The sequence below is a fragment of the Capnocytophaga sp. oral taxon 878 genome, from assembly GCF_002999135.1.
GTDB lineage: Bacteria > Bacteroidota > Bacteroidia > Flavobacteriales > Flavobacteriaceae > Capnocytophaga.
This window is the reverse complement of sequence record NZ_CP027229.1, coordinates 2207501-2322843: the sequence shown is the minus strand read 5'-3', so window position 1 is coordinate 2322843 and position 115343 is coordinate 2207501. Positions and strand designations below refer to the sequence as shown.

The 115343-nt window shown below is 37.9% G+C and carries 106 protein-coding genes, 1 tRNA gene, 1 rRNA gene and 3 pseudogenes (1 of these 111 cut by a window edge); 86 read left to right on the top strand and 25 right to left on the bottom strand.

Annotated features, from left to right (window positions below; all coding sequences use genetic code 11):
- Positions 1-159, bottom strand: the beginning of a protein-coding gene (locus C4H12_RS10530; protein WP_106098881.1) for a GH3 auxin-responsive promoter family protein. Its footprint begins 1362 nt before the window's first position; 159 of the gene's 1521 nt are visible here — the first part of the coding sequence; the start codon lies at positions 157-159; its stop codon lies off the left edge, out of view.
- A gap of 778 nt (positions 160-937) precedes the next feature.
- On the opposite strand from C4H12_RS10530, the gene C4H12_RS13720 reads away from it, so the two are divergent.
- The 7 genes from C4H12_RS13720 (at position 938) to C4H12_RS10500 (ending at position 7021) form a co-directional block, all read left to right on the top strand.
- A complete protein-coding gene (locus C4H12_RS13720) occupies positions 938-1114 on the top strand; it encodes a hypothetical protein (protein ID WP_164997600.1) in 177 nt (58 codons plus the stop codon).
- Positions 1104-2201: an LPO_1073/Vpar_1526 family protein gene (locus tag C4H12_RS10525; RefSeq protein ID WP_106098880.1), complete on the top strand. Its 1098-nt coding sequence runs from the start codon at positions 1104-1106 to the stop codon at positions 2199-2201. The genes C4H12_RS13720 and C4H12_RS10525 overlap by 11 nt, the downstream gene beginning before the upstream one ends.
- Positions 2202-2555: 354 nt before the next feature.
- Positions 2556-4091 (top strand): glycine betaine ABC transporter substrate-binding protein, encoded by a 1536-nt coding sequence (locus C4H12_RS10520; protein ID WP_106098879.1) that lies wholly within the window; start codon positions 2556-2558, stop codon positions 4089-4091.
- Between the two features lie 2 nt (positions 4092-4093).
- A complete protein-coding gene (locus tag C4H12_RS10515) occupies positions 4094-4804 on the top strand; it encodes an ABC transporter ATP-binding protein (RefSeq protein ID WP_106098878.1) in 711 nt (236 codons plus the stop codon).
- A gap of 12 nt (positions 4805-4816) precedes the next feature.
- Positions 4817-5176, top strand: a complete 360-nt coding sequence (locus C4H12_RS10510; protein ID WP_254424764.1) for an alcohol dehydrogenase catalytic domain-containing protein — start codon at positions 4817-4819, stop codon at positions 5174-5176.
- A gap of 106 nt (positions 5177-5282) precedes the next feature.
- Entirely contained in the window at positions 5283-5732 is a 450-nt protein-coding gene (locus C4H12_RS10505) for a Fur family transcriptional regulator (protein ID WP_106098877.1), read from the top strand.
- A 17-nt stretch (positions 5733-5749) separates the two neighbouring features.
- A complete protein-coding gene (locus tag C4H12_RS10500; RefSeq protein ID WP_106098876.1) occupies positions 5750-7021 on the top strand; it encodes an adenylosuccinate synthase in 1272 nt (423 codons plus the stop codon).
- 56 nt (positions 7022-7077) lie between these two features.
- On the opposite strand, the gene C4H12_RS10495 is transcribed toward C4H12_RS10500, so the two are convergent.
- Complete coding sequence (locus C4H12_RS10495; RefSeq protein WP_106098875.1) at positions 7078-7392, bottom strand: hypothetical protein; 315 nt, start codon at positions 7390-7392, stop codon at positions 7078-7080.
- 146 nt (positions 7393-7538) lie between these two features.
- Between C4H12_RS10495 and C4H12_RS10490 the strand changes: the two genes are divergently transcribed.
- Positions 7539-8900: a suppressor of fused domain protein gene (locus C4H12_RS10490; protein WP_106098874.1), complete on the top strand. Its 1362-nt coding sequence runs from the start codon at positions 7539-7541 to the stop codon at positions 8898-8900.
- 141 nt (positions 8901-9041) lie between these two features.
- On the opposite strand, the gene C4H12_RS10485 is transcribed toward C4H12_RS10490, so the two are convergent.
- The gene (locus C4H12_RS10485; RefSeq protein WP_106098873.1) at positions 9042-9869 is read right to left on the bottom strand and encodes a hypothetical protein; all 828 of its coding nucleotides are present in this window, start codon (positions 9867-9869) and stop codon (positions 9042-9044) included.
- A gap of 308 nt (positions 9870-10177) precedes the next feature.
- Between C4H12_RS10485 and C4H12_RS10480 the strand changes: the two genes are divergently transcribed.
- A complete protein-coding gene (locus C4H12_RS10480; protein ID WP_106098872.1) occupies positions 10178-10462 on the top strand; it encodes a helix-turn-helix domain-containing protein in 285 nt (94 codons plus the stop codon).
- Between the two features lie 51 nt (positions 10463-10513).
- Here the strand turns inward: C4H12_RS10480 and C4H12_RS10475 are convergent, their stop codons facing one another.
- The gene (locus C4H12_RS10475) at positions 10514-12805 is read right to left on the bottom strand and encodes a TonB-dependent receptor (protein WP_106098871.1); all 2292 of its coding nucleotides are present in this window, start codon (positions 12803-12805) and stop codon (positions 10514-10516) included.
- A 238-nt stretch (positions 12806-13043) separates the two neighbouring features.
- Here C4H12_RS10475 and C4H12_RS10470 point away from each other — a divergent pair.
- The 5 genes from C4H12_RS10470 (at position 13044) to C4H12_RS10445 (ending at position 18324) form a co-directional block, all read left to right on the top strand.
- Positions 13044-13117 (top strand) — tRNA-Ile (locus C4H12_RS10470).
- Positions 13118-13929: 812 nt separating this feature from the next.
- Positions 13930-15054: a DegT/DnrJ/EryC1/StrS aminotransferase family protein gene (locus C4H12_RS10460; RefSeq protein WP_106098869.1), complete on the top strand. Its 1125-nt coding sequence runs from the start codon at positions 13930-13932 to the stop codon at positions 15052-15054.
- Positions 15055-15097: 43 nt separating this feature from the next.
- Complete coding sequence (locus C4H12_RS10455) at positions 15098-16066, top strand: glycoside hydrolase family 130 protein (protein WP_106098868.1); 969 nt, start codon at positions 15098-15100, stop codon at positions 16064-16066.
- Positions 16067-16246: 180 nt separating this feature from the next.
- Positions 16247-17479 (top strand): 3-deoxy-D-manno-octulosonic acid transferase, encoded by a 1233-nt coding sequence (locus C4H12_RS10450; RefSeq protein ID WP_106098867.1) that lies wholly within the window; start codon positions 16247-16249, stop codon positions 17477-17479.
- Complete coding sequence (locus C4H12_RS10445; RefSeq protein WP_106098866.1) at positions 17476-18324, top strand: hypothetical protein; 849 nt, start codon at positions 17476-17478, stop codon at positions 18322-18324. Before C4H12_RS10450 ends, C4H12_RS10445 begins: the two co-directional genes overlap by 4 nt.
- Positions 18325-18389: 65 nt before the next feature.
- Here C4H12_RS10445 and C4H12_RS10440 read toward each other — a convergent pair whose 3' ends face one another.
- Positions 18390-18881 carry a peroxiredoxin gene (locus C4H12_RS10440; protein WP_106098865.1) on the bottom strand — a complete coding sequence of 164 codons (492 nt, stop codon included), beginning with the start codon at positions 18879-18881 and terminating at the stop codon, positions 18390-18392.
- Positions 18882-19330: 449 nt separating this feature from the next.
- On the opposite strand from C4H12_RS10440, the gene C4H12_RS10435 reads away from it, so the two are divergent.
- The 4 genes from C4H12_RS10435 (at position 19331) to C4H12_RS10420 (ending at position 24488) form a co-directional block, all read left to right on the top strand.
- Entirely contained in the window at positions 19331-20365 is a 1035-nt protein-coding gene (locus C4H12_RS10435) for an inorganic phosphate transporter (RefSeq protein WP_106098864.1), read from the top strand.
- Between the two features lie 201 nt (positions 20366-20566).
- A complete protein-coding gene (gldJ, locus tag C4H12_RS10430) occupies positions 20567-22240 on the top strand; it encodes a gliding motility lipoprotein GldJ (protein WP_106098863.1) in 1674 nt (557 codons plus the stop codon).
- 98 nt (positions 22241-22338) lie between these two features.
- Positions 22339-23691, top strand: a complete 1353-nt coding sequence (murF, locus tag C4H12_RS10425) for a UDP-N-acetylmuramoyl-tripeptide--D-alanyl-D-alanine ligase (RefSeq protein WP_174688431.1) — start codon at positions 22339-22341, stop codon at positions 23689-23691.
- Positions 23692-23852: 161 nt separating this feature from the next.
- On the top strand, positions 23853-24488 hold the full coding sequence (locus tag C4H12_RS10420; RefSeq protein ID WP_106098861.1) for a peroxiredoxin: 636 nt from the start codon (positions 23853-23855) through the stop codon (positions 24486-24488).
- 161 nt (positions 24489-24649) lie between these two features.
- On the opposite strand, the gene C4H12_RS10415 is transcribed toward C4H12_RS10420, so the two are convergent.
- Entirely contained in the window at positions 24650-25468 is an 819-nt protein-coding gene (locus C4H12_RS10415) for a helix-turn-helix transcriptional regulator (RefSeq protein WP_106098860.1), read from the bottom strand.
- Positions 25469-25660: 192 nt separating this feature from the next.
- Between C4H12_RS10415 and C4H12_RS10410 the strand changes: the two genes are divergently transcribed.
- Positions 25661-25891 (top strand): hypothetical protein, encoded by a 231-nt coding sequence (locus C4H12_RS10410; protein ID WP_254424763.1) that lies wholly within the window; start codon positions 25661-25663, stop codon positions 25889-25891.
- A 50-nt stretch (positions 25892-25941) separates the two neighbouring features.
- Here the strand turns inward: C4H12_RS10410 and C4H12_RS10405 are convergent, their stop codons facing one another.
- Entirely contained in the window at positions 25942-26508 is a 567-nt protein-coding gene (locus C4H12_RS10405; RefSeq protein WP_106098859.1) for a 1-acyl-sn-glycerol-3-phosphate acyltransferase, read from the bottom strand.
- Positions 26509-27076: 568 nt separating this feature from the next.
- Here C4H12_RS10405 and pgmB point away from each other — a divergent pair.
- From pgmB to C4H12_RS10375, 5 genes are all read left to right on the top strand, one after another.
- Complete coding sequence (pgmB, locus tag C4H12_RS10400) at positions 27077-27685, top strand: beta-phosphoglucomutase (protein ID WP_106098858.1); 609 nt, start codon at positions 27077-27079, stop codon at positions 27683-27685.
- Positions 27686-27724: 39 nt separating this feature from the next.
- Positions 27725-28693, top strand: a complete 969-nt coding sequence (locus C4H12_RS13715) for a hypothetical protein (RefSeq protein ID WP_106098857.1) — start codon at positions 27725-27727, stop codon at positions 28691-28693.
- Positions 28694-29138: 445 nt separating this feature from the next.
- Positions 29139-30116, top strand: coding sequence for a pyruvate dehydrogenase complex E1 component subunit beta (locus C4H12_RS10390; RefSeq protein WP_106098856.1), 978 nt, complete (start codon positions 29139-29141; stop codon positions 30114-30116).
- Between the two features lie 313 nt (positions 30117-30429).
- A complete protein-coding gene (locus C4H12_RS10385; protein WP_106098855.1) occupies positions 30430-31047 on the top strand; it encodes a 4'-phosphopantetheinyl transferase superfamily protein in 618 nt (205 codons plus the stop codon).
- A 696-nt stretch (positions 31048-31743) separates the two neighbouring features.
- Positions 31744-33918 (top strand): DPP IV N-terminal domain-containing protein, encoded by a 2175-nt coding sequence (locus C4H12_RS10375; protein ID WP_106098854.1) that lies wholly within the window; start codon positions 31744-31746, stop codon positions 33916-33918.
- A 66-nt stretch (positions 33919-33984) separates the two neighbouring features.
- Here the strand turns inward: C4H12_RS10375 and aspS are convergent, their stop codons facing one another.
- From aspS to C4H12_RS10350, 5 genes are all read right to left on the bottom strand, one after another.
- A complete protein-coding gene (gene aspS / locus C4H12_RS10370; protein WP_106098853.1) occupies positions 33985-35736 on the bottom strand; it encodes an aspartate--tRNA ligase in 1752 nt (583 codons plus the stop codon).
- A 90-nt stretch (positions 35737-35826) separates the two neighbouring features.
- Entirely contained in the window at positions 35827-36633 is an 807-nt protein-coding gene (gene map / locus C4H12_RS10365; RefSeq protein ID WP_106098852.1) for a type I methionyl aminopeptidase, read from the bottom strand.
- Between the two features lie 71 nt (positions 36634-36704).
- Positions 36705-38324, bottom strand: coding sequence for a glucose-6-phosphate isomerase (gene pgi / locus C4H12_RS10360; RefSeq protein WP_106098851.1), 1620 nt, complete (start codon positions 38322-38324; stop codon positions 36705-36707).
- 105 nt (positions 38325-38429) lie between these two features.
- Positions 38430-39164, bottom strand: a complete 735-nt coding sequence (locus tag C4H12_RS10355; protein ID WP_106098850.1) for a DNA cytosine methyltransferase — start codon at positions 39162-39164, stop codon at positions 38430-38432.
- 14 nt (positions 39165-39178) lie between these two features.
- The gene (locus C4H12_RS10350; RefSeq protein ID WP_106098849.1) at positions 39179-40408 is read right to left on the bottom strand and encodes a peptidoglycan DD-metalloendopeptidase family protein; all 1230 of its coding nucleotides are present in this window, start codon (positions 40406-40408) and stop codon (positions 39179-39181) included.
- Between the two features lie 685 nt (positions 40409-41093).
- Between C4H12_RS10350 and C4H12_RS10345 the strand changes: the two genes are divergently transcribed.
- From C4H12_RS10345 to C4H12_RS10185, 33 genes are all read left to right on the top strand, one after another.
- Positions 41094-41333, top strand: coding sequence for a FeoA family protein (locus tag C4H12_RS10345; protein ID WP_106098848.1), 240 nt, complete (start codon positions 41094-41096; stop codon positions 41331-41333).
- A gap of 3 nt (positions 41334-41336) precedes the next feature.
- Positions 41337-43508 (top strand): ferrous iron transport protein B, encoded by a 2172-nt coding sequence (gene feoB, locus C4H12_RS10340; protein ID WP_106098847.1) that lies wholly within the window; start codon positions 41337-41339, stop codon positions 43506-43508.
- A gap of 87 nt (positions 43509-43595) precedes the next feature.
- Positions 43596-45860, top strand: a complete 2265-nt coding sequence (locus C4H12_RS10335) for an NADP-dependent malic enzyme (RefSeq protein WP_106099479.1) — start codon at positions 43596-43598, stop codon at positions 45858-45860.
- Between the two features lie 130 nt (positions 45861-45990).
- Entirely contained in the window at positions 45991-47328 is a 1338-nt protein-coding gene (locus C4H12_RS10330) for a dihydroorotase (protein WP_106098846.1), read from the top strand.
- Positions 47329-47332: 4 nt separating this feature from the next.
- A complete protein-coding gene (locus tag C4H12_RS10325; protein ID WP_106098845.1) occupies positions 47333-47719 on the top strand; it encodes a DUF4296 domain-containing protein in 387 nt (128 codons plus the stop codon).
- A gap of 11 nt (positions 47720-47730) precedes the next feature.
- A complete protein-coding gene (locus tag C4H12_RS10320; RefSeq protein ID WP_106098844.1) occupies positions 47731-48399 on the top strand; it encodes a DUF4271 domain-containing protein in 669 nt (222 codons plus the stop codon).
- Between the two features lie 79 nt (positions 48400-48478).
- Positions 48479-49249 carry a uroporphyrinogen-III synthase gene (locus C4H12_RS10315; protein ID WP_106098843.1) on the top strand — a complete coding sequence of 257 codons (771 nt, stop codon included), beginning with the start codon at positions 48479-48481 and terminating at the stop codon, positions 49247-49249.
- A 44-nt stretch (positions 49250-49293) separates the two neighbouring features.
- Positions 49294-50613, top strand: a complete 1320-nt coding sequence (locus C4H12_RS10310; protein ID WP_106098842.1) for a UDP-glucose/GDP-mannose dehydrogenase family protein — start codon at positions 49294-49296, stop codon at positions 50611-50613.
- Positions 50614-50650: 37 nt separating this feature from the next.
- Positions 50651-51640 carry an FAD-binding oxidoreductase gene (locus C4H12_RS10305; protein WP_106098841.1) on the top strand — a complete coding sequence of 330 codons (990 nt, stop codon included), beginning with the start codon at positions 50651-50653 and terminating at the stop codon, positions 51638-51640.
- A gap of 36 nt (positions 51641-51676) precedes the next feature.
- Positions 51677-52450: a glucose-1-phosphate cytidylyltransferase gene (gene rfbF / locus C4H12_RS10300; protein ID WP_106099478.1), complete on the top strand. Its 774-nt coding sequence runs from the start codon at positions 51677-51679 to the stop codon at positions 52448-52450.
- Positions 52441-53508 (top strand): CDP-glucose 4,6-dehydratase, encoded by a 1068-nt coding sequence (gene rfbG / locus C4H12_RS10295; protein WP_106099477.1) that lies wholly within the window; start codon positions 52441-52443, stop codon positions 53506-53508. Before rfbF ends, rfbG begins: the two co-directional genes overlap by 10 nt.
- Positions 53509-53537: 29 nt before the next feature.
- The gene (rfbH, locus tag C4H12_RS10290) at positions 53538-54851 is read left to right on the top strand and encodes a lipopolysaccharide biosynthesis protein RfbH (protein WP_106098840.1); all 1314 of its coding nucleotides are present in this window, start codon (positions 53538-53540) and stop codon (positions 54849-54851) included.
- A 190-nt stretch (positions 54852-55041) separates the two neighbouring features.
- Positions 55042-55947 (top strand): NAD(P)-dependent oxidoreductase, encoded by a 906-nt coding sequence (locus tag C4H12_RS10285; protein ID WP_106098839.1) that lies wholly within the window; start codon positions 55042-55044, stop codon positions 55945-55947.
- Complete coding sequence (locus C4H12_RS10280) at positions 55944-57641, top strand: thiamine pyrophosphate-binding protein (protein ID WP_106098838.1); 1698 nt, start codon at positions 55944-55946, stop codon at positions 57639-57641. The genes C4H12_RS10285 and C4H12_RS10280 overlap by 4 nt, the downstream gene beginning before the upstream one ends.
- 1 nt (position 57642) lies before the next feature.
- Positions 57643-58899 (top strand): oligosaccharide flippase family protein, encoded by a 1257-nt coding sequence (locus tag C4H12_RS10275; protein WP_106098837.1) that lies wholly within the window; start codon positions 57643-57645, stop codon positions 58897-58899.
- A gap of 8 nt (positions 58900-58907) precedes the next feature.
- On the top strand, positions 58908-59909 hold the full coding sequence (locus C4H12_RS10270) for a glycosyltransferase family 2 protein (RefSeq protein WP_106098836.1): 1002 nt from the start codon (positions 58908-58910) through the stop codon (positions 59907-59909).
- Positions 59910-60094: 185 nt separating this feature from the next.
- On the top strand, positions 60095-60904 hold the full coding sequence (locus C4H12_RS10265) for a glycosyltransferase family 10 domain-containing protein (RefSeq protein ID WP_164997599.1): 810 nt from the start codon (positions 60095-60097) through the stop codon (positions 60902-60904).
- Position 60905: 1 nt separating this feature from the next.
- The gene (locus C4H12_RS10260) at positions 60906-61880 is read left to right on the top strand and encodes a glycosyltransferase family 2 protein (protein ID WP_106098834.1); all 975 of its coding nucleotides are present in this window, start codon (positions 60906-60908) and stop codon (positions 61878-61880) included.
- Positions 61877-62992 carry a non-hydrolyzing UDP-N-acetylglucosamine 2-epimerase gene (wecB, locus tag C4H12_RS10255; RefSeq protein ID WP_106098833.1) on the top strand — a complete coding sequence of 372 codons (1116 nt, stop codon included), beginning with the start codon at positions 61877-61879 and terminating at the stop codon, positions 62990-62992. Before C4H12_RS10260 ends, wecB begins: the two co-directional genes overlap by 4 nt.
- A 6-nt stretch (positions 62993-62998) precedes the next feature.
- Complete coding sequence (locus C4H12_RS10250; protein ID WP_106098832.1) at positions 62999-64096, top strand: glycosyltransferase; 1098 nt, start codon at positions 62999-63001, stop codon at positions 64094-64096.
- Positions 64096-65280 carry an EpsG family protein gene (locus tag C4H12_RS10245; RefSeq protein ID WP_106098831.1) on the top strand — a complete coding sequence of 395 codons (1185 nt, stop codon included), beginning with the start codon at positions 64096-64098 and terminating at the stop codon, positions 65278-65280. Before C4H12_RS10250 ends, C4H12_RS10245 begins: the two co-directional genes overlap by 1 nt.
- A gap of 101 nt (positions 65281-65381) precedes the next feature.
- Entirely contained in the window at positions 65382-66407 is a 1026-nt protein-coding gene (locus C4H12_RS10240; RefSeq protein ID WP_371514462.1) for a glycosyltransferase family 4 protein, read from the top strand.
- 2 nt (positions 66408-66409) lie between these two features.
- Entirely contained in the window at positions 66410-68290 is a 1881-nt protein-coding gene (locus C4H12_RS10235) for an acyltransferase family protein (protein WP_164997598.1), read from the top strand.
- A 222-nt stretch (positions 68291-68512) separates the two neighbouring features.
- Positions 68513-69670 (top strand): GDP-mannose 4,6-dehydratase, encoded by a 1158-nt coding sequence (gene gmd, locus C4H12_RS10230; protein ID WP_106098828.1) that lies wholly within the window; start codon positions 68513-68515, stop codon positions 69668-69670.
- Positions 69671-69672: 2 nt separating this feature from the next.
- On the top strand, positions 69673-70743 hold the full coding sequence (locus C4H12_RS10225; RefSeq protein ID WP_106098827.1) for a GDP-L-fucose synthase: 1071 nt from the start codon (positions 69673-69675) through the stop codon (positions 70741-70743).
- 568 nt (positions 70744-71311) lie between these two features.
- A complete protein-coding gene (locus C4H12_RS10220) occupies positions 71312-71755 on the top strand; it encodes an energy transducer TonB (RefSeq protein WP_106098826.1) in 444 nt (147 codons plus the stop codon).
- 43 nt (positions 71756-71798) lie between these two features.
- The gene (gene cysD / locus C4H12_RS10215) at positions 71799-72698 is read left to right on the top strand and encodes a sulfate adenylyltransferase subunit CysD (RefSeq protein ID WP_106098825.1); all 900 of its coding nucleotides are present in this window, start codon (positions 71799-71801) and stop codon (positions 72696-72698) included.
- 46 nt (positions 72699-72744) lie between these two features.
- Positions 72745-73395 (top strand): META domain-containing protein, encoded by a 651-nt coding sequence (locus C4H12_RS10210; protein ID WP_106098824.1) that lies wholly within the window; start codon positions 72745-72747, stop codon positions 73393-73395.
- 249 nt (positions 73396-73644) lie between these two features.
- On the top strand, positions 73645-74022 hold the full coding sequence (rnpA, locus tag C4H12_RS10205) for a ribonuclease P protein component (protein ID WP_106098823.1): 378 nt from the start codon (positions 73645-73647) through the stop codon (positions 74020-74022).
- A 12-nt stretch (positions 74023-74034) separates the two neighbouring features.
- Complete coding sequence (purN, locus tag C4H12_RS10200; RefSeq protein WP_106098822.1) at positions 74035-74607, top strand: phosphoribosylglycinamide formyltransferase; 573 nt, start codon at positions 74035-74037, stop codon at positions 74605-74607.
- Positions 74608-74647: 40 nt separating this feature from the next.
- Positions 74648-75310: a porin family protein gene (locus C4H12_RS10195; RefSeq protein WP_106098821.1), complete on the top strand. Its 663-nt coding sequence runs from the start codon at positions 74648-74650 to the stop codon at positions 75308-75310.
- A gap of 309 nt (positions 75311-75619) precedes the next feature.
- Positions 75620-76213, top strand: a complete 594-nt coding sequence (locus C4H12_RS10190; RefSeq protein ID WP_106098820.1) for an HmuY family protein — start codon at positions 75620-75622, stop codon at positions 76211-76213.
- Positions 76197-76922: a hypothetical protein gene (locus tag C4H12_RS10185; RefSeq protein WP_254424762.1), complete on the top strand. Its 726-nt coding sequence runs from the start codon at positions 76197-76199 to the stop codon at positions 76920-76922. Before C4H12_RS10190 ends, C4H12_RS10185 begins: the two co-directional genes overlap by 17 nt.
- 183 nt (positions 76923-77105) lie before the next feature.
- On the opposite strand, the gene C4H12_RS10180 is transcribed toward C4H12_RS10185, so the two are convergent.
- Genes C4H12_RS10180 through C4H12_RS10155 form a run of 6 tightly spaced genes read right to left on the bottom strand, consistent with a single transcriptional unit; the run spans position 77106 to position 79551 of the window.
- The gene (locus tag C4H12_RS10180; protein ID WP_106098818.1) at positions 77106-77738 is read right to left on the bottom strand and encodes a hypothetical protein; all 633 of its coding nucleotides are present in this window, start codon (positions 77736-77738) and stop codon (positions 77106-77108) included.
- A gap of 6 nt (positions 77739-77744) precedes the next feature.
- Positions 77745-77993 (bottom strand): hypothetical protein, encoded by a 249-nt coding sequence (locus C4H12_RS10175; RefSeq protein WP_106098817.1) that lies wholly within the window; start codon positions 77991-77993, stop codon positions 77745-77747.
- Positions 77994-78004: 11 nt separating this feature from the next.
- Positions 78005-78547: a hypothetical protein gene (locus tag C4H12_RS10170; RefSeq protein ID WP_106098816.1), complete on the bottom strand. Its 543-nt coding sequence runs from the start codon at positions 78545-78547 to the stop codon at positions 78005-78007.
- A gap of 19 nt (positions 78548-78566) precedes the next feature.
- The gene (locus C4H12_RS10165) at positions 78567-78869 is read right to left on the bottom strand and encodes a hypothetical protein (RefSeq protein ID WP_106098815.1); all 303 of its coding nucleotides are present in this window, start codon (positions 78867-78869) and stop codon (positions 78567-78569) included.
- A gap of 21 nt (positions 78870-78890) precedes the next feature.
- Positions 78891-79262: a hypothetical protein gene (locus tag C4H12_RS10160; protein ID WP_106098814.1), complete on the bottom strand. Its 372-nt coding sequence runs from the start codon at positions 79260-79262 to the stop codon at positions 78891-78893.
- A 1-nt stretch (position 79263) separates the two neighbouring features.
- The gene (locus C4H12_RS10155) at positions 79264-79551 is read right to left on the bottom strand and encodes a hypothetical protein (protein ID WP_106098813.1); all 288 of its coding nucleotides are present in this window, start codon (positions 79549-79551) and stop codon (positions 79264-79266) included.
- A gap of 730 nt (positions 79552-80281) precedes the next feature.
- Between C4H12_RS10155 and rplM the strand changes: the two genes are divergently transcribed.
- The 7 genes from rplM to gdhA all read left to right on the top strand — a co-directional run bounded on the left by rplM (position 80282) and on the right by gdhA (position 89602).
- The gene (rplM, locus tag C4H12_RS10150; RefSeq protein WP_106098812.1) at positions 80282-80737 is read left to right on the top strand and encodes a 50S ribosomal protein L13; all 456 of its coding nucleotides are present in this window, start codon (positions 80282-80284) and stop codon (positions 80735-80737) included.
- Positions 80737-81123 (top strand): 30S ribosomal protein S9, encoded by a 387-nt coding sequence (rpsI, locus tag C4H12_RS10145; RefSeq protein WP_106098811.1) that lies wholly within the window; start codon positions 80737-80739, stop codon positions 81121-81123. The genes rplM and rpsI overlap by 1 nt, the downstream gene beginning before the upstream one ends.
- A gap of 109 nt (positions 81124-81232) precedes the next feature.
- Entirely contained in the window at positions 81233-81952 is a 720-nt protein-coding gene (gene rpsB / locus C4H12_RS10140) for a 30S ribosomal protein S2 (RefSeq protein ID WP_106098810.1), read from the top strand.
- A gap of 86 nt (positions 81953-82038) precedes the next feature.
- Complete coding sequence (gene tsf, locus C4H12_RS10135; protein ID WP_106098809.1) at positions 82039-83001, top strand: translation elongation factor Ts; 963 nt, start codon at positions 82039-82041, stop codon at positions 82999-83001.
- Positions 83002-83095: 94 nt separating this feature from the next.
- Positions 83096-85069 (top strand): DUF2075 domain-containing protein, encoded by a 1974-nt coding sequence (locus tag C4H12_RS10130; protein ID WP_106098808.1) that lies wholly within the window; start codon positions 83096-83098, stop codon positions 85067-85069.
- A gap of 420 nt (positions 85070-85489) precedes the next feature.
- Positions 85490-88114 (top strand): reprolysin-like metallopeptidase, encoded by a 2625-nt coding sequence (locus tag C4H12_RS10125; RefSeq protein WP_106098807.1) that lies wholly within the window; start codon positions 85490-85492, stop codon positions 88112-88114.
- Positions 88115-88261: 147 nt separating this feature from the next.
- A complete protein-coding gene (gdhA, locus tag C4H12_RS10120; protein WP_106098806.1) occupies positions 88262-89602 on the top strand; it encodes an NADP-specific glutamate dehydrogenase in 1341 nt (446 codons plus the stop codon).
- A gap of 79 nt (positions 89603-89681) precedes the next feature.
- Here the strand turns inward: gdhA and C4H12_RS10115 are convergent, their stop codons facing one another.
- The 6 genes from C4H12_RS10115 to C4H12_RS10090 form a co-directional block, all read right to left on the bottom strand.
- Positions 89682-90557, bottom strand: a complete 876-nt coding sequence (locus C4H12_RS10115; protein WP_106098805.1) for an energy transducer TonB — start codon at positions 90555-90557, stop codon at positions 89682-89684.
- A gap of 500 nt (positions 90558-91057) precedes the next feature.
- Positions 91058-92848, bottom strand: coding sequence for a DUF5689 domain-containing protein (locus C4H12_RS10110; protein WP_106098804.1), 1791 nt, complete (start codon positions 92846-92848; stop codon positions 91058-91060).
- 88 nt (positions 92849-92936) lie between these two features.
- Complete coding sequence (locus tag C4H12_RS10105) at positions 92937-95651, bottom strand: TonB-dependent receptor (protein ID WP_106098803.1); 2715 nt, start codon at positions 95649-95651, stop codon at positions 92937-92939.
- A 362-nt stretch (positions 95652-96013) separates the two neighbouring features.
- Entirely contained in the window at positions 96014-98326 is a 2313-nt protein-coding gene (locus C4H12_RS10100; RefSeq protein WP_106098802.1) for an outer membrane beta-barrel protein, read from the bottom strand.
- Positions 98327-98485: 159 nt separating this feature from the next.
- Positions 98486-99436: a PhoH family protein gene (locus tag C4H12_RS10095; protein ID WP_106098801.1), complete on the bottom strand. Its 951-nt coding sequence runs from the start codon at positions 99434-99436 to the stop codon at positions 98486-98488.
- An 80-nt stretch (positions 99437-99516) separates the two neighbouring features.
- Entirely contained in the window at positions 99517-99933 is a 417-nt protein-coding gene (locus C4H12_RS10090) for a CBS domain-containing protein (protein ID WP_106098800.1), read from the bottom strand.
- Positions 99934-101067: 1134 nt separating this feature from the next.
- Between C4H12_RS10090 and C4H12_RS10080 the strand changes: the two genes are divergently transcribed.
- The 5 genes and pseudogenes from C4H12_RS10080 to C4H12_RS10060 form a co-directional block, all read left to right on the top strand.
- The gene (locus C4H12_RS10080; protein ID WP_254424761.1) at positions 101068-101658 is read left to right on the top strand and encodes an SH3 domain-containing protein; all 591 of its coding nucleotides are present in this window, start codon (positions 101068-101070) and stop codon (positions 101656-101658) included.
- Positions 101655-101864: a hypothetical protein gene (locus C4H12_RS10075; protein ID WP_254424760.1), complete on the top strand. Its 210-nt coding sequence runs from the start codon at positions 101655-101657 to the stop codon at positions 101862-101864. Before C4H12_RS10080 ends, C4H12_RS10075 begins: the two co-directional genes overlap by 4 nt.
- Positions 101804-102272, top strand: a pseudogene (locus C4H12_RS10070) (IS1595 family transposase); the annotation flags it as partial. The gene C4H12_RS10075 and the pseudogene C4H12_RS10070, both read left to right, overlap by 61 nt.
- A gap of 378 nt (positions 102273-102650) precedes the next feature.
- Positions 102651-103262 (top strand): hypothetical protein, encoded by a 612-nt coding sequence (locus C4H12_RS10065; RefSeq protein WP_106098797.1) that lies wholly within the window; start codon positions 102651-102653, stop codon positions 103260-103262.
- Positions 103263-103282: 20 nt separating this feature from the next.
- A pseudogene (locus C4H12_RS10060) lies at positions 103283-103480 on the top strand (ThiF family adenylyltransferase); the annotation flags it as partial.
- Between the two features lie 54 nt (positions 103481-103534).
- Here C4H12_RS10060 and C4H12_RS10055 read toward each other — a convergent pair.
- Positions 103535-103849, bottom strand: coding sequence for a hypothetical protein (locus C4H12_RS10055; protein WP_106098794.1), 315 nt, complete (start codon positions 103847-103849; stop codon positions 103535-103537).
- Between the two features lie 82 nt (positions 103850-103931).
- On the opposite strand from C4H12_RS10055, the gene C4H12_RS10050 reads away from it, so the two are divergent.
- The 17 genes and pseudogenes from C4H12_RS10050 to C4H12_RS09965 all read left to right on the top strand — a co-directional run bounded on the left by C4H12_RS10050 (position 103932) and on the right by C4H12_RS09965 (position 115308).
- A complete protein-coding gene (locus tag C4H12_RS10050) occupies positions 103932-104504 on the top strand; it encodes a hypothetical protein (RefSeq protein WP_129588232.1) in 573 nt (190 codons plus the stop codon).
- Positions 104505-104544: 40 nt separating this feature from the next.
- Positions 104545-104889 (top strand): hypothetical protein, encoded by a 345-nt coding sequence (locus tag C4H12_RS10045; RefSeq protein WP_254424759.1) that lies wholly within the window; start codon positions 104545-104547, stop codon positions 104887-104889.
- Positions 104890-104902: 13 nt separating this feature from the next.
- Positions 104903-105436 carry a hypothetical protein gene (locus C4H12_RS10040; RefSeq protein WP_106098793.1) on the top strand — a complete coding sequence of 178 codons (534 nt, stop codon included), beginning with the start codon at positions 104903-104905 and terminating at the stop codon, positions 105434-105436.
- 22 nt (positions 105437-105458) lie between these two features.
- Complete coding sequence (locus C4H12_RS10035; RefSeq protein WP_106098792.1) at positions 105459-105638, top strand: hypothetical protein; 180 nt, start codon at positions 105459-105461, stop codon at positions 105636-105638.
- Positions 105639-105882: 244 nt separating this feature from the next.
- Positions 105883-106410 carry a hypothetical protein gene (locus C4H12_RS10025; RefSeq protein ID WP_106098791.1) on the top strand — a complete coding sequence of 176 codons (528 nt, stop codon included), beginning with the start codon at positions 105883-105885 and terminating at the stop codon, positions 106408-106410.
- 20 nt (positions 106411-106430) lie between these two features.
- Positions 106431-106643, top strand: a complete 213-nt coding sequence (locus tag C4H12_RS10020; RefSeq protein WP_106098790.1) for a hypothetical protein — start codon at positions 106431-106433, stop codon at positions 106641-106643.
- Positions 106644-106647: 4 nt separating this feature from the next.
- Positions 106648-107181, top strand: coding sequence for a hypothetical protein (locus tag C4H12_RS10015; RefSeq protein WP_106098789.1), 534 nt, complete (start codon positions 106648-106650; stop codon positions 107179-107181).
- A 10-nt stretch (positions 107182-107191) separates the two neighbouring features.
- The gene (locus C4H12_RS10010) at positions 107192-107551 is read left to right on the top strand and encodes a hypothetical protein (RefSeq protein ID WP_106098788.1); all 360 of its coding nucleotides are present in this window, start codon (positions 107192-107194) and stop codon (positions 107549-107551) included.
- 4 nt (positions 107552-107555) lie between these two features.
- Positions 107556-108050, top strand: coding sequence for a hypothetical protein (locus C4H12_RS10005; RefSeq protein WP_106098787.1), 495 nt, complete (start codon positions 107556-107558; stop codon positions 108048-108050).
- A 56-nt stretch (positions 108051-108106) separates the two neighbouring features.
- A pseudogene (locus C4H12_RS10000) lies at positions 108107-108286 on the top strand (IS1595 family transposase); the annotation flags it as partial.
- Positions 108287-108521: 235 nt separating this feature from the next.
- The gene (locus C4H12_RS09995; protein WP_106098786.1) at positions 108522-108983 is read left to right on the top strand and encodes a hypothetical protein; all 462 of its coding nucleotides are present in this window, start codon (positions 108522-108524) and stop codon (positions 108981-108983) included.
- Between the two features lie 192 nt (positions 108984-109175).
- Entirely contained in the window at positions 109176-110063 is an 888-nt protein-coding gene (locus C4H12_RS09990; RefSeq protein ID WP_254424758.1) for a hypothetical protein, read from the top strand.
- A gap of 47 nt (positions 110064-110110) precedes the next feature.
- Positions 110111-110980, top strand: coding sequence for a hypothetical protein (locus C4H12_RS09985; protein WP_106098785.1), 870 nt, complete (start codon positions 110111-110113; stop codon positions 110978-110980).
- Between the two features lie 43 nt (positions 110981-111023).
- Positions 111024-111542 (top strand): hypothetical protein, encoded by a 519-nt coding sequence (locus C4H12_RS09980; RefSeq protein WP_106098784.1) that lies wholly within the window; start codon positions 111024-111026, stop codon positions 111540-111542.
- A gap of 453 nt (positions 111543-111995) precedes the next feature.
- Positions 111996-112268, top strand: coding sequence for a hypothetical protein (locus tag C4H12_RS09975; RefSeq protein WP_106098783.1), 273 nt, complete (start codon positions 111996-111998; stop codon positions 112266-112268).
- A 48-nt stretch (positions 112269-112316) separates the two neighbouring features.
- Positions 112317-113231: a restriction endonuclease gene (locus C4H12_RS09970; RefSeq protein ID WP_254424757.1), complete on the top strand. Its 915-nt coding sequence runs from the start codon at positions 112317-112319 to the stop codon at positions 113229-113231.
- Between the two features lie 565 nt (positions 113232-113796).
- Positions 113797-115308: ribosomal RNA gene (locus tag C4H12_RS09965) — 16S ribosomal RNA — on the top strand.
- The last annotated feature ends 35 nt before the right edge of the window (positions 115309-115343 follow it).

The window sequence follows — 115343 nt, the reverse complement described above, 5'->3', positions numbered from 1 at the left end:
CACCTCTGCAAAATTATAGAGCCTTCCTATTTCAGTATCTTTAGCCGCTTGGGTAAGTTCTTTCAGCACCCGCTCCTGCACTTGGTGAGGGTCATTCACAAAAGCCTCAATCTGATTGATACGACGTTTCAAAAACCACGATGTGATAGTGTTAAGCATTTTAATGGTAAGTTACAAATTTTTCCAACCGCAAAAGTACAAATAATTTGCCAATTAACAAAATTTACCTCCCCCCACCCTCTTACCTTCCTCCTCCCTCCTCTCCCCTAAATTACGAATAATGCAAAAACCACCTCCTCCCACCCTATCCCCTATCTCCTAACTCCTTTCCCCTAATAATCAGCCCTTTCCGCCCTCCCCCTCTTACCTCTTATCTCTTAGCTTTTACCTACTTTAAACGAACCTATAACGAAGGATAAACGAACTCTAAACGAAGTATAAACCTCACCTCCCTCATTATCAGCCCCTTCATACCCACCCCCTCCCATTGCTAAATCCGCAACCCAATCCCCAAAATCTTACATTTTTCTCATCCTTTTCTCGTTTTTCCCTTATTTTTGCTAATTGTCTCTCACCTACTCTAATCCCTCTCTTACCTCTTGAAGCCTATCCCTTAGGATAAGTGAACTTATAAACAAGAATAGTTAGCGAGCAGTCGTCCATTTTCTCCTTACTTAATACTAAGTAACTAATTTTTAGCTTTCACTCCTAAAATGCGTTTATTCATTGTATCTTGCACAATCTATATTTTTAGATAAGTAATATTAAACAGATAATAAATTAATCAGACAATTTTTAAGGAAGGCTTCTTCTGTTACTCTTTGTTAATTTTTTATTTACTCGTGCGTAATTGGAAAAATTGAACTATTTTTGCACTTCGATAAATATCATTTAAATAATTTTAATCATTTTTACAATATCTAAAATTTATAAACTTATGGAATGGATTTTTGACGGAATAGGAACTGCAATTATAACACTGATTCTTGGTTTATTAGTAGGAGGAACAGTGGGATATAAAATAGGCATTAATAAGAATATTGTTAGACAGAAACAGAAAGCTGGCAATAATTCTTCACAGATACAAGTAGGGAGGGACTATAATGGAAAGTAAACAGGTTCAAAAAGCTGGTGACAATGCTCAGCAATTGCAAGCAAATAATATGATTGTCAATATAGGTGCTGATGAGAAAAGAGTAAGAGAGATCTGTCAGGAAATGACCTTGCAATTGAAAAATAAATACACAGAGGAAGCTCTTAAAGTTGCAGAATCAAGAGTCTTAGAGTTTGAAGACAAACTTATAACTAAGATGAATGAAATAGATGGTGCTTTGGAAATTTTTACAGATCCAAGTTTTCAATTATTGCTTAGAAAAGCACAAAAAACAGCAGCTTCTACAGAAAGACCTGCTGATTATGACCTTTTATCAGAGTTATTAGTTCATCGTTTTCAGAATGGGACTGATAGAAATACACGAGCTGGAATTACACGAGCTGTTGAAATAGTTGATGAAATATCAGATGAAGCATTACTTGGCTTAACTGTTTTTCATGCTGTAATTTGTATCGAGCCTGTGACTGAAGTTATCCAAGAGGGATTGGATATTCTAAATGATTTATTCGGTAAATTAATCTATGCTACACTTCCTAATGGGAATAAATGGCTTGATCATTTAGATATTTTAAGCACCATAAGAATTAATAATTTTGTAAGGCTACCAAATATTGAAGACATTTATTCTGAACGATTTGCTGGTTATATTGATATTGGGATAAAAAAGAACTCTCAAGAGCACTATAAAGCTATTGAATTACTTAATAGTGAGAAATTACCTTTAGATATCTTGATTGAACATGAATTAAATACTGATTATATCAGACTAAACATATTAAATAAAAAAAACATCGATTCTCTTAAATTAATACATCAAGTTAACTATAACAGTTCTATCGTTTCCTTGACTGATGCTGAAAAAAATGTAATTATATCTATATATGATTTATATAAGCAAGATACTGACATAAGACAGGAGAATATAAATAAATTTATGGAAGAATGGAACAAACGGGCAAATCTAAAAATCCTTAGAGAATGGTGGAATAATATTAATATTTCAATAGAATTGACTTCTGTTGGAAAAGTATTGGCACATGCAAATGCCCAAAGATGTGATAAAAGGTTACCTCCTTTAAATTACTGAATGAATTAAAGTATATTATTATACTCTCATAGAATGGAATAACCTTTTTATCTCTTGTTTTTCAAAATAACTGTACTTTATTGCTTAGTAACATAGCTATTAGAAGATAGTGTTTACACTAAAACACATACCTTTATTCTTGATTATTTTTTATAAAGGTCGACCACAGCTTCACCTCCCAAGAATCACAAACCAAAACCGCTACCGAAATTACAGAGTTCATAAAAAAACACTAAATACCACCCCCGCTCATAGTTCCTCTATAAGCGGGAATTATTTTTTAATTCACACTTTTGCCAATTTGCCAATTATTCCTATCTTTGCCGATATAGTTTTTAATCACACATCAATACATTGGTAAATTTCATCTCTCTTCTCCGTGACGAAGCACCGTTCTTCCTGCATCTCACTGCCGAACATCTCCTTATCTCGCTATCAGCCATAGTTGTAGCCTCTTTTATAGGAGTGCTATTGGGTATCTTTATCAGCGAGTACCGCAAGTATGCCGTTTGGCTCTTGGGGGCAGTAAATGTACTCTATACTATCCCCTCTATCGCCTTGTTAGGTTTCTTTATTACCATTACAGGGGTAGGCAACCTCACCGCCCTTATCGCCCTGATACTCTATGCCTTGCTACCTATTATCCGCAGTACCTATACGGGCATTACGCACATCAACCCGCTTATTATCGAAGCAGCCGAGGCTATGGGCAGTACCCGCTGGCAGCTGCTCTATAAAATCAAACTCCCCTTAGCCCTCCCCGTGCTAATGTCGGGCATTCGCAATATGGTTACTATGACCATTGCGCTCGCTGGTATCGCCTCTTTTGTAGGGGCTGGCGGCTTGGGCGTAGCTATCTATCGCGGTATCACTACCAATAATAGCGCGATGACTCTGGTAGGCAGTGTGCTCATTGCTCTCTTGGCTTTGGGGCTCGATTTCTTCTTGGCAAAAATAGAAAAACGATTAGTAAACCGCGAAGTAGCCCATAAGCGCAACCCTCTAAAGCTGGTAGGGGTAGGGGTATTGGCACTGCTTATCACCTTGTTCTTTGTCCTTTCTCCCAAAAAGACCAAAGATATTCACATCGCTACCAAGCCAATGACCGAAAGTTATATATTAGGGCAAATGCTCGCCTTGCTTATCGAGCAAGATACAGGGCTTTCAGTACGTCTCACCAATGGCGTAGGGGGTGGCACCTCCAATATTCACCCCGCAATGCTGCGCGGAGGCTTTGATATGTACCCCGAATATACCGGTACTTCGTGGGAAGCAGTACTCAAGCACAAAGACCCTTACCAAGACGATAAGTTCTCTATCTTAGAAGATGCCTACAAAAAACAATACGGCTTAGAATGGGCAAACTTATACGGCTTCAACAATACCTATGGCTTAGCCGTCAGCAAACAAGTAGCACAACAATACCAGCTCAAAACCTTTACCGATTTGGCTAAAGTGAGCCACCAGCTTATCTTTGGGGCTGAATATGATTTCTTCGAGCGTGAGGACGGCTATAAGCAACTACAAGAAGTCTATGGCATCCACTTTGGCAAAGTAATCGATATGGACATCGGACTAAAATACCAAGCCATACGCGATAAGAAGATTGATGCTATGGTAGTATTCACTACCGATGGGCAGCTTTCTGTAAGTGAGGTTGTCGTACTTCAGGACGACCGCAATCTCTACCCCTCTTATAAGGCAGGCACTGTCGTACGTGCCGAATTGCTCACCACTTACCCCGCCCTGCGCACCACTCTAAAAAAACTCAACAACCTTATTGATGATGTCACGATGGCACACCTCAACTTTTTGGTAGAAACCGAGAGAAAACGACCCGAAGAAGTAGCCAAAAACTACCTCCTACAAAAAGGACTTTTACACCCGTAACAATGATAACATTCACCCACATATACAAAAGCTATAACGGCAAGGAAATCATTCCCGACTTCAACCTCACTATTGAAAGCGGTACTTTCCTCACTATCATAGGCACTTCAGGCTCTGGCAAAACCACCGTACTAAAAATGATAAACGGATTGGTATTACCCGATAAGGGCGAAATACATATTAACGGCAAGAATATTTTAGCCGAAGACCTCATTGCTCTACGTCGCAATATAGGTTATGTAATTCAAGGGAATATCCTCTTCCCACACCTTACCGTTGCCGAGAATATAGCCTATGTCCTCCACCTAAAAAAGTACTCCCCAACCGATATAGAGCGCATTGTAACCGAAAAACTACAACAGGTAAACCTTCCCCCCGAACTCACCAACCGATTCCCTCATCAGCTTTCGGGCGGACAGCAGCAGCGGGTGGGTATCGCTCGTGCCTTAGCGGCAAGCCCTTCTATCATCTTGATGGACGAGCCTTTTGGGGCGTTGGATAGCATCACACGCCAGCAACTCCAGCGAGAGCTCAAAGCACTACATCAGCAAACAGGGGTTACCATAGTGTTCGTCACCCACGACATCACCGAAGCTCTCACACTCGGCACCAAAGTATTAGTGCTGGATAAGGGTATCATTCAGCAATACGACACCCCCAAAATGATTAAAAGCAATCCTGCTAATGAATTTGTAAGACAATTGGTTAATTAGTAAATTATAAAAATGAAAGCTATCGTTATCCATCAAGCAGGCGATGCCCAGCAATTACAAATAGAAGAACGTCCTATCCCTACGCTAAAAGAAGGGTGGACGTTAGTAAAAGTAAAAGGCTTTGGCATCAACCGTTCCGAGATATTCACACGGCAAGGGCATTCCCCCTCAGTTATATTCCCCCGCATCTTAGGCATTGAGTGTGTAGGGGTAGTGGAAGCTACTACTTGTCCTACTTTGCAAAAAGGGCAAACTGTTGTATCGCTAATGGGCGAAATGGGCAGAGCTTTTGACGGCAGTTATGCCGAATATACCCTCTTGCCTAATGCACAGGTATATCCTATAACCTCTATTTCCACATTTAAGGAATAGTTTATATTCTTTTATTAAGCTGAAAAATACTCTACCACCCAACCCCCAAAAACTTGCAATTTGAAAAATATTTCGTACCTTTGCAACTTGAAAAGAAAATTGCTTTATGAACAAAAACACAAATCAAGAAAATCAAGAAATAGTAAAAAAAGTACTAACCAAATATTTAGAAGATAACGGGCACCGCAAAACCCCAGAACGATACGCCATCGTAAAGGAAATATATGAGTATAACGACCATTTTGACATCGAAACCCTTTACGAAAATATGAAAGATAAGTACCGCGTAAGCCGCGCTACCCTTTATAACACCATCGAACTGTTAATGGAATGCGGACTGGTACGCAAGCACCAATTCGGACAAAACCAAGCCTATTATGAAAAATCATACTTCGATAAGCAGCACGACCACCTTATCCTTACCGATACAGGCGAAATTATTGAGTTCTGCGACCCCCGCATCCTCGCAATTCAACAAACCATCGAAGAAGTCTTCGGAGTCGAAATCAATAACCACTCCCTATACTTCTACGGAACCAAAAAAACAGAAAAATAAAAAAATCAACATAAATTATGGCAGTAGATTTATTATTGGGTCTTCAGTGGGGAGACGAAGGTAAAGGTAAAATAGTCGATGTCCTTACCCAAGGATATGACATCATTGCCCGATTCCAAGGAGGTCCCAATGCAGGACACACCCTCGAGTTTAACGGTATGAAACACGTACTACATACCATCCCTTCAGGAATATTCCACCCCACAGCTACAAACCTCATAGGTAACGGGGTAGTGATTGATCCTATCATACTAAAAAAAGAAATTGACGACCTCGCACCCTATAACGTGAACCTAAAGCAGCAACTGCTCATCTCACGTAAGGCACACCTCATATTGCCTACTCACCGCCTGCTCGATGCAGCTTCCGAAACAGCCAAAGGAAAAGCCAAAATAGGTTCAACCCTAAAAGGAATAGGACCCACATATATGGATAAAACAGGACGAAACGGCCTACGCGTAGGCGATATCGAACTATCCGACTTCCAACAACGATACCGAAACCTAACCAACAAACACGAAGAAATGCTCGCCAACTACAATGTAGATATACAATACAACCTCGCCGAGCTAGAAAAAGATTTCTTCCAAGCTATCGAAACCCTAAAACAATTCCAACTCATCGATAGCGAAGAATACCTATACCAAGCCCTCAAACAAGGCAAAAAAATATTAGCCGAAGGAGCACAAGGTTCCCTCCTCGATATCGATTTCGGTACCTACCCATTCGTAACCTCATCCAATACCACCGCAGCAGGAGCTTGCACAGGATTAGGCATAGCTCCCAATGCAATAGGACAAGTAATAGGTATATTTAAAGCATACACCACACGCGTGGGTAGCGGTCCCTTCCCTACCGAACTGTTTGACGAAGTAGGCGAAACACTTACCCAAGTAGGCCACGAGTTCGGCGCCACCACAGGCCGCCGCCGCCGCACCGGCTGGCTCGATTTAGTAGCCCTCAAATACGCAGTACAAGTAAGCGGCGTAACCCAACTAATAATGATGAAAGCCGATGTACTTAGCGGGTTCGAAACCCTAAAAGTCTGCACCTCATATCTATATCAAGGCAAAGAAATAAAACACCTGCCTTACAATATCGAAGAGCAGAACGTAACCCCAGTATACACCCAGCTCAAAGGATGGCACCAAGATCTTACTCAAATCAAAGACTACAACCACTTGCCACAAGAACTCCAAGACTATGTAGCTTTCTTAGAAAAAGAATTAGAAGTACCCATCAAAGTAGTATCAGTCGGTCCCGACAGAACCCAAACAATAACAAGATAAAAAAAAGGCTGTTAGTAATAAAACTAACAGCCTTTTTTATGTCTCCAAAATACTACTTATTTGATAAAACCAATATTCTCAAATGATTTACCAAAAATAGGAAGTGGTTTTTGCTCATCTTTAGTAACATTGATAATACCAATGACAATCAAAGCCAAGAAAAGAAGTCCTAAAATACCTCCTAAGAAACTCAAGCTTGGCACAATCGATAAGACGATACCTAGTATAAAACCAGCTACAAAACCAACTACCAACAAACCAAAACCTTGTTTAAGATGATAAATCGATTTCTCATCTTTAGTACCTGCGAAAAACGCAACAAGCCATAGGATACCCAAATAGCTTAAAATTGAAGTTACTTTACTGTCCATAATTTTTTATTAAATTGTGAAAATCGCTGCAAAGATATTCTTTTTTTCAAACATTTGAAAATAAAAACAGAAAAAACATAATATTTTTTTGCACAATAGATAAAAAGTTGTACATTTGGCACGAAAAAATTATTTATAAAACAACTATGGAAAAAACAGTACGACATTTTTTAGATCTTATACTCGAAGAAGCCACCCCTTTAATAGCCACCCTAAATAAAGGAGCTTCTGATGCCCAAATAGCCGATTTTGAAAAAGCTATGGGTGTAACACTCCCACCACAAGTAAAAACCCTCTACAAAAACTTTAACGGGCAAAAACAAGGTGATGATGTGTTCTTTATTGACGACCTTAGGCTCATACCTTTAGAAGAAATACAACAAACACAACAACAGTGGCTACAATGCCTCCAAAAAACACCCAACTGGGAAACTCTCCGCTTTGACGAAGAAGAAGCCATCGATATGTATTGGGACGGGGTAATTAAAAACCAATTCTACAACCCCCGCTGGCTACCCTTCTTAAGCAGTAACACACGCTACATTTTCATCGACCTCGACCCCGATAAAAAAGGCATACTAGGGCAAATAGGCGAGCTCGAACTATCCTTAGATTCTATTCAAGATTCCTTTATGGATATCATTAATGATTCCATTGAAGAGTGGCTTGATGGCCTTATTGAAGATTTAGAAGAAAACTTCACATATTACGATGCTCAAAGGCATACTCTTATTGATAAATTCGTCTTTGATGAAGAAAACGCCATCCCTAATATATTTGCCCCCTCTCCCGATTATGTATCCGAAGGAGGCTCCAACGTATATAACTACTCCGATAAAGACCAAAGTGACTTCGTATACCCCGACCGCTCCTGCGTATATATGGAAGAAATTTGCGACCACTTTGAAAAACACATAGGCCCCATTGATAGCGTATTCCACGAAATCTTATCAGAGTACGTACATATAGATGTACATTGGATCAAACCTTCTGCCGATAGGCCTTACCACGTACTATTTACCACAGGTATGAGTGATTACCCTATGTATCTGCCCGAAGGTTTAGAAGATCCTAACAGCTACAGCCACGCCGAGCTTATGGTATACCTCCCTGCCGATTGGCCTATCAGTGATGAGGCTTTCAAGGATGATGATAATTACTGGCCTATATACTTCTTAAAGATGATAGCCCGTTTCCCACATCAGTACAAAACCTGGATGGCCGAAGGGCATACCATCCCCAATGGTGAGTATGCCGAACCTATAGCCAATACCGAGTTTGGTTGTATTCTCCTTATGCCTCCTTATCTATCAGCACCTTCTGAGTTTTTACAGCTACATACTAAGGATGATACCATTATCAATTTCTATAGCATTATCCCGCTTTATACCGAAGAAATGGATTTAAAACTCAATGAAGGGGTAGAAGCCTTATTAGATCTTTTTGATGAGTACAACATCTCCGAAGTGATAGATGTATACCGCAAAAACGTAGCCTTAGATGATTAGTATAACTTATCCCAACAATATACTATTTAAAAACAGACTCTTAGCATCTATTTAATAAGGAATTCAAAGAATAATAAATAAAGAAATTAGCCAATGGGCAATTATGCTCATTGGCTTTTCTTATTTATAAACCTTTGATTCTTATTTGAGTTCTTCAGCCAATAGAAGCTCTTCACTTTCAGGTATGTTTTTTAGGGTTAGTTTCTCTCGACTTCCTAAAGGAGGAGAATGTTTCCCTCTGCGTACAAAACAATTGTAATACGCTCCTGCTACAATACCTTTCCCTTTAATATAAACAAAAGAACCTACTCCTTTTTCAAAATAATCAGCAAATTTGTAAAAGTAATAAGCTGTGTCACCTTTTTTTTCTTCTACATTTAACAAGTAAATATGCTTGAGATACTCCTGAAGGCTACAATCTGCATTTTCTCTCTCAAGGGGGAAAGCCTCTCCATTGACCTGCTTATAAGCTAATTTTAACTGTGCAACCGAAGTAATAGGCTGATTTGTATTGATAATAAAATCGGAAGTAGCTATTTGCATTTCACGTGGAAAATCTCGGCAGTAATACGACTCGGTTAGGCATCTTGTAGCTGCATAATACTTGCTTTTTTCTTTTTTCACTAACCTAACCTTAATTACATCTTTAGGATTGGAAGTGAGCATTCTCAGCCTGATTTTACTAAACAGATCCTTGGCAGGAAGCAGATTGTTTTGCACTTGCTGTATATCAATCTCTTCCCATTTAGTCAGGTTTTGAAAATCGGGTAATACAGATATAAGTATTAAAAAATCATCATCAAATACATTGTACATTTCAATGGTACTTTTAAAACCATAGGGTGAAGTATCCAAGGTGTATTGCTTTACCTTGTAATGTGAAGTAATACTATCTAAAAGAATATACTTCTGCTGTTGTGCCTGTAGGGCATAAGCACAGAAAAGAATGATATAAATAAGTTTTTTCATATTTCTAAAAATTACAAGTTTTTCCTTTAGGATCTTTGCCTTTTCTCATCTGCTTGTTCATTGTTTTCTCAAATTCAGATAAAGAGGGTTTCTTCTGCTATACCTACTTTTGCCATAGCTCTTACCTTTTTAATATTGGGGCAAAGATATCATATTTTTTGCAAAGTTGTTGTGCTATTTTTGCACTAAATAGTGCATATACAGCACAGACTTAAACAACACTTTCTTATAGAAAAACACAGAATAATTTGGATGTATCTTATTTTTTACTATTTTTGTGCTTAGAAATAACAATAAATCTTTTTATTATGAGAAACTCAGCACTCACTCAAGAAAAAGTAAAAAGCATCTTACTACGTATTAAAAAGTTGCGCCAAAAGAAAGGTTGGAGTCACGAGGTTATGGCTACTTCATTAGGTTATTCAAGTGCCTCATCGTATACACGGGCTGAGAATGGTTTGACACAATTAGATTTACCTTGTCTACTATCTATAGCTGAAATATTGGGTACTTCTGTAGGTTATTTAGTAGGTGAAAGGAAGAAGAAAAAGAAGAAAAAAGCTATTACTACTTTAAATAAAATTAGCCAATGAGCATTTACTCATTGGCTAATTTTTTTTTGTTGATGTGATATTTGATTGAGACTAAATTTTTACTTTTAAGCCTACAAATACGGTACGTGGAAGGGCTGGCCCGTAGATGTAATCGGCATCACGGTTGGCTCCTTTATCAAAGTCGGATTGGTATTGGTTAAATAGGTTTTTAACCCCAAAACTTACTTCAAAAGGGAAGCAGTTTTGCCACTGGAATTCATAAGCGGTATTAAGACCAAAGTCTAACATTCCTTTAGTGGTTTCTAAACGGTTACCTGTGATGTAGCCTTCCAGATGTGGTACTTTCATACTGCCGGTATATACGGTTACTAAGTTGATATCCCAATTGGGACGGGGCTTGTAGGTAGCCATTAGGTTACCATATACATTGGGGGTACGGAGTATCTGGTCGGTACTGATGCCGTCTTCGGGGTTTTGGATGCTGTTATATTTGGCACTTTGTATGGTGGTGGCTAATTGTAGTATGAACTGATTGTTGGGGCTGTATTTTACTTCGAGGTTAACCCCTTTTACTACGGCACCATCGGTGTTTATTTTTTGTTTTACTCTTAATCCGTTTTCTTCGCCTATATCTTCATAAGCAAAGCGATCGTGTAGGGCGGTGTAAAAGCCTTCAATCATTGCTACGAACTGGTGGCTTTCGTGGGTGTGGTTGTACTCGAAGGAAGCGGTATAGCTATCGGAGGTTTCTTTTTTAAGAGTGTCGGATAGTTTTACGCGTCGTACTTCGCCACTGGGCAATTCGGAGTGTACATCTTCGGAATAGAAGAAGGGAGCGCGGAAGCCTCGAGCATAAGAGGCGCGAGCGATGAAGTTTTCATCGATATTGAATAGCATACTTGCGCGTGGGTTCAGTACGGTGATGTTGGTTTTGAGTATGTCGGAATTAACATTATCTAAACGTACGCCTCCTAATACTTTAAATTTGGGAGAAATGCGCCAATCGGCTTGAGTGAAGACGCCTACAGTGTTGGCGGTTTGGTTCACGGCAAGGATGTTTGGATTTACGCGTTTTTCGGATATTTTGTCGTGGTTATACTCGGCACCTGAGGTCCATTGTAGGTTTCCGTTACCGGTAGGGATGTAGGCGGTGTGCTGGCCTCCTAAAAGCCAGATGTTTTCTTTGGTGAGCCCGTAGTTACCTGTAGAGGCGGTTATATCTACGCCATCGAATCCGCCGTAGTAGTTATCGGCGCGAGTGCGTTCGGCACTGGTGTAGGCGGTGAACTTGTGGTTATAGGCAGGGCTGAAGTACTCGAAATGAGCGTTACCGCCGAGCATTTGGGTGCGTATGCTTTCGGCAATATCGGCTAGATGTTCGGGTTCGTCGAGTTTGTTACCACCGCGTCGGTTTTCGTTACTTACGTTTAGTTCGGCAGTAACTTTGTGACGGTCGGTAAAGTCGTTAAAGAGTTTGGCTCCTGCGTTGAGGTTTTGGAGGCGTGTGATTTCGGAGAAATCGTCGGCATTGGCGTCATAGCTTTGGCGAGAGCGTTGCATAGCGTGGAAAGAGATGCCTCGCATATAATTATCGGTTACTAAAGAGCCGTTAAAGGAGCTTACTATATCGGCAGATTTGCCTCCTATGAGGTTACTTACGATGCTGGCTTGGGCTTCGTTTTTGGTTGGGTTTTTGGTAATTACGTTGATGGTACCAGCTATGGCGTTGGAGCCGAATAGAGCGGAGCCTCCGCCTCGTATTACCTCGATGCGTTCGATCATATTGGCGGGTATTTGGTCGAGCCCGTATACGCCGTTAAGAGAGCCGAAGATAGGGCGGCTATCGATGAGGATTTGTGAGTAGGGGCCTTCGAGCCCGTTGATGCGCACTTGGGTGGTACCGCAGTTTTGGCAGTTTACTTCGGTGCGTAGTCCTGGTTGGAATACGAGTCCTTCGGTAAGGGTGTGAGCTTTGGCGTTGGCGAGCTCTTTATTGGTGGTTACGCTTACCAGTACGGGAGCTTCTTTTCGGTTTTCCTTGGTTTTGGTAGCGGTAATAACTACTTCGTCGATACCGAGGACATCTTCTTTGAGGTCGATGTTGAGAGTATAGGTATCGTTGGGTGAGATAGTTATTTTGTCGTTATAGGGGATGAACCCTAATGATTGGACTTTGACGCGGTACTCACCTGCGGGTAGTGTGAGGAGGTAGTTACCGTTGCGGTTGGAGGTAGTCCATTTTTTTGCATTTTTCCCTTCGAGTTGTATTGAAACGGCTTCGATAGGGGTGCTATTGGAGGTAATTAAACCTTTAATAGTTCCGTCTTGAGAGAAACCTAAGACGCTGAAAGCTAAAGTGATAGCTGTTAAAAATACTTTCATATACTCATTAATTTGAATTATTTCGGGGCAAAAGTAATACTTTTTTAGATAATACGAAAATTATTTTTTACTTTTTCTGTTTTGATAAATTAGTTGTGGCGTTTTGTAGTTATAATTTTTGGGTATGGAGGGAGGAATATTAAAAAAAATTTGTTAAAAATTTGGTAGGTTGAAATATTTGTATTACTTTTGCGCCGTCTTAGAGAGATATAATGTATTTATATCGATTGAAATAGACGGTCTCATAGCTCAGTCGGTTAGAGCATCTGACTCATAATCAGAGGGTCGTTGGTTCGAGCCCAACTGGGACCACCTTTAAGAGAAGCACTTGTAGTGAATACTGCAAGTGCTTTTTTTTGTTTAACAGGTAATAGAAAAGAGGTAAGGAAACAGCCGCAAAGCAGGAGGAGCTTGGCGGCTGTTTTTTTTGGGGGAAGTGATGAAAAGGGGAGGGGAGTTAGGGGAGAGGGGGTAGATATTAGGAGTTGGGGGGTAGGAGTTAGGGGGTAGGAGTTGGGGAGATAGAAGTTGGGGGTAGGAGATAGGAGATAGGGGATAGGAGATAGGGGGTAGGAGAAGTGAGGATTGGTGGTTGAGGAAAATGAGGGGAAATGTGGGAAATAATGAGAATAATGTAAGGATTGGAGGATTTGGTCGCGGATTTGGCAATGGGAGGGATGGAGTGTGAAGGGGTTGAGAATCAGGGTAGTGAGGTTTATCCTTCGTTTATAGTTCGTTTATAGTTCGTTATAGGTTCGTTTAAGGTAGGTAAAAGATAAGAGATAAGAGGTAAGAAGGGGAGAGTGTAATAAACTGATTATTAAGGAAGAGGGGTTAGGAGATAGGGGATAGTGTGGGGGGAGGTGATTTTTGCATTATTGGCAATTGGGGTGGTGATGAGGGGTAGGGGGTAGGGTTAGGGGAGAGGAGTTAGGAGATGGGGGATAGATGGGAGGGAATTAGGGGGGAGGAGGGAGGAGGAAGGTAAGAGGTAAGAGATAAGAGGAAAGAGGTAAGAGGGTGGTAAATTTTGGTATTTGACAAATTATTTGTACCTTTGCCGTTGGAAAAATTTAACGACTGAGGTTTAAGGACTAAGGTTGGGTAACTTAAAAAACAATCGGATGAAAAAAATACAAATGGTAGACCTACAAGGTCAGTACGAGAAAATTAGAAGAGAGGTGCAGACTTCATTTGAGGAGGTGCTAAGCACTACGGCTTTTATTAACGGTCCGCAGGTACAATCCTTTCAGAAGGAATTGGAGCAGTATCTGGGAGTGAAGCACGTTATCCCTTGCGCCAACGGTACTGATGCGTTGCAAATAGCGATGATGGGATTAGGGCTTAAAGAGGGTGATGAGGTTATTACGGCTGATTTTACCTTTGCGGCGACGGTGGAGGTGATAGCTTTGCTAAAACTTACTCCGGTGCTGGTGGATGTGTATGACGATACTTTTAATATCAACATAGAGGCGATAGAGAGGGCTATTACGCCACGTACGAAGGCTATAGTGCCGGTGCATTTGTTCGGGCAGCCAGCGAATATGGAGGCGATAATGGCTTTGGCAAAGAAACATAACCTTTATGTGATAGAAGATAATGCGCAGGCGATAGGAGCGGACTATACTTTTGCTGATGGACGCAAGCAGAAAGTGGGTACAATAGGACACGTGGGTGCGACTTCTTTCTTCCCTTCAAAAAACCTTGGTTGTTATGGAGATGGGGGAGCTATCTTCACTAATGATGATAAGCTGGCATACGTGTTGCGGGGTATTGTAAACCACGGTATGTATGTGCGTTACCATCATGATGTGGTGGGGGTGAACTCACGATTGGATTCACTACAAGCAGCGGTATTGCGTGCTAAGTTGCCGCATCTGAATGAGTATAATGCCAGCAGGCGTGAGGCTGCGCGCAAATATACGGAAGCGCTGAAAGATCACCCTCATATTATTACGCCTGTGATAGGGAAGGGGTATGATCATGTATTCCACCAATATACTTTGCGTATTACTAATGGCAAGCGCGATGAGGTGGCTAAGATATTGGGTGATAATGGGGTGCCTTTTGGTATCTATTATCCTATACCACTGCACGCCCAAAAGGCTTATACTCGTAGCTCATATAACGAAGCAGACTTTGTGGTGACAAATAGACTTGTACAAGAGGTAATCTCATTGCCTATGCATACCGAACTTGATGATGAGCAGATAGTGTTTATCACGGAGCTGGTGAGGAAGGCGGTGTAAGGAGAGTAAAAGAAATAGAATAACTAAAACTAAAATAAAAATAATGAGTCAAAAAATTCCTTGGCAAGAACGCCCTGTCGGCTGTACTGATGTAATGTGGCGTTACTCAGAAAACCCTATTATTGGGAGGTATGATATTCCTACTTCGAACAGTATTTTTAATAGTGCTGTAGTGCCTTTTAAAGATGGTTATGCAGGGGTATTTAGGTGTGATAACAAAGCCGTGCAAATGAATATTTTTGCTGGTTTCAGTAAAGATGCTATCCATTGGGAAATTAACCACGAGCCTATCGTAATGAAGGGAGGTAATACAGATTTCTTACATTCTGAATACAAATACGACCCTAGGGTTACCTTTATTGAAGACCGTTATTGGGTAACTTGGTGTAATGGGTATTGTGGACCTACCATTGGGATTGCTTATACGTTTGATTTTAAAGAGTTTTTTCAATGTGAGAATGCCTTTTTGCCTTTTAACCGCAATGGGGTACTCTTCCCTGAGAAGATAAATGGTAAATACGCAATGCTTAGTCGCCCAAGTGATAATGGGCATACGCCATTTGGTGATATTTTCATCAGCTATAGTCCTGATATGAAGTATTGGGGAGAGCATCGTTGTGTGATGAAAGTAACGCCTTTTATAGATAGTGCTTGGCAATGTACCAAAATAGGTGCAGGAGCAGTGCCTATCAAAACAAAAGACGGTTGGCTGTTATTTTATCACGGGGTAATTAATACTTGTAATGGATTCCGCTACTCAATGGGTGCTGCATTATTAGACCTGAATGACCCAAGCAAGGTGGTTGCACGTACACAGCCTTATTTATTGGCTCCTGCTACTCTTTACGAGACTACTGGTGATGTGCCTAATGTGGTATTCCCTTGTGCTGCCTTACACTCTACTGAAGAAGACAAAGTAGCCGTATATTACGGAGCTGCCGATACTGTAGTAGGTGTGGCTTTTGGACGTATTTCGGAAATAGTGAAGTTTACTAAGGAGAATTCTTTGTAGGCTTCAGACTTTTAGTAAACGGATAAAATGATAAAAGCCGCTGAGTGAATTGCTCGGCGGCTTTTTTTGGTGCAACATATAATGACGCTAAATATTAATAAATAACATTGTAATTTATTTTTTTTCACTATCTTTGCACTTAAATAAATGCAGATTTAGCACGCATAATTCGTGAGATAGATGAAATTACTTTATACTTTTTCTGTTTATATTATTAAGGCGGTATTGCCTTTGGTGGCTTTGTTCAGTAAGAAAATACGTCTGTTTGTGAATGGGCGCAAAACGGTATGGGATACTCTTACAGAGAAGTTAGACAAGCAGGCGCGCTATGTATGGTTACATGCAGCTTCATTGGGTGAGTTTGAGCAAGGATTACCTGTTGCCAAAGCCCTAAGAGCGCAGGGATATAAAGTACTTATCACTTTCTTTTCACCTTCGGGTTATGAGGTGCGCAAGCACACCCCAGATGCCGACATTGTAATATACCTTCCTCTTGACACTCCTGCCAATGCACACCGATTTGTACAGTTAGTACAGCCTGTAATGGCTATTTTTGTAAAATATGAATTCTGGGTACATTACCTTGCTGAGCTCAAAAAGGCACAAGTACCCACTTATTTGCTCTCTGGTATTTTTCGCAAGAATCAAATCTTCTTCAAGCCTTATGGTGGGCTGATGCGCTCTGCATTGCGCTGCTTTACTCACTTCTTTGTACAAAACGAACTTTCAGCACAATTACTAAATTCTTTAGGCTTTACTAATGTAACGGTAAGCGGTGATACTCGTTTTGACCGTGTAGCCGAGATATTAGAAAGAGATAACCATTTAGATTTTGTACAACAGTTTAAAGGAAACTCCCTATGTGTAGTTTTTGGAAGCTCTTGGCCTGCCGATGAGGATATCTACTTGCAGTATATCAACACCTGCAAAGAAAATGTAAAATTTATAATCGCTCCTCATAATATCAACCCTGTCGAAATAGCTGTTCTGAAAAACAACAAACAGAAATTAGACTGCAGTGTAGCCCTTTTTAGCGAGAAAGACTCCCTAAACCTCGCCGATTATGAAGTACTCATTATCGATACCATTGGCATACTCACCAAGGTCTACAGCTATGCCGATATAGCCTATGTAGGAGGTGGTATGGGTACTACAGGTTTGCACAATGTATTGGAACCAGCTGTCTTTGGCATACCAGTAATTATAGGCAAGAATTATGACAAGTTTAACGAAGCCAAAGAGTTAGTAGCCTTAGGGGGCGTATCTTCCGTAAACAGTAAGGAAACCTTTGCCAAGGTAATGAATTCCCTTATTAACTCTGAAGATGAAAGAAACAACATAGGTCGTATCAACCAACAATATATCGCTAACAAACAAGGAGCTACAAAATCCTTCCTAAATAAAGTTATATGAAAAAGATTCTTTTTATCATCATCCTTATAGCCCATAGCAGCTATGCCCAATTACACACTTATTACTATAAGCAGCAATTGCAAGGGGTCAATCCCAATTCTTGGCACAAACTAACCCTGCCTGAAAATATTTTCGGACAAATGAAAAGTGGCTATGCCGATTTGCGCATCTATGGCGTATCAGCTACCGATACTATCGAAATACCCTACCTGCTTGATAAAACCGACACCCTTACCCAAAAACAAGTCTACCCCATCTCAATCATTAATTTCAAGCAGCAAAAGCAAACCAATATCAAGGTGCAGTTGCCCTATCCCCTACGACTTTCTAAGGTCAGTGTTACTCCCAATGTTACTTATGACTACTACCGCACCCTAAATCTTGTAAAAGAGGGCAATGAGAATATTAAGCTAGATGTACTCAGCTCCAAAAAGCAGAACATCTTCACCTTCCCCACCCAGCTTGTAACCAATTTGCAAGTTATCATTATAAACAATGATAATGAGCCCTTGCCCATTGATCAAGTTGCCGTATATGTAATGCCCTATACCCTTAAAGCACGCTTTGCCAGCAGTGCCTATACCTATTACTTAGCCTATCGCAAAGCCAATGACTACCCCCCCACCTATGATATCGCCCACTTCCCCAAAGATATCCCCCAGCAGCTCACCTCCTTAACCTTTGGTCAGCCCACCCCAGTAATCGCCACTTCACAGGTAGCTACCACTACCCCTACATCCACCAATAATGATAAAGGCAGCCCTGATTTTTTATGGGCAATGATGGGTGTTATAGTAGCTATTATTTTCATAGCCGCAGCCAAGATGTTAAAATCAAAAAAATAAACCCTCAATAACAAAAAAAGCCGCTCAGCATCTGCTCAGCGGCTTTTTTTCGTATGGATAAATTCTTATTTAATATACTTAGTAAGCGTCTTCATAAGGGTCGGATGCCTAAGGTCATCACCCTGTGAAAGCAAATTCCCCTCAGGATCAATAAGGAACGGAGCCGGAATACTTGTTACACCATACGCTTGGGCAGCTTTTCCTTCGCTATCCCACACATTATGCCATACCATACCATCTATTTTTATAGCATCCTCCCAGCGCTGTTTATCACGCACTTTATCTATTGATACCGAATAGATAGTGAACCCCTTATCCTTCAATGCCTGATAAGCCTTTTTAAGATGCTTGCTCTCCTTTCGGCAAGGCATACACCACGAAGCCCAAAAATCCACCAATACATACTTCCCTTTTAAAGACGAAAGCGACAGATTTTCACCATTAGGTTGGGGCAAATGAATCTCAGGCACAGCACTATGGCGTTGTAATTGCGCAAAGGCATCACCAGTGCCAAACAAAAGCAAAGCTATAACAGCTACAAATACATTCTTTTTCATAATAAAAACAAAATTTAAACTGTCCAATCAGCCCTTCAGCCAATCAGCCCAATTCACAAACGCCATACATAACACAAAAACAATGCCATTTTTCATCATACCCCTCCCTCTCTCTCCTCCCCCCTTTTACCTCTTACCTCCTATCTTTTACCTACTTTAAACGAACCTATAACGAAGGATAAACGAACTCTAAACGAAGGATAACCACACCACCCTGATTCTCAGCCCCTCCACCCCCACACCCTCCCATTGCATAATCCATACCCAAATCCTAAAAACCACATATTATTCTGAACCTTTCTCCATTTTTTCAGCGTTTTTCTCACCCCCTCCCTCCTATCCCCTATCTCCTAACTCCTACTCCCCTATCTCTTATCTCTTACCTCATAAAATTTGTCAATTGAAAATTTCTTTGTACCTTTGCCCTCAAATTAAGAAAGAACCCATAAATGACCCCAATATACGACCAATTATTAATACCCTTTCTCATAGCTATTTCACTAGCAATAACTATGGGTGGTAGTGGTACAGCTCCCGCTTTTTCGGCAGCTTATGGGGCAAATGTCATACGCAAAACCATCATCCCCGGCCTATTCGGCATAATGGTCTTCATAGGCGCATTCGTAGCAGGCAGGAAAACAGCAGGCACTATGGGCGGAGGCATCCTCCAACCCGAGTATATGACCTTTATGATCGTATCAATAGCCCTCTTTTCCATAGCAGTAACTATGCTCATTTCCAACATAGCAGGTATCCCACAATCCACCAGCCAAGCAGCAGTACTCGCATTAGCAGCACCCGCCCTATACTTTAACCAGTTAGATACCGAAGTCCTATTCTTTGAAATCATACCCGCCTGGTTCATACTCCCCATAATAGCCTATTTCTTAAGCTATTTCTGCGGAAAATACATCTATCAGCCAATGAGAAGGCGCGGGCTCACCATACAAAGAGCTCAAAACGAAAACAAAAAACACATCTGGGACGTCCTCCTCATCGTAATGGCACTATACGTATCCTTCGCCATCGGCTCCAATAACGTAGCCAACGCAGCAGGACCCCTATACACAATGACCATCAACGAACTCCACATACGTGAGTCCGATCACATAGTAATACTAATGCTCGCCACCCTCATCGTAGCCCCCTGCTTCGGCATAGGCTCATCACTATTCGGGCACAAAATATTAAAAAATACAGGTAAAGAAATCATACTATTTGGCAAGTTCGAAGCAGTAATTATAGCCTTCATATCAGGCAGCCTGCTCCTGCTCGCATCCGTACTAAAAGGAATACCCACCTCCCTAGTACAAGTCAATGTAGCAGCCATCTTAGGAATAGGAGTCGCCAAAATGGGAACCAAAAACATCTTCCGCAAAACACAAGTAAAACGATTTTTCGCAATGTGGATGATAGCCCCCATAATATCATTCCTCCTCTCCCTACTCCTGATTTTTTTAGCCGATAAGCTACAAATGCTATAACAAAACACTTAAAGAAGTGTTAAATTTCTTTTGTTAAGAAAGAAAAATCCAAACAAAATACACCAAAAAATAGAATATCTATCTTGTTCATTTTCAAGAAAATATAAAACAAAATAAAAAAATCTAATATTAATATAGCGTTAAAGTGCTAAAAAAAGGGTGCTATATTCAAAAAAAGTAGTATCTTGCGCCCGAATTTTTATGCTAACAAGTGTTTTTACTATGAAAAGAAGTTTATTAAAAGTTCCTTTTTACTTGGCTCTTACAGGCTTATTACTCACCAGTTGCGGCGGAGGTAGTAAGTCCGATAAGAACATATCTAGTGCTACAGGTTGGAAAATCAACTCCAAAGAAGGAGGATTCCAGTACAATACAGATTTTAAAGACCAAGAAACAGGACCAGGACTTGTACTTATAGAAGGAGGAACCTTCACTATGGGGCAAGTGCAAGATAACGTGATGCACGATTGGAACAATATGCCAACTCAGCAACACGTACAGTCATTCTATATGGACGAAACCGAAGTAACCAATAAGATGTATATGGAATACCTCGATTGGTTAAAACGCGTATTCCCTCCCGATGATGAGCAGTATAAGAATATATATAAAGGTGCTCTACCTGATACCCTAGTATGGCGAAGTGAATTAAGCGCCAACGAAGCTATGGTAGCCAACTATCTACGCCACCCTGCTTTTGCCGAGTATCCCGTAGTAGGAGTGAACTGGGTACAAGCAGTACAATTTAGCGCTTGGCGTACCGACCGTGTGAACGAAGCAATCCTAGCACGCGACGGATACCTAGCCAAAGACGCTCGCTATCAAGTAGATGCAACCAGCACTTTCAGCACCGATACCTATTTGAACGCTCCATCACAAACCTACGGAGGTAAAGTACAAGGCGAAATGGGCGGAAAGAAAAGCAGTAAAGAAGGCGAAACTCAATACGCCAAACAAACTAGCGGTATCATATTGCCCGACTATCGCCTCCCTACCGAAGCCGAATGGGAATACGCAGCCAAATCATTAGGCGGAATCCGTAAATACAACTCACTACAAGGCCGTAAAAAATACCCTTGGGATAGCCAATACACACGCTACACCGAACGCAAACGCCGTGGCGAACAAATGGCTAACTTCAAACAAAATAAAGGTGATTACGGCGGATTAGCAGGTTGGTCTGAAGACCGCGGCGATATCACCGTAGCTGTTAAAACATACGCCCCTAACGATTTCGGTTTGTATGATATGGCAGGTAACGTTGCCGAGTGGGTAGCCGATGTATATCGTCCTATCATCGACGATGAAAAATCCGACTTTAACTACTTCCGTGGTAACGTATATATGAAACACGCCATAGGCGAAGATGGTAAGCAAGTAGTAGTAACCCCAGAGACTATTAAATATGACACCTTGCCAAACACCAGAATCATAGCACGTAACCTACCTGGTAACCTCGCTACCGTACCTGTTGATTCTAGCGATACCTACTTGCGTTATAACTTTACTCGCTCCGATAACCGCAGTTACCGTGATGGTGATAAAGCATCTACACGTAACTTCCGTAATCAAAACGATATGATGACCCCAGAAGCCGAGTACGCCAACTCTATGTACAACGCTCCTAAACCTAAAAAATTCGGTACCGAAATCAATGGTAAAGATTACGACACCTCTAATGACCGTACCTCTCTTATCGATGATGAAGTACGCGTATTCAAAGGAGGCTCTTGGAGAGACCGCGCTTTCTGGATCGACCCTGCACAACGCCGCTATTTACCTCAGTACATAGCTACCGACTATATAGGTTTCCGTAACGCTATGAGCCGTGTAGGTTCAAAATCAAAAGCTAATCATCGTACTCCTAAAGGGTAATATCTAAAAAATTAATATTTTGTCACAATAAAACGCTGCAATAAGTTTGCAGCGTTTTTTTTAGGAATTAAGGTTTAGCCATAATACAAAAAAACACAATAATGGAAGAACTATACCAACTATACCTCAATAGCACAGGGGTATGTACCGATACACGCACTATCAAGCAAGGGTGCATTTATTTCGCCTTAAAAGGCGCAAACTTTAACGGGAATGCTTTTGCCCAAGAAGCACTATCCAAAGGGGCTGCCTACGCCGTAATCGATGAGAAGGCTTATCAAACTTCTGATAGAATGCTATTAGTCCCCGATGTGCTCACTACCCTACAACAGCTGGCTACTCACCATAGGAGCACCCTCCAAACACTTGTAATAGGCATTACAGGTAGCAATGGCAAAACCACTACCAAAGAGCTTATACGCTCCGTATTGGCACAGCAGCTAAAGGTAGTAGCCACACAAGGGAACCTAAATAACAATATAGGGGTACCCCTTACCCTGCTTACCCTTACTCCCGATACCGATATAGCTATTGTTGAGATGGGAGCCAATCACCCAGGTGAAATAGCTTTCCTTTGTAATATAGCCCAACCCGATTATGGTTATATCACCAGCATAGGCAAGGCTCACTTGGAAGGCTTTGGCTCGTTGGAAGGGGTAATCAAAACCAAAGGCGAGCTGTATGATTATCTTAAAGCTCATAATAAAACAATTATAGCCAATGCCCAAAACCCTATTACAGAGCAGCTATTAGCAGGCTATGATAAGGTATATCGTTTTGGTACTACCCAAGAGGTAAATGTGCCTGTAAGCTGCCTTGCTACCCAGCCGGTACAGATACAGTTTTCCGATAGTGCTACACGCATTACAGAAGAGGCAGGCGGTGAACCTATTCCTTTTTTAAAGGAGACCTTTGAAGAGTTCGATACTACTACAGTAGCCACTTCGCACTTAGTAGGTAGCTATAACTTTACCAATATAGCAGCAGCAGTAGCTTTTGCCCGATATTTTAAGTTACCAGCAGCAGCTATTAAGCGCGGTATAGAAAGTTATATACCCCAAAACAACCGCAGTGAGCTAAAAACGTGGGGCAGTAATACCTTGTTATTAGACGCTTATAACGCCAACCCCAGCAGTATGGCTGCAGCTATTGATAATATGCTTACAATGCCCCATTACAAGCATAAAGTACTTATTTTAGGCGATATGTTTGAACTGGGTGATTACGCTGCTACCGAGCACCAACACATAGCCGATGAGGTAGCCAAACACCAGTGGGCAGGCGTTTACTTTATAGGGAAACAGTTTGCGCAAGTAAAAACCACTTACCCACAGTACCCATCCTTAGAGGAGTTTTTACCTGTATTTAAAGCCATAAACTTTAAGGATAGCCTAATTTTGATAAAAGGCTCCAGAGGGATGAAGCTGGAACAGTTAATAATTGAGAATTAGCAATTACTAATAACAAAAAGGGCAGCTTGGCGTTCCGCCAAGCTGCCCTTTTTGTTATAAAATAGCCTTTCTTTATTACTTTATAAATTTATTCAATTGCAGAAGTATTGTGCTTGTTACAAAACAAAGTAATTTTGCAGCCATAAAAAAGAGAATAAATTATGGCAAATGTAGGAAAACAATTCCCTAATATTGAAGTAAAAGCTATTAATGCGCTTGGGGAAAATTTAAAAATAAACATACTTTCGGAAGCAATAAACAACAAGAAAAAGGTATTGCTTTTTTGGTATCCTAAAGATTTTACCTTTGTATGCCCTACCGAGTTACATGCTTTTCAGCAAGCTTTGGCTGAGTTTGAACAGCGCAATGTAAAAGTAATAGGAGCTTCTTGCGATACTGCCGAAGTACACTTTGCTTGGTTAAGCACTCCTAAAAACCAAGGAGGTATCCAAGGGGTTACTTACCCACTATTGGCTGATAGCAACCGTAATTTAGCACGCACACTTGGCATATTGGATAGCCGTGAGGTGTATGATGAAGCTGCTGATACTTACGTTTTGGAAGGAGATGATGTAACTTTCCGTGCTACTTATCTTATTGATGAAACAGGTAAGGTATTTCACGAAAGTGTAAATGATATGCCATTAGGCCGCAATGTACAAGAATACTTACGCTTAGTAGATGCTTACACTCACGTACAACAATACGGTGAGGTATGCCCTGCGAACTGGCAAGCTGGTAAAGAAGCTATGCATGCTGACAGAAAAGGGGTAGCTGAATACTTGGCGAATCACTAATAAGAATAAGAGACTTTAAACTTAATCATTGTAATTAATTAGCTGTACTAATTAAAAGACTCAACACTAAAAGTAAAATTATTATTATTTCTTTCACTAACTAAAAACGAAAAAGCCGCAAGAATGCTCTTGCGGCTTTTTCTATTTTTATTATTCATATTTTACTTTTCACTCTTCACTTTTTGTATTTCTTCTTTAAGGTGTGCTACATCGGCTTCGAGGGCGGCTATTTTTTGGTAATTGGTAACAGGATCAAGGAACTCAAAGGAGAGGTGCATTTTGCATTCCCAGATTTCTTTTACATCTTGTAATTGTACTGATATGTGGGGGTAATCACGGTTATCGGATTTGCAGTACAGGGTGCCGTATTTATCAATGGAGTTGATAACGCGCTTCACGATAACGCCATCGAGCTGGGTTACTACTACGTGTACGCGATTGCTGGTGATGTTTTGCCAATTATCAACAAATTTGCCTACTACATAGCTACCGTCCTGAAGGGTAGGGTACATTGAGAGTCCGCTGACTTGAAAGATGCGGTAGGTGCCGTTATTCATATTGGGGAGGCTGTAGGTGGGCAGTTGCTCGATATAATTAATATCGTCATAGCCATTGAGGTATCCTGCTTGTGCGCGTACGGGTACAAGGGGGATGCGCTCATTATCGTTTTCATCAACAACTATTACTTTGGGCATTAGGTCGCGCCCTTCGATGTGTATGGGTTTGATTATTTCGACCTTGGGCACCTGTGTTATGGGGTATGAGGGTGGCTGGGGCTTGTACATTTGCCCTTTACCGGTGATGAGCCATTCTAAATTGAGGTTAGGGTATTTCTCTAATATTAGATTGAGTTTATCGACTCCTATATTTTTGGAGATGCTATTTATATAGCCGTTGGATACCTCTATGGTACGCTCGAAGGTAGCTATAGAGATATTCTCGGCTTCGATGAATTTTTTTATACGTTCTTTAACTGTCATAACCAGTGTATTATGGTGTGATGTTTCTTTTCTTAGAGATTTTCTTTCTAAAATATTTGGAAGTTAGAGAAAAACCCTATACATTTGCAGCGTTGAAGAAATACTCTAAGATTGGGCGACAAAGGTACAAAAGAAATATTAAATAGCAAGTTTTTTAGAGTTATGAACTTTGAAGTTTAAGTATAAATTAATATGATAAAAATAGAGAAAATGAAAAAGAAGCAACAACAAGAGAAGAGAAGGATGGCTGTTGCGGGTCATCATTTGCGAAAAGCTAATATGATGTTACGTGATGAAGCGGTGCTTGAGGAGTTTAATAAGCACGATGCGCGTTACATACCTATTGCTGTTATTTGGCGGGAGTTTATATATCCTAAGTTTTTTATTTCGCGACAGACGCTTTACCGGATATTTAAGCGGTAAAGAAGAGGGGTTAAAAAGAGAGAGGTAAGATTATCTTACCTCTCTTTTTTTTAGAATATTTGTGGATTCCACTGGTCGGGGTATTTGGGGGTTATGTGAGTGTAGTACTCTTGTATTTCGGTCATAATGCTTTCTAGGGGGCGGTTTTGGAGGTCAGTTATGGAGATGGATTTGCCTATGTATATTTTCTTTTCTTTAAAATCGCCGGCGCCTAACACTATGGGCACTTGGGCTGATAGGGCTATGTGATAGAAGCCCATACGCCATTTATTGACGCGAGAGCGGGTGCCTTCGGGGGTCACTACGAGGCTGAAGCTTTGTTTTTGATACAAATCGGTTACGAACTGAACGAGGTTGTTGCGCTGAGACCTATTGATGCCGATGCCTCCGAGTTTGCGTACGATGGCTCCGTACCAAGCTTTGGTATGAGCGTCTTTGATGATGATTTTGAGAGGTTTTTGTAGTTTCCAGTAGGCGAGTATTCCGAGCACGAACTCCCAGTTGGAGGTGTGAGGTGCTACGACTAAGACACATCGGTCGAGGTTATTTACATCGCCTTCAAGTTCTACTTTCCAGCCGGTTACCCATAGGGCAAATGAGGCTATCCATTTTTTCATAGTAATGAATGATAATAATTAATGGGGCAAAGGTACGAATTAATTTGCAAATAGCAAGGGGAGGGAGGGGATAGAATATAGGATATAGGAGATAGGGGGTAGGGGATAGGAGGTAGGGGGAGGAGTTAGGAGATAGGAGGTAGGGGATAGGAAGGTGAGTGAGAATTGGTAATTGCGAAAAATGGGGTGAAAAAGGGAAAAAAGTGAGAATACTGTAAGATTTTGAGGTTTTGGTTGCGGATTTGGCAATGGGAGGGAGCGGGTGTGAAAGGGCTGAGAATCAGGGAAGTGACGTCTATCCTTCGTTTATAGTTCGTTTATAGTTCGTTATAGGTTCGTTTAAAGTAGGTAAAAGATAAGAGATAAGCGATAGGAGGGTAGGAGCGGAAAAGGCTGATTATTAGGGAAGAGGAGTTAGGAGATAGGGGATAGGGAGGGAGGAGGTATTTTTTGCATTATTCGCAATTGGGGAGGGGATAGGTAGGGGGTAGGTTGAGGGTATGCTTTTTGGTCTTGTTAATTGGGAATAAAGTTGTATTTTTGCGGTCTGAAATTGGTAAAAGAAACTATGAAAGGTTATATTTTTGATTTGGATGGGGTGCTGGTAGATACTGCGAAGTACCATTATATTGCGTGGCAAACAATTGCTAAGGAATTTGATTTTGAGCTTACGCTGGCACATAATGAGTTGCTGAAGGGTATTGGGCGAGAGGTATCATTGCATAAGATTTTGGGCTGGGCAGGGAGGGAGCTGAGTGAGGCTGCTTTTCAAGATACGGCTTTGCGGAAGAATGAGTTATACTTGCAATATATTAGTGATATAGATGGTAATGAGCTGTTACCTGGGGTGTTTGAGTATCTAACAAGATTAAAGGCTGAGGGGAAACGTATTGCTTTGGGTTCGGCCAGTAGGAATGCGCGCTTGGTGCTGGAAAGGACTGGTATTTTGGATTTGTTCGACGCTATTGTAGATGGTACGATGGTGAGCAAAGCAAAGCCAGACCCTGAGGTGTTTTTAAAGGCGGCAGAGCTTTTGGGGTTAGACCCTGCTGACTGCTGTGTGTATGAGGATGCACCAGCAGGAGTGAAAGCTGCTAAAGCTGCTGGTATGCGTGTGATAGGGGTAGGCGATGCTGATGTGCTGAAAGAGGCTGATGAGGTGATAAAGGGGTTTTGAGGTAAGGGCAATACCGATTTGAACAAAGAAAAGATATAGATGTGCTGGGGTAAGGATTTTTGGGGGCTATTGGCGGTATTGGTTACTACAATAAGTGGTGCTTATGCCCAAAAGGTATATACGCGGCAAGACCTCTTTTTAAAGGGAGAGGTGGCAAGTGTGCGGGTGGTGCCTTATTCATTTAAGGGGACTGATATGTATACCCAGCAGATGCTGCGCAAAAGGTTTCATATAGATGATGCTATAGCGGTATTTTTTGACCGAGAAGGGCGTGCCTTACAACAGATATACTTTGACCATTACCAAGAACCAGTAGGTGAAATAACTATTGGTTATAAGGCTGGACAGATAGCTGAGATAAATGAATTTAACAAGGGTGATAGCCTTGTGAAGCGCTATACTTATAACTATCATAAGGGAGGAGATAGCCTTACTGTGCAGTGCTATGAGGCGGCTACGGGTAAGAGTTATTGGTGTAGGAGAAGTAGCATAGATAAAGCTGACGAGCGGGTGAAAGGCTGTGAATATAGCCCTGAGGGTAATGAAAAACAGCGTTTTTACTATAAGAGGGAGAAGGATAAGGGCTATGAGTTCTGCCAATGGACTATACAAAATATACTTTATGTGCATCATAAGTATAGTAAAGAAGATAGTGGTTTTATTACTAAATTGCAGTGTGATGGGGGTGATGAACATTATGAACTGAGGTATATTTATGACAATAATGATTTTGCAATAAAGCAAGTGGTAAAAAACCAAGGATATTATGGTGGGGAAAGTATTAATGTGTATGAACAAGAATGGTATTTGCTATATAGTTATGATGCTTATGGGAATTGGATAGAGAAGCGTTGTGTAAATGAAAAAGGGGAGATAGACCTTATAGTGAAACGTGAAATTACTTATTACAGTAGTAGGTTATGGTATGTATTGCCTACAGTTTTGGTATTGATAGGAGTTGTGGGAGGTATGTTTTGGCGTTTTTGGCGTAAAAATAGGATAAAGTAATATGATTTATAAATAGCTGATTATGAGACGTAAAGAAAAGTGCAGTGTGTTAATTTTTTGTTAAACAGTAGAATTCTTTTGGTGTTTCAAAAAAACGTTGTACCTTTGCAGCGCAATGAGGGTGGTAGCTCATTGTAAAACTTCAAATAATAGTTTTCATAATTTAAAGTTTTGGTTGGTTAATGGAAAAGTCCGATAATTTATTTATCGGGCTTTTTTTTATTGTTATTTTATAGGGATAAAAGGTTTGGGGATTAGAGGAGAGTGTGGTAATTGGTATGAATGATTTGGTATAGTAGTAAAGAAGCTAATAATCAGTTGGTTATATAATAAGTGTGAAAATAAAAGTAATAAATTTGTATTACATTCATTTTTTTTTACTACTTTTGTACTTTCAAAAAAAGAAATATAGTTATATACATTACTTTATAATTCAAAATATAAAATGAGAACGATACAATTTAGAGAAGCCATTTGTGAGGCTATGAGCGAAGAGATGCGTCGCGATGAATCTATTTACTTAATGGGTGAAGAAGTAGCCGAATACAACGGTGCTTATAAGGCATCGAAAGGGATGTTGGACGAATTTGGTCCAAAACGTATTTTGGATACTCCTATTGCAGAGACTGGATTTGCGGGTATTTCGGTAGGAGCAGCTATGAATGGTAACCGCCCTATAGTTGAATTTATGACTTTCAACTTTTCGTTGGTAGCGATAGACCAGATTATAAATAATGCAGCTAAGATGCGCCAAATGTCGGGAGGGCAGATTAATATTCCGATAGTATTTAGAGGTCCATCGGCATCGGCAGGACAGCTGGCTGCTACACACTCACAAGCTTTTGAGAATTGGTATGCTAACTGCCCAGGGCTTAAGGTAGTAGTGCCTTCAAACCCATACGATGCGAAAGGGTTATTAAAATCGGCTATTAGAGATAATGACCCAGTTATCTTTATGGAATCGGAACATATGTATGGTGATAAAGGTGAAGTGCCTGAAGAGGAGTATACTATTCCGCTTGGAGTAGCGGATATTAAACGCGCTGGTACTGATGTTACTATCGTATCATGGGGTAAAATTATTAAGGAAGCTTATAAAGCGGCTGATATATTGGCTCAGGAGGGTATAGAGTGTGAGATTATTGACTTGCGCACTATTCGTCCGATGGATTCGGAAGCTATCTTCACTTCGGTAAAGAAAACTAATAGATTGGTAATATTGGAAGAGGCTTGGCCTTTTAGTAGTGTTTCTTCGGAAATTACTTACCAAGTACAAGAGCATATTTTTGATTATCTTGATGCGCCTGTACAACGTATTACTACTGCAGATGTTCCTGCTCCTTTCTCATCAGAATTGCTTAAAGAATGGTTACCTAATGCTGATGATGTAGTGAAGGCAGTGAAGAAGGTTATGTACAAATAATTAGAAAAATAACATAGCATATTATATTTTTAGTCTTCACAGAGAATGCTCTCTGTGAAGACTTTTTTTGTGCCTTTTTGTTAAGGTTGTGTTAAACCTTGATTTTTCTGTGTTAAAGTAAAAAAGTGGTGTATTAATAATTTTTAACAGCTATATAAAAGTTAACTTCTTAATATATGAGTAATTATTTTCATAACAAGTGGTTTTATTAACAAAGAAATTATGTTAATAAGAATAAAAGATGATAAACTCACTTGTTTTAACAGAAAAAAGTTTATACCTTTGCACAAGATGAAAGAAATATTTTATAATTATGCCGTTACTAGAAACATTTGATACAGATGCTAAGACAAAATTGTTCATTTGGAATGTGGATGAGTCGCTGGGAGTTTTGGAAGGGGAAGTGGATTTATCGATAGAAGAGCAAGGATTGTATGAGGCTATCCATAATGAGAGAGGAAAGAAGAATTTTTTGGCGACCCGCTTGTTGTTGAAACAGTTGGGTTATGCACCGAGTGCGTTGTATTATGACGCTAATGGGAAGCCTTTTTTGGCAGATGGTAAGCATATTTCGATAAGCCATTCATTTGATAAGGTGGCTGTGATCATAAGCAGCAATAAGGGTGTGGGTGTTGATATTGAAAAGAAGCGTGATAAGATTATGAATATAGCGTATAAATTCACGCAGTGGAACTATCATACGACTACTTTTTCGTACGAGAATATTATCCAGAAGCTTATAATGATTTGGTGTGCTAAGGAGGTGGGGTTTAAGGCTCATGGGAATCCGGATATTACGCTGAATGATATTAAGGTGCGTGATTTCTTCCCTAATGATACTTATACTGAAATTAAGGTTGAAGCTGCTACTTATAAGGTGTTTTTTAAGTGTATTGAAGATTTTGTACTGGCTTATTGCCATCATAAGTGAATAATAAAAGGAAATTTAAAAGCAAAAAGAGCTGTCACGATTGTGATGGCTCTTTTTTTTAGGGGTTAGGAGTTAGGAGATAGGGGATAGGGGGGAGGAGTTAGGAGATAGGAGAGAGAGAGGGTAGGGGGAGTTGGGGGATAGGAGAGATGGTGTAGGGGGTAGGAGGAGTTAGGAGATAGGGGATAGGGGTTAGGGGATAGGGGTTAGAGTATAGGAGATAGGGGATAGGAAAGAGAGTGAGGATTGGTGATTGAGAAAAATAGGGGGAAAAGGGGAAAAGGGTAAGAAAAATGTGATGTTTTTAGGATTTGGTTGCGGATTGTGCAAAATGAAGGTTTGGGGACGGAAGGGTTGATTATCAGGGGTGTAACGCTTATAGTTCGTTTACAGTTCGTTTATCCTTCGTTATAGGTTCGTTTAAAGTAGGTAAAAGGTAAGAGGTATGAGGGAAGAGGGTGGGGATGTAATGGGTTGATTATTAAGGAAGAGGAGTTAGGAGATAGGGGGTAGGGAGGGGGGAGGTGATTTTTGCATTATTGGCAATGAAGGGGAAAGAGGGTAGGAGGTAGGGGATAGGTAAGAAGGAAGAGGTAGGTGGTAGGTGGGGTGTAGTTTTGGGGGTGAGTATTTGGTAATATCAGTAAAAAGTTATACTTTTGCGTCGTTTTATATTATTGACAATTAACCTTAGTTATGAAAAGAATCATTATGACTGTATGGGTGGCTTTGGTTACCCTTAGCGCACTGGCTCAGGAGCGCAAATTGACTATTGAAGAGGCGGTATTTTATGCTGCACAAGATGCTTCGCAGCCGAGAGGTTATGTGCCGTTGTACCCTGAGGGGCTTCAGGGGTTACAATGGGTGAAGGGTGCTGATCTTTATCTTTACCAGAGTGAAGGGGTGTATGGATTGTACAACCTGAAGGGTGAGAAGGTGGGGAGCATTGGTAAGGATTTGGGTACTGCTTTCCCGTTTTTGGCTGATTTTATAGATAAGTATAAGCAGATGCCTCCGCTGGGATATATTGATAATGAGGAGGCGGTATTTTCGCTTTGGGGTAAATATTATTGTTATAATTATAAGACCCAAAAGGCGGTAGCTACAATTAGTGTTCCGGAGAATGCGGAAAATGAGGAGTACAATCCGGTGAGCAGGACGGTGGCTTATACGCTTGATAATAATCTTTATTTGGCTACTGCTGAGGCTGAAAAGATAGCTGTTACGGCTATTGAGGATGAGAATATAGTTTCGGGTAGGGCTATAAATAGGAATGAATTTGGCATAAATAAAGGGACTTTCTTTTCGCCCAAGGGTAATTTTTTGGCTTTCTACCAAAAGGATGAGACTATGGTGACTGATTACCCGTTGGTGGATATTACCACTACGCCTGCGAGTTTGACTAATATTAAGTACCCGATGGCGGGGCAGCATAGTGAGCGTGCAGCTGTGGGTGTTTATAATTTGAAGACTAAGGGGCTTAGTTATTTAGATATCGACACGAGTGATGAGCATTTTCTGACTAATTTGGCTTGGAGTCCTGATGAGAGATATATTTTATTGGCGGAGTTAAATAGGGCTCAGAATCATTTTGCGGTGAACATTTATGAGGTGGCTACAGGGAAGAAGGTGCGTACGATATTTGAGGAGAGTAATGATAAGTGGGTAGAGCCTGAAAGTCCTGTGGTGTTTTTGCCTAATAAAACGGATGAGTTTTTGTGGCTTAGCGAGCGTGATGGTTTTATGAATGTGTATCATTATAACTTGGCTGGTAAACTTATTAAGCAGGTTACTAACTTTAAATGGGTAGTACAGGAGATTATTGGTTTTGATGCTAAAGGGCAATATGTGTTTGTAGTGGGTACGAGTCCTGACCCACGTGAGAAGCATTGTTATAGGATTGATCTTAAAAACCCTAAGAAAGTAACGAAGATTACGGAAGAAGCGGGTACGCATAAGGTGCAGCTTAGTAGTGATGGTAGGTACTTGCTAAGTGATTATTCAAGTATAAATGTTCCTAAAAACATTGACCTTATAAGTACTGAAAAGGGTACTAAGAAGCGTTTGCATACGGCTAAAAATCCTTTGGAGGGGTTTGCTGTAGGTACTACTGAATTTGTGACGCTTAAGGCGGATGATGGTACGCCTCTTTATGGTAAAATGCATAAGCCTAAGAGTTTTGACCCTAATAAGAAGTACCCTGTATTGATATATGTGTATGGTGGGCCTCACGCACAAGAGGTGACTAATAGTTGGGGTACGAGTTCGTATCTGTGGGAAAAGGTATTTGCTGAAAATGACCAGTATATTGTATTTACCTTGGATAATAGGGGTAGTGCGAACAGAGGCTTTGCCTTTGAGAGTGTGATACACCGCCATTTGGGAGATAATGAGATTGCTGACCAGCTGAAAGGGGTGGAATACTTAAAGAGCTTGCCTTATATTGATGGAAATAGAATAGCAGTGCACGGTTGGAGCTTTGGAGGATTTATGACTTCAAGTTTGGTAACGAGACATCCTGAGGTATTTCGGACAGGGGTTGCAGGAGGTGCTGTAACAGACTGGAAATACTATGAGGTGATGTATGGTGAGCGCTATATGGATACTCCTAAAGAAAATCCTGAGGGTTATGAGAATAGTAGGGTAGGGAAGTACTTAAAAGGACTTAAACGCCCTTTGCTTTTTATTCACGGTAGTGTAGATGATGTAGTAGTGCCACAACACTTGATGAGTATTACTAAGGAATCGATTACTAATAAGGATTTTATAGAAATTTTTATTTATCCTATGCATGCTCATGGGGTACGAGGTGTTGATAATGTGAATCTTACCTTGCGTATTTTAGACTATATTAAGAAGCATAACCAATAAGATAAAGGTATAAAAAAAATAGGCTGCTAAGCAAATTGCTTAGCAGCCTATTTTTATTGTTATTAGTTAATTAGTTTTTAATTGGATAGAAAGTTCTTTGAGTTGTGCCTCATCGATAGGGGAGGGGGCATCAATCATCACATCGCGACCGCTGTTGTTTTTAGGGAAAGCGATAAAGTCGCGTATGGTTTCTTGTCCGCCGAGCAGTGCTACCAATCGGTCGAAGCCAAAAGCTAAACCACCGTGAGGAGGAGCGCCGTATTTGAAAGCGTTCATCAAGAAGCCAAATTGTGCTTGCGCTTGCTCTGGGGTAAAGCCTAATAGCTGGAACATCTTAGCTTGTAACTCTTGGTTGAAGATACGTATAGAGCCACCGCCTACTTCGTTACCATTGAGCACGAGGTCGTAAGCATTGGCGCGTACGACACCAGGGTTGCTGTCGAGTAACGGAATATCCTCAGGTTTAGGGGAGGTGAAAGGGTGGTGCATCGCAAAGAAGCGTTCTTCCTCTTCGCTCCACTCCAAAAGAGGGAAATCTACGACCCAAAGTGGGGCATACTCATCGGGTTTGCGCAAGCCGAGGCGCTCAGCGAGTTCCATACGGAGGGCGCTGAGTTGAGCACGTACTTTGTTTGCCTTGCCTGAGAGAATACAGATAAGGTCGCCTGCTTTGGCGCCAGTGCGCTCTGCCCACGCTTTGAGGTCGTCCTCGTTATAGAATTTGTCTACTGATGATTTGAAGCTACCGTCTTCATTACATTTTACATATACCATTCCGGAAGCGCCTACTTGTGGGCGTTTTACCCATTCTACCAAAGCATCAATCTCTTTGCGGGTGTAGCTGTTGGCACCAGGTACGGCAATCCCTACTACTAATTCGGCTTCGTTGAACACCTTGAAATCGCGGTGTTGAGCGAGATCGTTGAGTTCGCCGAATTTCATACCAAAACGGATATCGGGTTTGTCGTTGCCGTAAGTTTTCATCGCCTCGGCATAGGTCATACGAGGGAAAGCCCCAAAGTCTAAGCCTTTGAGTTCTTTGAGGAGGTGTTTTGCCAAGCCTTCAAAAGTACTGATAACGTCCTCTTGTTCTACAAACGACATTTCGCAGTCTATTTGGGTAAACTCCGGCTGACGGTCGGCGCGGAGGTCTTCATCACGGAAGCATTTTACGATTTGGAAATACTTGTCTAATCCGCCTACCATTAGCAATTGCTTAAAGGTCTGTGGTGATTGAGGGAGTGCGTAGAACTCACCTGGGTTCATACGGCTGGGCACCACAAAATCGCGTGCGCCTTCGGGTGTTGATTTGATAAGCACAGGGGTTTCTACCTCTATAAAGCCTTGTTTGGATAGGTAGTTGCGCACCATTATCCCCACTTTGTGGCGGAAAATAAGGTTATCGCGTACAGGGGTACGACGTATATCGAGATAGCGGTACTTCATACGGAGGTCTTCACCGCCATCGGTATTATCTTCAATGGTAAAAGGAGGAAGTTCGGAATGGTTGAGCAGGGCCAGCGCTGTAACGAGTATTTCTACTTCTCCTGTAGGGATATTTGTATTGGCAGCCTCACGTTTGATCACAGTACCTTGAATTTGAATCACGTCCTCGCGTGAGAGGGTTTTAGCCTGCTCGAAGACATTTTTATCAGTGCGTTCTTCGTCAAAAATAAGTTGGGTGATGCCATAGCGGTCGCGTAGGTCTACCCAAATCATAAATCCCTTGTTGCGGACGCGTTGCACCCATCCGCTGAGGGTTACTTGTTGTTTTTCGTGTGAGAGTCGTAGCTCTCCACAAGTATGCGTTCTGTACATTTATTTGTTGTTAGTTATAAGGTTTGTTTTTGAGTTAGTGATTCTTTTTCAATTCTGAGCCTAATATAAAAGAGACTTTTTCAAAATTTATTAATTAAGCAAAAATTCTTCTTCCTCATTACTTTCAATGCCTAAGGCTTCGTATATATACTTGAAAGTGGACAGCAATTTAGGGTTGCCATCGATGAGGGCTACATCGTGTTCAAAGTGGGCGGAAGGCTTGCCGTCGGCAGTGAGGATTGTCCAACCGTCTTTGAGTTGGCGTATGCTCTTGGTACCCATATTAATCATAGGCTCTATGGCAACTACCATTCCGTCTTTAAATTTTTTACCTGTACCGCGTTTGCCATAGTTAGGCATCTCGGGGTCTTCGTGCATTTTGCGTCCGACGCCGTGCCCAACGAGTTCGCGCACTACTCCATAGCCGTGTGCCTCACAGTGTTGTTGTATAGCGTGTCCTACATCGCCTACTCGGTTACCCGCACGAAACTGACGGATACCTATGTATAGCGATTCTTTGGTTACGCGCAAGAGTTCTTTTACTTCGGGGGCTACTTCGCCTACTTCAAAAGTATAAGCGTGGTCGCCGTAGTAACCATTTTTCAGTGCTCCACAATCTATTGAGATGATGTCGCCTTCTTGTAACGGACGGTCGTTAGGAATACCGTGTACTACTTGCGCATTAGGGCTCATACAAAGGGTATTAGGGAAGCCATACAAACCCAAAAACCCTGGGATAGCCCCTTGACTGCGGATATACTCTTCGGCGATTTTATCTAAATATAGGGTGGTTACCCCTGGTTTTACTTCTTTTGCTAATATACCCAAAGTGCGTGATACCACTTGGGCAGCTTGGTGTAGTAGTTCTATTTCTTCGGCTGTTCTAATGTGAATCATTTTCAGGTGTTAGGTGTTAGGGGTCAGGTTTCAGGGGTCATACTTAACACCTGAAACCTGATATCTGAAACCTATTTTTTGAATTGTTTTAATAAATTGGTAGTGGAGCTGTCGTGAGCAGAGAGTTCGGTAGCAGCAATGTCTTTAAGAATTTTATTTGCCAACTGTTTACCGAGCTCTACACCCCATTGGTCATAACTATAGATATTCCAAATCACACCTTCTACAAATATCTTATGCTCATACATAGCGATAAGGCTACCCAAACTTTCAGGGGTGAGTTTATCGATAAGGAAAGAAGTTGTAGGGCGGTTACCAGTAAACACTTTGAAAGGCACTAAGGCTTCGTTTACCTTGTCACCCATTTCTTTGCGCACTTCAGCTTCAGTTTTACCTTTTAAAAGAGCTTCGGTTTGAGCAAAGAAGTTAGCCATTAGCTTGTTGTGGTGGTCGGTATTGCCGTGCAATGAGTGTTTAAAGCCAATGAAATCAGTAGGTATCAATTTAGTACCTTGGTGGATGAGCTGGAAGAACGCGTGTTGAGAGTTGGTTCCCGGTTCACCCCAGATAATTACCCCAGTTTGATAAGGGATAGGGTTGCCATCACGATCGGTTTGTTTACCGTTACTTTCCATTATACCTTGTTGTAGATAAGCTGCCAAGCGGTGCAAATACTGAGTATAAGGAATGATCGCTTGACTTTCGGCTCCGTAGAAATTGTTGTACCATACACTAAGTAAAGCCAATACTACCGGAATGTTCTCACCGAAAGCAGCAGTGCGGAAATGCTCGTCCATAGCGTGCGCTCCTTTGAGCAACTTATCAAAATTGTCATAACCTACTGATAAGGCAATGCTCAAGCCTACAGCACTCCACAATGAGAAGCGTCCGCCTACCCAGTCCCACATAGGGAATACATTATCAGGGTCGATACCAAATTTGTCTATCTCTTGCAAGTTAGTCGATACCGCTACAAAGTGTTTAGCAATATCTTTTTCAGAACCTGATTTGAGGAACCATTCTTTTACAGTAAGTGCGTTCGAAAGGGTTTCAAGTGTTGTAAAAGTCTTAGATACAATCACTATCAAGGTAGTTTCAGGGTTGAGGTGCTTGATAGTTTCGAGCACGTGGTCGCCATCTACATTGCTGATGAAATGTACGTTGAGGTGATTCTTATAGAATTTAAGCGCTTCGGTTACCATTGCCGGACCGAGGTCAGACCCCCCGATACCAATATTCACCACATCGGTAAAGGCTTTACCGGTATAACCTTTGCGCTTACCACTGATTACTTCTTCGCTGAACTGTTTGATTTTGTGTTTTACAGCCGCTACTTCGGGCATTACATTCTTGCCATCTACGCTTACTACGCTGTTTTCGGGAGCGCGAAGGGCAGTGTGCAATACAGCGCGCTTTTCTGTATTGTTGATAAGGTCTCCACCGAAGTATTTCCCGATAGCATCCTTTAAACCACATTCCTCAGCAAGTTGCACAAGGAGTTTAAGAGTTTGTTCGTCTATGCGGTTTTTAGAATAATCTACATAGAAGTCTTGCCATTTAATGGCAAATCTTTCACCGCGAGCAGGGTCTTTCTCAAATAAAGAAAGTGTATGGCGGTCTTTTACTTCACTAAAATGTTTTTCCAATGCTTTCCACGCATTGGTTTGTGTCGGATTACTATTTTTTAACATTTCAAATATAATTATATTAGTTGTTAGTTATCAGTTATTAATTATAAATTGTGTTTCAGAGTGCAAAGGTATAAAATAATCGCAAAACACGAAAAATAACTTGCCTTAATGAAACACTCTTTCTATGGCTTCTTTTATTCTTTTTATTAATGCCAAATTAGGACTTTTAACAGCTTGGGTGTATAATTGGGTATCGCTTACCTTTGGCAGAACATATCTTTTTGAATAACCCTGAAAGTTGAAAATCTCTCGGGGGGTAAGCCTACGTATGCCAAAATCATCTCGCACAAAAGTATTTTTTATAGCACTCATTTGTAGGGGTACACTACTATTAGGCTGCAAGGCGCATACTTTTGATGATTTTATTTGGTAAAGAGTATCTTTACTCTTCATTTCTCTCATCAATTCTATTGAAAAAGCCGAACTAAGTTCTACATAATAGCAATCCCATTGCTTCCCTTTCTCCAAAAAATCATTAATAGTACGGCTTATCGGCATTCTTTCAGGAAACCGAAACCCTTCTTGCTGTCTCACTCTCATCTTGTCTAAGGCAACAATAAAAACCGATTCTTTATCCATCGGTATATCAGCATACTCCTTAGGGCTCATCAGCTGGTAATAGGCGTAATAATTTTTATCTTCACAAAAGGAAAGTAACTCCTTTAAGGTCTTTCCCTTTGTATCGGTCAAAAGCCCTTTCTTACCTTCAAGCAGCATCGCTTTAGGGCGTGATGCCAATAACTCAAACTCATTTAGGAGCGCTTCTATACCGAAGATTTTATAGCCTGCTATTTCCTCCTCTTCCAATAAGTCAATATATCTAAATTCAGTAGGCTTCATAATGGCTAAGCTACTTAATTCCCCAACTTATCCAATTGTTCTTTCAGCGGTTTGATATATTCTAAGTATTGCGCTTTAAGGTTCGCTTCTATAGGTACCGAGTCAGGCATTTTCTCCTTCAATGGGTCTACCTGCACACCATTCTTCCAGAATCTATAACACACGTGCGGTCCTGTAGCCAATCCCGTACTACCTACCAGCCCTATCACCTGTCCTTGGGCTACTCCTTGCCCTCTCTTAACCAATATTTTCGACATATGCAGGTACTGTGTTGTATAAGTGTTATTGTGTCTCACCTTCACGTAATTACCATTACCCGACCCATATCCTGCTTCTATCACCGTACCCGCAGCTGTAGTACGTATAGGGGTACCCGTAGGTGCCGCATAGTCTGTCCCAAAGTGCCCTTTCATACGGTGCAATACAGGGTGAAATCGCATACCAAATTTAGAGGTAATACGAAAAATATCCAAAGGTGCTTTCAAGAACATACGCTTCATCATATTACCATTTTCATCGTAATAACCACTACTGCCTTTTATGCTATCGGTAGTGAAGTTAAAAGCGTAATATTCCTTCCCTTCCCACTTAAAGTAAGCAGCCTTCACCTTCTCTACCCCTGCATTTATCGTATCCTCTACAAACTTCTCATCGTAAATAATCTTAAATACATCTCCTTTCTGCAAACGAAAGAAGTCTACCGTATAATCAAAAATCTGACCCAATTGGTACGTAGCCTGTTGCCCTATCCCTGCCTCTTGCGCATCCACAGTCAGGTTATTGCTTATGCTCCCCGCTACTGCTCTTTCTTTTACGCTTACTTTCCGTTGGGCAGTATACGCATATACCGAGTCTGCAAGGTGCACCACCACATAATCCACCAAGTTAGGCTGATAGATAAAACTATGAGCCGTATCTGGCGTTTTTTTGTCAAACAAAAATGCGTATGGCTTTCCAACCTGAAAGTTACGAGGGTTTATCAGTTCTTTTGTAATCTCCGCAATACGATGTATCTCAGTCGCCCCTATTTGGTGGTTTTCCAGCAGTTTCCCAAAGGTATCACCTTGTTTAAGAGTATCTCTGCTAATATTGTAATCATTTAGGTTGAAACCAAACTCATATACCGGCGGAGGGGTCTGTGTAGTAGTGTTGCTATGGGTGTTTGTTGTGTTAGTTTTTGGGTCATTACAAGCCGCAAATAGCAGCGGCATAGCCAAAAGGGAATATACAATTCTTTTTCGCATAAATTTACAGTTTTTCTATTACAAATCTACTTGTAATAAGGTTAAAAGGTCATTTAGTTTATAACAGTTTAAAGCAGACTTAGTACCTCCCTTATTTGTATAAGCAAAAGCATAAGTAACAACTTTCAGCCGCAAAATTACAAAATAATTAGTAATCAGCAATAAATAACCAACAATTATTCCCCCACACCCACTCATATCCTCCCCTTCCTACTCCTGTCTTACCTCTCACCTATCTTCTCTCCCTTCATTGCGAATAATGCAAAAATTACCTCCCCCTCCCTATCCCCTATCTCCTCCCTCCTCTTCCCTAATAATCAGCCCATTCCTCCTCCACCCTCCACCCTCTTATCTCTTATCTTTTACCTACTTTAAACGAACCTATAACGAAGGATAAACGAACTATAAACGAAGGATAAACATTACTTCCCTGATTCTCAGCCCCTTCACACCCGCTCCCTCCCATTGCCAAATCCGCAACCAAAACCCAAAAATCTTACATTTTTCTCACTCTTTTCCCCTTTTCTCCTCATTTTTCTCAATTGTCAAACACCCACCTCCCTCCTATCTCCTCCCCCCTATCTCCTATCCCCTATCTCCTATCCCCTAAAAAAAACTTGCCAATTCAATAAAAATTACTAATTTTGCTCAACTAAAAATATATTTTGAATAAACAAATACAGTTATGACACTCTCTTTGGCATCATTAGCAATAGGACAAACCGCTGTAATCGTGGGCTTTACACCCTCTTGCCCTTATGAGGTAAAACAACGCCTGCTCGATTTAGGCTTCGTACGTGGCGCCAAAATACGTATCGAAAACATCAGCCCTCTGGGCGACCCCATAGCCTACAGCATACACAACACACAAATAGCCCTACGCCATACCGATGCCCAGTGCGTACTTATTAATTGCGAGTCTTAAATTATGAATAATAACCTCTGTGATACTTGTTCCCTTAACCCCTCAGCCTCCCTCAAGCCCTTAGGCTCCGAGGTAGGTAACTATGACTATACCATCGCCCTGGCAGGCAACCCCAATACAGGTAAAAGCACCGTTTTCAATGCCCTCACAGGGCTCCGCCAGCACACAGGCAACTGGCCTGGCAAAACAGTCACTCACGCCGAAGGTAACTTCTCCTTCCACAAACAAAAATACCGAATCATCGATTTGCCCGGCACCTACTCCCTCCTCTCTACTTCCGAAGATGAAGAAGTAGCACGTGATTTTATACTCTTCGGCAAACCCGATGTAACCGTAATTGTAGTCGATGCTAGCCGCCTCGAACGCAACCTCAGCCTCGCCCTACAAATACTCGAAATTACCGATAAAGCAGTCCTATGCCTCAACCTGATGGACGAGGCTCGCCGCCATCATATCAATATCGATACCCGCACCCTCTCCCGTGATTTAGGCATACCCGTAGTAGCCACCTCAGCACGCACCAAAGAGGGTATCCCCGATTTGCTTTTGGCAATACAAGAGGTCGTAAGCGGTAAGTTCCACACCCAAAAACACAGCTACATACAGCTCCCTCACCAAAACGCCGAAGCCATAACACAACTACAAGCATTACTCGCCGAGCTCAACCCCTCTCTGCCCAACACCCGTTGGCTGGCTATGCGCCTTATCGAGGGCGACCAAAGTGTTATTCAAGGCGTCGAACAAGGAGCCTTTTCAGCAGAAAATAACCCCGAAAAGCAAGCCCGACTCCTTCGCATCGCTGCCGAGTACCACCACCTCTTGGGCGATAGCTACCGCAATAACTTAGTCGAGGCTATTTACGCTCAGGCCACCACACTCATTAACGCCTCTGTCACTACCGATTTTTCCGCACGCTCCTTCCGTATCGATAGGGCTATTGATAGAGTAGTAACTCATAAGCTATGGGGCTTCCCCATAATGTTCCTCTTGCTCTCTGCCGTCCTCTGGATTACCATTGTAGGGGCGAACTATCCATCTCAGTGGCTATCCGATTTCTTTATCACTTGGCTCTACCCATTGCTAAAGAGTGGCGCAACAGCGCTCCATTTCCCTTGGTGGCTTAGCGGCTTCCTTATCGATGGCGTTTATTTAGCTACCACTTGGGTAATTTCAGTAATGCTGCCCCCTATGGCTATCTTCTTTCCGCTTTTCACCTTGTTGGAAGATTTTGGCTACCTCCCCCGCGTAGCCTTTAATCTCGACCGACTCTTCCGCAAGGCAGGAGCGCACGGTAAGCAGGCGCTTACTATGAGTATGGGCTTTGGTTGCAATGCCGCAGGCGTAGTAGCCACCCGCATCATCAATAGCCCACGTGAGAAACTCATAGCCATCATTACCAATAACTTCTCATTGTGCAATGGGCGTTGGCCTACCCAAATTCTCATAGCCACACTTTTTATAGGGGCTTTAGTACCCAAGCAGTGGAGCAGTACCGTATCAATGCTCGCCGTAATAGCCATAGCAGTACTCGGTATTGTATTCTCTTTCTTTACATCGTGGTTATTAGGCAAAACCTTGTTAAAAGGCGAGTCCTCATTTTTTGTGTTAGAACTGCCTCCCTACCGCCCACCCCGCTTTTTCCAAACACTATATACCTCCCTTATTGATAGAACCCTCATAGTTCTATGGCGCGCCATAGTATTTGCAGCACCAGCAGGGGCAGTAATATGGTTAGTATGTAACATTCAGGTAGCAGGTCAGCCTGTAGCCCTGTGGTTCATACAAGCCTTAGATCCTATAGGGCTACTCATAGGGCTCAATGGCGTTATACTACTAGCGTATATTGTAGCCATACCCGCCAACGAAATTGTAATCCCCACCATACTGATGCTCACCACAATGGTATTAGGGCAAACAGCAGTAGGGCAGGGCGCAGGAGTCCTGATGGAAGCCAGCACAGCCCAAGTAGGCGCTTTGCTACACGCAGGCGGGTGGAGCCTCCTCACCGCCGTTAATCTAATGCTCTTTAGCCTCTTGCATAACCCCTGCAGCACTACCATCTACACTATTTATAAAGAAACAAATAGTAAGAAATGGACACTAATAGCTACCCTCTTACCCGTATTATATGGGGTAGTAGTTTGCTTCCTAATAAATTTGCTATTTCAGAAATAATTACTAATTTTGCAAAATCTAACTAAGGTAATAGCTAACAAGTAACCTATGCAGTTACTCGTTACCTCTTACTTCTTACTTAATAAAATGGATCAAAGAAAAAAAGAAGAAGCACTACATTACCATGAGTTCCCACAACCTGGTAAAATTGCTATCGTGCCTACCAAAAAGCACGCTACACAACATGATTTAGCTTTGGCCTACTCCCCTGGGGTGGCCGAACCCTGTTTGGCAATAGCCGACGATAAAAGCAATGCCTATAAATATACAGCCAAAAGTAACCTCGTAGCAGTAATCTCAAATGGTACTGCCGTTCTTGGGTTAGGTGATATAGGTGCCGATGCCTCAAAACCAGTAATGGAGGGCAAGGGATTGCTCTTTAAAATATTCGCCGGTATCGATGTATTCGATATTGAAGTCGATGCTACCGATATCGATAAGTTTGTCGAAACAGTCAAAGCCATAGCACCTACCTTCGGAGGTATTAACTTGGAAGATATCAAGGCTCCCGAAGCCTTTGAAATAGAACGCCGCCTAAAAGAAGAGTTGGACATTCCTGTAATGCACGATGATCAGCACGGTACAGCTATCATCTCTGCAGCAGCTCTTATCAACGCTCTTGAAATCGTAGGTAAGGATATCGCAAAAGCTCAAATAGTAGTCAATGGCGCTGGCGCAGCTGCTATCTCTTGCACCCGCTTATATGTAGCCTTAGGTGCCAATCCTAAGAACATAGTAATGTGCGATAGTAAAGGCGTAATACGCAAAGATGCTCCTAACCTTACTGAGCAAAAAGCCGAGTTCGCTACCGATCGTAACCTACATACCCTTGAGGAGGCTGTTAAAGGTTCCGATGTCTTCATCGGGCTCTCTAAAGGAAATGTCCTTACTCCCGAGATGCTACTCTCTATGAATAAGGACGCTATTGTTTTCGCAATGGCAAACCCTACCCCCGAAATCGATTATGATTTAGCACTCAAAACTCGTAAGGATATCATTATGGCTACAGGCCGTTCCGATTTTCCTAACCAGGTGAACAACGTTCTCGGCTTCCCTTATATTTTCCGCGGTGCGTTAGATGTACGCGCTACCAAAATTAATGAGGAAATGAAATTAGCCGCTGTACGTGCCATCGCCGATCTTGCCAAGAAAACAGTACCTCAGCAAGTAAGTTTAGTGTACGGAGGTGAAAACCTTAACTTCGGGCGCAATTATATCATCCCTAAACCTTTTGATCCCCGCCTTATTTATGAGGTACCACCTGCCGTAGCCAAAGCCGCTATCGATTCAGGAGTAGCTCAAAAACCTATTACCGATTGGGAGGCGTACAAAGGCGAACTTATGGATAGAATAGGCGTAGGCAGCAAAGAAATACGTCTATTGCAAGATCGTGCTAAGCGCAATCCAAAACGCGTAGTATTTGCCGAAGCCGATCAGCTCGAAGTGCTTAAAGCAGCGCAACGCATCTATGAAGATGGTATAGGTATACCAGTCCTCTTAGGTAATAAAGATGTTATCAAAGCCTTAAAATATGAAATAGGCTTTACTGGCAGGGTAGATGTAATCGATCCTAAAAGCGATGCCGAGCGTGGCCGCCGTGAGCAGTTCGTACAGCATTACTGGAAATTACGCGAACGCCGCGGAGTTACCTATGAAGTAGCCGAACGCCTAATGCGTGAACGTAATTACTTCGGTACTATGTTGGTCGAAACAGGTCAAGCCGATGCTATGATTACAGGCTATTCACACGCATACCCCAATGCCATACGCCCAGTGCTCGAAATCATTGAAAAAGATAAAGGAGTAGATCGCATCGCTGCTACCAGCATAATGCTTAGCAAGCAAGGTCCTATTTTCTTATCCGATGCTACTATTAATATCGATCCTACTGCTGCCGATTTGGCTAATATAGCCCTACTCACAGCCCGCGCCGTGAAGTTCTTCGGTTTAGAACCTTCAGTAGCTATGTTGTCATACTCCAACTTTGGCTCAGCAGTATCCGATAGTACGCTCAAAGTACGTCAGGCAGTAGCATACTTGCATAAGCACCACCCCGAATTAGTAGTCGATGGTGAAATACAAGCCGATTTTGCTCTTAACCCTGATAAGATAGCTAAAAACTATCCGTTCTCTAAGCTTAATAACGGCAAAGGAGCCAATGTGTTAGTATTCCCTAACCTCGAGGCAGCCAACATTAGCTATAAGCTCTTGAAGGAAACTCAGCATTTGGATACCATAGGCCCTGTAATATTAGGTTTAAGTAAGCCTATCCACATCACAACCATAGGTTCTACCGTTGATGAGATGGTGAATTTAGCCACCCTTGCTGTTATCGATGCACAAGGCGTCTAAATAGAATTACAAGGCAATCCGCCTATATAGCAATAACACTTTGCCAATCATATTAGGATTGGCAAAGTTTTTTGTTTTTGTAGGTTAATGAATAATTTGTAATTTTGCAGCGAGAATAAAATCAAGCCTAATGAAAACCCTTATCAAAAACGCAATCATCGTAAACGAAAATACCCTCTTTCAAGGCGACCTCCTCATTGAGGGCGAACGCATTGCACAAATAGACTCTCACATTACTCCCAAAGGAAATTACGAGGTGATAGAAGCCGAAGGCAAGTATCTCATCCCTGGAGTGATTGATGATCAAGTGCACTTCCGCGAACCTGGGCTTACTCACAAAGCTACTATAGCTACCGAAAGCAGGGCTGCGGTAGCCGGCGGGGTTACTACCTTTTTTGAGCAACCTAACACCGTACCCCAAACCGTAACAATTCCGCTTTTGGAAGAGAAATTTGCAATTGCCAAACAATCATCGTTTGCCAACTATTCTTTCTTTTTAGGAGGCACGAACGACAACCTTGAAGAACTGAAACGCTTAGATAAAAACGCTTGTGCAGGGGTAAAACTCTTCTTAGGTTCTTCCACAGGAAATATGCTCGTAGACAACGAGAAAACCATAGAAGCTATTTTCAATAATGTAGATTTGGTCATCGCTGCTCATTGTGAAGATGAAGCAACTATTCGCAAAAACTTAGCCCACTATCAAGAATTGTATGGTGATGATATCCCTATTGCTATGCATCCTCATATCCGCAGTGCTGAGGCTTGCTATCTATCCTCTTCACGCGCCATTGCTCTGGCTGAAAAAACCGGCGCACGCTTGCACGTGTTCCACCTTTCAACAGCTAAGGAAACCGACCTTTTCCGCAATGATATGCCACTAAAAGATAAGAAAATCACCGCTGAGGTGTGTGTGCATCACTTGTGGTTTTCCGAAGAAGATTACGCTACTCGTGGGGCTTTCATCAAATGGAATCCGGCAGTAAAAACAGCCGATGACCGCACAGCACTGTGGCAAGCCCTCTTAGACGACCGCCTAGATGTGATTGCTACCGATCACGCGCCTCACACCCTCGAAGAAAAACAGCGCAAGGGCTATGTCAATATCCCTTCAGGGGCGCCTTTGGTACAGCATTCGCTTGTGGCTATGCTCGAAAAATCCTACGAAGGTAGTATTTCTATCGAAAAAATAGTAGAGAAAATGTGTCATAATCCTGCAATCCTTTTTCAGGTAAAAGACCGTGGGTTCTTGCGTGAAGGTTATTACGCCGATCTTGTGCTAGTGGATCTGGATACCCAATGGACAGTGCAGAAAAACAATCTGCTCTACAAATGTGGCTGGAGTCCGCTTGAAGGGCAACAGTTCCATAGTAAGATAGTAAGCACCTTTGTGAATGGTAGTTTAGTATATCATCAAGGCAAAATATTAGAACCTAATAAAGGGCAACGCGTAACATTCAACAGATAAAACAATGAAAAAAATCACTTATATTATAATCTTATTACTAATTTTTACAGCTTGTAGGCAGAATATAGTCCCCAAGCCTAAAAACTTTCTTGATGAACAGCAGATGGAAAATTTGTTGTACGATATGGCAATATTAGAAACAATGAAAAACTCACACGCACATCTGTTGGACTCATTGCAATTCAATCCACAAGAGTTTATTTACCAAAAATACCATACCGATAGTATTTCGCTCTCACAAAATATGATATATTATGCCTCCTATCCTAAGGAGTATGATGATATAGTGCAAAAAGTAGAAAAACGACTAAATGCTCAGCGTGATAGTATGAGTAAGGCATCAGCCTTGCCTTCACAATCTTTAGGACAGCAACTTGAATCTATAAAATAATTAATAATACTTTGGAAGTCATCCCCCTACAACATACTTACATTAATTGGATATTCCCAGCCTTCTTGCTCATTTTTGGGTTATTTGCTTTTTTGCGTGTGTTTTATCCCAAGCACTTTTCCGATTATACTCGCTTATTAGTAAATGATAAGTATATTATTATTTATGGCAAGAAAGAACGTAAGTTACACCTGTTTACTATAGTACTCTATTTGCTGCAAAGTCTCTGTTTGGCACTACTTGTATATGTAGGGTTAAAGCATTTTGGTGTTACTCAGTTGTTCACCGAAAAATATATGTTTTTAGAAATAGAGCTTGTAGTTATGGCTATACTTTTATTAAAGCTTATATTACAACAGTCAATAAGCAGTTTGTTTAGCCTAACCGACTTTAGTAAGGATTATATTTTCACTCGTATAGCCTACTCATCCTATGCAGCTATCTTTGTTTTGCTGCTCCTTTTCTTAGGTATTTATACCTTCGGGATGACAAAACCTTTCCTATCCCTTCTCTTTTTAACACTTCTGATAATCAATGCGTTAAGCTGGTTAAAGATTATTAAAAACAATCTAAAGCAAATAAAACCCTACTTATTCTATTTTATTTTGTATCTTTGCGCCCTTGAAATAGCACCCTATATATATCTCATTTACATTGGGAAGCACCTGCTTAGTACATAGTAAAGACCAAAGTAAGAGGTAATTTTTTTCTCATAAATCGAGTAAGAGATTTTAGGAAGTGTAAAGAATAATATTAAGTATGAAAGTAAAAACGATATTAGTTTCGCAACCAGAACCAAAGGCCGAAAACTCACCTTACACTCAAATCATTGAAAACCACAATGTAAAAGTCGATTTTGTGCCTTTCATCAAGGTAGAAGGAATGACTGCAAAAGATATTCGTATGCAAAAAATTGACCTCACGAAATTTACTGCTATCATCCTCACTAGCCGCAAATCAGTCGATCATTATTTTCGTATAGCCGATGAAATGCGCTTTAAAGTACCCGATACTATGAAGTACTTCTGCCAGTCCGAAGCTATTGCTTTCTACTTGCAGAAATACATCACCTACCGCAAGCGCAAGATATATGTAGGGAAAAAAGAATTCAATGATCTTTTACCAATCCTGAAAAAGTATAAAGACGAAAAATTTCTCTTTCCGGGCTCCGATTCTCCTAAGCCCGAGGCCTCAGCAGCTCTTGATGCTCTCAAAATAAAGTGGGAACGAGTAGTGTTTTACCGCACTGTTTATTGTGATATTTCAGCATTAAAACAGCATAAGTATGATATACTTACATTCTTTTCACCAGCTGGTATCGAGGCTCTTTTTAAAAGTTTCCCTGATTTTAGTCAACAAAAAACCAAAATAGCAGTTTATGGCGATGCTACCCTTAAGGCCGCCGAAGAAGCAGGCTTAATAATAGATATTAAAGCTCCTTCTCCTGATAGTCCTTCAATGACTGTAGCTCTTGACCATTATTTATTGAAAACGAACGCTAAAAAGCAATTGAAAAATTTGGAGGTATAGAATTTATTACCTACTTTTGTCAAAAATACAAGAAAAAAAACAGAGTGAGAATTACAATTATTGGTACTGGTTATGTAGGCTTAGTGTCAGGTACTTGTTTTGCCGAAGTTGGCAACAAGGTAACTTGTGTAGATGTAAACACACAGAAGATAGAGAAACTTAAGCAGGGTATTGTACCTATCTATGAACCTGGATTGGAAGAAATGGTATTGAATAATGTAACTCATAAAAATTTATTTTTCACTACCAATCTTACTGAAGCTATTAAAGATGCTGAGGTGGTATTCATAGCAGTAGGCACTCCAATGGGTGATGATGGTTCAGCCGATTTGCAATATGTATTATCTGTATCACAAGGTATAGGTGAAGCTATGCAAGGAGAGTTGATAATAGTAGATAAATCAACAGTACCAGTAGGCACAGCTGATAAAGTGCGAGCTACAGTGCAAGCAGCTTTGGATAAGCGAGGAGTGCAATACGAATTTCATATAGTATCTAATCCAGAGTTCTTAAAAGAAGGCAAAGCTATTCAGGACTTTTTAAAACCTGATCGTGTAGTAATAGGAGCTGATAACCAGTATGCCTTTAGCAAGATGAAAGAATTGTACTCATCTTTTTTCTTACAGCATGAACGTTTTATTACTATGGATATTCGTTCTGCTGAAATGACTAAATATGCAGCCAATGCTATGCTCGCCACTAAGATTTCATTTATGAATGAGATAGCCAATATCTGTGAACGAGTAGGCGCAGATGTGAATAAGGTTCGCATTGGTATAGGTTCTGATAGTCGTATAGGCTATAGCTTTATTTATCCTGGTTGTGGATATGGAGGCTCTTGTTTTCCTAAAGATGTATTAGCTCTTAAAAAATTAGCAGAAGAAGTTGGTTATAAAGCGGAACTTATAGAGTCAGTAGATAATGTAAACAATCGTCAGAAGTACGTTATAGCTCAAAAGGTGATAAAACGATATGGTGAAGACCTTACAGGCAAGACTTTTGCTATTTGGGGCTTATCATTCAAACCTGAAACTGACGATATGCGTGAAGCACCTTCTATCTATATCATCAAAGAATTAGTAAAACGAGGAGCTACCATACAAGCCTACGACCCTAAAGCAGTGCACGAGGCAAAGGTATGTTACCTAAAAGATATACCCATAACTTATGTAGATAGTAAGTACGAAGCCCTAAAAGGAGCAGATGCTTTGCTACTACTAACTGAATGGAAAGAGTTTCGTGCCCCTGACTTTGAAGAAATGGCTAAACAGCTTAAACAAAAAATTATCTTTGATGGGCGTAATCAATACAATGCTTTTGCATTACCAAATAAGGGCTGGGAATATCTGCAGATAGGGGTTTAGTTCAAGAATAAAACATTAAATAAAAGTTTTTAAAGAGTTGAAAAAACACACTATACATCTAAAAAACAATATAACTTATACTTGTGATGAGAACACCTCTTTACTAAAAGCTGCTTTAGATAATGATATTAGTTTAGAGTATTCTTGTTTTGAAGCACGTTGTAGAAGCTGTAAAGTGAAAGTACTTGAAGGAAAAGTAGAAAACCTCCAAGAAGAAAAGGTGCTTACCGCTGAAGAGAAAGTAGCAGGCTATGTACTTTCGTGCAATGTAGTACCCCGTTCAGACATAAGATTAGATATAGAAGATTTGGGTGTAAAACTACCTGCCTCTCAAGTGAGCCCTTGCAAAATAAGTAATATTACTCATATTAATGGTAATATTGTAGAGGTAGTGTTGCGTTTGCCTCCTAAGGTAGATTTTCAGTTTTTAGCGGGGCAATATGTAGATATTATCAGAAATGGACATAAGCGCAGCTATTCTATTAGCCATAGTCAGTATGAAAGCAACCAGCTGAAACTCTTTATTCGCAATTATGAAGGGGGACTATTTAGCAACTATTGGTTTAATGAGGCTAAGCCTAATGATTTGCTTAGAGTAGAGGGACCTTTGGGCACTTTCTTTTACCGGCATAATGAAGTATGCACCGATATTGTATTATTAGCTACAGGTACTGGTATTGCACCTATAAAAGCCATTTTAGAACAGCTGCAAGCTAGTCCGGAATTATTAGTTAATAAAAAAGTGTGGCTTTTGTGGGGAGGAAGAAAAAAAGAAGACTTATTTTGGAAGCCTGATTTTACCTTTGCTCATTTTGAATATATACCAGTATTGACTCGTGAGGACGATTGGCAAGGAGCAAAAGGGTATGTGCAAGAGATAGCTTCAGCACAGGCTATCAGTTGGCCTACAGCGCAAGTGTATGCTTGTGGTAGTGAGGCAATGATACAAAGCGCTCAGGAACTTCTCACTAAACAAGGATTGAAAGGAGAGAATTTTTTCGCTGATGCATTTGTTGCAGGCAAATAAGTGATTAATTTTCAAGCAATAAGTAGATTAATTTTTATGAAAGCAGTAATTTTAGCAGGTGGTCTCGGCACACGATTGAGTGAGGAAACAGCCTTGAGACCTAAACCAATGGTAGAAATAGGAGGAATGCCTATCTTATGGCATATTCTCAAAATATATTCGCACTACGGCATTAATGAGTTTATCATTTGTTGTGGTTATAAGGGCTATATCATCAAGGAATATTTTGCTAATTATTTTTTACATCAATCGGATATTACTTTTGATATGGCAAATAATGAGATGCACGTACACCAAAAACGCGCTGAACCTTGGAAAGTTACTCTTATTGATACAGGAGAGCACTCTATGACGGGAGGGCGCCTTAAACGTGTTTTGCCATATATTGAAAACGAAGAAGCTTTTTGCTTTACTTATGGCGACGGAGTAGCTGATATTGATATTGCTAAATTAGTAGCTTTTCATAAAGCTCACGGTAAGGAGGCAACTCTTACAGGAGTCTATCCCCCAGGTAGATTTGGAGCTTTGGATATAGTAAATAATCAGATTATGAAGTTCCAAGAAAAGCCGAAAGGAGATGGAGCGCTTATTAATGGAGGGTTCTTTGTACTATCACCTAAAGTAATAGAGCGCATAAAAGGAGATAGCACTATTTGGGAACAAGAACCGCTAAAAGGCTTAGCCACAGACGGACAGTTGATGTGTTATAAGCACGAAGGTTTTTGGCAACCAATGGATACGCTCCGTGATAAAACGCTTTTGGAAGAATTATGGCAAAACAACAAAGCACCTTGGAAGGTATGGCAATAGGAAAAGTAGATACTCATTTTTGGAAAGGTAAGCGTGTATTTATCACAGGGCATACGGGCTTTAAAGGTTCGTGGCTATCGCTGTGGCTACAACAGATGGGTGCTGAAGTAAAAGGATTTTCTTTAAATCCACCTACAAATCCGTCTCTTTTTGTTGAGGCTAAAGTAGCACAGCAGATGCAGAGTGAGATAGGTGATATTCGTGATTTCAGCAAACTCTCGGAGAGCATACATACTTTTAACCCCGATATATTGCTACACTTAGCAGCACAGCCTTTGGTAAGGCTTTCGTATAAAGAGCCTATTGAGACTTATAGCACTAACGTGATGGGGACTGTGAATGTGCTTGAAGCTTCGCGCTATGCCTCGCACTTAAGAGCGATAGTAGTAATTACTACTGACAAATGTTATGAAAACCGCGAATGGGAATGGGGCTATCGTGAAAACGAACCTATGGGCGGACACGATCCTTATAGCAATAGTAAAGGTTGTGCTGAATTGGTAGTTTCGGCTTACCAACGGTCGTTTTTTCACACCCCCGATACAGCAGCTGTAGCCTCGGCACGTGCAGGTAATGTGATAGGTGGTGGAGACTGGGCTGAAGATAGATTGATACCCGATATTCTGCGCGCTTTTGAGAAACAGCAATCGGTAATTATTCGCAATCCGCTATCTACTCGTCCGTGGCAACACGTATTAGAACCTCTTTCAGGCTACTTAGTGCTAGCACAACGCTTGTGGCAAGACGGGAAGGCCTTTGCTGAAGGTTGGAATTTTGGGCCTAAAGACGATGACTGCCAACCTGTGCAGTGGATACTTGATAAGATGGTACATTTCTGGGGAGATGGAGCGCACTATGAAATAGACAAGAGTGAACAACCCCACGAAGCTAACTTTCTAAAACTTGACTGTTCGAAAGCTGCAATGCGCCTAAAATGGCACCCTAAATGGCGATTAGAGCAAACTTTGGAGCAAATAGTGCATTGGCACCGTGCGTGGCTAGAAGGAGATGATATGCAAGCAAAATGTTTGCAAGAAATAGAGAAATATAACAATTAGAACTAACAACAAAAAACACTATAATATAAATGACTTTAGACACCATTAGGCAAGAAATAGCTGAATTAGTTGAAAAATACGCCCAAGAGGCTTACAAACCGAAACCTTTTGAGGGGGGTACTACTGTTATACCGCCTTCAGGTAAGGTATTAGGAGCCCAAGAACTAAAAAATATGGTAGATGCCTCGCTTGATGCTTGGCTTACCACAGGACGTTTTAACCGTGCTTTCGAAGAAAAATTGGCTGCCTTTTTAGGGGTAAAATACTGTATCACGGTAAATTCTGGTTCTTCAGCTAACTTAGTAGCCTTTAGTGCACTTACTTCACCTAAATTAGGCGAACGTGCTATTAAAAAAGGTGATGAGGTAATAGGTGTAGCGGCAGGCTTCCCTACTACGGTGAACCCTATAATTCAGTTTGGGGCTATACCAGTATTTGTAGATGTAGACTTACACACACATAATGTAAATGCTGACCTTATAGAACAAGCTATTACCCCTAAAACAAAGGCGATAATGCTCGCCCATACCTTAGGGAACCCTTTCAACTTAGAGAAAATAAAAGCCCTTTGTGAGAAATATAACCTTTGGCTTGTAGAAGATTGCTGCGATGCTTTGGGTGCTACCTATAACGGACAAAAAGTAGGTACTTTTGGCGATATTGCTACCCTGAGTTTCTATCCAGCTCACCATATCACAATGGGTGAAGGAGGAGCCGTATTTACTAACAATGCGGAGCTAAAGACTATAGCTGAGTCTTTCCGCGATTGGGGACGTGATTGCTATTGCGCACCAGGGAAAGATAATACTTGCAACTGCCGTTTTTCGCAACAACACGGCGATTTGCCTTTTGGTTACGATCATAAATATGTGTATTCGCACTTAGGTTACAACCTAAAAATCAGTGATATGCAAGCAGCCTGCGGCTTGGCTCAGTTAGACCGAGTAGAGGAGTTTATAGAAAAACGCCGTAAGAATTTTGCTTATCTAAAAAATAGATTGCAAACACTTACTGATTTTTTATATCTGCCAGAGCCAACCCCCAATAGTGACCCTTCGTGGTTTGGGTTCCCTATTACCCTTAAAGAAGACGCAGGTACCGCACGTGTAGATTTGCTCCGTTTTTTAGACCAACAGAAAATAGGCACACGCCTGCTCTTTGCTGGTAACCTTATCAAGCAACCTTATTTCCAAGGAGTAGAATACCGCGTCGTAGGCGACCTTACTAATACTGATATTACAATGAATCAAACCTTTTGGGTAGGTATCTATCCCGCCTTAGGTGAGGAAGAATTAGATTACATAGCGGAACAATTAGAGGAATATTTCGGAGTAAATTTCTAACTTTAGCACAAATAAGTAGAACTGATAAATCGGTTTCTTTACAATATCGACCCTATCAGCGCAAGCTGAAAACATTCGTGCCAATTCTTACAATTCGTAGGCAAAACCCCATCAGCGCAAGCTGAAAATATGCCTTTCGTGGGAGCTTTCAATCCTACATAAAGCAAGAATTTGAAATAGCAATATAATTATGACAATACTTTTAACGGGCGCAACAGGATTCCTCGGCAGTCATTTGCTAAAAACTTTGGTAAACAAAGGCTATAAGGTAGTAGTACTCAAACGATCTACCTCCGATATGTGGCGTTTAAAAGGTTTTGAAAACACCTTTAAAAGCTATGATATAGATCGTATGCCCTTGCAAACGGCTTTTGAAGAACAACCTATAGATATTGTTATTCATACGGCTTGGGCAGGAGTAGCTTCAACTGACAGAGGTAATTGGGAAATACAAATGGAAAACTTTTATTTCTCTAAAAAACTGATAGACTTATCTGTATTATTTAATATAAAGAAAATAATTTGTCTTGGTTCTCAAGCAGAATACGGAAATTATAATGAAAAGGTAAATGAAGATTTTTTACCTACTCCCATAGGTGCCTATGCCTCTGTAAAACTATTTACATCTCATTATCTCAGAAATATAGCTCAGGAGAATCATATAAGCTGGTATTGGATAAGGGTTTTTTCGATAATAGGTGAAAATGAGACCCAATCTTGGTTACTCTCTCAAGTGATAAAGAGTTTATTAGTAAACAACAGTATTGAACTTACAGAGGGAGAACAGTTTTATGATTATATGTATGTAGCTGATTTTGTTGCAGCAATAGAAAAGATACTTAATAAACATAGAGATGATTCAGGAGTTTATAATTTATGTACGGGAGTTCCAATAAAAATAAGAGATTTATTGTGTTTAATAGCTGATAAATTAGAGAAAGATAAACAATTATTGAAATTTGGAGCAATTGCTTATAGACCAAATCAAAATATGTTTATGGTAGGGAATCCTCATAAATTTGAGAAAACTTTTGGAATTCATAATTTACAACCTTTGTCAATTATAATAGATAAAATTATAAACTCATATATATGAAAGTAACTCAGTATATAGCAAGATTTCTGAAAGAAAAAGGTATTCATACTGTCTTTGAACTACAAGGAGGAATGATTACTCGCATTATAGATGCCCTTAATCAGGAAGGGGGTATAGACATAGTGAGTATGCATCACGAACAAGCTGCTGCAATGGCTGCAGACGCTTATGGAAGAATTAAAAATAAGCCAGGAGTAGCATTAGCTACAAGTGGCCCTGGAGCAACAAATCTTCTTACAGGGATTGGTAATTGTTTTTTTGACTCTGTGCCAGCTATTTTTATAACGGGGCAGGTAAATACAAATGAACAAAAAGGAGATAAATCTACTCGACAAATAGGATTCCAAGAAACAGACATAGTGGCAATGGCAGAAGCTATTACAAAGAAGGCTTACGCTATAAAGACAAAAGATGAAATACCTAATGTTTTTGAAGAAGCTTATCAGATAGCTATGTCAGGCAGACCAGGCCCTGTGTTAATTGATATCCCTATGAATATCCAAAATCAAGAAATAGAAGATGCTCTTGTGGAGAAACCTTTTCTTGAGAAAAATCCTACTACTTGTGATGATTTTATAAATAAATATATAGATGCATTAAAGGTCAGTAAAAAGCCTCTTTTATTAATAGGAAGAGGGATTCGTGCAGCACAAGCGTCAGAGCTTTTTAAAAATTTTATTGCTAAGTTTCAAATTCCTGTAGTAACATCATTACTAGGAGTAGATGTTTTACCTTATACTCACCTTCTTAGAGTTGGTTTTATAGGTACTTATGGAAACCGATGGGCTAATTATGCTTTAGGAAGTTCGGATGTATTATTAGTGCTTGGTAGTCGCATAGATTTAAGGCAAACAGGAGCGGATATAGAAGCTTTTAGACAAGGGAAACAAATATTTCACGTAGATATAGATTCTGCTGAACTAAATAATAGGTTTACAGATACTATAACTCTTAATACTGATTTGGTAACTTTTTTTGAAGAAGTACAAAAAATAGATTATTCTTATTGTTTACCTATAGATTGGAATGCAGAAATCAAAGAAAAAAGAGAGGCATATAATGATATCTTAGAGTTGAAAAATGTGAAAGATATAAACCCTAATATCTTTATGCATCAACTTTCAAAAGCCTCTTTTAAAGCTAAGGGTTTCACTACCGATGTAGGTAATAACCAAATGTGGAGTGCACAATCATTAGAACTCAATGGAGACCAACTGTTTCTTTCTTCAGGAGGAATGGGAGCAATGGGATATTCTTTACCAGCAGCAATAGGAGCCTCTGTAGCACTAAATAAGCAACCTATGGTATGTATTTCTGGCGATGGAGGTTTTCAAATAAATATTCAAGAATTAGAAACAGTAAAGCGGAATAATTTACCTATTAAAATAGTTATATTGAACAATCATTGCTTAGGGATGATTAGACAATTTCAGGATAGTTATTTTGAAAGTCGTTACCAATCTACTGTTTGGGGATATAGTGCGCCCGATTTTACAGCCATAGCTCGCGCTTATGGCATAGATAGCTTTTCAATAGAAAATGAAGAAGATATTAATATAGGATTAAATAGAATGTGGGAAGATGCCAATGCTCCATTTTTATTAAATGTAAATATTAATATACACACAAATGTATATCCTAAAATGTTGTTTGGAAATCCTTTAACTAAGATGGAACCTTTTTTAGAATCGTAAAATGCAAAAACATATTACATTAGCTTTTGATATGATTAAACGTAATAAAAAAATAACTGAGAATTATTTTTTTATGACTTTAATATTAATTCTAAATTCTTTTTTTGCACTACTTATTTATCCTTATTTAATACGTACTTTAGGGGCTGAATCTTATGGGATATATGTATTTGCTTCTTCTATTGCAAACTATTTTATTTGTCTGGTAGGTTTTGGTTTTGACATGTATGGAGCACGGCTTATTGCAGAGAATCCTTTTTCAATAGAGAATAAGTCACAAGTATTATCCAATATTTTTACAACAAAAATCTATTTAGAACTCATTGCAATATTTTTATTTACAATAACACTATTTGTATTTCCTATACTGCAACTTCATCTTTGGGTTTATATAGTATGTTTTGCTACTACTTTGCTAAATATTCTTTTTCCTACTTGGTATTTTCAAGGAGTGCAAAAAATGAGAGTAGTAAGTTATATACAGCTGTTTTTTAAACTATTATCATTGCCATTTATATTTGTATGGGTGAAAACTCCAGAAGACCTTTTGCTATTTGCTAGTATAATGACAGGTTCATCATTATTAGGAGCTATATATGCTTTTGTTCATCTATTTATTTTTGAAAAAATAGAGATTAAATGGGCTAGTTTTAACTATGTTTTAAAATATATACATACCTCTCAGTATTTTTTTTATACTAATTTTCTAAACATAATGAAAACTCAGGCTCTCAATTTAATCGTAGGAGCTCACTTTGGGATGAGAGATTTGGCAATTTATGATTTAGCAAATAAAATCATCCAAATTCCTTTGATACTTTTAACAAGTATTAATAGTGCTCTTTTCCCTAAAGTAGTTTTGAACTTTAATCATTTGTTATTAAAAAGAATTATATTAATAGAGCGTATTATAGGAGTTTTAGCAATGTTAGGAATAGCTTCTTTAGCAAAGATTGCTATTTCTATTTTAGGAGGAGAAAAAATGGAGGATGCTTATTGGATAGCAGTTATTTTGAGTTTTACAATATTTGCTTTTTTACAAACGGGATGTTATATAGCACTTATACTAATTCCAAAACATAAAGATAATTATGTGCTAAAAGATTTGGTAGTCTCTTTTATAAGTTTGATGTTCTTTATTTCTATAGGTATATCAGTTTCAAATCATATTTTAGTATTACCTATAGCTTTTTCTCTTTCAGCACTTGTAGAGATATTGTATTTGAGAAGTGTTACGAAAAAAGTATTAGTAGAATAAAAGAAAATATGAAATATAACGAAATTATAAAAATACCTTCAATTCTAATTAAAGAAGGAGAAGTTCCTGAAGGAACAAAATATACTATTGCTATTCCCACCTACAAGAGAGCCAATTTATTAAAGGAGGCTATTGATAGTTGCCTAGCACAGAAAACATCTATTCCTTTTGTTATAATGGTAGTTGATAACAATCCTGAACGCAATTGTGAAACAGAGCAGCTGATCCAAAGTTATAAAGTATCTAATCTTTTGTATTATAAGAATGCTAAAAATATAGGAGCATCAGGTAATTGGAATAAACTATTTCATTTAGCTATTACTGATTATGTAGTAATGCTTCATGATGATGATTTGCTATATAATGATTATATAGAAAAAATAGATAGAATTATTTGTCTTTATAAGGGAAGCGTAGATGTTATTTATCCAGCAATAGAGATATTTACTCAAAATAAGAATTCTTTTGAAAGACAAAAAAAAGGAGCTATTAGAGCTATGAGACTACATTCGTATGATTTTCAATTTGGAAATGCTTGTAATATTGTAGGTGTTTGTTTTTCAAGAAAAAGTATTATAGAAGAAAATGGATTTGATGATTTCTTTTATCCTTCTTTAGATTATCAAATGCATGTGAGATTAGCAAAAAAAAATAAGCTAATTAAGCTCTTTGGTATTCCATTAGTATTATATAGAATTTTAGAGAATGACAGCTTAAAACTATCTACAATGATAGAGGTAGCAAAAAAAGATAAAGAAATCATAGAGTCAATAATAGATAAATATCCCACTTGGTATAAAAAACTCTTTATTTCTTTTTTTAAAGCTTACCCTAAGTATTTGCTTTTAGCATTAAAAAATAAACTGTCTTTTCCTGATCAGGAGTTAGAGCAAAAAATAATTGAATATTCAAAAAATGTAACATTAGTAGATATGCTCATATTAAGAATAATGACTCAGTTTAAGGCAAGATGTATGCATCTTTTTAGAACAAGAACTTTGATAAAATAGATTATGTTATGAAAACACTAAACTATTTCTTAGAACAATATAAGGTATATAGGAGTAAAGGGAATCCTAAGCTATATAATTTTTTTTCACTTCCAGAAGAATTGAATTGGTTTTATCACTTTATGAGAAATAGAGGGATACAAACTCCTATTAATATGTTCTCAGTATATGGTAATAGAAAACTAATGAAGTTTATAAAAGGTAAAAAAGTGTTCTATTCAGGAGAATATTTACAGGAGATGACTATTAATAATCAATGGAGAGCTTTTGCTGATCATTGTGTAAATGAAGTAGATTTAGCTTTGGGGTTTGATTATATAGACCATCCTAACTATTTGCGTTTTCCTATATGGCTGCTTTTTTTTATACATCCACAAGCTTCTTTTAAAGACATTAAACAAAAAATAGAACTTATTAATAATCCCGCTTATAGATTAAATATAAAGAAGACAGCTTTTACTTGCTTAATATCACGTCATGACACGAATGGCATTCGTAGAAAAATAGTAAATGGATTTAATGAAGTAGATATTATAACTTGTGCAGGTAAGTTTATGAATAATTCTGATGAATTAATAAATTTGGAAAAGCAGCTACCAAGAAATTATAAAAAAGGGGAGTTTAGTTTTGATGTTTTTTACACACTAAAAAAAGATTATTTAAAAAAATTTAAGTTTAATATTTGTGCTGAAAATGCAAGTAGTAGGGGGTATATTTCGGAAAAACTCTTTGATGCTATAGAAAGTGGTTGTATTCCTATTTATTGGGGGGGAGGTGATAAAAAAGAATTTGTAGAACCTGATATTATTAATCCTGATGCTTTCTTATATTATGAGGAAGGAAAAGAAGATGAGTTGATAGAACAGGTAAAAAAACTCAATAGTGATAAAAAAGAATATGAATCTTTTATGAGTATACCTCCTTTTCAAGGAACAGCCGCAGAAGCTATTTGGACTATGTTACAAGAGTTTGAAAACAGATTAAAAAACTTATAAAATGCAGTTTTCTATTGTTATACCTGTATATAATGTAGCTCCTTACTTACATGAGTGTATAAATTCTGTATTGACACAGAACTTTACAGATTATGAAATTATCTTGGTAGACGACGGCTCTACCGATAATTCTCCTATTATTTGTGATGAATATGCTGGAAAGTATAGTCAAATAAAAGTAATACATAAAACTAATGGAGGACTTTCTGATGCTCGTAATTTTGGCATAAGAAAAGCTCAAGGAAATTATCTAATGTTTTTAGATAGTGATGACTTTTGGAAAGGGAAAAATGTTTTATCAGAAATTCATGATATTATTAGAGAAAATAATCCTGACATAATAATCCATGAGTTGAGCAGTTTTTATGATTTAGAAAAAATTATTCCGAGAAAATTTAAAGATGAAGGAGTACAAAAAAAATCTTATGATTTTAAAAGAGATCTAAAAGGTTTAGTAAATAATGACATTTATTATGCAACAGCTTGTAATAAAGTTATAAAGACATCTATTGTAAAAGAAAATAATATTGAATTTCCTAAAGGGAAATTACATGAGGATGTTGTTTGGTGTGCTGATATTATTCATTATATAAACAATTATGCTCTTTATTCTAACCCTTTTTATTATTATAGAAAAGAGAGAGAAGGATCTTTAACTGTCCAGATTAGACCTAAAAATATTATTGATTTAATAGATATAATCTCTGAAAAAGAGCCTCTTTTGTCTAAAATTAATGGAGGATTATCTTATCTATCTTATAACTATTATATCTACCTTAACAGTGTAAATCTCTTAGAGGAAAAACAAAAAGAAAAATACTTAAAAAAACTTATTGAACTAGACTATTTATTAGACTATTACCCAAAAAATATTTTATCTTTTAAAGGGAAAATACGATTATGGTTTTATAAGCTGTTTGGCATAAGACACGCTGGGTTAATAGAATATAACATTAGAAAATTTCTAAACAGATGACACAAAAATTTCTTTTCATATTTGGTACGCGTCCAGAAGCTATTAAAATGGTTCCTCTTATAAAAGCTTTTCAAAAAGAAACTGCTTTTGAAACAAAGGTATGTATAACTGCTCAGCATCGTGAGATGTTGGATCAAGTGTTGGATTTTTTTGAGATAAAAGCTGATTACGACCTCAATGTGATGAAGCCTAATCAGAACTTGTATACACTTACTGCTACAATTATTACAGAACTAAAAGCTGTTTTAGAGGATTGTAGCCCTAACTATATATTCGTACACGGCGATACCACTACCACTATGGCGGCGAGTATTGCAGGCTTTTATGCGGGTGCTAAAGTATGCCATATAGAAGCAGGACTTAGAACCTTTAATAAATACGCTCCTTTCCCTGAGGAGATCAACCGAAAAGTAACAGGAACTATAGCTGATTTTCATTTTGCTCCTACTCAGCAAGCAAAGCAAAACTTACTAAGAGAAGGGGTAGATGAAAAAAATATTTTAGTAACAGGTAACACAGTAATAGATGCACTTTTAGAAAGTTCTAAAAGAGTTGTAAATCTACAAGATAAGGAGATTGACTTTTTGAAGGAAATAGTAGATAAAACTAAAAAACTAATTTTAGTAACAGGGCATAGGCGTGAAAATCAAGGCGAAGGCTTTATACATATCTGTGAGGCTTTGAAAAAGATAGCATTGGGGAACCCTAATGCACAGATAGTGTACCCTGTACATTTAAATCCTAATGTAAAAGAGCCTGTTTATCGCATATTATCAGGGATTGATAATGTAAAACTCATAGCTCCATTAGCTTATCCTGCTTTTGTCTGGCTGATGAATCAGTCCTATCTTATCATTACGGATAGTGGTGGCGTACAAGAGGAAGCTCCTAGCTTAGGCAAACCTGTGTTGGTAATGCGTGACACTACCGAGCGTCCTGAAGCAGTAAGTGCAGGTACCGTTATTTTGGTAGGCACAAATGAGCAAAAAATAGTAGATGAATGTGAACAACTACTTAACGACCAAGAGAAATACTCAAAAATGAGTGCTTTACACAACCCTTATGGCGATGGTAAGGCTTGTGAACGAATAGTAGAATTTTTTAAGAAATAATAAATTATGGGAGGTGTTATTTTTTTGAGGAGTCAAATTCCTAATGCTGATTCTCGTTTGCAACGTTATGTAGATATTATAAAAGAAAAGAAGATTCCTTATTTGATAACAGCATGGAATAGAGAAAATAAGAAAATAGAGGAAGAGGAGAACTCTATTTTATACACTAGGAGAACTCCTATTGGAGGAGGTGTTTCAAATATATTTTCATTAATTCTGTGGAATCTATTTTTATTTCGCATATTGTGGAAAAACAGGAAAAACTATATTATTATTCATAGTATAGATTTTGACACTTGTATTCCTGCTTATATTATAGCTAAGATTTTTAGGAAAAAGTTTATTTTTGATGTATATGATAAATATACAGATGCAAGAAACACTCCTTCCTTGGTGGCTTTTTTCATCAACAAAATTGAAAAATATAGCTGTATACATTGTGATAAACTTATTCTACCAGATGAATGTCGTATAAAACAATTGAATATTTCTCCTAATAAAGAAAGAATATTTATTATAGAAAATGTACCTTATACACAATTTAATTTAGCTACTAAGGAAATTAGAAAAGATAATTTAGTTTTCTCTTATGTAGGTATTTTAGAAGAAAGAAATAGAGGAATTGAGAATTTGTTAAATGCAGTGGCTCAGATCCCTTCTGTAAAGTTGTATATAGCAGGAGGAGGAAAAATAGAGTCTCTTGTAAAAGAAAAAGCAGAGAAATACCCTAATATCATATTTTATGGGCAAGTATCTTCACAAAAAGCTTTAGAAATATTGTCTAAAAGTGACATTATAGTTGGGATGTATTACAAAACTATTAAGAATCATCTATATGCTTCTCCTAATAAATATTTTGAACATTTGTTCTTAGGGAAAGTACTTCTCACTACAGAAGGCACTCCCCCTGGGTACAAAGTACAAAAATATAGTACAGGTTTTGCTATAGGAGAAACAGAGAAAGACATATTAGATTTTATAAAGAATATAGATATTGATACAATTAAGCGGTACTCTATAAATGCAAAAAAAATATGGGTAGAGAAGTATAATAACTATCAAGAAAGACTAAAAGAAACATATTCAAATCTACTGAGAAGTTAATGAGAATAGAATTGCTAAATAAAAGAAAAAAAATAATCTTCTTTATGGGACTATTGTCTCCATTACTGTTCTTACCTTTTTCTCCTATGATAAGTTTTTTACTTTCTGTTTTTGTACTGTTGTTTTACTCTCCATTTTTGGAAAGATATAATAGAGTTTTACTAACAGTTATAGGTTTTTTCTCTTTGATTTACATTTTTGGCTCAAGATTATATATAGGAGAATTTCAAGCAGATTTAACAGCATATTATAATGCTTTTTTAATTATAGAAAAGAAACCTTTAGAGGATGTTATTTTTGGGTTCTTAATATTTGGTGGAGGATTAGAATTTGGGATTGTTTTGCTATATAAGTTATATTCTATAATTTTTTCTAGCCTTACAGCTATAGATTTGTCTATATATAATAAAATTATCTGTTCTGCAGGATTAATTATATGGTACGAATATTTTGGGCAAAGAAAAATACCACAAAAATATAAAGGAGCTTGTATAGCATTTATTTTGATGTTTGTTTCAGTAACTACGTTTGGTTATTTACAACGGCAAGCTCTTGCTACTGTATTTATTCTATTTGCTTTGGAAATGAAAAGAAAAAGATATTTTTTACTTTTTTTTCTAATAGCTTGTATTTTTCATTTAACAAGTTTGCCTATCATTATTATATGGAAATATTTGATATCAAAAAAAACTACTATAAAAATTATATTAAAAAGTTTTGTAGCCCTAGTTTCTATAAGAATAGCTTTTACAACATTAATTTTATTAGCAGTGCCATTGGGTATTAATAAGTTTTTATTTTATGCAGAAGAAATAGGTTTTAATATTATTTCTTATCGTTTTCTTGTATTATTATTTTTATTATTACTTGCTAATTTGTTATATATAAAAGATAATTCATCTAAATGGAAGACTCCTATCATAGTGTTATGTTTACTACACTTTATTTTTTTAGGAGTTCCAATGCTTGCTGAGCGTATTAACTTTATTTTTTTGTTTTTATACGGATATTTCTTATTTATAACACTTTACAAGAAATTTCTTAAGCTATTAGTTATTTCACTAATAATTTATTCATTTTATTTTACATTAGAAAAAGTGAATATAATAACTATGCCAATAGATGCTTTTTGGTCTCGCTATCCAATATTTTCATTTGAACCTTTTTACTATTTCAATTATTGATGAGAAGAATTATTATATTAAATAACACCGCCCAAAATATTTTAGGCTTTCGCAAGCATTTTATACAGTTCTTGGTGACCTGCAATTATGAGGTATATACAATGGCTACAGATTTCACTCTTGAAACAAAAAAAAAGGTAGAAGCATTAGGTGCTATTCCTATTGATTATACATTTGCAAGAGGAGGATTAAATCCGTTTGCTGACTTAAAAAATATGAAGCAATTAGAGTATATTTTTAACAAAATACAGCCTGATATTCTTTTTGCAAGCTTTGCTAAGCCTGTAATTTTTGGCACTTTAGCTGCTAAAAAAGTAAGAATCCCTAAAATAATAGCAATGCTCGAAGGGCTAGGTTTTTCTTTTACAGAACAACCTAATGAACAAACATTAAAAGCAAAAATTATTAAACAGATTCAAGTTTTCTTGTATAAGTTATCTTTACCTAAAGCAGATACTGTAATATTTTTAAATCCAGATGATCCTAAAGATTTGTTAGATAAATATCATATCAGGGTAAAAAGAAGAGAAGTGTTGGGGGGTATAGGACTTGATTTAAAAGAATATAGCTTTAATAATGCTCCAACAAATCCTGTGTCTTTTATTTTTGTAGCAAGATTACTTCGTGAAAAAGGAATTTTTGAATACTTGCAAGCTGCTCAAATAATAAAAGAAAAACACCCCAATGTAATTTTTAAAGTAGTAGGTGATTTAGATACTCAAAACCCAGGGAGTATAAAAAAAGAAGAGTTAGAAAATTATATACAAAGAGAAATAATTATTTATCCTGGTTATGTTAATAATATTAAACAATGGATAACACAAAGTTCTGTCTTTGTATTACCATCTTATCGAGAAGGAGTGCCTCGCAGTACTCAAGAAGCAATGGCAATAGGACGTCCTGTAATTACTACAGACGTGCCAGGTTGTCGTGAAACAGTAGAAAATGGTAGAAACGGCTTTCTTATTCCTAAATGGGATATAAATGCTCTAGTAAAAGCTATGAAGTATTTTATAGAAAATCCAACAGAGATAGCTTGTATGGGACAAGAAAGCCACCAAATTGCAGTGCAGAAATTTGATAGCGATAAAGTAAATAAGAAACTATTTAAAATTATAGATCAATAATTATGTTAAGAAAACTTTCTTATCGGCCTGATATAGATGGTCTTAGAGCCTTAGCTGTACTTACCGTAGCATTATTTCATATAAATCCAAACTATATGCCTAGTGGCTTTTTAGGAGTAGATATTTTTTTTGTTATATCAGGATATCTTATAACTTCTATTATTTATAGGGAAATGACAGAAGGTACATTTACTTTTGCAAATTTTTATAATAGACGTATAAAAAGAATTCTACCTGTATTTTTTGTAGTACTTCTAATAGGACTTTCAGTCGTATGGCTAATGTTTTCAGTAGGGGATTATTGGAAAATGGCAAATAGTGCTATTTTTTCAGTATTATTTATTTCAAACATCTATTTTGCAAGAGGAGTTGGTTACTTTGATGTAGGTACAGAAGAAAATCCTTTTAATCATATATGGTCTTTATCTGTTGAAGAGCAATTTTACTTTATTTTCCCTATAGTTTTATTGTTTATTTTCAAACAAAGGTTTCTTAATAAGCATAAACTTTTTACTCTAATAGTTATTGGAACTATTTCATTGATATTGTCATTTATTGATTTAAAAAAGATAGGTGTTGCTTTAGATGTTTATTATTTACCCCATTTAAGAATGATAGAGCTTCTTGTAGGTTCTGTTTTATCAATATTTCTTTTTGAAAAAGGTAATAAATTATCTCAAAAACAATCAGATATTTTAGGAGTAGTTTCTCTAGTAGTGCTTTTGTGCTGTCTTGTTGTAAAAGACTTTTTTTTGCCCCCCCTTTTTCCTGGTTTTTTAGCTTTGTTGCCTTGTGTAGCAGCAGCACTGCTCATATTAGCTAATGAAAAAGGAAAATATATAACAAAACTTTTTTCTTTATCTCCTATTGTTTGGATAGGAAAAATCTCCTATTCTCTTTACTTGTGGCACTGGATAGTTTTAGCTATATTTAGATATTTTTTTGGCACAGGAGTTCTGTCTAATACAAATCTTTTAATAGCAATTCCTTTAATGTTTGGTTTATCAGTACTTACTTATTACGGAGTAGAACAACCTTTTAGACATATTAAATATTCATTCAAAAAAAGTTTTATTTTATTCTACATTATTCCGGCTATACTTGTATTTGGGGTGAGTAGATTTTTGCGTAAGGAATCAGGATGGCCTACTTTTCTTCCTATAAAATGTAACCAATGTGATTCAGGAGAGGTCTTGACTCAAATAGGAAACATAAACTCTTTAAAGGGAAAGAAGATTTTATTAGTAGGAGATAGTCATGCAGAACAAATAGTTCCTTTTATTGATGTTATAGCTAAAAAAGAAGGGTGGAAAGCAAGTGTTTTAGCAAAATCAGATTGTCCTTCTATTTTAGAGACAGAAGAATATGATGAATCTAAACTTAGTGACTATTATAAATGTATTGTATCACGAAAATATTTTCAAGAAAATTATAAGAACTATGATATTTTTATTCTATCTAACTACTATTCATGGAGAAGGGAAGTGGAACCTTATATTATAGAAAGATTTGAGCAAACAATCCAAATTCTTCTTTCTCAAAATAAGAAAGTCTATATAGTGAAGAGTTGCCCATCCTTTGATGTTGATATGCAGAGAATCGAAAATCTTGAAAAAATAGGTGTCAAAAGAGAGGTTAATTTAGAGGGTGACACATATAGGTCTCATATTAAGACTTGGATTCAAATTAAGGAATTATTACAACAGAAGTATCCTCAAGTTCACATAATTGATCTGTTACCATATATTCCCAAAGATGGATATATAAATGGACGTAATATAATGTTTAACATTGATCATTTGAATGCCTATGGAGCAGAAGAGATTGCGAAGAAATTTATAAAAGATGGGAAAACATTTATTAATGAAGAAGATTTGAAATAGGAATAGATTGTAAATAAAGAGGCTGTCTAAAAAGTTTAAAACAAACTTTTTAGACAGCCTCTTTTTGTCGTAACTTACCTATTATCAATATGTTACACGAGACTCCCTAAAAACTTCTTTTTAGTAACTCCCTCTATTTCAAATATTTTCATTACCTTTGCAATGAAATTAATTAATAAAGCATATTTATTACTAATAATAAAAAACACAATTGATTAGATAATGACAAAAAAAGCACTTATTACAGGTATTACAGGTCAGGATGGCGCGTATCTCGCTGAATACCTGCTAAAAAAAGGTTATGAAGTACACGGTATGAAGCGCCGTTCATCCTTATTTAATACTGATCGCATTGATCATCTTTACCAAGATCCTCATTTGGAGAATAGAAACCTTATCCTTCACTATGGTGACTTGACTGACAGCATGAACATCACTCGCCTTATCCAAGAGGTGCAGCCTGATGAAATATATAATCTTGCGGCAATGAGCCATGTACACGTGAGTTTTCAAACTCCTGAATACGTGGGTAATGCTGACGGATTAGGCACGCTTCGTATTCTTGAAGCTGTGCGTCTATTAGGGCTTACTGAGAAAACGCGTATTTACCAAGCTTCTACTTCAGAGCTCTATGGGTTAGTACAAGAAGTACCTCAAAGTGAAAAAACTCCTTTCTATCCACGTTCTCCTTATGCTGTGGCTAAACTTTATGCCTATTGGATTACAGTAAATTACAGAGAAGCTTATAATATGCATGCTTCTAATGGGATCCTCTTCAACCACGAATCGCCTATACGTGGCGAGACTTTTGTAACCCGTAAAGTAACTCGCGCTTTGAGTCGTGTGGCTCTTGGTATGCAAGACAAATTCTATATGGGGAACCTTAGTTCGCAACGCGACTGGGGGCATGCTAAAGACTATATCAAGGCGATGTATCTGATATTGCAACAACCGGCTCCATCGGATTATGTGATAGCTACTGGTATTACTACTGCTATTAGAGACTTTATTGTAATGGCTGCTAAAGAGATAGGTTTGACCATTGAGTTTAAAGGTGAGGGAGTGAATGAAAAGGGGTATATTACAGCAGTTGATAAAGCTGTCTTTACTGAAAAAGTAGGTGAAAAGTATCTTTCTAAAATAGAAGAAAAAATAGCACAAAATGCTGAAGTAGTGTGTGTAGACCCTCAGTATTTCCGTCCTACAGAAGTTGATTTGCTAATAGGTGACCCTACTAAATCACAAACTGTTCTTGGTTGGAAACCTGCCTATGACCTTAAAGGGCTTATTGAGGATATGATGCGCTCTGACATTAAACTTTTCAAACGTGATGCTTACCTTAAAGAAGGTGGCTTTACTGTAATGAATTACTTTGAATAATAATGGAAAAGTCAGCTAAAATATATATTGCAGGGCATAAGGGTTTGGTAGGCTCGGCAATATGGAAAAACCTGCAACAAAAGGGATATACCAACCTTATAGGTAGAACTGCTTCTGAATTAGACCTTCGTAATACTGCTGCTGTGGAGGCTTTTTTTGCTGCTGAACAGCCTGAATATGTATTTCTTGCTGCTGCTAAAGTAGGTGGTATTATGGCAAATAATACGTATAGAGCAGACTTTATCTATGAAAATTTAATGATTCAGAATAATGTAATTCACGCTGCTTATCAGCATAAGGTAAAGAAGCTCCTTTTCTTGGGAAGTACTTGTATCTACCCAAAAGAAGCTCCTCAGCCAATGCCTGAAAACTGCTTGCTTACTTCGCCATTGGAATATACTAATGAGCCTTATGCTATTGCTAAGATTGCAGGTATTAAGCTTTGCGAAAGCTATAACTTACAGTATGGCACTAACTTTATTGCGGTTATGCCTACAAACCTATATGGGCCTAATGATAATTTCCATTTGGAAAACTCGCATGTGCTTCCTGCTATGGTTCGCAAAATACACTTGGCTAAAGCGTTAATGAACAACGATTGGAATGCTATAAAAGATGACCTTAATAGGCGTGCTGTAGAAGGAGTATCGGGGGGCAATAGCGAAGAAGAAATTAAGACAATCTTGGCTAAGTATGGTATTACAGATACCCAAGTGACGCTTTGGGGTACGGGTACGCCTTTGCGTGAATTCCTTTGGAGTGAAGATATGGCTGATGCTTGTGTGTTTGTAATGGAACGTATTAACTTTGCTGATACTTACCCTGTAGGGGCTAAAGAAGTGAGAAACACTCATATTAATATTGGTACTGGTAAAGAACTTTCTATCAAAGCACTGTCTGAACTTATTAAGGAGGCTATTGGTTATAAGGGGGCTATTGTTTTTGATAGTTCTAAACCCGATGGGACTATGCGCAAGCTTACTGACCCGTCTAAACTTCATAGTTTGGGGTGGAAGCATACTATTGAACTTCAAGAAGGTGTTAAACTGATGTATGATTATTATCTACAATAATTACTGAGACTCTGTTTTAAAAGAAACTTAGCTAAATGATTTTATTTAGCTAAGTTTTTTTTCGGGGTTATGTGAGATATAGAATAGGGAGGAAGAAGTGAAATTTCTGTTTTCGGGGTGGGGAGTGGACTTGCTGTTGGGTAAGAGATAAGAGTGCAACGGATAGTTGATAAGTAATAATTGACAAAATAGAGAGAGAGGTAGGAGCTGCTGCACTTATCAACTATCCTTCGTTTATAGTTCGTTTATCCTTCGTTATTCGTTCGTTCAAGATAGGGGATGCTTGTGGGAGAGATAAAGTGATGCTTTTTGTGGCTTAGAAGGGGAGTGGAAGGTGGTGGTAAATAAAAAAGGTGGTACATTTTTTGTGTTTCAAAAAAAATGTACTACCTTTGTACTTTATTAGGGGGAATAGGAGAGGAACATTAGCAGTAGGGGTTTTGGTGAGGATTGGTTGCTACAACTGAGCGGATAACTAAGTGCTTTGGTGGGCTACGGAAGCTAATAAGGAAGGTATTTGTTGAAGAAATAAAAGAGAAAAGTAATAACATCTATATTTTTAGTAACTATGAATTTAATAAAAACTTTAGTAGTGAGCATTATGCTCATTGGTGGTGTTGCGATGGTGCAAGCCCAAGAGAATGATAAAGCTGTTGATTTAAACGCTTCGGTAGTGAAAGAGAAACCTTACTATGCTAAATATGAAAATCCTCACTTTAAAAAGGAGGAGCTTTTTGCAAGATATTTGGATTTTTGGGTTACACAGAAATTTAACTATCCTAAAGAGGCTTTGGATAAAGAAATACAGGGAACGGTAAAGGTACATTACTTGGTGGACAGGAAAGGGAATTTTAGCGTTCAGAATGTAGAAGGGGAGCCTATTTTGGCAGCTGAAGGTAAGAAGATATTTGCGAATTTCCCTCAGTTGGTGCCTGCTAAGGATGCTAAGGGGAATGCTATTGCTGTGCAAGGGGTGTACCCGATAGAGTTTAAAATGTATATAGCGAAATAGATAAGAGAGGATTGCTGATTCCTAAATATTTAAAACAATTATCGTGAATAAAGAACACTTAAGACAATTAGAAGCTGAAAGTATTTATATTATGCGTGAGGTGGCTGCGCAGTTTGAGCGTCCGGCGTTGCTGTTTAGTGGCGGTAAGGATTCTATTACTTTAGTACACCTTGCTATGAAGGCTTTTGCGCCTATGAAAATACCTTTCCCTTTGGTACATATTGACACGGGGCATAACTTCCCAGAGGCGCTTGCTTATAGAGATGCTCTTGCTGAACGATTGGGGGCAGAGCTGATAGTGCGCCAAGTGGGAGATACTATCAAGGCTAAGGGGCTTACTGAACCTAAAGGTAAGTTTGCTTCGCGCAATTGGCTACAAACACATACTTTGCTGGATACCATTGAGGAATTTCATTTTGATGCTTGTATAGGGGGGGCGAGACGTGATGAGGAGAAGGCTCGTGCTAAAGAGCGTTTCTTTTCGGTAAGAGATGAATTTGGACAATGGGACCCTAAACTGCAGCGTCCTGAACTTTGGAATATTTACAATGGACGGATACAGAAGGGGGAAAATGTGAGGGTGTTCCCTATTTCGAATTGGACGGAATTGGATGTATGGAGTTATATTCAGCAAGAGAAGATAGAGTTACCGTCTATTTACTTTGCTCATAACCGTGATGTTATTGAACACGAAGGTAGACTCATAGCGGTATCACCTTTTATACAGATAGATGAAAATGATACTATTGTAAACAAGTGTGTGCGCTATCGTACGGTAGGTGATATGACTTGTACGGCTGCTGTGGAGAGTACAGCTGCTACTTTGGAAGATGTGGTAAATGAAATTACTGCTTCGCGTATATCGGAACGTGGTGAAACCCGAATAGATGATAAAGTGACAGAAGCAGCAATGGAAGACCGTAAAAAAGGTGGATACTTCTAATAATTTGGGAGTATTAATAATTAACAATACTAATGACTGAAATAATATGAAAAAGATTTTACTCTTAATGGTAGTGGCAGCAGGCTTGGAAAGTTGTACTACTGAAACAAAAAAGACCCTTTGGGTGAATAGCTTTCAGGTGGAGTGTGAAACCCCTGTGAACAAGGCTTTGTGTTTGCAAGTGTATAAGGGTGATGACCTAAAACAAGCACAGTGGGAAAATGCATCTATTGGGGGATTTACCTTTGAAGAAGGCTTTTTTAGGAAGATTGAAGTTACTGAAAAGCAAGTGAACAACCCCGATAATAAGATGCCAAGTACCATCTATGTATTAGTGCGTGAAATAGAAAGGGTAAAAGACCCACGTGCTGAACTAAATGGGGAATGGACATTGGTGAATTTTAAGGGTAGTACTTTAGGTGAGAGTGTGCCTACATTGCATTTTGAACTTGGCTCAATGAGGGTGAGTGCTAGTAATTCATGTAATAGACTTATAGGAAACATTGAAAAGCTGACTGATACAGAGCTTGTTTTTGGCAAAATGGCTTCTACCTTAATGCTGTGTCCTGATATGGTTTTAGCAGATGCTTTTGATGCGGCAATTAATGAGGTGAAAACTTATAAGATTGATAACGGACAGCTACTGCTAAGTGATGCTAAAGGAGAGGTATTACTTACTTTCGGGAAGAATAAATAATATAATTTGAAATACGTAAAACAATAACATATTTCTTACATTACCATAAGGGTTTTTAGTGTTATAACTAAAAACCCTTATTTTTTTTGACTATTCTTTTATAATGAGTAAAGAGATGAGGGGTGATGGGTAGAGATATGTATGTGGATAAAGTAGGAGGCCATTTGCTGAGGTGCTGATTTACAGGGGTGCTGATTTGGTAGTTCGCTAATTATTTGTACCTTTGCGGCAAGAAAATAATTATATACTTTGTATACATTCTCAAAAACTGAAAAACTGTGTAAACGGGAGTTTATAGAACAGTTGTTTGCCGAAGGGAAGTCGGTTGGGGCTTACCCCTTACGGATGCTTTATACACCTATAAATGAGCTACCAGTACCATATCAGGTGCTGGTGAGTGTGCCTAAGCGTTATTTTAAGCGGGCTGTAGATAGGAACTTGCTAAAGCGCCGCTTACGTGAGGCTTATAGACTACAAAAGAACTTGCTGCCTACTACAGATAAAAGGTATGCTCTTGCTTTTTTGTATGGGGGCAAGGAAAAGCTGTCTTACTGGAAGATAGAGCAGGCGATGAAGACGCTATTGGGACAGTTTGCACAATGGCAAGTGGAGAGTTTAACAAATTGATACTTTGATAAGATGAAAAAGATTTTGATTTTTGCTTCGGGTTCGGGGTCGAATGCTGAGCGTATTGCTACTTATTTTGCTGAAAAAGGTACTGCACAGGTGTGTGTTATACTGAGTAATAACCCTCGGGCGGGGGTGTTGGAACGCGCTAAGAGGCTATCAATACCGGCATTGGTGTTTGACAGGGAGGCTTTTTACAAGCGAGATGTGGTGCTTAATATTATAAAAGCTGAACAGCCAGACCTTATTGTATTAGCAGGATTTTTGTGGAAAGTGCCTGTTTATCTTACTGAGGCATATCCTAACCAAATAGTGAATATACACCCTTCATTACTGCCTAAATACGGTGGTAAAGGTATGTATGGAGCACATGTGCACGAGGCTGTGATAGCGAATGGTGAGAAGGAAAGCGGCATAAGCATTCATTATGTGAATGAGCATTATGATGAGGGGAATATCATCTATCAGGCAAAGACGACTGTGTTACCTACTGATACTGCTGAAAGCCTTGCTGAGAAGATACACTTACTGGAATATGAACATTTCCCACGTGTTATTGAAGAGGTGTTGGGCATTAAGTGTTAGACCTGTTAAGAAAAGGATATAATAAACTAAAGATTGATATATGAAAAAGCGAATTTTTACTATTGTAACTATTATTTGTGCTGTGTGCTTTGGTGCTAATGCACAAAACGTTCGGTTTGGAGCCAAAGGAGGTATAAATATAGGAGATCTTTCCTTTTCGGACTTTACAGTAAATGTGGGTGGTATATCATATACTCAGAAGGTTAATACTGGGATACAGGCATCAGTTACTTTGGGGGCTTTTGCTAGGTACTATTTGGCAAAAAGAGTATCGGTAGAGGGAGGACTGGCGTATAGTAGGCAGGGTGCTAAGATAGAATCGGTGGATAGGACGGCTAATGCTTTTGGACTGATTTCGGCAACTACTAACCAGAAGATAGATGAGGTATTTGTTTTTGACCAATTGAATATTCCTTTTTGGGTAAAGTATAGTTTTAAATGGGTTAGACCTAAAGTGGGTATTATTCCTTCGATTTTGCTATCGGCTAAAAGCAAGCAAAACAATGTTACTAGAACAATATCACCTGATAAACGTTTGGTTTTTGCTTTGGGTGTGGGGCTTGAATACCAGTTGACAAGTCGTATTTTTCTTGATGTGAATTACAATTTTGGACTTAGTAAGATTGGAAGTGATGTGCTTGGTGAAGTTTCGACAGATGTGAGTCAGCGGGTGTTTCAGGTTGGATTGGGTTACTGGTTTTAGTTTTTGAGAGTGAGGGGTATCCTCTTCTTTTATACGAACTGTTTTTGAGATGTCTAAAAAACATCTCAAAAACAGTTTTTTTGTGTGTTGTAGGGGCTACTTTTTTTAATTGTAAGGGATGTGATTTGTAGCTGTAAAGAATTTTGATAATATAGGTAAATATGGCTTTAGATTGTTAATAATCAATGTGATGGGTGAGGATATTACTGTTGGTGTATATGGAAAGGATGTTGGTGTGTTAAAAATAATATATTTTATTTTAGATTAATCTAAAAATATTTTATACCTTTGCCGCCAAATAACAAAAGTATGAATTATAAATTATTATTTTTATCGGTAGTGGGCGGATTGAGTATGATAGCCTGCAAGAAAGAAAATGACGAGGATGTGACCTTATCGGTTACTAAAGATGTGAAGATGCTAAATGCATCATCGTACGAGAAATGGGTGTATTACTCATTGGATAAGGGCGCTGTGGTGGAGGTGACTTCGCCAGAAACAGACCTTGGTTGGGATATTGCTTTCCAGCGTTGGTATGTGAAGACGAATAGTGGCACTTCGGGGAATGGGAAGGGTGGTGCTATTAACACGAGAAAAACGGATTGGAATAAGGTGGTGGCGGCTGAGCCTGCTGGCTACAAGGCGGACGCGATGGGTACGCTAAAGGGCTGGGATGTGGTTAAGAATGTGGAGACTGAGAAGGAGGGTAGTTTTTCACAAGAGGCTTCGTTATATGTGACTTACATTAGTGGGGGGAAGTATAAGAACCGGAATGAGATCTATCTGCTAAAAATGGCTGATGGTAGATTTGTGAAGATTCAGTTTTATGATTATGTAAATGAGAAAGTGAAGGGTGGTTACCCGAGTTTTAGATATAAAATAAGTAATGATGGGAATTTTTAGAATGCAATATTGGTGGATTGGCCTGTTTTGGTTATTAACAGTGCCTGCTAACGCTCATGCTATTTGGATAGATACTGATAGGGAGGCTAAGGTGGGTGATTGGCATGAGGTGCGGGTGTTTTTTGGGGAGCCTAATGAGAGGAATAAGCCTACGCCTACTGAGCGGTGGTATTCGGACTTGAATACGCTTTCGCTTTCATTGACATCGCCATCGGGGAAGGTGGTGGTGCTGGAGAAGCAGCAGGCTGAGTTGTATTATTATGCGAACTTTAAGGTGGAAGAGGAGGGTGTTTATACGTTGAGTATTAATCATTTGGTAGGGAAGGTGTATAAGCGGATGCGATTGAGGTACCAATCGGTGGCTTATGTGAGTACGCAGCCGCTTAAGGAGCAGGTGGTTATGGGAGATAAGCAGTACTTCCGGTTGGGGGTAGTGCCTACTGATAAGCAGGGGCGGGAGTATAGGGCTTTTTATAGTAGGCGCAAGCTGAAGGGTGAGGAGGTTACTTTTGACTTTTCGGTAGATAAGAGTGTTACTGTTGGTACTGATAAGCAGGGGTCTTTTTTCTTTGCTTCGGACTTGGCTGATGGATATATTTTGAATTTGGCTAAGAAGAAGAAGCGTAGGGGTAGGCATAATGATAAGAAGTATCTTTTTGATTATATTTGGCTTACTTTTTTAGAGAAGGGGATAGGAGATAGGGGATAGGAGTTAGTTTGAGAGAGTTTGGAACTTCATTTGATAAAAAACAGCTGCTAAGCGGGGTGCTTGGTGGCTGTTTTTGTTTAGGGGATAGGGGGTAAACAGGTCTTATTTTAGGACATGGGTTACAAGATTGTATCGGTGAGAGAAACTAATTATTAGATAAAATATTAGAAACTAATAGTTGTCTTAATCACAGAAAAATGATAGAAGTTGATATAAAATAGGAGCTGCAGGATGAGGAATATATAAAATGTAGGGTTTTACTTCTCGTAAGACTGCTTTAAAATCAATATTTTGCATAAAAGAAGAAGCCTCATTATTGATTTCTTGTTTTTCTTGAGGTAAAATTACAGAAGAGCTTGTTGGAAGTGAGGGATTTCTTTTTTGGCATTTTGTGAAAATATGTAGGAATGATACTATTATATTTAAAGCATTTTTAGCTTTTCTATTCTCAATTTCTAAAGTGCTTATTTTTTCAGTTAAGTCATTAAGATCAATACTTGAGAGAACTTTATAAAAACTATCTTTAATTTCTATTTGGTCATATAACTCACCTGTTTTGTGTCCTATTTCAACAAAAGTATCAGCAGTACTGTTATAAATATTTGTTCCTTTCTCAGAAATGAAATCAATAGTTGCATTATAGGTTTCGGTGGTACTCTGAGCAATACTATTATAGGTTGAAGAGGTGTAATTAACAACACTATCCCAAAAGCTCACTTCAGGTTCAGTGTTTTTAACTACAACTTCTTCTTTTTTTTCTTCTTCTTTGTCAAACCAAGAGGTTAGACGACTGAATATTGATTTTTCTTCTTCCATATTGTATTAGAAAAAAAGATTTTTGAAATACTCAATAATTTTAGTTCGATATTCATCATTAGTAAGGATTCCTCCTAATATACAGAAAAGCAGTAACGAAATTCCTATTAATAAATCTTTGAGATTGTTTTCTTTTTTTTCTTCCTGCTTTTCTTCTTTTTTAGTTTCAAGAAGTGTTTTTGCTTTATAAGCACCTTTTATAGCTGGTTTTATAAAAGGTTTGATAATTGTATATTTTACTATTTCTAAAAACATAATTTATTTGTCTATATATAACATAATAAAAAAACGCTAACTAAAAGAATAGCGACTAAAAATAACCAATATTTTTGTAAAAAACGTTTGCGCTTAACTTTTCGCAGTTGCCTTTTGTACATTTCTATTTCGATTGTAGCATTGGGGAATTTCGTGACTAAAAAAAATAAACATTGTTCATATTTTTCAAGAACAGCATCTAAGTATACATTTGAATATTTAGAGACTTCAGAATCATCATTACTAATATTATCCCAATTATTAGAAGAAACTTCTACGACCAGAAAGTTAAGCATATCTATAAGGGGATCTTTTTGTTTAGGTACTTTCATTTCGGCTATTTTAGAAGCTTTTTTCTGAAAGTGTTTTTTGTTAGAAGAGTTGATAAGTTCTGTTTTCAAGGAATCAACTTCTTCAGTAACCTTATTTAAAAGGCTACCTGCAGCACTAATATTTTGAAATCTAATAGCATGTCTTACTCCGAATATTTTATTGGAGATAAAGCGTCCTGTATCACGTCCTAATTGTCCTTTTAATGATGAAAAAAATCCCATATTATTGTTTTATTTTTTTCTATTTACTTGAAGCAGTTAAGGTTATAGAATCATCAATGAGTTTAGTATCGTCGGTATTAGCTACTTGTACTTTGATACCGAACTCTTCTAAGATTTTTTTCTCAAAGTTACCGACTAACATTTTTCCATTGATTTTCACATCACCTTCTTTAGCATCGTTCTTGCGAATAGAAGCTAAGGTAGCATCGTCATCAGCGAATTTTTGTCCGTTGTAAATTCGCAATGTAGAACCAAAGTTAGCTTTAAAATCAGCTTTTAAAGTTTTTACTTTCATTCGTCCAGAGATAGTAAAATCTGCCATATAATTGTTTTTTGTTTGTTACTAAATGGATTGTCTTTTAGCATTGCCCAAAGTTATATTACTTGATATGATTTTTTTATTTTCAATATCAGCTACTTTAACAACAATACCAAAGTGATCTAAGAATTTTTTTTCTACTTCACTTACTAACATATTAGCACGTAATTTAAGGGTCTCGGAGTCAAAATTTACTGAGGTTTTAGTAGTTCGTTCATCCAGAGACTTAAGGGTCATTCTGCCATCGGAAGCTATTTGTTTTCCTTTATAGACACGCAGAGCTAATCCAAAGTTTTCTTTGAATTTCTTGCACAAATCATTTACTTTCATTGAGCTTTCTACATTAAAATCTGCTGAAGTAAAAATATCTTTAATTTCGTTTAAAATTTGTATCATACTATTTTGCTTTATCTAAAGATTTTTTCAATGAGTCAATTTCTTTATTTATTGTTTCTATTTTGTTTTTAAGGGCATCTATTTTTCCTTCAAATTTTGCTCCCTCAGCAATTTTCATCTTACGGTAGTTTTCTTTTGAACTTTGTGAAGAAGAAGACTTAATTGTACGAGATAGATAATCCATTCTGCTCTTTTTTTCATCTTTTGTCTTTTGAATATCGGCACGCAGTGAGACTATTTTAGCTCTTTTATCGGCGATTTGATTTCTGTAATATTCTTTTGAAGCCATATTTGATTAGTTTATTATTCTTGAGTTAGGGGCATAAAAAAAACGCGGAACATTCCTTATTACTTATTACAGAAGCCCGACCAAAGGCACACTACAAAGTAAAAGGAATGCCCACGTAAACGCAGGCATTTCCACTTAACCTTCCTGTAGTGTAAAGAAAAATTGGTCGTATTTCTGTAAAGGAAAATTATAAGCGAAACGCTAATATTTATGTTTTTTTAATTGTTGTTTAACTGTTTAAAATATACTTAGTTGATTAATTTGGGTGCATAGTTACGAAGAATTTTTATACTATGCAAGTTTTTTAACACTAATTTTTACAAAAGAATTGTTAGTTCGTTGGTTATCAGACAGTAATTCTCTGAAATATAAATTGAAAAAGGGGTATTTAGATAAGAGGGAAGATTAGTTATTAGTTGTTAGAAGATAGGAGTTAGAAGATAGGGGCTATGCACCAACTATCCTTCGTTTATAGTTCGTTTATAGTTCGTTATTCGTTCGTTCATCATATATGTTAATTATATGGTGGGTGGGGGATGGGTGTGGGTTAGGGGCTTCCTTTTTGGGGTGGAGAAGGGGTGTGTATTTGGGGGTAAAAAATGTTGAATTGTGGATTGGTTATTAAAAAATTTTTGTCAATTCAAAAAAAAGTTGTACTTTTGCGCCCTAAAAGTAAAAGTGTCGGTTAAGAAGACACAAAGGAATGTTTAATTTTTAAAAATCACAAAGAGTGGACACATTAAGTTACAAAACCGTTTCGGCTAACAAAGCTACTGTGAACAAGCAGTGGGTTTTGGTGGATGCTGAAGGACAGACTTTGGGTAGGCTTGCCTCAAAAGTAGCGAAACTACTTCGTGGTAAGTACAAACCTGAATTTACCCCTCACGTTGATTGTGGTGATAACGTAATAGTTATCAATGCAGAGAAGATCAACCTTACAGGGAACAAATGGGAAGATAAGAGTTATCTTCGACACACTGGATACCCAGGTGGGCAACGCACTACAGGGGTTAAACAACTTCTTGCTAAGCACCCAGAGCGTATTATTGAAAAGGCAGTGAAAGGTATGCTACCTAAAACACGCTTGGGGGCTTCAGTTTTACGTAATTTGAAAGTGTACGCTGGAGGAGAGCATGGACAAGAAGCTCAGCAGCCACGTACTATTAACTTAAACGATTTGAAATAATGGAAGTAATTCACACCATCGGTAGACGAAAAACCGCTGTAGCGCGTATCTACCTTAAAGCTGGTAATGGGACTATTACCGTAAACAAACGCGAGTTTAACAATTATTTCACTACCCCTACATTACAATACAAAGTAAGACAGCCACTTAGCCTTGTGGGCGTGGATGGTAACTACGATGTGAAGGTGAATGTGTATGGAGGTGGTATTACAGGACAAGCAGAGGCAGTACGTTTGGCTATTGCTCGTGCTCTTTGCGAATTGGATGTAGAGAACCGTGCTATATTAAAACCTGAGGGGCTTTTAACACGTGACCCTCGTATGGTAGAGCGTAAGAAATTCGGTCAGAAGAAAGCTCGTAAGAGATTCCAATTCTCTAAACGTTAATATCAATTTGCTCCTTAGTTTAGCATCCAAATGGCTAGGGCGGTTATTTAGAATTATGCCTCACCGAGCTATTGCTAACCTTTCAGGAACGTAAACTATTAAAAAAGAAATGGCAAATAACATAGAAATTAAAGAATTATTAGATGCTGGTGTACACTTCGGTCACCTTACCCGTAAGTGGAATCCTAATATGGCGCCATACATCTATATGGAACGCAACGGTATTCACGTAATTAATCTTTACAAAACCGCTGCTAAAATAGAAGAGGCTTCAGAAGCCCTTAAAAAGATAGTAGCCTCTGGCAAGAAAGTACTTTTTGTGGCTACAAAGAAACAAGCTAAGGATGTGGTAGCTGAGAAAGCGACATCGGTTAAGATGCCTTATATTACAGAGCGTTGGCCAGGTGGTATGCTTACAAACTTTGTTACTATTCGCAAGGCTGTTAAAAAGATGTCGGCTATCGACAGAATGAAGAAAGATGGTACATTTGATACTCTTTCAAAGCGTGAGAAGCTACACGTAGAACGTATGCGTGAGAAACTGGAGAAGAATTTAGGCTCAATAGCTGAGATGTCTAAATTACCAGGTGCGTTATTTGTAGTGGACACTTTGCGTGAACATATTGCTGTTAAAGAAGCACAAAAATTAAACATTCCTATATTTGCAATTGTGGATACTAACTCAGACCCACGTGAGGTAGATTTTCCAATTCCTGCTAATGATGATGCTTCAAAATCAATCGAGAAGATTCTTTCATATTTCACTGAGGCAGTGAATGAAGGCTTATCGGGTAGAACAGCTGAAGCTAATAAAGAAGCTGAAGAGTAGTATATTACTTGGAAGCTGCATAACTTATTTTTTAACAAACCTTCCTCGGTACGAGAAGTACTGAGGGGGGATAAACAACTAAAGAAATGGCAAATATTACCGCCGCAGACGTAAATAAACTTCGCCAAGCTACTGGTGCGGGTATGATGGACTGTAAAGCTGCCCTCATAGAAGCTGAAGGTGATTTTGATAAAGCAATAGAGGTATTGCGCAAAAAGGGTCAGAAGGTAGCTGCTAAGCGTGCTGACCGTGATTCAAAAGAAGGTGCTGCTATAGCTAAAGTAAATGGAGCTAATACTGTAGGTGCTATTATTTCATTGAACTGTGAGACTGACTTCGTAGCTAAGAATGCTGATTTTGTGGCTTTGGCTAAGGATTTGGCAGAGCTTGCTTTGGGTGTAAATAGCAAAGAGGAGCTTCTTGCTCTTAACTACAAGGGTATTACTGTAGCTGAGAAACTTCTTGAACAAACAGGGGTTATTGGTGAAAAGATTGAATTGGGTGCTTTTGAGAGAATAGAGGCTCCGTTTGTAGGTTCATATATTCACCATGGCAATAAGATTGCTGCTATTGTAGGATTGTCATCGGCTATTGCTGATGCTGCTGAAGTAGGTAAGAGCCTTGCGATGCAAGTAGCAGCTATGGGTGCTGAAACACTTTCATACAAAGATTTTACTCCTGAATATATTGCTAAAGAAACTGAAGCTCGTATTGCTATCATCGAGAAAGAAAATGAGGAACTACACCGCTTAGGCAAACCGCTTAAACACGTGCCTCAATACGTATCATACGCACAACTTACCCCTGAGGTACTTGCTAAAGCAGAAGCTGATGCGAAAGCTGAACTAAAAGCTGAAGGTAAACCTGAACAAATTTGGGATAAGATTTTGCCTGGTAAGGTACAACGCTTTATTGCTGATAACACTACCCTTGACCAAGAGAAAGCCTTGCTTGACCAAACTTATATTTCGGACGAGAGCAAGAAAGTATCTGAATACGTAGCAAGCAAGAAAGTAGAAGTTACTGGATTTAAACGTGTGGCTTTGTAATTAAGGTTGCACTTAAATGAGATAATTAGAAAACTCCTCTTACAGTAAAGTAAGGGGAGTTTTTTTCTAAAATGATAAAAAATAGAAAGATATTATGCTTAATTATTATTATTCTGATAAAATATCAGATTTTATAAAAAAAACATCTGAAACAATTATAGGTGAGATTTCTGTAAATGGGCGTTTGGGACATATTGATACTGAATTACGTGCTTGGGAACGTCAGATAGAAATCTTAAAAAATACATTGGCAGGATATGAAGGCGATTTATTTTTCGAATTTTCTATACCAAGAATGGGAAAGCGAGTGGATTGCTTGCTAATAATTCGAAATATTGTTTTCATACTTGAATTTAAAATTTTTGAAAAAGAATTTAAAAACAAAGATTTAGAACAAGTATGGGATTATGCGTTAGATCTGAAAAACTTTCACTACCCAAGTCATCAAGCTTTATTAATCCCCATACTGATTGCTACAGAGGCTAAATCAGCTCCCCTTGCTATTATTTCATCGAATCAACACGATAATCTTATCAATCCTTTAAAAGCAAATGCAAATGATTTAAATAAATTATTAGAACACGTTTTAACGTCTCTTCAAAGTGAAAAAAACATTAATAGTCAAGAATATGTTTTAGGAAGCTATTCACCTACTCCCACTATTATTGAGGCAGCTATAAATCTGTATAACAATCATAACGTTGATGAGATAACAAGAAATGATGCTGACGCTACAAATCTAAACATTACAACAAATTATATTTCTGAAACTATTGAATATGCTAAAAACAATAGTAAGAAGGTCATTTGTTTTGTAACAGGAGTACCTGGCGCAGGAAAAACATTAGTAGGTCTAAAAGTTGCTACAGAACATTTAGATAAAGAAAAAGGGAATACAAGTGTATTTCTTTCTGGAAATAAGCCTTTAGTTGATATTTTACAAGAAGCTCTAGCACGAGATAAAATTATTCAAGAAAAAAATAATGGTAATAAAATAACCAAAAGCCAAGCAAGAGATGAAATAAAAGCTTTTATACAAATTATTCATCATTATCGAGATGAATACCTTAGAGATAAAAGAGCTCCTTATGACCACGTTGCTATTTTTGACGAAGCTCAAAGAGCCTGGAATAAAAAACAAACAGTGGATTTTATGGAGCGTAAAAAAGGTATTAGAAATTTTGAATACTCTGAACCTGAATTTTTAATATCTTGTTTGGATAGGCATAAAGATTGGGCAGCTATTGTCTGTCTAGTAGGTGGAGGGCAGGAAATTAATACAGGCGAAGGTGGTATTACAGAATGGTTAGAAGCAATAAGAAATAGTTTTCCTCATTGGGAAACAAGAATATCACTAAACCTTTCTGATAAAGAATATGCAGCACAAGAAGCCATATCTCAACTACAACAGAAAGGTAATGTACTATTTGATAAAAATCTTCATTTAGCAGTTTCTATGCGTTCATTTAGAACTGAACATTTGTCAAGATTCATAAAAGAACTATTAGACATTAATCAGAATGTTAAAGAAACTCTAAAACAATTAAAAAATAAATATCCAATTGTACTAACGAGGGATATTCAAAAAGCTAAGGAATGGATGAAAAAACAAGCGAGAGGTAGTGAACGATATGGCATTGTTGCTTCTTCAAAAGCATACAGATTAAAACCCTTAGCTATTGATGTTAAAACAAATATAAATCATATCAATTGGTTTTTAGAAGATAAAGACGATATTCGTTCTTCATTTTTTTTGGAAGATGCTGCTACTGAATTTCATATACAAGGCTTAGAACTTGATTGGGTATGTGTACTTTGGGATGCTGATTTGCGTTTTTCACAAGAAGGATGGAATACTTTTTCTTTTGGAGGCAATAAATGGAAAACTATTCATAAAAAAGATAACGAAAAGTATTTGATAAATGCTTACAGAGTATTATTAACAAGAGCTAGACAAGGAATGGTAATTGTAGTTCCTGAAGGAAATAAAAGCGACAAAACCCGTACTCCTTCTTTTTATAACTCAACTTACAATTATCTAAAGAATATAGGAATAGATATATTATAGTCATAAAACATTACTCGTAGTGTTTCTATATGATAACCATTGCCCCCTTACCTTTAGCTAAAATAATTTGGTAATATTAAATTTATAGTTAATCAGAATTTATTTGCCTATGTAGCTCGCGCCTTTAGTGAATTTTATTTCTATGATAATCAGTTACTTTTTCAGTATGTTGTAAGAACAATTTGCAAATTACCCTCTAAAAATAAGCCTATTTACAATCTATTTTTGTTTGACTATAAAGTTTAATAATCGTATCCTGATTTACAATTGTATTATTTGCGGTAAACTCTGTGAAACCGCAAGCGTAGTGCTAAAATCTTAAAAGACATTATAATTCGTTTTATCTGTGTAATCTGTGGGAGATTTTTAACTTTTTATAACAGTCTTATTTTTTTTATATGAATTTAGTACAACCCTAAAATGAAACATATTATTTATTTATTCTTCTACCTCAGTTTCACCACCACTCAAGCGCAATGGAACATTACCTTTCCTAACGGCGAAACACTTAACCTACAATGGCAAGAGCGAGAGAACTCTCAGCAAAATAAAGGTATTTACACTTTTGTAGGCTATAACCAAAACCAGTTTGTCGCTACTTTGGTAGTACACCCTAATAAGGAGGCTTCGGGTAGCTTGCAATGGGAAGGAAGCACGTACCAACTTACAGGCTTGCAGGGAGGTAGGCTATTGGTAAAGGAGCGTTTTCACCACGATCCCAATGCAAAATGTGGTACTGATACGCACTCGCACAAACCTATTTTCCCATCTTCTGAAAGCAGCCCTACTGCGCGCCCTATCACAACAGTTACTTCTATAATGCCCAATGACCCCGAGGGGATTCTGTATCTCTATCGCTTGGCTGTATTGGTGGATTACTACGACTTTGCTCATACTTTTAGCAGTGATATCACACAAGTAAAAGACTTTCTACTCAACCTTGAAACCTTTCTCAATGAAGTGTATGTGCGTGATATAGGAGTAAAATTCAGTATTGTAGACGATAACCGACTTATTATTCAGGAAGCTGCCAAACAGTTGTACCATCAAAAATCAAGATATAGTATTATTGAAAATTCTACTGAAAAAATAAATGAATTTATTGGAGATAAACAATATGATATAGGAATTGTCATCTCTCCTGGCACCGATGCTACTCTCTCTGGACTCGCTTTCTTTTCTGGAGGATTTCGCCTTGTACGAAAAGGAGGGGCTTCGGCTATTGCTGAAAATGCAACCATCGCTCATGAAATAGGACATTTATTTGGAGCCGATCATACTTTTAAGAATGTTCATTCGGGTAACTCTCTATATACAGAACCCAGCTACGGTCAGTCACTAATGGGGTATAACAACGATTTTCCCGATGGAGCTTTCTTTTCACTACCTACGGCTTATCAAATACGCAATGGGCTTGTGAATCGGTCTTATTTCAAAGATTCTCAGCGCACTCAGTTGGTAAACCGCAATGGGAATGATGTGAGTAATTTCAATTATGCTTATGGTATCAAAACAGAAAGCTCTTTCCCTACAATAGACCGCACTAAACTACAAGAAACCTATACCATTCCTAAAGATACTTATTTTCAATTCGATATCAAGGCGACAAATACTAACCATCTTCCTATTTATTATACAGCGCAACTCACCAGCAAGGCAGGAGTAAACGATCCTAAGTTCCTCACACGTAAGGGGAAAGTAGGAGGAAACCCTATTACTTTTCAAACACAATACAGCGATTTGGGAGGCTTTATAAACTATACGCGTCCTAATGCAAAAGGAGAACACCTCTTTTGGGTAGCAACCTCTAATCCTGCGCCTCAACGCTTTGTGAATTACGATATGGTAGCTGTAAAAGTGCATATTGCTGATGGTAAAACTTTTGCTATTACCAACGGAATGAATGACCAGTACCAAGGAGGTGATAAAATAACACTTCGTTGGCAAGTAGATGCTAACTTTTTTGACTCCAATAGCAAAGTGCGCATTCTCCTTTCTGATGATTTTGGTAAGACCTTTAAATATACCTTAGTGGAGAATACTGAAAATGATGGTACTTGCGAGGTTACTCTTCCTAATATAGAGATTGGCACAGTAGAATGGGGCAAAAAGAAGAAAATCCAACTTCCTGCGGGGGTTATTAAAGTGGAAGTGATAGACCATATAGCTTTTGCTATTACCAATGTAACACCATATAAAATACTTAATGGGCAAGCAATACCTAATGGAGGTTTTAAAGTTAAGAAGAAGCCGGAAACACATTCTGCTTTAACCTTTGTAGAGAATAGCAAACCTAAAAATATAACAGTACAATGTGCTAATGAAATACCAGCACCTGCTCAACCTACAACCGAAGGAGGCTGCGGGGTAGTAACTATTACCTATACAGATGAAAAGATAGAAGGAGCTTGCACTAATAGCTTTACTATTCAGCGTGTATTTAAGGCTTACGATGGCTGTGAAACCATTACTTACCAACAAACCATTGTAGTGAATGATACCCAAAAACCTACTTTTGTAGGAAACTTACCTCAAGATGCAACTATTGATGAAGGAACTAAAATACTTCTTGCCTCTACACTTACTGCTACCGATAATTGTAAAGGTACATTTCGGGTTGTTCCTACCAAAGAAGAGCTTGGCAATAAAATAACATATACTTGGGTAGCCAAAGATGATTGTGCTAATGAGTCAGTACACAAGCAAACTATTACAGTGAGACCCATAGCAAAAAAACCACAGCAAGGAAGTGAAAAAGACATTGTTATCTACAATGGCATTTCTGCCGAGAATGCGAATAACTATTTCATAGTAGAAGGAGCAGATGCCAATAGTCCTGTTCACCTTCTTATTTTTGATGAGATGGGCTTAAAAGTGTATGAGAATGAGCATTATGGCGTAAATGGCAATTATTTTAGAGGTTATGCTAATACCAAAGGTTTTGTAGGAAATAAGAAAGCCCTTCACGGTACTTATTTTTATATTGTTCATTACAGAAAAAATAATAAAATTGAAAAAAAGGAAGGATTTTTATATGTGAGATAAAACTTCATTTTCTTTTGAAATAAAAAGACTTTATAAAAAAATCTTTCGTTTTATTTGCACAATCAAATAAATTTAAATACCTTTGTCCTGTTTTTAACATTGTAACTAAAATAACAAAACAATTAAAGTTCTTTATTTAAAAATACTATGGATGTAAAAAAAATTATGAACTCCTTAGAGGCTAAACACCCAGGAGAAAAAGAGTATTTGCAAGCCGTTCACGAGGTGCTTGAATCGGTAGAAGAGGTGTATAACCAACACCCTGAATTTGCTAAAGCTAAAATTATTGAGCGCATTGTAGAGCCTGATCGTATCTTTACTTTCCGTGTGGACTGGGTAGATGATAAAGGTGAGGTACAAAGTAACCTTGGCTACCGTGTGCAGTTTAACGCAGCAATAGGTCCATATAAAGGGGGTATTCGTTTTCATAAAGCTGTGAACCTATCGATGTTGAAATTCTTAGGTTTTGAACAAACTTTTAAAAATGCTCTTACTACCTTACCTATGGGAGGTGCTAAAGGAGGTTCGGACTTTGACCCAACAGGTAAATCGGATGCTGAAATTATGCGTTTTTGCCAAGCCTTTATGCTTGAACTTTGGCAACATATAGGCCCTGATACTGATGTGCCTGCAGGTGATGTGGGTGTAGGTGGTCGTGAAGTAGGCTATATGTACGGTATGTACAAAAAGTTGGCTAGAGAGTACAATACTGGGGTACTTACTGGAAAAGGTATTAACTGGGGTGGTTCACTTATTCGCCCTGAAGCTACTGGTTATGGTGCTCTTTACTTTGTAGACCATATGCTTAAGAAACTTGGTAAAGACCTTAAAGGACAACGTGTAGTAGTATCGGGATTTGGTAACGTAGCGTGGGGTGCTTCGCAAAAAGCAACTCAGTTGGGGGCTAAAGTTATTGGACTTTCAGGACCTGATGGCTGCGTAGAGGTGCCAGGTGGTATGACTCACGAAATGATAGACTATCTATTAGAGCTTCGTGCTTCTAACCGTAATATTGTAGCTCCTTTTGCTGAGAAATTTGCTAAAGAAAGTAAATTTACTGCTGGTAAGAAGGCTTGGATAATACCTTGTGATATTGCTTTGCCTTGTGCGTTCCAGAATGAGCTTGATGGAGAAGATGCTAAGGTGCTTATTGCTAATGGTGTGAAGCTGGTAGCTGAGGTATCGAATATGGGATGTACTCCTGAGGCTATCAAGGCTTTCCAAGATGCTAAATTGCCTTTTGCTCCTGGTAAAGCGGTAAATGCTGGTGGTGTAGCTACTTCGGGATTGGAGATGACTCAAAATGCGGCTCACCTTGCGTGGAGAGCTGAGGAAGTGGATGCTAAATTGCATCAAATTATGGAGTCGATTCACAATGCTTGCCTGAAATACGGACAAGAGGATGGTTATATTAACTACGTGAAAGGTGCTAACATTGCTGGCTTTATGAAAGTTGCTGCTGCGATGGTAGACCAAGGTGTTATCTAATCAGTACTATTGGGAATTTAACAAATAACATACTTAATAAAAAAGCTGCTTCGGTTATTGGAGCAGCTTTTTTTTTGTGCTATGAAGTTAATAAATAGTTGACAACTATGATATAGGTCATTTTTATAGGGTAGCCGTATTGATCATAGGCTGGGGTAAAGTTGGGGAGATTGATAAAGATTTTTTCGGCAGCCTTGAATAATTCATTAGGGCCACTTATGGCTTTGGCTGTTATTTTGCCTTGGGTATCGACTTCTATTTTTATGGTTACTTTGCCTGAGATTCTTAACTCAAATGCTGAGGGAGGATAGTGATATCGGGTGCGAATTATTGTAGAGAAGTATCTGTTGGTATCGTTGATTTTTTCTTCTTCGGATAGGTGTTCATTCCCGACCCTACAAGCTGCTTTTTCGGCAACGGGTTTTAGGGCTTTGGTAAGTGCTTCGGCAATGCCTTTTTCTCCTTCTATGGGTTGTTGGTTTTCGTCTAAGGGGATTATAAAGCTAATGGGGTAGCTGCCTTTGACGGGGATTGCTTGTCCTTGTGCATTTTTGGCGGGAATCACTTTGGGGAAATTGGCAAAAATGTTATAACACACTTCTTTTATGGAGTTGTATTTACCTTCATCTAAATCTTTCATTTTTTCAGGAGGTACTGTTATATTTATAGAATCTTTGTTTACAAGAAATGTTCCTTTTTCGTTTATTAAAAAGGGTATCCATACGATGGCTTCGCGTTGGTTATTAAAGGCGTCATCGGGGTAGGTGAAGTGGTTATAAGCCCAGCTATCGACGCATTGCCAAAAGGGGCTGCGACCTTCTTTTTGTATGGTTTTTTCGATGTTTTTGCATTGGGGTTCATGCGCTAGGGAGGGGTCTTTAATATCGATAGGGGTGTTTTGGGCTTGTGCTACTGTGAAGAAGCCTAAGCATAGGAGGGTTATTAGTTTTTTCATTAGTATATGATGATTTATGGTGCAAATATACGATTTTTTTAGAATAGGCAAGGGAGGAGATAGGGGGTAGGGGGTAGGAGATAGGGGATAGGAGTGAGAAAAATGTAATGTTTGGGGGATTTGGTTGCGAATAATGCAAAGGGATAGGATAGGTGTGAAGGGGCTGATTATGAGGGGAGTAATGTTTATACTTCGTTTATAGTTCGTTTATAGTTCGTTATTCGTTCGTTTAAAGTAGGCAAAAGATAAGAGATAAGGGGTAAGAGGGTGGGGGTGGAATAGGCTGATTATTAGGGGAGAGGAGTTGGGGGGTAGGGGATAGAGTGGGTGGAGGTGATTTTGAAAGATTGGCAATGAAAATGGGATTTGGTTGAGAAAAATGGAATGAGGGGAGGGAGGTGGATATTTAATAATGGAAGGGTGTTTTTGGTGTAAGGGCAAATGAAAAGGAGCTGAAGGGGAATCCTTACAGCTCCTTTTTTTTGCGTTATGGAAAGATTTTATAGAAATTCTACGTCTTCGGTTTTGGTATAGGCAATTTGGTTTATGTTCTTGTTTGCTTTTTTGTCTTCAAATATTTTAAAAGTACCGGTTATGGCTACTTTGGTACCAGCTTTCATTTTATTTTTAAAGGATGCAGGTAGTTTGCCGTAGTTGGGTACGTATAGCTGGATATCGGTGCCATCGGAGAATTTGATGTGTGATTTGCCGCTTTCCTCGACGAGAGTACCGGTGAGTTTGACTGTTTTGCCGATGTTATTGGTAAAATTGGCAAGGGTGGCTTGGGTAGCATCTAAGGCAACGATAGAAGGAGCAGGGGTGGTACCGCTTAATACCACATCGCTGTCTTTAAAATAAATAAGCTCACGTATTACATTGTTGGGAGCAGGGTTATAGTCCTCGAACTTACCTGAGATGGTTACTTCTTGTCCGGTAATTTTTAACTTATCGGTTTTTTCTTTGCTAATGGCAAATGTATTGGCTGTAAAGAGCTGTATTTTGGTATTATCTTTGAGAATTATGTATGAATGTTTGTTTTCAAAAGAGATAGTACCATGTAGTTTGACGTATTTACCATCGGCGTAATCGGCTAGGGTGGCGGTGCTAGCATCTAGAGGAGTATAAGTAGGAGCGGTAGGGGCAGAGCCGAAGGTGATATCGGAGGCTTGTTCTACTTTAATTTGCTTAGTTCCTTTATGATCAATCAAGGTACCTTTTACAGTAAGTTCATAACCTTCGGTAGTCAATTTTTCCATATCGGCATCAGAAACTTTAGCTTCTTTAGGGGCATAAATTAGGATAAGGGTGCCGTCTGCGAGTTTAAAGTAAGGGCGACCGCCTTTGGAGATGGTTATACCGTGTATTTTCACTAGTTTATTTTCCTGAAAAACAGAGGCTGTGGCTGTAGCGGCTTCAATAGCTTCGACGGTAGCAGATTGAGTTTGGGTAACGGTGCCTCCCACAACTACCAAGTCTTGATGGTTACTAATCATAAACTGATAGGTGCTACCAAACTTGGTAAGAACTCCGGTAACATTTACTGTACCGGCGGGTACTATTTGATTCTTAAATTTGGCAAAGCTACTGGTACGGAAGATAATGTGCTTGCCACTAGCATCAGTAAGGTTGTAGTTGGTGCCATTTTTATCACGAGCAGTAGCTTCGGGGGTTACAAAGAAGGTTTTCCCAACAGCATTATCGGGGAAATGTACATTTTTTAGGGTAATAAGCTGGTTTACGTTGCTATCAGTAGCAGCTTGAGCTATAGAGGTAAATTCTTTGGCAAGTTGTGTAAGTGGTTTGCGTTCACCTGTATCAAATAGATGATTTTTGTAGATAGATTTAGTAATTCTACCCACATTGGTATACTTGCCTGAAGTATAGGTTTTATAACCTACATCAACTCCTCCATTATTAAGATGGGTAGAGAGATCTTTAAGGCGAAGTTGCACCTTAGCACCTAAAGGATACTCGGTATAATGTGATCCTTCCTCAATAGCTACTGATATTCCTTGTGTGCCTTCTGGATTTTGGATATAGATTTTTTGATAGAAGTTACCTCCTTCATCGCTTGATATTACATAGCCTTCTATAGCTTCGTTAGCGGTATAAGTAGTTACTGAGGCAGTTGCCTTGCTGGTTAAAGTAGCAAATGTTACAATACTACCATTAAAACTTGGGAGCTCTTTCTTTATTTCCGGAAGCTCATAATCATCATCCTTTACACAGGATATGAGGGTGAATAGCGATAGTAAGGCTATTCCACTGTTTTTTAATGTTGTTAGTTTCATTTTAGTTCTTATTTTAAATTAGGGTTAGGACTTTCTTTATTCTAAAAACTTTCTTCCCTTGCCTTCTTTAGCTTGAAGGAATTTCCAATTAAAGACTTACAGCTAAATTAAGCATATAAGTACGGCCATAACCTACAAAGTAACGGTTGCCAAATGTAGGAATGTTATGTGCATTATCTTGCAACATTTTACCATAATTAGCTGTACGTGATTGTTCAAATCCTCCTGACACAAAATTAGTACCCAATAGGTTGTTCACGCTAAGCATAGCGCTGATATAAGTCTTATTAACACGCCATGATTTACCTCCTACCAAGTTGATAAGAAACACATCCGATAAGCGTTCTTGCTTCAATAGTTCTCGGGCTTTTGCTTTATCAATATTATCAAAAGGTACTTTAGTAGTTGGATTGATAAAGAATTGTGAAGTCCTGTTCAAGGCTGAAAGTGATACATAATTATGTGTAAGTAAGTTTGCTGTCCCCGATATCCACCAGTAATTAGGATCACGATACTCTAATCCTAATGAATAAGCACGTTGTGGACCGCTTGGTACGTGATAATTCTTAAGTTTAACCTCGTCAATAGCCTTGCTAATCTCTCCCGATGAAATATATAGAGAAGGGTTGTTACTATAAGTATATTGTCCTATTGCAGCAGCACCACTTAGTTTAAGCGTAGGCAGAAGGCTTGCCTCTGCTCCTAATTCTATACCAAAATGTTGCTTTTGGATACCATCAACAGTCTGAGCCACAAAATCATGGTCTATTTCATCTGTAAGTGCAGTTTCAGTATAGAAAAAGTTCGTTTCCGAAGTGTTTTCTATCTGGGTAAAATATCCTGTAAGGCGCCCTTTAACATTAGGCAAGCGTAATATGTAGCTCGCATCAGTAGTGTAGGCTACTTCATTCTTAATATTTGGCAATATCCGATTGGAATTTCTCACATTGGTATAAATATTACGAACCGATTGCGGAGTGTTAAAATAACCAATATTTAGCTGAAGAAGATGCCTACCTGTAAAAGCATAAGTAAGCCCTGCTTTAGTGCTCACCCCGTTTTGGTACTTAGTAGCACCTTTGCCGTATGAATCTCTGTATAAGGCGTAATTATACTTCCCATCACGCTGTATATCAGTGTAATGATAGCGGGTAGCTACAAATAGTTCAGCCTTTTTAAAGGTAAATTCTACCTGTCCAAACCCTTCCATCACATTACTTTTCAGCCCGTAGAAGTAATTCCATTTATCCCCTTTACCCTTGCGCATATTAGCTTCATTAGCATCATAAGGCTGATCGTCAAAATAATCATAGTTTAAGAAGTATGAGCCTCCCAAAAGGTCATCTACCTCCGCAAAATTATCCGAAGTTATATTCCGGTACACAATCCCCGAAGTCAGCTTTATCTGCTCATCAATAGGCGTCGAAAAGTTAATGTTAGTAGTAAAAGTCCGCTCCCTATTAATGTCGTTACTTACAATAAACGCACTACGCCCATCACTAATGTTAGCATTCGCACGGTAGAGATCAGCCCAATTAAGTTGTGAGTTATTAAGTATATATTCACGCTGCAAAGCCGCCAAATCATAATCAGCTCCCGCAGGCTGATTAATATAATAACTCGGCATACGGCGGTAATAAGTAGGCTCTGGGTTACTAGCATTACCATAGCTAATACGCGTATTACCTATCTCTCCAAACTGATACCCCAAATCAATATTCAGCCTAGTATTATCCTTCTCATAATTATACGAAAGCACAAATATCGGCTCCGATATAATTCTGTTACGTGAGTTACGCTTGTAATCCCCCTGATTTCCCCAATACGGATTATATCTATAACCAAAAAGATCAAGCGCCTCTTGCGTTAATGGCGAAGATTTACCACGCTTTACAGGAGTGAACAGCCCCACAAAATTCAAGTTATGATGATCTAAAAACTGATACTCCACTGCCCCAGCAAAAGCAAAAGCATTATACAGAGTCCCATCTACCCAGCTGCCATTAGGAGCCCAACGCCGTGAAGCCGATAGCGTGTACGCAAGCCCATTGCGCTGTACCCCCGAGTTGTAGGTAGCCATTACACGCCCCACATAACTCCGGTTACTAACAGATGTCGACAAACGCAACCCTGCCCTATTAAGTGAAGGTCGTATGCTTATGTAATTAGACCCCAACAGACCCCCAAATGTATAATCCGATTTACTAATACCATTGGTAATCTCTTGGTTCCGGGTCAAGTCATTAAGCCCTCCCCAATTAGCATACTGCGCCCTGCCATTCTCTAGCCTATTCATCGGGATACCGTTAATAAGCACCGTCGCATCCTTCGAGTCATATCCACGTGGCTTAAAAAATACAGAACTGAAATCAAAAGCAGCACGCCTCATAAATACATCCTGAGAGCTTTGTAATATCCCCGACATAGCGTCAGCTTGGCTTTCATCATCCTCAAGCTCATTCTCAGTAATCACAGCAAGCTGCTCCATCTCCTGCGCATAGTCAGCACCTAGGCTAATCCCAGCCAATGTCTGATGGTCTTCCCCAGTAATCATCACCACCTCCTCCCGCGTAGTATAACCACCGAGGGAGTATAGCAAAAGAAAATCACCCTGTGGCAACTGCAATACATAGCGTCCCTTGCTATCCGTAACAGCTTCACGCCAAGGCGAATTCACACGTACCTTAACCCCTTGTAAGGGCTTCTTTGTTTGCTCATCGGTAACCACCCCTTCCACCTTTACTTGTGAAAAGACCGTTGCCGAAAAAAACAATAGTACATAAAAATAGAAATTTTTTAACATAACAAAAGGAGGTTAATTCTTAATATTATGGCACAAAGGTAGTAAATAAATGTTAAGTAACAACACCAAACCCCAAAAATATTTCACCCCACAAGCCAACCCCCTACAAACCAACACCCCACCTCCACCAACCCCCAAACGCCCACCCACCACCCCCTATCCCGAACGAACGAATAACGAAGGATAAACGAACTATAAACGAAGGATAGTTCAGCCCTCCCCTCTCTATGTCCTATCTCCTATCCCCTCCCTCCTATCCCCTAAACAAAAACAGCCACCAAGCACCCGCTCAGCAGCTGTTTTTTTATCAAATAAAGCTCCGAATTCTATCTATCTATCCCCTAACACCTACCCCCTAACTCTTAAAGCCTATCTGTTTCTCCCCCACTATGCCCTTTATATTTGCTTTGAGTCGAGTTAAAGTTATAGTTTAACCCCACTTTAAAACTCATATTGCTGTACTTACTCACACTGCCAAGGCTAATCACTGAGTTCTCAATACGCGTATACGGACTCAACCCATCATAAGGGTCAGAAACTACTGCAAATACCGTAAGTGATTGGTTGAAGAACATACGCGCAACACCTACAAACATACCACTCATATCCCTATAAACGTAAGCCTCACGCTCCGAACCCTTGCTCGCGTAAGTAAACATAGCCAAGATTAACCAGTTTTCCGAAGGAACAATCTGGTTCATCAACTCCACCGAAAACCTACCTTCACTCCTGTAAAACACATTCCCAGCAAAAGGCTTCCCATAAGTAAAAGTAAGTTTAGGCATCCATTTACCTATCTGCGTTTGCGCATTCACCACACACTTCAGCACACTAAAATCATCATAATTGCGCAGCGTACTCTCTATCACATCACCGTTAGAGCTTGAAAGCTGATAATCCGAATAAATACCCTTGTGTATGTTCAAATAATTCACCGAAGCAGAAATAGGACCATAAGTAGCCAGCGCTCCCCACTCATCAGTAAGCTGAGGCACAATATAAGGATTCCCACGGTTGTACAAAAAAGACGACGAATAACTGTTGTAATCACTCAGCTCATAAAAAGCCGGACGCTTAATCTTCCTCGCATAGCTAAAAGTAAGTTGTGTCTTCTCCCAAGGAAAAGCAACCGATACATTAGGCAGCCAGTTGCGGTATTCCCTGCTCTTCACCTCACTCTTTTGCCCCCTATCATAGTACCCAAAATCAGCGTACTCATAGCGTGTACCCACCTTTAAATTCACTTTTTTTATAGGGTACGAAAAACTCACAAATCCAGCCGACCGCCTTTCGGTATTCTTAACCTCCGAAGCCACAAGCACATTATCCACATAGTCCTCCCAGCGGTGTAAGTCACTCACTTCAGCCCCGTAGTTCACAGTACCCTTGCCCCATTTTTGCACAAAGGTAGTTTTAAGCCCCCACCAGTCCGATGCAGCGTCCGAGTGCGTATGCACATTTCTCACACCTCCCGTAAGTAAGTTACGTTCTATAATATCCGAAGTATTTGCCGACCGTTGTCCTATATAATCCACATCCGTTTGCAATTTCAGTCCCTCAGTCAGTTTGCTCTCATAATAAGCATTAACACTTAGGTTCTTATTTTGGTTGAAGCGGTCATATTCATTAATCCCCTTAGCCGTAAGCAAATTATTTTTATACGTCGAAGTCTCTTGGGTGCTTAATCTATGCCCTACCATAGGCTCTATACTTCCTCTCACACTCATCCCTACCGAGTGCCCGTCCGAAATCTCGTGCGCTACACCCACCTTAGCCTGTAAGCCCTTAGCATTACTCTCATTAGTTTCATTGCTTAGCACCCGCCACTCATTGTTTTGCGTATGCACCTGCCAATCTTGGTAATAGTCAGCATTTTTTCTCCCGAAGTTATTAAAGTTACCTATGGTAGTGAACCAGTCCGTTTTCCCCTTGCGGTAGTTCAGGTTAACCCAAGTATTAACACTTGCACCTTTTTTCAGTACATAGTTCTCATTCTCTACCGAGCCGCTCAGCCCATCACCTTGTTTCTTTTTCAGTTTGATATAGATAACCGCCCCTACCGTATTATCGTGTTCTGCACCCGGCTGAGTTTCCAGTTCAATACTTTCAATATCCTTAGGTGAAAGCTGATTTATTTCGTCAAGGTTGCGCACCCTTCGGTTATTAATAAAAAAGATAGGATTCCCTTTCCCAAACACCTCAAAACCCCCACCAGTATATGAAGTACTCACCCCTGGGAGGAAGTTAATAAGCAATTCAGTTTTAGGCAAATTCTGCAAAGTCGATTGTGCCACATTAGTACTTATTCTAGTTCCTTTCTGTTCTAATATAGGTCGTTTAGCGCTCACCACCACCTCGCCTAATTCATTAGTAATACGCTCAAGGGTTATAGTGCCCAAGTTGCTCTTTTCGGCAGCTATCATTTTCTCCTCATATTCCAAATGCGTAATCCTGATAAGTAGCTTTTTACCTTCAGCAGGATTAGGCAGTTCAAATACCCCCCGTTCATTGCTTATCGCACCTTTTACAAGCGTCGAGTCCGGCAAGCTTATAAGAAGAATATTAGCCCCACTTACCCCTTGTTGTTCAGCATTCATCAAAGTCCCTTTAAACACATTTTGAGCCATTCCCAAACTACTCACAGCCCACAACAGTGATAGAAAAATCTTTTTCATTATAATCAGTTTTTATAAATTAGCATACTAGCCAATGGTTCGTTTCTATCCCATAAACGTTTTTCTCTTTTAGAAGGTTGTAATAGCACAAAAAAAACTTTGCCAAAGTTTCAAAACTTTGGCAAAGTACAAGTTACAAATACAATGTTTAGTTGTATATTATTCGTTATTTTCTATAGTTTTATAAGCCTCAATAATGCTTCTCACCAGTGGGTGTCGCACCACATCTTTATCATCCAAGTGCAGGAAGGCTATCCCTTTTACATTTTGAAGTATAAGCATCGCTTCTTTAAGTCCAGACGATACTTTTCTAGGCAAGTCTATCTGTCCTGGGTCACCAGTAATCATAAATTTAGCATTGCGTCCCATACGGGTAAGGAACATCTTCATTTGCGCGTGAGTAGTGTTCTGTGCCTCATCAAGGATTACAAAAGCGTTGTCCAAAGTACGCCCACGCATAAAGGCAAGAGGGGCAATCTCAATAATCCCCGCCTCAATAAAAGCATTCAGCTTTTCTGTCGGTATCATATCCCTCAGCGCATCATATAGCGGTTGCATATAAGGGTCAAGCTTCTCTTTCAAATCCCCCGGAAGGAACCCAAGGTTCTCCCCAGCCTCTACCGCAGGTCTAGTCAGTATAATACGCCTTACTTGTTTTTCTTTAAGAGCTTTTACTGCAAGGGCTACCCCCACATAAGTTTTACCCGTACCAGCAGGTCCCACCGCAAAAACCATATCGTTCTTGCGCATCATATCCACCAGTTTCACTTGGTTTTGAGTTTGAGGGCGAATCACCTTGCCATTTACCCCGTGTACTATAATATCTTCTGCGCGTACTTTCTCAGTATTTTCACTCTCCACTGCCGATAGGATACTATCTATAGCTCTCTCATCTAGTCTATTGTATTTAGTACAATAAGCAATCAGTTTATTTATTTGTGCTTCAAAGTCTTTTAGTAAGTGTTCTTCGCCAAAAGCAATCAGCTTGCTACCCCTAGCCACTATTTTCAGCTTCGGGAACAAAGTTTTGATGTACTTAATATTGCTTTCATCTTCCCCACAGAACACCTGTGCGCTTACATCCGTAAGTTCTAATGTTAATTCATTCATCTTTTTCAGTTAAAAAAAGTAAGAGGTAAGAGATAACAAAGCATTTGGTTACTTTCCCATCTCTCACCTCTTATGTAAGTTTAATATTGATCTAAAAGGTATTTAATAAGGTCGGTAGTAGTTACAAGCCCCACTAGTTTATCCCCCTCTACTACCGGAATAGAGTGAAAACTTTGTGCCGATAATATTTCAGCCACTTCCTTAATTGAAGTATCAGCACTTACAGTAAGTGGGGTTTTAGCCATTATTTGTGGTATAGTATACAAGTCATACACCACCGATGTTACTTCCTCTTCACCATCCGTCATATCGGCAAAACTAATGCGTAATAAGTCCGAATAGCTCACTATGCCAATAAGTTTATCCCCTTCCACTACAGGTATATGTCGGATATTGTGCTTTTTAAAGAGGCGTTCAGCTTCATAAAGTGATTGGGTAGGAGTAAGAGTAATAAGTTTCTTACTCATAATTTGCGATACGGGTACACGTTGTTTCATAATGGTTACAATTTTATGATTTCTATTTTCTCCCGCAAAGATACAAAACAAATTTTAATTAACCAAAACACCCCCCTTGTTTTTACATCACCTCCATCCCCTCTATCCCCTATCTCCTAACTCCTCTCCCCTAATTTTTCACCCAAATCCCATTTTCCTTGCCAATCTTTCAAAATCACCTCCACCCCCTCTATCCCCTATCTCCCTACTCCTCTCCCCTGATTTTTCACCCAAATCCCATTTTTCTTGCCAATCTTTCAAAATCACCTCCACCCACTCTATCCCCTATCCCCCAACTCCTCTCCCCTAATAATCAGCCTATTCCTCCCCACCCCTTTTACCTCTTATCCCTTACCTCTTACCTACCTTAAACGAACCTATAACGAAGGATAAACGAACTATAAACGAAGGAAAGACCTCACTCCCCTGATTTTCAGCCACATCATCCCTAAGCTCTATTTTTGCCAAATTCACAACCAAATCCCCAAAACATTACATTATTCTCATCGCTCTTATCTCTCACCACCCCAACTGCATAATACTATATTTTGCCAAAAAATACAGATAAATTGTCAATTATTAATTCTCAGTTAAAAAATATTTTGTATCTTTGCCCAGTAAATAGTCAGCAAAAAAGAAGCAATAATCCTAACTCCTAACCCAATTTATGAAATAAAAACCAATGAACATTGCTAATAACAATTACTCCAAACAAAAAACCAAACACCACCCCCAAAAGAACAACTCTTTGGTATCTCTCGCAACTATCATCAAAATTCCCCAATTTTAGTTTTATTAAAGAGCATATAAATAAATTGAGGTATCAAAATAATTTCACATATTTGCGCTCTGAAAATGAATGTATTATAGAATTATTCAAGGGAAAAAGCCTCTTAGAGTTTACTGAACGCTTTAAAACAGACTTAGATTGCGAAGAATAGCTAGCTTCTTTAAAGTGGGAAGATGGATCTCAGTTGGTATGCCCTTAACTTGACACCTCAATAATGTGAAAATAATTCTTGAAGAAAGAGAAGTAGAAGAATCTAATTGGAATAACAAAAATATAGAAGAAACAAAATGGACTGGAAAATTATAATACTTTTTTTAATAACTTTTAATAGTTATAGTCAAAAAATGGAAGATAAAGAATTAATAACTTTTTTGTATCATAATGCAGAAAAAATAGACATTGAAAATGGAGATTTTGACAATATCTTATCAGAATGGGATTTTCGGAATTTATATTTGTCAAAAATGATAAAAATAACATTTGGAGATAATGATACAACAGCTCGTAAATTAAAAATATTAGAAAAGATCAAAGATAGTTTTTATAAACATGCTCTAAATGAAGTGAAAAATGAATATAGAACATATAATAATATTTCAGGACCCTATTTCGTTTATCTTGTAGAAAAAAAAGACAAAGAAGTCAAGGGAATATTAGAAAAGATTATAACAGATACTACTATGAGACATGACAATAGGGAAGAGTTAAAATCTTTCCTAAAAAAATATAATACTTACTACTATATTAATGGAAAGGAAAGAGATATAGAAATAAAAAAAGAAGCAAATTCATCTTCCTATACTATAAGTAAGATAAGAAACGGAGAAGAAGTAAGAGTAGTTGAAGACGAAGACGATTGGTTATTAATTATAACAACAGATGGAATAAAAGGATATATTCATAAAAATAATATAAAAATAGAAATCATACAATGAACAATCTACTCACCCATTATCCTGTAAATTGGATAGACGGAATGAAGCTAAGCAGCAGCCATTTTATTGCTGTGCAGGACTTTGTTACCGACAGCGTTAGAGATGCCATAGCCCTGCAAACCACAGACCTTAACTATGGCTTACAACCTGTGGAAGGCGATTCGGTAAAGATGCACGTGCTGATGGATCACTATTTCATAGACTAAAATTTGGGTTACGTAAAGCATTTTTTATATGTTTTGAAATGACAACTACAACTAAAGGGTTATCAGCCTCACAAGTTGCTCGTCGTTATCAAATTAGTCGTCAGACTGCACATTATTTTATGCAAAAAGTCCGTGAAGCTATGAAATCCAGTGAATCGCACAAAATGAATGATAGAGTGCAGGTTGATGAATTTACCATAGGAGGAAAAGAGGAAGGTAATACATCAAGTAAAGTCTTGGATACGAGGTATATATTCTTGGGTATCAGAATTTAATATAGACCGCTATTTAGCGGAATACAGTTTTAGAATTAATCGTTCACAAAATAAAGATACTATCTTTAACAAATTAATGAAAAGAATTGTAGAACGTTCTCCCGTTTCCCAAAGTCAATTAGTATGTAGCTAAATAGACACCTCAATAATATTTTATCCCCCAGTATAGCTTCTATAACGATAAAGGAAGGTGAAAAAGAAAGGCCATTTGGATCAGAATATACAACAAAAAGAAACGGAAAAGAGACTGAATTTGAATTAAAAATCACCTTTAATAAAAACAAGAAAATTAATAGCGATGTATTTATAGATGTTTTTAGTAATACCAATGCAGCTCTTGCAAAACCTACTTTTTCAGGCAGTGCACTGCATAGGTTTAAGATGAGGATAATAAATAAATACAAGAGAGATCTTGGAGGGTGGCCTGTAGAAGCATATTATAAAAAAGAATCTTGGAAAAGATTCATTGCAAGTGGGGTAGGAAAAAGAATTTTATAATTAAAATCAAGTAATGATGAAAATAATATATTATATACTCTTCCTACTGTTTGTATCCTGCAAGGCGGATTATGATTTTAAGTATAATCCTAAGTCACGCTTTGGAAGAGAGGTGGATTATTTGCGTTTTATAAAAGGAAGTCCTAAAAGCCTTTTTTATGCAGGGCATATTAATGAGAAAAAATATGTAAAATTGGCTTATAAATACCCCAGAGAGTTGTATACACTGGCAGGTGATATAGACATCTTTTATAATGAAGAAGAAGACAAAAAGCTTCGGGATGAATACAGAAAAGGAAAGACAGAAATTAAAGGAAAACTGTCCTTTGAGAGGGAAGCTCCTTTTCGTGCTGCTATATTAGTTGTGGTGGATAGCACGCATTGTGTAGGTGTTTTTGGAGATGATAGAGAGGGTTTCGAAATCCTAATAGACACTACTAAAATACAGCCTACCAGCTTTATGGAATTTGTTGCTAAAGGTTATCCTTTAAAAAGAATATACTTAAAAGACTTTTTAAAATCTGATAGAACTGTAGAAATGAAAAAAGGTAAGAACCCTATCACTACACAAGAGTGGAGCAGTTTTGTCATAAATATTAATACCTGTAATATGTATTATTGGTAAACAGTCCTCATAGCCTGCAAATACATCTGATAGGAGCAGGCGGCACAGGCTCACAAGTGCTCACCGCCTTAGCGCGTATCAATCATTCCCTCAAAGCATTAGGACAAGCGGGCTTTTCGCTTACCCTCTGGGATGATGACTGCATTACAGAGGCTAACTTAGGTAGACAGCTATTTGCAGCGAGTGAATTAGGCTTGTACAAGTCCCAAGCCTCTATTTTAGAATTTTATCTTATAAAATCAACATTTTTTAGAAATACACAACAAACGTGTTTAAACTTTTTTGAGGAACTTGGAGATAAACCCTAATAAGAGCATTCCAATCCAAGTTACATCAATATACTCGTATCTCATTATCAAACCTTTATATCCGTCAAGCCAACCATTTGCTTGTTCAATTTTAAACCTATTTTTGTACAATTCTTCATCAAAATAAACATCTGGTTGCTTTCCATTTCGGGGATTAGGTTTAATATTTGCTATAATTTCTTTGCTTTCTAAAAACTCTCTAAGAGAAAAGGGAATAATCCAATTATTTATTGTATCTTTGCCCAAAGTTCCTGAATTTTGGTGTTCTTTTTTTCTCAAACACAAAATTACTAATTTTTGGGAACTTTTATTTTATTATAAGAAAAAGTTTAAACAGCTTCGAAAACTAAATTCGATGAAAATGGAAATGCAATTAAATAGAATTATTGTGCTTTTTTTCTTTTATACATCTGTATTAATGTCTCAGATTGTATCAGAAAAAGAGGAAAATTTAAAGTTCTCACAAATTGATTTTTTTGATAAAAAATATGAGAAGGCCATTTATTCATTAATTATAGATGAATCTAATATTTCTGATCATCCTATAATGTCCTACATAGATTGTTTTAATGAGGGATATTTTACAATCCACTTTATCCCTAAAGAGAATGATCTGAAAATATATTGGAGAAAAATGTTTTATGCAAAAGGGGATTTTGAAAATATTGATTTAGATAGTGATAGTAAAAAAATTTATAAACTACTGAAAGATAAATTTAACGAGTACTTCATTTTCTCTTGTCAAATAAAAAAAGAATATTTAGTAAATAAGGACAATTGTACAGAAGAAAGTATTTCTATTAAAAAAAAAGCAAAATGTTGTATATACATGTATGACCCTACTTATAAGAAATGGAAATTAATAGATATAATATATGCTAAAATACTTCCTCCTTATTACAATAATCTTTTTTTTAAAAGATATACTAAATAATTTGTATAAAACTAATTATAAATAAAATAGAAATCATACAATGAACAATCTACTCACCCATTATCCTGTGAATTGGATAGACGGAATGAAGCTAAGCAGCAGCCATTTTATTGCTGTGCAGGGCTTTATTACCGATAGCGTTAGAGATGCCATAGCCTTGCAAACCACAGACCTTAACTACGGCTTACATCCTGTGGCAGGCGATGCGGTAAAGATGCACGTGCTGATGGATCACTACAACTGCCTGCAACTAACCCTTGAAGAGTGCCACGCCGTTACTCCTAATGGAATGCGCATACAGATTAGTGCCTCACAAGAAGGACAAACCTTATACATAAAACTGAAAAAGGTTTGCCAACATTATTCTATAAAACAACAGAATTAGGTTATAAAAAGTTATGAAGAAAAGTTTTATTATTTTATTACTATTAACTCAATGTATTATTTTTGCTCAGAATAAGAAGACATATTCCTCAAAAAATATATACGAGTCTTGTTGTTGGAGTGAGTCAGATGATGGTGATAGCTATTATGTCGTTGATGAAGATATTATGGGTGATCATATTTATTTATGCATTAATACAGCAAATGGTCGATTAGGTAGTCATAATTGTACTAATGTTATAAAAGAAGAATTAAAAAACAATCCTTTTTTAAAGATTAATAATCAAGTTATACAATTAGAGGAAATTGATGAAATTTATAGTTGTATACCTATGGTGCTTTGGTCTAAAAAACAGAATAACAACACCTATATCGCAATTGAATTATACACAATGTGTTATAGTAAATATTGCCACGATTATTATTATATCTTTGTATATATGGAAAAAGGAGTTGTTATGAATTCAAAAATAATTAGGAGTGAGGGTACTCCTATTGATAGCGATACAAAAATCAAGCATTATATGCGTAATGGATTAAAATATTAACACCTTTAAAAATAATAAAACTATGAGTATTACTTTTGGAAAACCACGTTTTGTGGAAGAAGATGAAGAACCAAAGGGAGATGAAAATAGTCTTCCCAAATTTTTGGTGCATTTTAGGCGACCTGATGATTATAGAGGAGAATTTGGGTTTGATTGGATACGTGATGAGTATATTTATCCAATAGTAAAAAAGGAGCTATAGGATGGCATGGTATTGATATTTTAAAGATACATAAAGATAATACTTATTGGCAAGAAAACTTATTTATAAAAATAGAACATAGAGTTGGTGGTTTTTCTGCATGGAATTTCAATGATAAAAAAGATAAAAAAATGATAAAAGAAAAATCTTCCTTTGAATATATAACAACATCAGTTTATAAAGGAGTGGGAAATCTTCCACATACTATTTTTTATAAAACAACAAAAAAAGGATACGATTTATTATGAAGAAATTAATAACTATATCAATGTTAATATTTTTTGCATGTATTAATGCACAAAATAAAGAAATATTTGAAGAAAAAACAATTGTAAGCTCCTTCTGTCGGATAAAATATAATGATGATTTTAATCAATATTTTTTTGATGGTAATATATTAAATTATCCTATTCAGATATTTATTAATACAACAATCGGTTGCTTAACAGAGAATAAATGTAATAATGTTTTAAAAATAGATAAGAATAAACCTTTTTTTGGATATATCAATAAGCAGTATGTAGAATTTGATAATATAGAGCATATAGAATCAAGTGTACCATCTACATTATACTGCAGAAAAAAAGGGGATTTTTCATATATTGTAATTCATCTTGAAGGTATAAGTTATAGCAAAAATTACACCAATAACTATATATTTATATATTTAGAAAAAGGAATAATTAAACGTAAGAAAATTATTACTGTTTATTCCCAGTTTCTATCTGATAAACAAATCAAGCATTATATGCGTAATGGATTAAAATACTAATCTTTAAAAATAATAAAACTATGAGTATTATTTTTGGAAAACCACGTTTTGTGGAAGAAGATGAACTATTAGGTGAGTCTTATGAAAATATTTCAATGTGTTATGGTGGTGCCAACAGAACAACTATAGCCCACGAATTAATGCATAGTTTAGGTTTAAATCACACCTTCTCCAATTTTCGTCGACATACTAATAACAATGAAAATCTTCTAGATTTTCTATTTAAAAAATAAAAAAATGAGATTTCTTTGTTTATTTCTATTTTTTAATATAACGTATTCACAGCAAAATGTGAGGTATGCTAAAATAGATTTGTTTGATAATCCCTATTGTTGGGGGCTTCTAAACGATTCTTTTGGCAGGTATGTGATAAACATCAAAGCATTAGATAATGACATCTATATGCTTATTGATACGAAGAATGTTAGAAGGAGAGAGCCAGAGTGTTCTATCCCCAAACACAGTATAGACAACGGATATTTTCTAACCATCAATAAGCAACAAGTGAGGTTTGACAAAGAGGAACTTGCATTAGACTATTGTATTCCTCGTGCTATACATTGCTCAAAAAACAGAAAGGATACTTATGTAGCCATTGAAATGCGTGTTGCATGTTATATAAAGAATTGCACAACTTTTAGCTATATTTTTGTGCATCTATATGACAATAAGGTTAAAGAAGTCAAAGCAATAGGAGGACCGCACATCGAACTCACGGATAAGAAAATAAAGTCATATATGAGCAACAATGGTTTTAAGTTTTTAAAATAATAATAAAACCATGAGTATTACTTTTGGAAAACCACGTTTTGTGGAAGAAGATGAACTATTAGGTGAGTCTTATGAAAATATTTCAATGTGTTATGGTGATGCCAACAGAACAACTATAGCCCACGAATTAATGCATAGTTTAGGTTTAAATCACACCTTCTCCAATTTTCGTCGACATACTAATAACAATGAAAATCTTCTAGATTTTTCCTTGAAAAAAAATAAAACAGATAATATAATGGACTATGATTGGAAGAAGGTAAATGCTCCTGATTCAAGCGATAATGATTTCAAAGGAAAGATGTATTCTTTTTTTAAATGGCAATGGGAAATAATGAGAAGAGATAGAAGTTTAATTTTTAATTATTAGTCTTATGAAGTATTTATTTTATCTTATTTTTTTTTGTACTAATTCTTGCGGTGTAACGGATATATATTACAATAAGAAATTTATTAAATTTAAAACAACTAAACATCAGGTTTCTAAAATAGCCTTCTATCACATTCCCTCTGATCGGCCTTTTAGTATAAATGATACAATCAATGGTATTTTTCTAACTAGAGATAGTGTTTGTTTATTTGAAAATATATATAAGGATACTCTTGTTATAAAATCAAATATTAAAAAAAGTATCACTAAAAATAATGAGTTTTTTTTTGAAAAGATACCTTACAAATATTTAGATAATAATAATTTTAATTTTTTAAATTATATACCTATTTGTGATGAGGAGTTTTTTTATATTGCATTATTTTTTAACAAGAATAACACAAATCCAGATATACTATGGTCTATAGATCGTAACTCACTTCCAGAAGACTTGAAGTTTGTGATGGAGTATTATGAGAAAATAAGAGGAAGTTTATAAACTAATTGAGGTGTAAAAATAATTTCATATGTTTGCACTCTGAAAATTAATGTATTATGGAATTATTTAAGGGACAAAGCCTCTTAGAGTTTACTGAACGCTTTAAAACAGACTTAGATTGCGAAGAATACTTAGCTTCCATAAAATGGGAAAAAGGGTATTGTTGCCGTAAATGTGGTCATAAAAAATACCAAGTCAGAAAAGATTTTTCACGTACTTGTAATATCTGTGGAGATATTGTAGAACGTTCTCCCGTTTCCCAAAGTCAATTAGTATGTAGCTAAATAGACGTCTCAATTAGTTTTTATTTGATGGTCATTTGATAGAAAAGCCCTTTTAAAAATTAAATCGCTGATAATCAATTAGTTTTTATTTGATGGTCATTTGATAGAAAAGCCCTTTTAAAAAATTAAACTGCTGACAATCAATTAGTTTTTATTTGATGGTTATTTGATAGAAATGTAAAAATATATGAAACTAACATTTATCTTTACTCTTGCTTGTATTGTTAATACCTTTGCTCAACTCTCACCACAAGCCTTAGACTCCTTACAGCAAGTGAAGTACATCAAAGCAAAGTATGTATTGCACGCCAGTCAAAACATTTCTTTAGCCCCAAGCAGACTCTATACGTTAAAAGGTGAAAAATATTATGGCGAATATGTAACCAAATATGACCACCGAGGCAGAGCTCTTGAGTTTTACACCGCAGGTTCAGAAGGTTATATCCCTCACAAACGCTATAATACCTATGGCAAAGACCTGCCTTTTGAAGCCGATATGTACGAATTCCATATCAAAATAGACAAAAAGCACAGCACCATCATCGACAATGGGGAAACACATCGCAATTTTCACTTCATCAAAGGCGAAAAGAAAATAAAAGTCCCCACCAACTCCCAAGGTCGCTTTATCATTTATGAGTATTTATAGAAATTATTTCTTATCTTTGTACGCTGGATAAGAGGAATTAAAAGATTGAGGTATCAAAATAATTTCATATATTTGCACTCTGAAAATACTTTGACACCTCAATTAAATTTTTTGATTATCAAGTTAATGGAATAAAAATAATAACACAAAGGTAAATTCTATTTTATATTGCATAAATATCTTAAAAAACAAATGAAAAAACAAAAAAAACAATATATGAAATTATTACTTATTAGTTTATTTTTAATAGGGACAGTGAGTTCTTGTGAAAATGTTGTTAATAATAACACTGAAAAAGATCCACAAAATGAATTATTAAGTATCGAATCTGATACCATATCTGATACCATATCTGACACCAAATCTGATACCATATCTGATACCATATCTAATGTACAAGAACATTGTGATTTTGACAGTTTTATTAAGGAAGAGATGGGCTATACAAATGGCGTTTTTAATAGCAAAGGAAGGCTTGATTTAGGGAACATTGATATAAGTTCAATGCTCTCTAAACCATCTTTTCCTTATGGGGTTATTCCTTATATTGGGTTTATTGATATAAAGATTAAAAGAAGATTAGAGATTAATTTTCTAAAAATAGAAAAATCAACAACAAATGATAGTCTTTATATAGCAAAAGGGAAAACAAAAGTTGGTAAAAATGTAAGATTGTTTGAAGGAGATATAAAAATCAAACATGTATATTTTTTTGCAGAGCATTCTAGAGGAGCAGACGATGAGATGGTGGGGAAAATAAAATCACAAGGAATTATTATTGCAGATTATTATTTTAGAGAAGATAAAAAATTATCAGCTACTGGTGTTTTTGAAGGAAAGGTTTTATTAGGATGGTATGTTAATAATAAAGGAGTGTTTTTATATGATGATATTGATGAATATTCAGATGACTATAGAAACAACCAATTTGTAGGGACTTGGACAAGTTATAAGACAGGAGTTAAAAAAGTAGCTAATTGGGGCATTTGTCGCATCCCTTGCTCAGGAGACTTAGATTGGGGTGCAGCTGAATTTTCTCCTGCTCCTGAATATAGAAAATATGGTTGGGAAGACTATTAACCTTAAATAAAACCCTTACCTTTGCAAAACAAAATATAAAACAATATATGAAATTATTACTTATTAGTTTATTTTTAATAGGGACAGTGAGTTCTTGTGAAAATGTTGTTAATAATAACACTGAAAAAGATCCACTAAATGAATCATTAAGTATCGAATCTGATACCATATCTGATACCATATCTGATACCAAATCTGATACCATATCTAATGCACAAGAACATTGTGATTTTGAAGATTTTATTAAGGAAGAGATTGGCTATTTAAATGGCGGTTTTAATAGCAAAGGAAGACTTGATTTAGGGAACATTGATATAAGTTCAATGCTCTCTAAACCATCTTTTCCTACCAATCCTTATATTGGGGTTATTCCTTATATTGGGTTTATTGATATAAAGATTAAAAGAAGATTAGAGATTAATTTTCTAAAAATAGAAAAATCAACAACAAATGATAGTCTTTATATAGCAAAAGGGAAAACAAAAGTTGGTAAAAATGTAAGATTGTTTGAAGGAGATATAAAAATCAAACATGTATATTTTTTTGCAGAGCATTCTAAAGGTTTAGAGGATGATATGGTGGGGAAAATAAAATCACAAGGAATTATCATTGCAGATTATCATTTTAGAGAAGATAAAAAATTATCAGCTACGGGTATCTTTGAAGGAAAGGTTTTATTAAGATGGTATATTAACAATAAAGGAGTGTTTTTATTTGATGATATTGAAGAATATTCAGATGACTATAGAAACAACCAATTTGTAGGGACTTGGACAAGTTATAAGACAGGAGTTAAAAAAGTAGCTAATTGGGGCATTTGTCGCATCCCTTGCTCAGGAGACTTAGATTGGGGTGCAGCTGAATTTTCTCCTGCTCCTGAATATAGAAAATATGGTTGGGAAGACTATAAACCTTAAATAAAAAACCCTTACCTTTGCAAAACAAAATATAAGTCAACATATGAAATTATTACTTATTAGTTTATTTTTAATAGGGACAGTGAGTTCTTGTGAAAATGTTGTTAATAATAACACTAAAATAGATTTTCCTACTGATAGTATATCAAGTTTAAATTTTGATGATAAAGCTGAAATAAACAATCCTCTTATAGGTAAAAAATTCTATTATTTATATAAAGGTGAAGATGATGGAGAACTCTTTCTTGCTGTACACCCTTATCTTGAAGGAGATGATGATATGCCTACAATTGTATTTATCAATGATATGCTTATAGATAATTGGAATACAATGGAAGGTAATAAATGGACCATAGAGAAAATAGAAGAAAAAGATACTCTGCTAACTTATTTTGTAAAGATGGAAGATGGGGATGCTTCTGATGCTTTATGTTTGAGTTATAATGCTAAAAAAGGATTAATGTATAATATAAGAAAAGATACAACCTTTATACTAATAGATTCATTGTATATTAACAAAATAAAGAAAATTGAAACAAAAATAGAATTTTCGGATGATTAATGAGATATGTAAAATCAAATGAAGAAAAATTTATCCACTTTAAAATCAAATCAACAATCTACTCACCCATTATCCTGTAAATTGGATAGACGGAATGAAGCTAAGCAGCAGCCATTTTATCGCTGTGCAGGACTTTGTTACCGATAGCCTTAGATAAAAAAATAACAATAAAAATTGACTTAGAAAATCTAAAAGAGTTATGAAAATTTCATTTATTTATATATTTTTTAGTTTGTTGCTTATAAATTGTAAGAACAATGAAGTTCAAAAATTCTTAAGCTATGAAAAAAAGAGAAATTAACATCTATTACCATTAATGATAAAACCTCAATAAATAATAAAAAAAATTTAAACAAACTATTTTATCGTTTATTAGAAATAGATAATGAGATTTTAATAGACACTCTTTCCTCTATTGAAATTAAAGGAGATATTTTAATGGATAGGTTGTCTATGGATTGGTATTTATTAAAAATAAAAAAGATTGATACTATTTCAGGAACTGTCAATATATACATAGGAGAAGAGTCTCAATATGAAGATGACCCTAAATTATATGAATGGGGTGAAGTAATGAATAATAGATATATTTATTATATAAAAAGAAAAGGAAAATATTTATCTATATCTAATAACCTAACAGTAGGTTATGAAGATTTATGTATAGATAAAGATAGTATAAAAGAAAGTAATTTAAAATATTATATCTATGAAAATAATGAATGATATGGAATAAAAACTAATTGAGGTGTCTAAAAATTAATTCAACTAAAAATGAAGAATGTAACTATTAAAGGAGAAACATCAAAAACAACGCAAATAGCACAAAAGGTAATTTATGCAGTTTTTGAAACTCTAAAAAAAGAACCCGAAGGGCTGCCTAAAAAAGATTTACTCACTAAAGTAGCTCCTATTTTTTCTTCAGATAACTATGCCAATAGTTTCCTTGAGAAATCAGGAGGACGCCGATGGGAAACAATACTCAACTTCTATAGCATTAACTGCACTAAAGCAGGCTTTTTAATTAAAAAATCAGGAAATTGGAGCTTGACTCAAGAAGGCGAAGAGGCTATGAAGCAAGGAGCTGCAAAGTTGCTCCAAACCATTAAGCAAAAATATAAAGAATGGCAATCCTCAGATAATATCGATACAGAAGTGGAGGAACCTGATGCAGAGGTTAATTCGCAAACACAATTAGCCTTTTTAGAAACCTTTAAAGATAAAGCTTTAGAGGGTATAAATGCTTTTATTAGAGCTAAAAACCCCTATGAATTCCAAGATTTAGTTGCTACACTACTAAAAGCTATGGGCTATTATATAGCAGAAGTAGCAAAGAAAGGTAAAGATGGGGGTATCGATATTATAGCCTATAAAGACCCACTGGGGGTAGAAGCTCCACGTATTATTGTACAAGTAAAACATTACACTGATGATAATAAAGTTTCAGCTCCAGCAGTACAACAATTAGCAGGAGTACTCAAAAGGAGTACAGATATAGGTATTTTTGTAACTTCAAGTTCTTTTACCTCTGAAGCAAAACGTGAGGCTCATAATAATACTAAACATATACAGCTTATAGACTTTACTAAGTTTGTCGAACTATGGGAAACATATTACGCCAATTTATCATTAGAAGATAGAAAGCAACTCCCACTAGAGCCTATATACTTTTTAGGTACAAACCAATAACTATAATATAGGAACTAATATTTATATGTACCTGCAGATAGTGTAGCAGCATATAAAGCACTTTTCCCTAGTCATCAAAGTTTGATAACAACCAAATAAAACAACACACATCAAGCCTCTAATGAGGAAACCAAAAGCACCGCTTATGCAATGGAGAGCGGTGCTTTTATTATCCAAACCACCCCCTTACCTATATATTATTATAATTCCACACCCCCTTCCCCCACATCCCTACATTTTCCCCCGCATATTTCCCCACCAATCCCCCCTTTTCTCCCTTTCATCCTTTTTTTACGCAAAAAAACTTCACTTCTCACATCACTGACAATCAACCGTTTAACAAATAAACTCAAAAAAACTTCAAAAAAAGTCTTGAAAAAATTTGGAGAATTAAAAAAACGCCGTACCTTTGCACCCGCAAATGAGACGAAAATTAGTCTTGTAAGCGTAAGAAAACAACACGTACATTGACATAATGTTGTACAGCACAAAACAAAGATTTAAAGAATTGAGTGAAACCTGAAGTCAATAACTTGAAAGTCGGTTTAAAACATTAAAGATTTTAACGATGAAGAGTTTGATCCTGGCTCAGGATGAACGCTAGCGGCAGGCCTAACACATGCAAGTCGAGGGATAAGCCTTCGGGCTGAAACCGGCGCACGGGTGCGTAACGCGTATACAATCTGCCTTTCACTGGGGGATAGCCCGAAGAAATTTGGATTAATACCCCATAGTATAGATTCACGGCATCGTGGAACTATTAAAGCCTTGGTGGTGAAAGATGAGTATGCGTTCTATTAGCTAGTTGGAGAGGTAACGGCTCCCCAAGGCTACGATAGATAGGGGTTCTGAGAGGGATGTCCCCCACACTGGTACTGAGATACGGACCAGACTCCTACGGGAGGCAGCAGTGAGGAATATTGGACAATGGTCGGAAGACTGATCCAGCCATGCCGCGTGCAGGATGAAGGTCCTATGGATTGTAAACTGCTTTTGTAAGGGAAGAATAAGGAGTACGTGTACTTTGATGACGGTACCTTATGAATAAGCATCGGCTAACTCCGTGCCAGCAGCCGCGGTAATACGGAGGATGCAAGCGTTATCCGGAATCATTGGGTTTAAAGGGTCTGTAGGCGGGCAGATAAGTCAGAGGTGAAAGCGCTTAGCTCAACTAAGCAACTGCCTTTGAAACTGTTTGTCTTGAATGGTTGTGAAGTAGTTGGAATGTGTAGTGTAGCGGTGAAATGCTTAGATATTACACAGAACACCGATAGCGAAGGCATATTACTAACAATTAATTGACGCTGATGGACGAAAGCGTGGGGAGCGAACAGGATTAGATACCCTGGTAGTCCACGCTGTAAACGATGGATACTAGCTGTTTGGTTGTAAGGCTGAGTGGCTAAGCGAAAGTGATAAGTATCCCACCTGGGGAGTACGTTCGCAAGAATGAAACTCAAAGGAATTGACGGGGGCCCGCACAAGCGGTGGAGCATGTGGTTTAATTCGATGATACGCGAGGAACCTTACCAAGGTTTAAATGGAGACTGACAGGTGTAGAGATACGCCCTTCTTCGGACAGTTTTCAAGGTGCTGCATGGTTGTCGTCAGCTCGTGCCGTGAGGTGTCAGGTTAAGTCCTATAACGAGCGCAACCCCTGCCGATAGTTGCTAACGATTAAAGTCGAGCACTCTATTGGGACTGCCGGTGCAAACCGTGAGGAAGGTGGGGATGACGTCAAATCATCACGGCCCTTACATCTTGGGCTACACACGTGCTACAATGGTCGTTACAGAGAGCAGCCACTGCGTGAGCAGGCGCGAATCTATAAAGACGATCACAGTTCGGATCGGAGTCTGCAACTCGACTCCGTGAAGCTGGAATCGCTAGTAATCGGATATCAGCCATGATCCGGTGAATACGTTCCCGGGCCTTGTACACACCGCCCGTCAAGCCATGGAAGCTGGGGGTACCTGAAGACGGTTACCGCGAGGAGCTGTTTAGGGTAAAACTAGTGACTGGGGCTAAGTCGTAACAAGGTAGCCGTACCGGAAGGTGCGGCTGGAACACCTCCTTTCTAGAGAAACCGATGTTATGGAAAGAAGGTTATCT

Excerpts from the sequence above, each read along its gene's own strand:
- C4H12_RS13720 (WP_164997600.1), top strand. The coding sequence starts at position 938 with ATGGAATGGATTTTTGACGGAATAGGAACTGCAATTATAACACTGATT.
- C4H12_RS10525 (WP_106098880.1), top strand. The coding sequence starts at position 1,104 with ATGGAAAGTAAACAGGTTCAAAAAGCTGGTGACAATGCTCAGCAATTG.
- C4H12_RS10515 (WP_106098878.1), top strand. The coding sequence starts at position 4,094 with ATGATAACATTCACCCACATATACAAAAGCTATAACGGCAAGGAAATC.
- C4H12_RS10510 (WP_254424764.1), top strand. The coding sequence starts at position 4,817 with ATGAAAGCTATCGTTATCCATCAAGCAGGCGATGCCCAGCAATTACAA.
- C4H12_RS10505 (WP_106098877.1), top strand. The coding sequence starts at position 5,283 with ATGAACAAAAACACAAATCAAGAAAATCAAGAAATAGTAAAAAAAGTA.
- C4H12_RS10500 (WP_106098876.1), top strand. The coding sequence starts at position 5,750 with ATGGCAGTAGATTTATTATTGGGTCTTCAGTGGGGAGACGAAGGTAAA.
- C4H12_RS10495 (WP_106098875.1), bottom strand. The coding sequence starts at position 7,392 with ATGGACAGTAAAGTAACTTCAATTTTAAGCTATTTGGGTATCCTATGG.
- C4H12_RS10490 (WP_106098874.1), top strand. The coding sequence starts at position 7,539 with ATGGAAAAAACAGTACGACATTTTTTAGATCTTATACTCGAAGAAGCC.
- C4H12_RS10485 (WP_106098873.1), bottom strand. The coding sequence starts at position 9,869 with ATGAAAAAACTTATTTATATCATTCTTTTCTGTGCTTATGCCCTACAG.
- C4H12_RS10480 (WP_106098872.1), top strand. The coding sequence starts at position 10,178 with ATGAGAAACTCAGCACTCACTCAAGAAAAAGTAAAAAGCATCTTACTA.
- C4H12_RS10475 (WP_106098871.1), bottom strand. The coding sequence starts at position 12,805 with ATGAAAGTATTTTTAACAGCTATCACTTTAGCTTTCAGCGTCTTAGGT.
- C4H12_RS10460 (WP_106098869.1), top strand. The coding sequence starts at position 13,930 with ATGAAAAAAATACAAATGGTAGACCTACAAGGTCAGTACGAGAAAATT.
- C4H12_RS10455 (WP_106098868.1), top strand. The coding sequence starts at position 15,098 with ATGAGTCAAAAAATTCCTTGGCAAGAACGCCCTGTCGGCTGTACTGAT.
- C4H12_RS10450 (WP_106098867.1), top strand. The coding sequence starts at position 16,247 with ATGAAATTACTTTATACTTTTTCTGTTTATATTATTAAGGCGGTATTG.
- C4H12_RS10445 (WP_106098866.1), top strand. The coding sequence starts at position 17,476 with ATGAAAAAGATTCTTTTTATCATCATCCTTATAGCCCATAGCAGCTAT.
- C4H12_RS10440 (WP_106098865.1), bottom strand. The coding sequence starts at position 18,881 with ATGAAAAAGAATGTATTTGTAGCTGTTATAGCTTTGCTTTTGTTTGGC.
- C4H12_RS10435 (WP_106098864.1), top strand. The coding sequence starts at position 19,331 with ATGACCCCAATATACGACCAATTATTAATACCCTTTCTCATAGCTATT.
- gldJ (WP_106098863.1), top strand. The coding sequence starts at position 20,567 with ATGCTAACAAGTGTTTTTACTATGAAAAGAAGTTTATTAAAAGTTCCT.
- C4H12_RS10420 (WP_106098861.1), top strand. The coding sequence starts at position 23,853 with ATGGCAAATGTAGGAAAACAATTCCCTAATATTGAAGTAAAAGCTATT.
- C4H12_RS10415 (WP_106098860.1), bottom strand. The coding sequence starts at position 25,468 with ATGACAGTTAAAGAACGTATAAAAAAATTCATCGAAGCCGAGAATATC.
- C4H12_RS10410 (WP_254424763.1), top strand. The coding sequence starts at position 25,661 with ATGATAAAAATAGAGAAAATGAAAAAGAAGCAACAACAAGAGAAGAGA.
- C4H12_RS10405 (WP_106098859.1), bottom strand. The coding sequence starts at position 26,508 with ATGAAAAAATGGATAGCCTCATTTGCCCTATGGGTAACCGGCTGGAAA.
- pgmB (WP_106098858.1), top strand. The coding sequence starts at position 27,077 with ATGAAAGGTTATATTTTTGATTTGGATGGGGTGCTGGTAGATACTGCG.
- C4H12_RS13715 (WP_106098857.1), top strand. The coding sequence starts at position 27,725 with ATGTGCTGGGGTAAGGATTTTTGGGGGCTATTGGCGGTATTGGTTACT.
- C4H12_RS10390 (WP_106098856.1), top strand. The coding sequence starts at position 29,139 with ATGAGAACGATACAATTTAGAGAAGCCATTTGTGAGGCTATGAGCGAA.
- C4H12_RS10385 (WP_106098855.1), top strand. The coding sequence starts at position 30,430 with ATGCCGTTACTAGAAACATTTGATACAGATGCTAAGACAAAATTGTTC.
- C4H12_RS10375 (WP_106098854.1), top strand. The coding sequence starts at position 31,744 with ATGAAAAGAATCATTATGACTGTATGGGTGGCTTTGGTTACCCTTAGC.
- aspS (WP_106098853.1), bottom strand. The coding sequence starts at position 35,736 with ATGTACAGAACGCATACTTGTGGAGAGCTACGACTCTCACACGAAAAA.
- map (WP_106098852.1), bottom strand. The coding sequence starts at position 36,633 with ATGATTCACATTAGAACAGCCGAAGAAATAGAACTACTACACCAAGCT.
- pgi (WP_106098851.1), bottom strand. The coding sequence starts at position 38,324 with ATGTTAAAAAATAGTAATCCGACACAAACCAATGCGTGGAAAGCATTG.
- C4H12_RS10355 (WP_106098850.1), bottom strand. The coding sequence starts at position 39,164 with ATGAAGCCTACTGAATTTAGATATATTGACTTATTGGAAGAGGAGGAA.
- C4H12_RS10350 (WP_106098849.1), bottom strand. The coding sequence starts at position 40,408 with ATGCGAAAAAGAATTGTATATTCCCTTTTGGCTATGCCGCTGCTATTT.
- C4H12_RS10345 (WP_106098848.1), top strand. The coding sequence starts at position 41,094 with ATGACACTCTCTTTGGCATCATTAGCAATAGGACAAACCGCTGTAATC.
- feoB (WP_106098847.1), top strand. The coding sequence starts at position 41,337 with ATGAATAATAACCTCTGTGATACTTGTTCCCTTAACCCCTCAGCCTCC.
- C4H12_RS10335 (WP_106099479.1), top strand. The coding sequence starts at position 43,596 with ATGGATCAAAGAAAAAAAGAAGAAGCACTACATTACCATGAGTTCCCA.
- C4H12_RS10330 (WP_106098846.1), top strand. The coding sequence starts at position 45,991 with ATGAAAACCCTTATCAAAAACGCAATCATCGTAAACGAAAATACCCTC.
- C4H12_RS10325 (WP_106098845.1), top strand. The coding sequence starts at position 47,333 with ATGAAAAAAATCACTTATATTATAATCTTATTACTAATTTTTACAGCT.
- C4H12_RS10315 (WP_106098843.1), top strand. The coding sequence starts at position 48,479 with ATGAAAGTAAAAACGATATTAGTTTCGCAACCAGAACCAAAGGCCGAA.
- rfbF (WP_106099478.1), top strand. The coding sequence starts at position 51,677 with ATGAAAGCAGTAATTTTAGCAGGTGGTCTCGGCACACGATTGAGTGAG.
- rfbG (WP_106099477.1), top strand. The coding sequence starts at position 52,441 with ATGGCAATAGGAAAAGTAGATACTCATTTTTGGAAAGGTAAGCGTGTA.
- rfbH (WP_106098840.1), top strand. The coding sequence starts at position 53,538 with ATGACTTTAGACACCATTAGGCAAGAAATAGCTGAATTAGTTGAAAAA.
- C4H12_RS10285 (WP_106098839.1), top strand. The coding sequence starts at position 55,042 with ATGACAATACTTTTAACGGGCGCAACAGGATTCCTCGGCAGTCATTTG.
- C4H12_RS10280 (WP_106098838.1), top strand. The coding sequence starts at position 55,944 with ATGAAAGTAACTCAGTATATAGCAAGATTTCTGAAAGAAAAAGGTATT.
- C4H12_RS10275 (WP_106098837.1), top strand. The coding sequence starts at position 57,643 with ATGCAAAAACATATTACATTAGCTTTTGATATGATTAAACGTAATAAA.
- C4H12_RS10270 (WP_106098836.1), top strand. The coding sequence starts at position 58,908 with ATGAAATATAACGAAATTATAAAAATACCTTCAATTCTAATTAAAGAA.
- C4H12_RS10265 (WP_164997599.1), top strand. The coding sequence starts at position 60,095 with ATGAAGTTTATAAAAGGTAAAAAAGTGTTCTATTCAGGAGAATATTTA.
- C4H12_RS10260 (WP_106098834.1), top strand. The coding sequence starts at position 60,906 with ATGCAGTTTTCTATTGTTATACCTGTATATAATGTAGCTCCTTACTTA.
- wecB (WP_106098833.1), top strand. The coding sequence starts at position 61,877 with ATGACACAAAAATTTCTTTTCATATTTGGTACGCGTCCAGAAGCTATT.
- C4H12_RS10250 (WP_106098832.1), top strand. The coding sequence starts at position 62,999 with ATGGGAGGTGTTATTTTTTTGAGGAGTCAAATTCCTAATGCTGATTCT.
- C4H12_RS10245 (WP_106098831.1), top strand. The coding sequence starts at position 64,096 with ATGAGAATAGAATTGCTAAATAAAAGAAAAAAAATAATCTTCTTTATG.
- C4H12_RS10240 (WP_371514462.1), top strand. The coding sequence starts at position 65,382 with ATGGCTACAGATTTCACTCTTGAAACAAAAAAAAAGGTAGAAGCATTA.
- C4H12_RS10235 (WP_164997598.1), top strand. The coding sequence starts at position 66,410 with ATGTTAAGAAAACTTTCTTATCGGCCTGATATAGATGGTCTTAGAGCC.
- gmd (WP_106098828.1), top strand. The coding sequence starts at position 68,513 with ATGACAAAAAAAGCACTTATTACAGGTATTACAGGTCAGGATGGCGCG.
- C4H12_RS10225 (WP_106098827.1), top strand. The coding sequence starts at position 69,673 with ATGGAAAAGTCAGCTAAAATATATATTGCAGGGCATAAGGGTTTGGTA.
- C4H12_RS10220 (WP_106098826.1), top strand. The coding sequence starts at position 71,312 with ATGAATTTAATAAAAACTTTAGTAGTGAGCATTATGCTCATTGGTGGT.
- C4H12_RS10210 (WP_106098824.1), top strand. The coding sequence starts at position 72,745 with ATGAAAAAGATTTTACTCTTAATGGTAGTGGCAGCAGGCTTGGAAAGT.
- purN (WP_106098822.1), top strand. The coding sequence starts at position 74,035 with ATGAAAAAGATTTTGATTTTTGCTTCGGGTTCGGGGTCGAATGCTGAG.
- C4H12_RS10195 (WP_106098821.1), top strand. The coding sequence starts at position 74,648 with ATGAAAAAGCGAATTTTTACTATTGTAACTATTATTTGTGCTGTGTGC.
- C4H12_RS10190 (WP_106098820.1), top strand. The coding sequence starts at position 75,620 with ATGAATTATAAATTATTATTTTTATCGGTAGTGGGCGGATTGAGTATG.
- C4H12_RS10185 (WP_254424762.1), top strand. The coding sequence starts at position 76,197 with ATGATGGGAATTTTTAGAATGCAATATTGGTGGATTGGCCTGTTTTGG.
- C4H12_RS10180 (WP_106098818.1), bottom strand. The coding sequence starts at position 77,738 with ATGGAAGAAGAAAAATCAATATTCAGTCGTCTAACCTCTTGGTTTGAC.
- C4H12_RS10175 (WP_106098817.1), bottom strand. The coding sequence starts at position 77,993 with ATGTTTTTAGAAATAGTAAAATATACAATTATCAAACCTTTTATAAAA.
- C4H12_RS10170 (WP_106098816.1), bottom strand. The coding sequence starts at position 78,547 with ATGGGATTTTTTTCATCATTAAAAGGACAATTAGGACGTGATACAGGA.
- C4H12_RS10165 (WP_106098815.1), bottom strand. The coding sequence starts at position 78,869 with ATGGCAGATTTTACTATCTCTGGACGAATGAAAGTAAAAACTTTAAAA.
- C4H12_RS10160 (WP_106098814.1), bottom strand. The coding sequence starts at position 79,262 with ATGATACAAATTTTAAACGAAATTAAAGATATTTTTACTTCAGCAGAT.
- C4H12_RS10155 (WP_106098813.1), bottom strand. The coding sequence starts at position 79,551 with ATGGCTTCAAAAGAATATTACAGAAATCAAATCGCCGATAAAAGAGCT.
- rpsI (WP_106098811.1), top strand. The coding sequence starts at position 80,737 with ATGGAAGTAATTCACACCATCGGTAGACGAAAAACCGCTGTAGCGCGT.
- rpsB (WP_106098810.1), top strand. The coding sequence starts at position 81,233 with ATGGCAAATAACATAGAAATTAAAGAATTATTAGATGCTGGTGTACAC.
- tsf (WP_106098809.1), top strand. The coding sequence starts at position 82,039 with ATGGCAAATATTACCGCCGCAGACGTAAATAAACTTCGCCAAGCTACT.
- C4H12_RS10130 (WP_106098808.1), top strand. The coding sequence starts at position 83,096 with ATGCTTAATTATTATTATTCTGATAAAATATCAGATTTTATAAAAAAA.
- C4H12_RS10125 (WP_106098807.1), top strand. The coding sequence starts at position 85,490 with ATGAAACATATTATTTATTTATTCTTCTACCTCAGTTTCACCACCACT.
- gdhA (WP_106098806.1), top strand. The coding sequence starts at position 88,262 with ATGGATGTAAAAAAAATTATGAACTCCTTAGAGGCTAAACACCCAGGA.
- C4H12_RS10115 (WP_106098805.1), bottom strand. The coding sequence starts at position 90,557 with ATGAAAAAACTAATAACCCTCCTATGCTTAGGCTTCTTCACAGTAGCA.
- C4H12_RS10110 (WP_106098804.1), bottom strand. The coding sequence starts at position 92,848 with ATGAAACTAACAACATTAAAAAACAGTGGAATAGCCTTACTATCGCTA.
- C4H12_RS10105 (WP_106098803.1), bottom strand. The coding sequence starts at position 95,651 with ATGTTAAAAAATTTCTATTTTTATGTACTATTGTTTTTTTCGGCAACG.
- C4H12_RS10100 (WP_106098802.1), bottom strand. The coding sequence starts at position 98,326 with ATGAAAAAGATTTTTCTATCACTGTTGTGGGCTGTGAGTAGTTTGGGA.
- C4H12_RS10095 (WP_106098801.1), bottom strand. The coding sequence starts at position 99,436 with ATGAATGAATTAACATTAGAACTTACGGATGTAAGCGCACAGGTGTTC.
- C4H12_RS10090 (WP_106098800.1), bottom strand. The coding sequence starts at position 99,933 with ATGAAACAACGTGTACCCGTATCGCAAATTATGAGTAAGAAACTTATT.
- C4H12_RS10080 (WP_254424761.1), top strand. The coding sequence starts at position 101,068 with ATGGAAGATAAAGAATTAATAACTTTTTTGTATCATAATGCAGAAAAA.
- C4H12_RS10075 (WP_254424760.1), top strand. The coding sequence starts at position 101,655 with ATGAACAATCTACTCACCCATTATCCTGTAAATTGGATAGACGGAATG.
- C4H12_RS10065 (WP_106098797.1), top strand. The coding sequence starts at position 102,651 with ATGATGAAAATAATATATTATATACTCTTCCTACTGTTTGTATCCTGC.
- C4H12_RS10050 (WP_129588232.1), top strand. The coding sequence starts at position 103,932 with ATGGAAATGCAATTAAATAGAATTATTGTGCTTTTTTTCTTTTATACA.
- C4H12_RS10045 (WP_254424759.1), top strand. The coding sequence starts at position 104,545 with ATGAACAATCTACTCACCCATTATCCTGTGAATTGGATAGACGGAATG.
- C4H12_RS10040 (WP_106098793.1), top strand. The coding sequence starts at position 104,903 with ATGAAGAAAAGTTTTATTATTTTATTACTATTAACTCAATGTATTATT.
- C4H12_RS10035 (WP_106098792.1), top strand. The coding sequence starts at position 105,459 with ATGAGTATTACTTTTGGAAAACCACGTTTTGTGGAAGAAGATGAAGAA.
- C4H12_RS10025 (WP_106098791.1), top strand. The coding sequence starts at position 105,883 with ATGAAGAAATTAATAACTATATCAATGTTAATATTTTTTGCATGTATT.
- C4H12_RS10020 (WP_106098790.1), top strand. The coding sequence starts at position 106,431 with ATGAGTATTATTTTTGGAAAACCACGTTTTGTGGAAGAAGATGAACTA.
- C4H12_RS10015 (WP_106098789.1), top strand. The coding sequence starts at position 106,648 with ATGAGATTTCTTTGTTTATTTCTATTTTTTAATATAACGTATTCACAG.
- C4H12_RS10010 (WP_106098788.1), top strand. The coding sequence starts at position 107,192 with ATGAGTATTACTTTTGGAAAACCACGTTTTGTGGAAGAAGATGAACTA.
- C4H12_RS10005 (WP_106098787.1), top strand. The coding sequence starts at position 107,556 with ATGAAGTATTTATTTTATCTTATTTTTTTTTGTACTAATTCTTGCGGT.
- C4H12_RS09995 (WP_106098786.1), top strand. The coding sequence starts at position 108,522 with ATGAAACTAACATTTATCTTTACTCTTGCTTGTATTGTTAATACCTTT.
- C4H12_RS09990 (WP_254424758.1), top strand. The coding sequence starts at position 109,176 with ATGAAAAAACAAAAAAAACAATATATGAAATTATTACTTATTAGTTTA.
- C4H12_RS09985 (WP_106098785.1), top strand. The coding sequence starts at position 110,111 with ATGAAATTATTACTTATTAGTTTATTTTTAATAGGGACAGTGAGTTCT.
- C4H12_RS09980 (WP_106098784.1), top strand. The coding sequence starts at position 111,024 with ATGAAATTATTACTTATTAGTTTATTTTTAATAGGGACAGTGAGTTCT.
- C4H12_RS09975 (WP_106098783.1), top strand. The coding sequence starts at position 111,996 with ATGGATTGGTATTTATTAAAAATAAAAAAGATTGATACTATTTCAGGA.
- C4H12_RS09970 (WP_254424757.1), top strand. The coding sequence starts at position 112,317 with ATGAAGAATGTAACTATTAAAGGAGAAACATCAAAAACAACGCAAATA.